Annotated in this window: 116 protein-coding genes and 2 tRNA genes (2 of these 118 cut by a window edge); 80 read left to right on the plus strand and 38 right to left on the minus strand. The window is 66.9% G+C overall.

All coding sequences use genetic code 11. The annotated features are described in order from the left end of the window. Positions 1–17, minus strand: partial view of an Lrp/AsnC family transcriptional regulator gene (locus SB816_RS24510; RefSeq protein WP_054501385.1) — the beginning only. The gene continues 442 nt to the left of window position 1, outside the view; only the first 17 of its 459 coding nucleotides appear in the window; it begins with the start codon at positions 15–17; its stop codon lies beyond the left edge, outside the window. Between the two features lie 44 nt (positions 18–61). Continuing rightward, positions 62–673 carry a hypothetical protein gene (locus SB816_RS24515; protein ID WP_064526881.1) on the minus strand — a complete coding sequence of 204 codons (612 nt, stop codon included), beginning with the start codon at positions 671–673 and terminating at the stop codon, positions 62–64. Between the two features lie 123 nt (positions 674–796). Between SB816_RS24515 and SB816_RS24520 the strand changes: the two genes are divergently transcribed. Both SB816_RS24520 and SB816_RS24525 read left to right on the plus strand, forming a co-directional pair. Next, positions 797–1,042, plus strand: a complete 246-nt coding sequence (locus SB816_RS24520) for a hypothetical protein (protein ID WP_006393727.1) — start codon at positions 797–799, stop codon at positions 1,040–1,042. Positions 1,043–1,237: 195 nt separating this feature from the next. Further along, complete coding sequence (locus SB816_RS24525; protein WP_231133013.1) at positions 1,238–1,510, plus strand: hypothetical protein; 273 nt, start codon at positions 1,238–1,240, stop codon at positions 1,508–1,510. Positions 1,511–1,519: 9 nt separating this feature from the next. Here SB816_RS24525 and SB816_RS24530 read toward each other — a convergent pair whose 3' ends face one another. Beyond that, positions 1,520–2,086, minus strand: coding sequence for a DedA family protein (locus SB816_RS24530; protein ID WP_054501383.1), 567 nt, complete (start codon positions 2,084–2,086; stop codon positions 1,520–1,522). Further along, positions 2,083–3,522: a PLP-dependent aminotransferase family protein gene (locus tag SB816_RS24535; RefSeq protein WP_054501382.1), complete on the minus strand. Its 1,440-nt coding sequence runs from the start codon at positions 3,520–3,522 to the stop codon at positions 2,083–2,085. The genes SB816_RS24530 and SB816_RS24535 overlap by 4 nt, the downstream gene beginning before the upstream one ends. Positions 3,523–3,691: 169 nt before the next feature. Here SB816_RS24535 and SB816_RS24540 point away from each other — a divergent pair, with 169 nt between their 5' ends. The 4 genes from SB816_RS24540 to SB816_RS24555 all read left to right on the plus strand — a co-directional run bounded on the left by SB816_RS24540 (position 3,692) and on the right by SB816_RS24555 (position 6,258). After that, positions 3,692–4,072, plus strand: a complete 381-nt coding sequence (locus tag SB816_RS24540; RefSeq protein ID WP_144654920.1) for a hypothetical protein — start codon at positions 3,692–3,694, stop codon at positions 4,070–4,072. Positions 4,073–4,092: 20 nt separating this feature from the next. Next, positions 4,093–4,169 (plus strand) — tRNA-Met (locus SB816_RS24545). 214 nt (positions 4,170–4,383) lie between these two features. Then, positions 4,384–4,728: a hypothetical protein gene (locus SB816_RS24550; protein WP_054501380.1), complete on the plus strand. Its 345-nt coding sequence runs from the start codon at positions 4,384–4,386 to the stop codon at positions 4,726–4,728. Positions 4,729–4,947: 219 nt separating this feature from the next. Next, positions 4,948–6,258 carry a TIGR03862 family flavoprotein gene (locus SB816_RS24555; protein ID WP_064526879.1) on the plus strand — a complete coding sequence of 437 codons (1,311 nt, stop codon included), beginning with the start codon at positions 4,948–4,950 and terminating at the stop codon, positions 6,256–6,258. Here SB816_RS24555 and SB816_RS24560 read toward each other — a convergent pair. Continuing rightward, the gene (locus SB816_RS24560) at positions 6,240–6,641 is read right to left on the minus strand and encodes a hypothetical protein (RefSeq protein WP_064526877.1); all 402 of its coding nucleotides are present in this window, start codon (positions 6,639–6,641) and stop codon (positions 6,240–6,242) included. The two genes, SB816_RS24555 and SB816_RS24560, sit on opposite strands and share 19 nt — an antisense overlap. 61 nt (positions 6,642–6,702) lie before the next feature. Next, positions 6,703–7,062, minus strand: coding sequence for a hypothetical protein (locus tag SB816_RS24565; RefSeq protein ID WP_054501377.1), 360 nt, complete (start codon positions 7,060–7,062; stop codon positions 6,703–6,705). A 124-nt stretch (positions 7,063–7,186) separates the two neighbouring features. Between SB816_RS24565 and SB816_RS24570 the strand changes: the two genes are divergently transcribed. The 5 genes from SB816_RS24570 (at position 7,187) to SB816_RS24590 (ending at position 11,225) form a co-directional block, all read left to right on the plus strand. After that, positions 7,187–7,318 (plus strand): entericidin A/B family lipoprotein, encoded by a 132-nt coding sequence (locus tag SB816_RS24570; RefSeq protein ID WP_006388387.1) that lies wholly within the window; start codon positions 7,187–7,189, stop codon positions 7,316–7,318. A gap of 130 nt (positions 7,319–7,448) precedes the next feature. Beyond that, entirely contained in the window at positions 7,449–7,874 is a 426-nt protein-coding gene (locus SB816_RS24575) for a BPTD_2524 family lipoprotein (RefSeq protein ID WP_054501376.1), read from the plus strand. Next, on the plus strand, positions 7,874–8,287 hold the full coding sequence (locus SB816_RS24580; RefSeq protein ID WP_410547662.1) for a hypothetical protein: 414 nt from the start codon (positions 7,874–7,876) through the stop codon (positions 8,285–8,287). Before SB816_RS24575 ends, SB816_RS24580 begins: the two co-directional genes overlap by 1 nt. Before the next feature lie 101 nt (positions 8,288–8,388). After that, a complete protein-coding gene (locus tag SB816_RS24585) occupies positions 8,389–9,681 on the plus strand; it encodes an aspartate carbamoyltransferase (protein ID WP_054501374.1) in 1,293 nt (430 codons plus the stop codon). Between the two features lie 131 nt (positions 9,682–9,812). Next, positions 9,813–11,225 (plus strand): diguanylate cyclase, encoded by a 1,413-nt coding sequence (locus SB816_RS24590; protein WP_064526874.1) that lies wholly within the window; start codon positions 9,813–9,815, stop codon positions 11,223–11,225. 97 nt (positions 11,226–11,322) lie between these two features. Here SB816_RS24590 and SB816_RS24595 read toward each other — a convergent pair whose 3' ends face one another. After that, entirely contained in the window at positions 11,323–12,222 is a 900-nt protein-coding gene (locus SB816_RS24595; protein ID WP_006393742.1) for a recombination-associated protein RdgC, read from the minus strand. Positions 12,223–12,373: 151 nt separating this feature from the next. Between SB816_RS24595 and SB816_RS24600 the strand changes: the two genes are divergently transcribed. Beyond that, positions 12,374–12,583: a hypothetical protein gene (locus SB816_RS24600; protein ID WP_006388393.1), complete on the plus strand. Its 210-nt coding sequence runs from the start codon at positions 12,374–12,376 to the stop codon at positions 12,581–12,583. 400 nt (positions 12,584–12,983) lie between these two features. Here the strand turns inward: SB816_RS24600 and SB816_RS24605 are convergent, their stop codons facing one another. The 3 genes from SB816_RS24605 to SB816_RS24615 form a co-directional block, all read right to left on the minus strand. Continuing rightward, positions 12,984–14,645 carry an MFS transporter gene (locus tag SB816_RS24605; RefSeq protein ID WP_054501371.1) on the minus strand — a complete coding sequence of 554 codons (1,662 nt, stop codon included), beginning with the start codon at positions 14,643–14,645 and terminating at the stop codon, positions 12,984–12,986. A gap of 317 nt (positions 14,646–14,962) precedes the next feature. Beyond that, positions 14,963–16,339, minus strand: coding sequence for a sensor histidine kinase (locus SB816_RS24610; protein ID WP_116791107.1), 1,377 nt, complete (start codon positions 16,337–16,339; stop codon positions 14,963–14,965). 115 nt (positions 16,340–16,454) lie between these two features. Next, positions 16,455–17,144: a response regulator transcription factor gene (locus SB816_RS24615; RefSeq protein WP_006393745.1), complete on the minus strand. Its 690-nt coding sequence runs from the start codon at positions 17,142–17,144 to the stop codon at positions 16,455–16,457. A 380-nt stretch (positions 17,145–17,524) separates the two neighbouring features. Between SB816_RS24615 and recA the strand changes: the two genes are divergently transcribed. Then, a complete protein-coding gene (recA, locus tag SB816_RS24620) occupies positions 17,525–18,589 on the plus strand; it encodes a recombinase RecA (RefSeq protein ID WP_054417614.1) in 1,065 nt (354 codons plus the stop codon). Positions 18,590–18,690: 101 nt separating this feature from the next. Then, the gene (recX, locus tag SB816_RS24625) at positions 18,691–19,428 is read left to right on the plus strand and encodes a recombination regulator RecX (protein ID WP_410547663.1); all 738 of its coding nucleotides are present in this window, start codon (positions 18,691–18,693) and stop codon (positions 19,426–19,428) included. A 68-nt stretch (positions 19,429–19,496) separates the two neighbouring features. Here recX and SB816_RS24630 read toward each other — a convergent pair whose 3' ends face one another. Beyond that, positions 19,497–20,414: a LysR family transcriptional regulator gene (locus tag SB816_RS24630; protein ID WP_054501368.1), complete on the minus strand. Its 918-nt coding sequence runs from the start codon at positions 20,412–20,414 to the stop codon at positions 19,497–19,499. A gap of 194 nt (positions 20,415–20,608) precedes the next feature. Between SB816_RS24630 and metE the strand changes: the two genes are divergently transcribed. The 13 genes from metE (at position 20,609) to ppa (ending at position 36,910) form a co-directional block, all read left to right on the plus strand. Continuing rightward, positions 20,609–22,906: a 5-methyltetrahydropteroyltriglutamate--homocysteine S-methyltransferase gene (gene metE / locus SB816_RS24635; RefSeq protein ID WP_410547664.1), complete on the plus strand. Its 2,298-nt coding sequence runs from the start codon at positions 20,609–20,611 to the stop codon at positions 22,904–22,906. Between the two features lie 161 nt (positions 22,907–23,067). After that, entirely contained in the window at positions 23,068–27,039 is a 3,972-nt protein-coding gene (locus SB816_RS24640; RefSeq protein ID WP_410547665.1) for a Pls/PosA family non-ribosomal peptide synthetase, read from the plus strand. Between the two features lie 142 nt (positions 27,040–27,181). After that, positions 27,182–27,784 (plus strand): DUF2889 domain-containing protein, encoded by a 603-nt coding sequence (locus SB816_RS24645; RefSeq protein ID WP_049072472.1) that lies wholly within the window; start codon positions 27,182–27,184, stop codon positions 27,782–27,784. A gap of 10 nt (positions 27,785–27,794) precedes the next feature. Further along, positions 27,795–28,955, plus strand: a complete 1,161-nt coding sequence (gene sucC, locus SB816_RS24650) for an ADP-forming succinate--CoA ligase subunit beta (protein ID WP_006388409.1) — start codon at positions 27,795–27,797, stop codon at positions 28,953–28,955. Positions 28,956–28,980: 25 nt separating this feature from the next. Further along, positions 28,981–29,862 carry a succinate--CoA ligase subunit alpha gene (gene sucD, locus SB816_RS24655; protein ID WP_006388410.1) on the plus strand — a complete coding sequence of 294 codons (882 nt, stop codon included), beginning with the start codon at positions 28,981–28,983 and terminating at the stop codon, positions 29,860–29,862. 247 nt (positions 29,863–30,109) lie between these two features. Next, positions 30,110–30,808, plus strand: a complete 699-nt coding sequence (locus SB816_RS24660; RefSeq protein WP_054501364.1) for a TerC family protein — start codon at positions 30,110–30,112, stop codon at positions 30,806–30,808. Positions 30,809–30,912: 104 nt separating this feature from the next. Continuing rightward, on the plus strand, positions 30,913–31,632 hold the full coding sequence (locus SB816_RS24665; RefSeq protein ID WP_049072474.1) for a TerC family protein: 720 nt from the start codon (positions 30,913–30,915) through the stop codon (positions 31,630–31,632). Further along, the gene (locus tag SB816_RS24670; RefSeq protein WP_258955702.1) at positions 31,619–31,744 is read left to right on the plus strand and encodes a hypothetical protein; all 126 of its coding nucleotides are present in this window, start codon (positions 31,619–31,621) and stop codon (positions 31,742–31,744) included. The genes SB816_RS24665 and SB816_RS24670 overlap by 14 nt, the downstream gene beginning before the upstream one ends. 6 nt (positions 31,745–31,750) lie before the next feature. Further along, positions 31,751–32,698, plus strand: coding sequence for a hydroxymethylbilane synthase (gene hemC, locus SB816_RS24675; RefSeq protein WP_054501363.1), 948 nt, complete (start codon positions 31,751–31,753; stop codon positions 32,696–32,698). Beyond that, positions 32,698–33,510 (plus strand): uroporphyrinogen-III synthase, encoded by an 813-nt coding sequence (locus SB816_RS24680; RefSeq protein ID WP_410547666.1) that lies wholly within the window; start codon positions 32,698–32,700, stop codon positions 33,508–33,510. Before hemC ends, SB816_RS24680 begins: the two co-directional genes overlap by 1 nt. Positions 33,511–33,547: 37 nt before the next feature. Then, positions 33,548–34,738 carry a uroporphyrinogen-III C-methyltransferase gene (locus SB816_RS24685; RefSeq protein ID WP_054501361.1) on the plus strand — a complete coding sequence of 397 codons (1,191 nt, stop codon included), beginning with the start codon at positions 33,548–33,550 and terminating at the stop codon, positions 34,736–34,738. 5 nt (positions 34,739–34,743) lie between these two features. Beyond that, positions 34,744–36,351: a heme biosynthesis HemY N-terminal domain-containing protein gene (locus SB816_RS24690; protein WP_064522679.1), complete on the plus strand. Its 1,608-nt coding sequence runs from the start codon at positions 34,744–34,746 to the stop codon at positions 36,349–36,351. A gap of 28 nt (positions 36,352–36,379) precedes the next feature. Continuing rightward, positions 36,380–36,910 carry an inorganic diphosphatase gene (gene ppa / locus SB816_RS24695; protein ID WP_049072482.1) on the plus strand — a complete coding sequence of 177 codons (531 nt, stop codon included), beginning with the start codon at positions 36,380–36,382 and terminating at the stop codon, positions 36,908–36,910. Here the strand turns inward: ppa and SB816_RS24700 are convergent, their stop codons facing one another. The 4 genes from SB816_RS24700 to SB816_RS24715 all read right to left on the minus strand — a co-directional run bounded on the left by SB816_RS24700 (position 36,911) and on the right by SB816_RS24715 (position 40,212). Next, the gene (locus SB816_RS24700) at positions 36,911–37,747 is read right to left on the minus strand and encodes an IclR family transcriptional regulator (protein WP_054501359.1); all 837 of its coding nucleotides are present in this window, start codon (positions 37,745–37,747) and stop codon (positions 36,911–36,913) included. A gap of 14 nt (positions 37,748–37,761) precedes the next feature. After that, positions 37,762–38,526, minus strand: coding sequence for an SDR family NAD(P)-dependent oxidoreductase (locus SB816_RS24705; protein WP_410547667.1), 765 nt, complete (start codon positions 38,524–38,526; stop codon positions 37,762–37,764). Further along, the gene (locus SB816_RS24710; protein WP_054501357.1) at positions 38,523–39,734 is read right to left on the minus strand and encodes an ABC transporter substrate-binding protein; all 1,212 of its coding nucleotides are present in this window, start codon (positions 39,732–39,734) and stop codon (positions 38,523–38,525) included. Before SB816_RS24710 ends, SB816_RS24705 begins: the two co-directional genes overlap by 4 nt. Before the next feature lie 79 nt (positions 39,735–39,813). After that, the gene (locus tag SB816_RS24715; protein ID WP_049072486.1) at positions 39,814–40,212 is read right to left on the minus strand and encodes a cupin domain-containing protein; all 399 of its coding nucleotides are present in this window, start codon (positions 40,210–40,212) and stop codon (positions 39,814–39,816) included. A 216-nt stretch (positions 40,213–40,428) separates the two neighbouring features. On the opposite strand from SB816_RS24715, the gene SB816_RS24720 reads away from it, so the two are divergent. From SB816_RS24720 to SB816_RS24750, 7 genes are all read left to right on the plus strand, one after another. Beyond that, positions 40,429–41,208 carry an SDR family NAD(P)-dependent oxidoreductase gene (locus SB816_RS24720; protein ID WP_144654915.1) on the plus strand — a complete coding sequence of 260 codons (780 nt, stop codon included), beginning with the start codon at positions 40,429–40,431 and terminating at the stop codon, positions 41,206–41,208. A 10-nt stretch (positions 41,209–41,218) separates the two neighbouring features. Next, on the plus strand, positions 41,219–41,980 hold the full coding sequence (locus tag SB816_RS24725) for an ABC transporter ATP-binding protein (protein ID WP_054501355.1): 762 nt from the start codon (positions 41,219–41,221) through the stop codon (positions 41,978–41,980). After that, on the plus strand, positions 41,980–42,672 hold the full coding sequence (locus tag SB816_RS24730) for an ABC transporter ATP-binding protein (RefSeq protein ID WP_336235899.1): 693 nt from the start codon (positions 41,980–41,982) through the stop codon (positions 42,670–42,672). The genes SB816_RS24725 and SB816_RS24730 overlap by 1 nt, the downstream gene beginning before the upstream one ends. A 12-nt stretch (positions 42,673–42,684) precedes the next feature. Beyond that, the gene (locus SB816_RS24735; protein WP_116791084.1) at positions 42,685–44,562 is read left to right on the plus strand and encodes an ABC transporter permease; all 1,878 of its coding nucleotides are present in this window, start codon (positions 42,685–42,687) and stop codon (positions 44,560–44,562) included. Continuing rightward, positions 44,562–44,864: a Dabb family protein gene (locus SB816_RS24740; protein ID WP_064522687.1), complete on the plus strand. Its 303-nt coding sequence runs from the start codon at positions 44,562–44,564 to the stop codon at positions 44,862–44,864. The genes SB816_RS24735 and SB816_RS24740 overlap by 1 nt, the downstream gene beginning before the upstream one ends. Positions 44,865–44,947: 83 nt before the next feature. Then, entirely contained in the window at positions 44,948–45,643 is a 696-nt protein-coding gene (locus tag SB816_RS24745; protein ID WP_269874573.1) for a fumarylacetoacetate hydrolase family protein, read from the plus strand. Positions 45,644–45,685: 42 nt separating this feature from the next. Beyond that, positions 45,686–45,817, plus strand: a complete 132-nt coding sequence (locus SB816_RS24750; RefSeq protein WP_006388428.1) for an entericidin A/B family lipoprotein — start codon at positions 45,686–45,688, stop codon at positions 45,815–45,817. Positions 45,818–45,944: 127 nt separating this feature from the next. Here SB816_RS24750 and SB816_RS24755 read toward each other — a convergent pair whose 3' ends face one another. Genes SB816_RS24755 through SB816_RS24765 form a run of 3 tightly spaced genes read right to left on the minus strand, consistent with a single transcriptional unit; the run spans position 45,945 to position 48,629 of the window. Beyond that, positions 45,945–47,645 (minus strand): PhoH family protein, encoded by a 1,701-nt coding sequence (locus SB816_RS24755; RefSeq protein WP_054501350.1) that lies wholly within the window; start codon positions 47,643–47,645, stop codon positions 45,945–45,947. Positions 47,646–47,703: 58 nt separating this feature from the next. Further along, complete coding sequence (locus tag SB816_RS24760) at positions 47,704–48,168, minus strand: peroxiredoxin (protein WP_006388430.1); 465 nt, start codon at positions 48,166–48,168, stop codon at positions 47,704–47,706. Next, entirely contained in the window at positions 48,168–48,629 is a 462-nt protein-coding gene (locus tag SB816_RS24765) for an Mth938-like domain-containing protein (protein WP_006388431.1), read from the minus strand. Before SB816_RS24765 ends, SB816_RS24760 begins: the two co-directional genes overlap by 1 nt. 340 nt (positions 48,630–48,969) lie before the next feature. Between SB816_RS24765 and alaC the strand changes: the two genes are divergently transcribed. From alaC to SB816_RS24785, 4 genes are all read left to right on the plus strand, one after another. After that, complete coding sequence (gene alaC / locus SB816_RS24770) at positions 48,970–50,154, plus strand: alanine transaminase (RefSeq protein ID WP_054417625.1); 1,185 nt, start codon at positions 48,970–48,972, stop codon at positions 50,152–50,154. Positions 50,155–50,334: 180 nt separating this feature from the next. Continuing rightward, entirely contained in the window at positions 50,335–51,639 is a 1,305-nt protein-coding gene (locus tag SB816_RS24775; RefSeq protein WP_049072494.1) for a homoserine dehydrogenase, read from the plus strand. A gap of 123 nt (positions 51,640–51,762) precedes the next feature. Beyond that, complete coding sequence (gene thrC, locus SB816_RS24780; protein WP_410547668.1) at positions 51,763–53,172, plus strand: threonine synthase; 1,410 nt, start codon at positions 51,763–51,765, stop codon at positions 53,170–53,172. A 153-nt stretch (positions 53,173–53,325) separates the two neighbouring features. After that, entirely contained in the window at positions 53,326–53,547 is a 222-nt protein-coding gene (locus tag SB816_RS24785) for a YgdI/YgdR family lipoprotein (protein WP_006388435.1), read from the plus strand. Between the two features lie 72 nt (positions 53,548–53,619). Here SB816_RS24785 and SB816_RS24790 read toward each other — a convergent pair whose 3' ends face one another. Then, positions 53,620–54,639 (minus strand): class 1 fructose-bisphosphatase, encoded by a 1,020-nt coding sequence (locus tag SB816_RS24790; protein ID WP_054417627.1) that lies wholly within the window; start codon positions 54,637–54,639, stop codon positions 53,620–53,622. Positions 54,640–54,649: 10 nt separating this feature from the next. Further along, entirely contained in the window at positions 54,650–57,355 is a 2,706-nt protein-coding gene (gene pepN / locus SB816_RS24795; protein ID WP_336235898.1) for an aminopeptidase N, read from the minus strand. 151 nt (positions 57,356–57,506) lie between these two features. Here pepN and SB816_RS24800 point away from each other — a divergent pair, with 151 nt between their 5' ends. Further along, entirely contained in the window at positions 57,507–58,145 is a 639-nt protein-coding gene (locus tag SB816_RS24800) for a DUF4136 domain-containing protein (RefSeq protein ID WP_054501347.1), read from the plus strand. A gap of 86 nt (positions 58,146–58,231) precedes the next feature. Here the strand turns inward: SB816_RS24800 and SB816_RS24805 are convergent, their stop codons facing one another. Continuing rightward, positions 58,232–58,615, minus strand: coding sequence for an H-NS family nucleoid-associated regulatory protein (locus SB816_RS24805; RefSeq protein ID WP_054473936.1), 384 nt, complete (start codon positions 58,613–58,615; stop codon positions 58,232–58,234). A gap of 751 nt (positions 58,616–59,366) precedes the next feature. Here SB816_RS24805 and tldD point away from each other — a divergent pair. The 6 genes from tldD to glcF all read left to right on the plus strand — a co-directional run bounded on the left by tldD (position 59,367) and on the right by glcF (position 67,810). Further along, positions 59,367–60,827 (plus strand): metalloprotease TldD, encoded by a 1,461-nt coding sequence (tldD, locus tag SB816_RS24810; RefSeq protein WP_410547669.1) that lies wholly within the window; start codon positions 59,367–59,369, stop codon positions 60,825–60,827. A gap of 288 nt (positions 60,828–61,115) precedes the next feature. Further along, a complete protein-coding gene (gene aroG, locus SB816_RS24815; RefSeq protein WP_054501345.1) occupies positions 61,116–62,189 on the plus strand; it encodes a 3-deoxy-7-phosphoheptulonate synthase AroG in 1,074 nt (357 codons plus the stop codon). A 99-nt stretch (positions 62,190–62,288) separates the two neighbouring features. Then, positions 62,289–63,698 (plus strand): FAD-binding oxidoreductase, encoded by a 1,410-nt coding sequence (locus tag SB816_RS24820; RefSeq protein WP_116791078.1) that lies wholly within the window; start codon positions 62,289–62,291, stop codon positions 63,696–63,698. 261 nt (positions 63,699–63,959) lie between these two features. After that, positions 63,960–65,459 carry an FAD-linked oxidase C-terminal domain-containing protein gene (locus SB816_RS24825; RefSeq protein ID WP_054501343.1) on the plus strand — a complete coding sequence of 500 codons (1,500 nt, stop codon included), beginning with the start codon at positions 63,960–63,962 and terminating at the stop codon, positions 65,457–65,459. A 12-nt stretch (positions 65,460–65,471) separates the two neighbouring features. Further along, positions 65,472–66,575, plus strand: a complete 1,104-nt coding sequence (gene glcE, locus SB816_RS24830; protein WP_410547670.1) for a glycolate oxidase subunit GlcE — start codon at positions 65,472–65,474, stop codon at positions 66,573–66,575. Positions 66,576–66,580: 5 nt separating this feature from the next. Next, positions 66,581–67,810: a glycolate oxidase subunit GlcF gene (gene glcF / locus SB816_RS24835; protein ID WP_064524175.1), complete on the plus strand. Its 1,230-nt coding sequence runs from the start codon at positions 66,581–66,583 to the stop codon at positions 67,808–67,810. An 83-nt stretch (positions 67,811–67,893) separates the two neighbouring features. Here the strand turns inward: glcF and SB816_RS24840 are convergent, their stop codons facing one another. From SB816_RS24840 to SB816_RS24860, 5 genes are all read right to left on the minus strand, one after another. Further along, positions 67,894–69,333: an NAD(P)(+) transhydrogenase (Re/Si-specific) subunit beta gene (locus tag SB816_RS24840; protein ID WP_054501340.1), complete on the minus strand. Its 1,440-nt coding sequence runs from the start codon at positions 69,331–69,333 to the stop codon at positions 67,894–67,896. Beyond that, positions 69,330–69,647, minus strand: a complete 318-nt coding sequence (locus SB816_RS24845) for an NAD(P) transhydrogenase subunit alpha (RefSeq protein WP_049072509.1) — start codon at positions 69,645–69,647, stop codon at positions 69,330–69,332. The genes SB816_RS24840 and SB816_RS24845 overlap by 4 nt, the downstream gene beginning before the upstream one ends. 4 nt (positions 69,648–69,651) lie before the next feature. Next, a complete protein-coding gene (locus tag SB816_RS24850) occupies positions 69,652–70,770 on the minus strand; it encodes a Re/Si-specific NAD(P)(+) transhydrogenase subunit alpha (protein ID WP_054501339.1) in 1,119 nt (372 codons plus the stop codon). Between the two features lie 185 nt (positions 70,771–70,955). Further along, positions 70,956–71,831, minus strand: coding sequence for an N-formylglutamate amidohydrolase (locus SB816_RS24855; protein WP_410547671.1), 876 nt, complete (start codon positions 71,829–71,831; stop codon positions 70,956–70,958). A gap of 70 nt (positions 71,832–71,901) precedes the next feature. Beyond that, positions 71,902–72,891, minus strand: a complete 990-nt coding sequence (locus SB816_RS24860) for a Bug family tripartite tricarboxylate transporter substrate binding protein (RefSeq protein WP_049072511.1) — start codon at positions 72,889–72,891, stop codon at positions 71,902–71,904. 190 nt (positions 72,892–73,081) lie between these two features. Between SB816_RS24860 and gcvA the strand changes: the two genes are divergently transcribed. The 3 genes from gcvA to SB816_RS24875 all read left to right on the plus strand — a co-directional run bounded on the left by gcvA (position 73,082) and on the right by SB816_RS24875 (position 76,074). Next, positions 73,082–74,002 carry a transcriptional regulator GcvA gene (gcvA, locus tag SB816_RS24865; RefSeq protein ID WP_064524172.1) on the plus strand — a complete coding sequence of 307 codons (921 nt, stop codon included), beginning with the start codon at positions 73,082–73,084 and terminating at the stop codon, positions 74,000–74,002. Positions 74,003–74,014: 12 nt separating this feature from the next. Continuing rightward, the gene (mnmA, locus tag SB816_RS24870; protein WP_054501336.1) at positions 74,015–75,133 is read left to right on the plus strand and encodes a tRNA 2-thiouridine(34) synthase MnmA; all 1,119 of its coding nucleotides are present in this window, start codon (positions 74,015–74,017) and stop codon (positions 75,131–75,133) included. Between the two features lie 122 nt (positions 75,134–75,255). Then, complete coding sequence (locus tag SB816_RS24875) at positions 75,256–76,074, plus strand: sulfite exporter TauE/SafE family protein (RefSeq protein WP_054501335.1); 819 nt, start codon at positions 75,256–75,258, stop codon at positions 76,072–76,074. Positions 76,075–76,136: 62 nt separating this feature from the next. Here the strand turns inward: SB816_RS24875 and SB816_RS24880 are convergent, their stop codons facing one another. Further along, positions 76,137–76,748, minus strand: a complete 612-nt coding sequence (locus tag SB816_RS24880) for a glutathione S-transferase (protein WP_054501334.1) — start codon at positions 76,746–76,748, stop codon at positions 76,137–76,139. 161 nt (positions 76,749–76,909) lie between these two features. Here SB816_RS24880 and purB point away from each other — a divergent pair, with 161 nt between their 5' ends. Then, complete coding sequence (gene purB / locus SB816_RS24885) at positions 76,910–78,286, plus strand: adenylosuccinate lyase (RefSeq protein ID WP_410547672.1); 1,377 nt, start codon at positions 76,910–76,912, stop codon at positions 78,284–78,286. A gap of 56 nt (positions 78,287–78,342) precedes the next feature. Beyond that, the gene (locus SB816_RS24890) at positions 78,343–78,801 is read left to right on the plus strand and encodes a c-type cytochrome (protein ID WP_006393799.1); all 459 of its coding nucleotides are present in this window, start codon (positions 78,343–78,345) and stop codon (positions 78,799–78,801) included. Between the two features lie 109 nt (positions 78,802–78,910). Here the strand turns inward: SB816_RS24890 and SB816_RS24895 are convergent, their stop codons facing one another. From SB816_RS24895 to SB816_RS24905, 3 genes are all read right to left on the minus strand, one after another. Next, positions 78,911–79,603, minus strand: a complete 693-nt coding sequence (locus SB816_RS24895) for a cytochrome b/b6 domain-containing protein (protein WP_054501332.1) — start codon at positions 79,601–79,603, stop codon at positions 78,911–78,913. 87 nt (positions 79,604–79,690) lie between these two features. Beyond that, entirely contained in the window at positions 79,691–79,972 is a 282-nt protein-coding gene (locus tag SB816_RS24900) for a hypothetical protein (protein WP_116791106.1), read from the minus strand. Positions 79,973–80,800: 828 nt separating this feature from the next. Next, positions 80,801–81,163 carry a hypothetical protein gene (locus tag SB816_RS24905; RefSeq protein WP_410547673.1) on the minus strand — a complete coding sequence of 121 codons (363 nt, stop codon included), beginning with the start codon at positions 81,161–81,163 and terminating at the stop codon, positions 80,801–80,803. A gap of 106 nt (positions 81,164–81,269) precedes the next feature. On the opposite strand from SB816_RS24905, the gene SB816_RS24910 reads away from it, so the two are divergent. The 4 genes from SB816_RS24910 (at position 81,270) to SB816_RS24925 (ending at position 84,184) form a co-directional block, all read left to right on the plus strand. Continuing rightward, positions 81,270–81,776: a GNAT family N-acetyltransferase gene (locus tag SB816_RS24910; RefSeq protein WP_054501330.1), complete on the plus strand. Its 507-nt coding sequence runs from the start codon at positions 81,270–81,272 to the stop codon at positions 81,774–81,776. 154 nt (positions 81,777–81,930) lie between these two features. Then, a complete protein-coding gene (locus SB816_RS24915) occupies positions 81,931–82,662 on the plus strand; it encodes a DUF3053 family protein (protein ID WP_410547674.1) in 732 nt (243 codons plus the stop codon). A 43-nt stretch (positions 82,663–82,705) separates the two neighbouring features. Then, entirely contained in the window at positions 82,706–83,809 is a 1,104-nt protein-coding gene (locus SB816_RS24920; RefSeq protein ID WP_054501328.1) for an AI-2E family transporter, read from the plus strand. 150 nt (positions 83,810–83,959) lie between these two features. Beyond that, positions 83,960–84,184 carry a hypothetical protein gene (locus SB816_RS24925; RefSeq protein ID WP_054501327.1) on the plus strand — a complete coding sequence of 75 codons (225 nt, stop codon included), beginning with the start codon at positions 83,960–83,962 and terminating at the stop codon, positions 84,182–84,184. Between the two features lie 66 nt (positions 84,185–84,250). Here the strand turns inward: SB816_RS24925 and SB816_RS24930 are convergent, their stop codons facing one another. Both SB816_RS24930 and SB816_RS24935 read right to left on the minus strand, forming a co-directional pair. Next, positions 84,251–86,059, minus strand: a complete 1,809-nt coding sequence (locus SB816_RS24930) for a DUF4153 domain-containing protein (protein ID WP_410547675.1) — start codon at positions 86,057–86,059, stop codon at positions 84,251–84,253. 4 nt (positions 86,060–86,063) lie between these two features. Continuing rightward, positions 86,064–86,825: a helix-turn-helix transcriptional regulator gene (locus SB816_RS24935; RefSeq protein WP_054501326.1), complete on the minus strand. Its 762-nt coding sequence runs from the start codon at positions 86,823–86,825 to the stop codon at positions 86,064–86,066. A 323-nt stretch (positions 86,826–87,148) separates the two neighbouring features. Here SB816_RS24935 and SB816_RS24940 point away from each other — a divergent pair, with 323 nt between their 5' ends. The 20 genes from SB816_RS24940 (at position 87,149) to SB816_RS25035 (ending at position 102,492) form a co-directional block, all read left to right on the plus strand. Next, positions 87,149–87,406, plus strand: coding sequence for a hypothetical protein (locus SB816_RS24940; RefSeq protein ID WP_054501325.1), 258 nt, complete (start codon positions 87,149–87,151; stop codon positions 87,404–87,406). 825 nt (positions 87,407–88,231) lie between these two features. After that, positions 88,232–88,825, plus strand: coding sequence for a hypothetical protein (locus SB816_RS24945; RefSeq protein WP_049072533.1), 594 nt, complete (start codon positions 88,232–88,234; stop codon positions 88,823–88,825). A 10-nt stretch (positions 88,826–88,835) separates the two neighbouring features. Beyond that, positions 88,836–90,311 (plus strand): DUF3383 domain-containing protein, encoded by a 1,476-nt coding sequence (locus SB816_RS24950; RefSeq protein ID WP_269874587.1) that lies wholly within the window; start codon positions 88,836–88,838, stop codon positions 90,309–90,311. A 13-nt stretch (positions 90,312–90,324) separates the two neighbouring features. Continuing rightward, positions 90,325–90,765: a phage protein gene (locus tag SB816_RS24955; protein WP_026384175.1), complete on the plus strand. Its 441-nt coding sequence runs from the start codon at positions 90,325–90,327 to the stop codon at positions 90,763–90,765. A 3-nt stretch (positions 90,766–90,768) separates the two neighbouring features. Next, a complete protein-coding gene (locus tag SB816_RS24960) occupies positions 90,769–91,218 on the plus strand; it encodes a phage tail assembly chaperone (RefSeq protein WP_175142258.1) in 450 nt (149 codons plus the stop codon). 26 nt (positions 91,219–91,244) lie between these two features. Beyond that, positions 91,245–91,403, plus strand: a complete 159-nt coding sequence (locus SB816_RS24965; RefSeq protein WP_006393814.1) for a DUF6889 family protein — start codon at positions 91,245–91,247, stop codon at positions 91,401–91,403. Continuing rightward, on the plus strand, positions 91,396–93,072 hold the full coding sequence (locus SB816_RS24970; protein ID WP_410547676.1) for a phage tail protein: 1,677 nt from the start codon (positions 91,396–91,398) through the stop codon (positions 93,070–93,072). Before SB816_RS24965 ends, SB816_RS24970 begins: the two co-directional genes overlap by 8 nt. After that, positions 93,065–93,664, plus strand: a complete 600-nt coding sequence (locus tag SB816_RS24975; RefSeq protein ID WP_054501320.1) for a phage baseplate protein — start codon at positions 93,065–93,067, stop codon at positions 93,662–93,664. Before SB816_RS24970 ends, SB816_RS24975 begins: the two co-directional genes overlap by 8 nt. A 9-nt stretch (positions 93,665–93,673) precedes the next feature. Next, positions 93,674–93,973, plus strand: a complete 300-nt coding sequence (locus tag SB816_RS24980) for a phage baseplate plug protein (RefSeq protein WP_054501319.1) — start codon at positions 93,674–93,676, stop codon at positions 93,971–93,973. Position 93,974: 1 nt separating this feature from the next. After that, complete coding sequence (locus tag SB816_RS24985; RefSeq protein ID WP_231132908.1) at positions 93,975–95,003, plus strand: phage protein; 1,029 nt, start codon at positions 93,975–93,977, stop codon at positions 95,001–95,003. A gap of 34 nt (positions 95,004–95,037) precedes the next feature. After that, positions 95,038–95,781 carry a Gp138 family membrane-puncturing spike protein gene (locus SB816_RS24990; protein WP_054501318.1) on the plus strand — a complete coding sequence of 248 codons (744 nt, stop codon included), beginning with the start codon at positions 95,038–95,040 and terminating at the stop codon, positions 95,779–95,781. Between the two features lie 8 nt (positions 95,782–95,789). Continuing rightward, a complete protein-coding gene (locus tag SB816_RS24995; protein WP_054501317.1) occupies positions 95,790–96,143 on the plus strand; it encodes a hypothetical protein in 354 nt (117 codons plus the stop codon). Then, the gene (locus SB816_RS25000) at positions 96,140–97,321 is read left to right on the plus strand and encodes a baseplate J/gp47 family protein (protein ID WP_410547677.1); all 1,182 of its coding nucleotides are present in this window, start codon (positions 96,140–96,142) and stop codon (positions 97,319–97,321) included. Before SB816_RS24995 ends, SB816_RS25000 begins: the two co-directional genes overlap by 4 nt. A 1-nt stretch (position 97,322) precedes the next feature. Beyond that, complete coding sequence (locus SB816_RS25005; protein ID WP_116791064.1) at positions 97,323–97,988, plus strand: DUF2612 domain-containing protein; 666 nt, start codon at positions 97,323–97,325, stop codon at positions 97,986–97,988. Between the two features lie 13 nt (positions 97,989–98,001). Then, positions 98,002–99,036 carry a hypothetical protein gene (locus SB816_RS25010; protein ID WP_410547678.1) on the plus strand — a complete coding sequence of 345 codons (1,035 nt, stop codon included), beginning with the start codon at positions 98,002–98,004 and terminating at the stop codon, positions 99,034–99,036. 2 nt (positions 99,037–99,038) lie between these two features. Then, positions 99,039–99,221, plus strand: coding sequence for a hypothetical protein (locus tag SB816_RS25015; protein ID WP_144658069.1), 183 nt, complete (start codon positions 99,039–99,041; stop codon positions 99,219–99,221). A 114-nt stretch (positions 99,222–99,335) separates the two neighbouring features. Continuing rightward, complete coding sequence (locus tag SB816_RS25020) at positions 99,336–99,797, plus strand: hypothetical protein (protein ID WP_144658068.1); 462 nt, start codon at positions 99,336–99,338, stop codon at positions 99,795–99,797. Then, positions 99,787–100,317, plus strand: a complete 531-nt coding sequence (locus SB816_RS25025; protein ID WP_410547679.1) for a hypothetical protein — start codon at positions 99,787–99,789, stop codon at positions 100,315–100,317. Before SB816_RS25020 ends, SB816_RS25025 begins: the two co-directional genes overlap by 11 nt. Continuing rightward, positions 100,298–100,570: a hypothetical protein gene (locus tag SB816_RS25030; RefSeq protein ID WP_410547680.1), complete on the plus strand. Its 273-nt coding sequence runs from the start codon at positions 100,298–100,300 to the stop codon at positions 100,568–100,570. The genes SB816_RS25025 and SB816_RS25030 overlap by 20 nt, the downstream gene beginning before the upstream one ends. A gap of 344 nt (positions 100,571–100,914) precedes the next feature. Next, positions 100,915–102,492 carry a diguanylate cyclase gene (locus SB816_RS25035; RefSeq protein ID WP_054501307.1) on the plus strand — a complete coding sequence of 526 codons (1,578 nt, stop codon included), beginning with the start codon at positions 100,915–100,917 and terminating at the stop codon, positions 102,490–102,492. Positions 102,493–102,511: 19 nt separating this feature from the next. Here the strand turns inward: SB816_RS25035 and SB816_RS25040 are convergent, their stop codons facing one another. Continuing rightward, positions 102,512–102,754: a hypothetical protein gene (locus SB816_RS25040; RefSeq protein WP_054501306.1), complete on the minus strand. Its 243-nt coding sequence runs from the start codon at positions 102,752–102,754 to the stop codon at positions 102,512–102,514. Between the two features lie 169 nt (positions 102,755–102,923). Between SB816_RS25040 and yddG the strand changes: the two genes are divergently transcribed. Beyond that, positions 102,924–103,832, plus strand: coding sequence for an aromatic amino acid DMT transporter YddG (gene yddG / locus SB816_RS25045; protein ID WP_064524136.1), 909 nt, complete (start codon positions 102,924–102,926; stop codon positions 103,830–103,832). Positions 103,833–103,889: 57 nt separating this feature from the next. On the opposite strand, the gene SB816_RS25050 is transcribed toward yddG, so the two are convergent. Further along, positions 103,890–104,081 (minus strand): hypothetical protein, encoded by a 192-nt coding sequence (locus SB816_RS25050; RefSeq protein ID WP_006393830.1) that lies wholly within the window; start codon positions 104,079–104,081, stop codon positions 103,890–103,892. 257 nt (positions 104,082–104,338) lie between these two features. On the opposite strand from SB816_RS25050, the gene SB816_RS25055 reads away from it, so the two are divergent. The 3 genes from SB816_RS25055 (at position 104,339) to SB816_RS25065 (ending at position 105,995) form a co-directional block, all read left to right on the plus strand. After that, a complete protein-coding gene (locus SB816_RS25055) occupies positions 104,339–104,593 on the plus strand; it encodes a hypothetical protein (RefSeq protein ID WP_054501304.1) in 255 nt (84 codons plus the stop codon). Between the two features lie 131 nt (positions 104,594–104,724). After that, the gene (locus tag SB816_RS25060; RefSeq protein WP_054501303.1) at positions 104,725–104,916 is read left to right on the plus strand and encodes a hypothetical protein; all 192 of its coding nucleotides are present in this window, start codon (positions 104,725–104,727) and stop codon (positions 104,914–104,916) included. Positions 104,917–105,077: 161 nt separating this feature from the next. Beyond that, positions 105,078–105,995, plus strand: coding sequence for a hypothetical protein (locus tag SB816_RS25065; protein WP_064524134.1), 918 nt, complete (start codon positions 105,078–105,080; stop codon positions 105,993–105,995). 41 nt (positions 105,996–106,036) lie between these two features. On the opposite strand, the gene SB816_RS25070 is transcribed toward SB816_RS25065, so the two are convergent. The 4 genes from SB816_RS25070 to egtD all read right to left on the minus strand — a co-directional run bounded on the left by SB816_RS25070 (position 106,037) and on the right by egtD (position 109,840). Further along, positions 106,037–106,999, minus strand: coding sequence for a dienelactone hydrolase family protein (locus SB816_RS25070; protein ID WP_410547681.1), 963 nt, complete (start codon positions 106,997–106,999; stop codon positions 106,037–106,039). A 294-nt stretch (positions 107,000–107,293) separates the two neighbouring features. Then, a tRNA-Met gene (locus SB816_RS25075) sits at positions 107,294–107,370 on the minus strand. 142 nt (positions 107,371–107,512) lie between these two features. Then, positions 107,513–108,826, minus strand: a complete 1,314-nt coding sequence (egtB, locus tag SB816_RS25080) for an ergothioneine biosynthesis protein EgtB (protein WP_054501300.1) — start codon at positions 108,824–108,826, stop codon at positions 107,513–107,515. A gap of 36 nt (positions 108,827–108,862) precedes the next feature. Next, positions 108,863–109,840, minus strand: a complete 978-nt coding sequence (gene egtD / locus SB816_RS25085) for an L-histidine N(alpha)-methyltransferase (RefSeq protein WP_410547682.1) — start codon at positions 109,838–109,840, stop codon at positions 108,863–108,865. A gap of 324 nt (positions 109,841–110,164) precedes the next feature. Between egtD and SB816_RS25090 the strand changes: the two genes are divergently transcribed. Both SB816_RS25090 and SB816_RS25095 read left to right on the plus strand, forming a co-directional pair. Continuing rightward, a complete protein-coding gene (locus tag SB816_RS25090) occupies positions 110,165–110,497 on the plus strand; it encodes a YqjD family protein (protein WP_054501299.1) in 333 nt (110 codons plus the stop codon). Positions 110,498–110,571: 74 nt separating this feature from the next. Beyond that, on the plus strand, positions 110,572–110,595 hold the 5' portion of the coding sequence (locus SB816_RS25095) for a phospholipase D-like domain-containing protein (protein WP_082401852.1). It continues 1,371 nt past the right edge of the window; the window shows 24 of its 1,395 coding nt (coding positions 1–24); its start codon is at positions 110,572–110,574; its stop codon lies beyond the right edge, outside the window.

Below are 110,595 nucleotides of genomic sequence, written 5' to 3' on the forward strand. Positions count from 1 at the left end.
TCTAGGCGTTCTTTCATGCGCGGACCATACAGGGGCGATGCGGCGCAAGTCAATGCGCGGCTCAGCCGTCGGATTCGGGCGGAACGCCGCCTTGATAGACGCGCCCGTCGAAGGCAAAGCGCGTGATGGTCCGGGAGGCCGCGTCGAAGACCCTGTCGCGACGGGCGGCGTCCGGCTCTCGCGCCGGCGCCAGCGTGAAGCGGCACAGGTCCGCGGCGCTGTCGTAGCGGGCCTCGCGCACCAGGTCGCTGACGCCGAATTCCTGCACGTGGTGGGCGAACTCGCGCAACTGCTCCATCTCGTGGAAGGCGCCGTGCTCGCTGACCAGCCGCATGCCGAACTTGTGTTCTTCCTGGGCGGCGGGCGGGGCGGCCACCGGCGGCGCGGCGCTGGGCGCGTCGGCGGAACCGTAGTCGAAGCGCGCGCCGGCGTCGCGCATGGCCGCCAGCACGCCTTGCCAGGCCGACTCATCCAGCGTCAGGCGGGCTGCGATGCCCAGCAGCCGCTGCTGCCCGAGCGCGCGCGGCCGCGGGCCGCCCACGTAGCTGGACCAGGGCACCGCAGCGTCCAGGCCGGCCAGTTCGGCCATCTGCGCATCGCTGTATCCCAGCCGTTCCTGCAGTCGCCGCAGCGATGCCGCGTCGGGGGGCACATAGTCGTGGATCGTCTTCATGGGGCACGCTCCGTTTATGCCGCGCTATGCCCGATGCTAGCGCGCACGGCGGCGCTTGCCCAGCGGCCCGCCCCGCCCATGCTAGGATTTGCGCCGATATTCATTGCCAGGAGGGCTTTTCCCATGGACATCCAGGAACAAATCGCGGTCATCGTGCATACCATTTCGCATCAGGGCGGCCGCATCGACGCGCTCAACTCGGCGCTGCTGACGATGCTGCACCTGGCCAAGGGCTCGCCGGGCCTGCGCGAGGCGATCGAGGCGCAACTGGAGCAGAACTATTCCAGCCTGCTGGCCCGTTCGGAAAACCCGCAGTACGTGGCGGGTTTCGAGAGCGTGCGCGACCAGATCATCGCCGCGCTGAAGTAGCCGCGGGCCCCGGCGGTGTGCCGGAGTTACCCACAACTTCTGTGGACAAGCCTTGGGATAGTGCGGGCATAGAACGCTTTTTTCTTTGATTACAACGGCTTGCAAAGCGCGATCAAAGGCGGCGCCAAAACCGCCTGTGTTCACCGCGCGACAGGGGCCGGCAGAGGTCCCGCAAGCCGGGTAATATGCCGCCCCATGCGGAATCAGTATCCATCGGAACACCGGAACCGTGGCCTGGCGGCCCGGGTCTCGGAAGCGGCAAAGCTGGCGGCGTTCGACCCCGGCAAACTCTCTCCCGAGGCGCGCCAAAGCTGGGAGCGCCTGGGCCATGGCTTCAAGGCCTGGCACGACTTCGACCAGCGTCATCCCATCCTGCGGCGGCTGGCCCTGCTGCCGTTCATCGGCTCCCTGTATCGCAAGGCGCGCCGCCGCCACGTGCTGCGCGCCAGCGGCAAGCTGGTCTTCTGAGTAACGCGGTCAGCGGCGCCGGCGCCGCGCATACAGCCGGTAGACCAGCCAGGTCGCCACGCCGATCGCCACGGCCACCGCCAGCTTGGTTTCCACGCCATGCAGGCGGCCGAGCAGGGACTCGATGGTCTGCCCGAATACATAGCCCACCAGGCTGAAACACACCGCCCAGATCGCGGCGGCGATGGCGTTGAGGACCAGAAAACGCAGCGACGACACCTGCGAAACCCCCAGCGCCACCGGACCCACCGTGCGCAGTCCATAGAGAAAGCGCAACGCCAGGATGAAGCCATGCGGATAGCGGTCGACCGCCGCCAGCGCCTTGCCGAACGCGGGCTGGGCGCGGACCCGCCGCACGTAGCGATGCTCGCGGTAGCGGCGGCCCAGATAGAACAGGGCCTGGTCGGCGAGGAAGGAGCCGGCGAACGCGCACAGCATTACGTAGGGCAGGTGCAGCAGGCGCTGGTGCGACAGGAAGCCCGCCAGCACGACCACGCTTTCGCCTTCGAGCAGGGTGCCGCCCAGTACCGCCCACAGGCCGTAGTCGACGATGAATTGATGCAACTGCGGATTCATGGCTGGCGTTCGCCGACGATGCGCGCCAGGTTCATCAGCGCCCGCGCTATCTCGGGCGTGTGACGCTGTCCGCAACTGATGCGCAGGAAATGGTCGTAGCGCGTGCCGTTGGAGAACATCGCGCCCGGCGCCACGCGGATGCCCTGCCGCAGGGCGGCCTCGAAGACGTCCATCCCCGAGCGGCCGTCCGGCATCTCCAGCCACAGCAGCATGCCGCCGGTCGGCATGCTCAGGCGGGTGCCGCGCGGGAAATGCGCGGCGATGACTTCGGCGGTCTGCTCGCGCTGCGTCTTCAATTGCCGGCGCAGCCGCGCCAGGTGCCGGTCGTAGGCGCGCGATCCCAGGTATTCGGCCACCGCGATCTGCGCCAGCGGTTCGTTGGGCCGGCTCTGCGCGAATTTCAGCATGGCGATGCGGGCTTTCCAGCGGCCTCCCAGCAGCCAGCCCAGGCGCATGCCCGGCGCCAGCGTCTTGTGCAGCGACGAGCAGTAGATGACGTTGCCAGTCGGGTCCCAGGACTTGGCCGCGGCCAGCGGCGTGTCGTCGTCGTTCAGCGCGCCATAGGTGTCGTCCTCGATCAGCGGCACCTGCTGGCGTTCGCACAGGGCCACCAGGCGCGCCTTCTCGGCGTCTGGCATGACGCAGCCGAGCGGGTTCTGGAAGTTCGGCACCACCACTACCGCGCGGATGTTGCCGTGGGTCTGGAATGCCAGGTCCAGCGCCTCGATCGACAGGCCGTGTTGCGGGCTGGTGGGAATTTCCAGCGCGCGCATGCCCAGGCTTTCCAGGATCTGCAGCAGGCCGAAGTAGGTGGGCGACTCGACCGCGATGGTGTCGCCCGGCCGGGCCACGGCGCGCAACGCCAGGTTCAACGCCTCGATGCAGCCGTGCGTCACGATGACGTCATCAGGCGTGGCGTTGATGCCGTTGGCCAGCGCGCGCCGCGCCAGCACCGTGCGCAGCTCGGGATGGCCCTGCGGCGGCACCGGGCTGACCAGCACCTCGGGCGACTGTCGCAGCGCGCGGATCATGGCCTGCTTCAGGTCTTCCATCGGATAGGCTTGCGGCACCGCCGCCGCGAGCGCGAAGTTGGCGCTCACGGGATGGGCCTCGCATTTGGCGATGAAATCCGACACGCGGTCGTGGATGCCGACGTACTGGGCCGCTCCCAGCGTCTGGCGGATGTCCGGTTCGTTGACGGGCGGGATGCTGTTGCGGCGCGGCTTGAGGACGAAGTAGCCGGAACGGGGGCGAGCTTCGATCAAACCGTCGTCCTCGAGCAGACGGCAGGCCTGTAGCGCGGTCGAGAGACTGACGTGATGGGTGCGCACCAGGGTGCGCACGGACGGCATGCGCTGGTCCGGGGCCAGGACCCCGGTCTGGATGGCGCGCCGGTAGTGGTTTGCCAGGCGTAGGTATAGCGGTTGCGGGTCCATGCGCCGATCATGCTCCCCTAGGTTGGATTGAGGGTAGGCACAGATTCACGCAAAGTACACCATAACAGGGTCGAAATCGAGAGGCCGCATCGGTACAGAAAGAGGGATTGTGTGGCTGTTGCGCAAAACAGGGCGGACGTAGTCTGAGGGGGTCAGATTGGAGATTCCCATGGCCCTGTTTTCCGCCCCCGAAACGCGTTCGCAACATATTGATCTGCTGCCCGGCGCCAGCCGCCAGGTGCGCCTGCGCGGTGGCGCGCTCATCGTCTGCGTCAGCGGCGGCCTGATGGTGGCCGAGCCGCCGTATCGCTCGGATATGCCGCCAGGCCGCTATTTGCCGCCGTCGATGCGTCTGAACGCGGGCGAAAGCCATCGTCTGCCGGAAGGCGGTCCCTTGATGCTGACGGCGGTCGGCCACGCGCAGGCGATCTGTCTGGATCCGCCCGGCCTGCTGGCGCGCGTCGCGGCCTTCGCAACGGGTTTTTTTGGCGCGGAGAGCAAAAATAATCCGCCCAATGCGCTGGGTGCGCTGCACAAGATTTCAAAATGATGTATGATTCACACATCAGACGCGGGGTGGAGCAGTCTGGCAGCTCGTCGGGCTCATAACCCGAAGGTCGTAGGTTCAAATCCTGCCCCCGCAACCAGCTTTCGAAGCCTTGATTTCATGCCGAAATCAAGGCTTTTTGTTTTTCCGGGCGCCCGTGTCCGGCGTGGTTTACCTCTTTTTTCGTCCCCGCTTGCCCTGCATCAAGCCGGCGTTCCAGTCCGGAGTTTCCCGGGGTCACGGGTCCGGACAGGCGGCGGACGCTGCGCTACCATGGCTCAAGCGCGCGAGTCCGCCGCACACGAGGAGGGGCCATGGGCACGGCAAAATACGATCATCCCGGCTATGTCGCCGATACCGGCAGCGAAGGCAAGTACCACGTGGGCATCTGGTGCCCGCACGGCTATCCGGCTCACATCCACATCGGGCGGCCCGCTGAACGCGGCGATCCCCAGGCGCTGCTGCGGCTGCGCATTCCCGATGGCGTGTTCCAGTCGTTGCCGGACGATCCCGAAACCTTGTGCCGCCGCGCGATGGGACAGGCGCTGGGGTCGGGTCTGCTGCGCTCGGTCGCTGTCGACGGCGAGTTCCAGGAATTGCGCTTCCAGCTCGATGCCGAACCCTGGTCCGGGCCGATGCAGGCCGCTGGCAACGCTTAGCGCAGTTACCCACAGCGACTGTGGACAAGCCTTGGGATAGGCGTTGCGCATGTCGCAATATCGCCGCAATATCAATGGCTTGGCCGTTGCGATGAAAAAATGCCCCATGCGGGGCTTTTTTTCATCCGGCTGGGACGGCGGCCGGAGGGGGCGCCGCCGCGTGCGACAATCGCAGCCCCGGCGGCCCGTCCCGCCCTGGCTTTTCCGAATTCCGCCGCCATGCATTCCAACCCGTATCCGCCCCCGGGCGCCCTGAGTCCATCCGCCAAGCGCGTGGCCGTTATCGGCGGCGGGCCGGCCGGCCTGATGGCGGCCGAAGGGTTGGCCGCGCGGGGGATGCAGGTCGATGTGTACGACGCGATGCCGTCGGTCGGCCGCAAGTTCCTCATGGCCGGACGTGGCGGCTTGAACCTGACCCACAGCGAGGCCGCGGCGCCGTTCCTGGCGCGCTATGGCGAACGCGCGGCGCAGATCGCGCCCTGGCTGCGCGCGCTGGATGCCGATGGCTTGCGGGAATGGGCGGCCCAGCTCGGGATCGAGACCTTCGTCGGTTCGTCGGGCCGCGTCTTTCCCGCCGAAATGAAGGCGGCACCGCTGTTGCGCGCCTGGCTGGCGCGCCTGCGCGTCAGCGGCGTGCGTTTCCATATGCGCCATCGCTGGCTCGGGTGGCCGCCGGACCGGGCGCCGGGCGCCGCCGACCTGCGCTTCGACACGCCCGATGGCTTGCGCGCCTGCGCGGCCGATGCGGTGGTGCTGGCCCTGGGCGGCGGTAGTTGGGCAAAGCTGGGGTCGGATGGCGCCTGGCTGCCCGGACTGGCGGCGCACGGGATCGCCACGGCGCCGCTGCGCGCGGCCAATTGCGGCTTCGAGGTGGCGTGGTCCGAACACTTCCGCCAGCGCCACGCCGGCCAGCCAGTCAAGTCCGTCACGCTGCGTTGCGTGGGAGAGGCGGGACCGGGACCGGCCCGCAAGGGCGAGTTCGTCGTGACGGAACACGGCATCGAGGGCAGTCTGGTCTACGCGTTGTCGGCGCCGCTGCGCGACCGCATCGAGGCGGCCGGGCAGGCGGTCGCCTTGCTCGACCTGGCGCCGGGTTGGACGCAGGAACGGGTGCTGCAGGCCGTGACCCATCCGCGCGGCGCGCGCTCGATGTCCAGCCACCTGCAGAGCCGGCTGGGGCTGACCGGCGTCAAGGCCGGCCTGCTGCGCGAGTGCGCCGGCGCCGACGATTTCCGCGACGCGGCGCGCCTGGGCCGGCTGATCAAGGCCCTGCCGCTCACGCTGGTGCGTGCCCGTCCGATGGACGAGGCCATCAGCACCGCCGGCGGCGTGGCGTTCGACGCGCTCGAGCCCGGCCTGATGTTGCGCCAGGCGCCGGGCGTGTTCTGCGCAGGGGAAATGCTGGATTGGGAAGCGCCGACCGGCGGTTACCTGCTGACCGCGTGCATGGCCAGCGGGGTGGTGGCCGCCAACGGCGTGGCGGCGTTTCTGGCAATGGTCGGCGCGCCGGATCAGGAACTGCCGGGATAGGGCGAGGAGCCCTGGGCTGAACGCGGCGCCAGATCGTTGACGACATGGCCGACGACGGTCGGGCCGTCGGGTTGCGTGGCGATGCCGATGACGCGGGTGATGGCGCTGGCCGGCATGCTGGTGCCCTGGCCCGGGTCCTGCACCAACTGCCAGATCCTGGCGTCGCCCGAGAAGGTTTCGCTTTCGGCGCTGTCGGTGGCATCGAGGCAGTCGCGGGTGAACATCGACCAGTCGGAGGCGCTGCAAGGCAAGCCGTGCGCGGTGGCCAGGCGGGCCAACGCCAGAGGCGCATCCGCCTGGCTCGCGGCGTGCTGGGCGGCCGCGCCCAGCGAGACGTCGAGCGACAGCAGGCGGAGAAACTCCACGACATTGTCTGTATTCATGCTTCGGTCTCCCTCTCTTTGGAGCGGTTCTGGCCGGCGGCGGGCGCACGCCGGAGATGGGTCAGCCGGGTCTTTGTCCAAGCATCGCGACCAGGGACTGCTTCAGGCGCGCGGAAAAAATAGGTACGGTGTGCGAGACGCCACTGCGATCGACACCCTCCTTGAGCTGGACCGATTGGCCCAGGAAAATCTCGGGGGCGGCGGCGATCTCGTTGTATCGCGCCAGCAACTGGTCGACCTGTTCCTGGGCGTCGGCCAGCGAGCCGCTGGCGGCCAACCTGCCGGCGGTGTAATTCTGCAGAATGCGGTGCAGATCGTCGATGAAGAGCGCCAGCGCAGCCTGCCCGCGGCATTGCGGCTGTTCCCAGCCCCATGCCTGGGGCGTGCCGCCCGCGTTTTCCGATACGTGTTTCTTGTTCATAGCGCATCCTAATCCATTGCCGCCAAATACGCGACAGGCGTACGGGGGAGGGGCGGACCCTGCGCAAACGGTGGTCTTTGCGGTATGCTGGCTGCGGTTTTCACGCCTCGACAAGGAGATGCCCATGAAGAACAAAGTGATTCTCGTCATGCTGCTTTCGATTGCCGCCATGTCGGCGGGGTGCAATACCGTGGCCGGCGCGGGCAAGGATATCCAGCGCGGCGGCGAGAAGATCGAGGGCGCCGCGACCAAATAAGGGTGCCGGGCGTTCCTCGCGCCCCCGGGCGCGGCCAGGGCCACGCAGAAATGTCGCGACATTTCGGGCGTGGCCTTTTTGCGGCCGCTGGCATAATCGCGGGAATCCGAATCCGATGGCAGGAAGAATCATGCGCAAGTCTGTATGGGTGGGTGTCACGTTGATGGCGTTGCTGGGCGGTTGCGCCAGCACGGGCGTTTACGAGGCCGATACCGTGCTGAAGGAAACCTTCAGCGTGGATACCAACTACCAGGCGGCGTTCCGCCGCGCCGGCGAATACGTGCGCACCTGCCATGTGAACGTGCAGCATCCGTACAACGTGGCGTATGCCTGGAAGCATGTCCTTGGCGAGAAAGGCGCGCCGGACGAAGTCCAGGTCTACAAGGTGGGGGAAACCGCCAAGATCCTCGAACTGATTTCCGCCGAGGCCGACGGCCCGGCCAAGGCCAAGGTCACCGTGACCGTGCTGGGGCAGGGCCGCTGGAACGCGGCCGAGATCGCCGCCGCGCGCACCTCCATCCAGACCGCCACGCCGGTCTGCCGCAAGGAAGACTAATGGACCCGCGCGCCCGGCAGTTGCGCGCCGCCGGCCTGCCGTTCGCGCTGCTGGCCGGCGCGTTCCGCTTCCTGGGGTGGCTGAACGGCGGCGCCGCGCTGGGGCTTGCGGCGTTCTCGCTGGGCATCGTCGGGGGCGATATCGCCGCGCCCGACCTGCAATTGCCGCTGCTGCTGTTGCTGGCCGGGCTGCTGCTGGCCTGCCTCGGGGTCTTGTTCGCCTACCTGGCGCAGGTAAGCCTGTTGCGCCAGGGCTACACCGGCCATGTGACCCGGGCGCACCTGCCGGCGCAGGTGCTGGCCATGCTCTGCTACCTCGTCAGCGCCCTGGCGTTCTGCGCCGGCTGCTGGCTGGGGACGGGGCAGGGCACGACGGATGCCGCGTCGCAGATGACAACCTACGCTCGACGCTGAGATTTCGAGGGTAAACCCGTGTGCGCAAAAGTGTTGGACATGCACTTGCGTTGGGAATAATATGCGCAGTGCGTATACAACCCCTTTCTTCGGGACCTGTCATGACCATTTCCCAGCAAGCTTTCCTGCGCGATGCGATGCGCCGCCTGAATCTCACGCGCGACGTGTTCGCGACCCGGATCGGCGTCAAACGCCGCGCGCTTGATACCTGGCTGCTGCCGGAGGGCTCGCAGGAGTTCCGCGCGATGCCGGAAGTGGTGCAGCGTTTCGTCAGCGAGATCGTGCAAAACGGCGTGCTGCTCGAAAAATATACGCAAAGCGTACAAGATGGCCCGCTGCGTGAGCGGATCGCGGTCGAGGGCAAGAACCAGTTGCTGTCGGTGGACCAGTTCACGCGCGAATCGGTCGAAGACCTGTTCCGCGTGGCCGACATGATGCAGCCCATCGCGCGCCGCCAGAAAGTGTCGCGCGTACTGGAAGGCGCGGTGCTGGGCAACCTGTTCTTCGAGGCCAGCACGCGCACCCGAGTCAGCTTCGGCTCGGCCTTCTGCCGCCTGGGCGGCTCGGTCTGCGACACCACCGGCTTCACCTTCTCGTCGATGGCCAAGGGCGAGTCCATCTACGACACCAGCCGCGTCATGAGCGGCTACGTCGATGCGATGGTGATCCGCCATCCCGACCAGGGTTCGGTGGCCGAATTCGCGCGCGCCACCAACATCCCGGTGGTCAACGGCGGCGATGGCCCCGGCGAGCACCCGAGCCAGGCACTGCTGGACCTGTACACCATCCTCACGGAGTTCTCGCGCCTGGGCAAGCTGCTCGACGGCGCGCACATCGCCATGGTCGGCGACCTGAAGTACGGCCGCACGGTGCATTCGCTGATCAAGCTGATGGCGCTGTACAAGAACGTCAAGTTCTCGCTGGTGTCGCCCAAGGGGCTCGAAATGCCCGCCTACATCATCGAGCAGGCCAGCCGCAACGGCAACATCATCGAGCAGAAGACCTCGCTGGCCGAAGGCCTGGCGGGCGCCGACGTGATCTACGCGACGCGGGTGCAGAAAGAGCGCTTTGCCAACGAAGAGAACGAGGGCTACACGCCGGACTTCCAGATCAACCGCGCCATCATCGACGCGTATTGCGGCCCGGACACCATCGTCATGCACCCGCTGCCGCGCGACAGCCGGCCGGGCGCCAACGACCTGAGCGTGGACCTGAACCATGATCCGCGCCTGGCGATCTTCCGCCAGACCGACAACGGCATCCCCATCCGCATGGCCATCTTCGCGGTGCTGCTGGGCGTGGAAGGGCTGGTGCAACACTCGCTGCGCGATGTCACCTGGCAGCACCCGTCGCATATCGGCCCGGACGACTCGGTGTTCCACGGCCTGGAGTAAGGCGTTCGCGAGGCAGCGGGGCGCGGCCGTCATGACGGCCGACGCCGGCGATTTCAAGCATAATCCGCGCTGGTTTTTCCTGTCGCGTGTCGCTCCGAGACACGCCATGGAATCTTCGGTCGGATGGTCTTATGTCTTCGAGCAGTCGCACAGTCCCGTCTTCTCCTGATCCCGCCGGGCAGGCGTGCTACCTGAGCGCGTCCAATGCCCAGGCCTGGCAGGCGGTCTATTCGTCGGTCGATGCCTATACCCGCGGCCAGGTCGCGGCGGTAGTGTCCGACAGCGCCGACGAGCTGGTCGACGCCTTTTATTCCACCCTGCTGGCCGATGTCGAGGCCGGCCCGCGCCTGTCGCACGAAATTGTCGCCACCCGCCTGCACAAGGGCATGAAGGGCTGGCTCAAGGGCCTGCTGTGCGTACGCGAGCAGGGCGACATCGCGGCGCTGATGGCGGTACAGAAGAAGGTGGGAGAGGTGCATGCGCGCGTGCACATCCCGATCCACCTGGTGATGGCCGGCGCCCGCATCCTGAAAAACGAAATCGCAATGCGCCTGCGCGCCAGCGACCTGGACGGCGTGGCGGCCTCGGTCGCGACGCAGTACGTCTGCAATCTTTTCGACCTGGCGATCGAGCAGATGAGCCGCGCCTTCATGCGCGACATTAACCGCGGCGCCCGCAATGACGAGGCCTATCGGCTGTTCGCGTTGGGACAGAACATTTCCACCGAGCGCGAGCGCCAGCGCGCCGCCCTGCTCGAATGGAGCCAGGCGGTGCTGATCGGCCTGCACTATCGCGCGCCGGAGCAGGTGTTGCCGCGCCTGGCGGCCTCCGAGTTCGGCCTGTGGCTGCAGCACAAGGGTGGCGTGCTGTTCGAGAGCGCGCCGGCGCTGCGGCAGATTACCGAGGCGGTGGAGCGGCTGGACGACGTGGTGCTGCCCGGCCTGCTGCAATGCGGCCCGGCGTCGCTGCCGGACCAGGTGCGCGAATTGCAGGAACTGGTGGCGCGCATCAAGCACCTGCTCAACGGCCTGTTCGACATGGTGGCCGAGATCGAAAGCGGCAGCGATCCGCTCACCAACGTGCTCAACCGCCGCTTCCTGCCGTCGGTGATCGGCCGCGAGATCCTGATCGCCACGCGCGAGCGCTCGACGTTCTCGGTGCTGCTGCTGGATATCGACCACTTCAAGGCGGTCAACGACCAGCATGGCCACGCGGGCGGCGACCAGGTGCTGCGCCAGTTCGCCGAGGTGGTGCATCAATCCTGTCGTTCGAGTGACTTCGTGTTTCGATACGGCGGCGAGGAATTCCTGGTGGTGCTGGTGGATACGGCGCGCGACGCGGCCCTGCTGGTGGCCGAGAAACTGGGCGCCGAGATCCGCCGGCACGCCTTCATGATTCCGGAAGTGGGCGCCTTGCGCATCACCGCCAGCATCGGCGTGGCGGCCTTCGATGGGCATCCGGACTACGCCTATCTGATCGACCGCGCCGACAAGGCGCTCTACCAGGCCAAGCAGTCGGGCCGCGATCGCAGCGTCGCTGCCTGACGGCGGTTGCGCGGCTTGCCAGCCGCCGTCCCGCCGCGCCATGAAAAAGGCCGCTTCCCCAGGAGCGGCCTGTCGCGGTGAAGCCGGAGCGCGGGGCTCAGATCTTCTTTTCGCCGCCCAGCGCGTCGACCAGCTCGGCCAGCATCTTGGCCAGCTCGCCCGTCATCAGCATCATGTCGGAGTCGAATTTTTCGTCGTCATTGGTGGCGACGGTGTCGTTGCCTTCCTTGAGCACGTCCAGCGGCGCGACGCGCTTGACGTCCAGGCCTTCGGTCAGCACGAACGAAATGCGGTCGGCCCAGGTCATGGCCAGGCGGGTGCATTGCTTGCCCGACTGGATGTGCCTGCGCACGTCGTCGGCGTCGATGGAGTGCTTGACGTAGCGGATGGCCGCGCCGCTTTCGCCGGACGAACGCAGTTCGGTGTCCTGGTCGATGCTGAAGTTGCTCGGCGCCTCGTCCTCGGCCAGCCAGCCGGTCATGGCCGAGGCGGGCGATTGGGCCACGTACAGGTTTTCGAGCGGGAACGGATCCACGCACTTGGCCAAGAGGCCGATGACTTCGTCGGCCTTGGCCGAGGCGGCGGCGTCGATCACCAGCCAGTGATTCTGCGGGTCGATCCACACGCGGGTGTCGCGGTACACGCTGAAGGCGCGCGGCAGCAGCTCGTCGGTGACGCGCTCCTTGATTTCCTTCATCTGCTTGCGGCCCGGCTTGTAGCCTTGCTGTTCTTCGATCTCCTGGGCGCGCGCCTTGGCGACCTGGTTGACCACGGTGCTGGGCAGCAGCTTCTTCTCGGCGCGCAGGTTCAGCAGGATCTGCCCGCCGACGACGTGCGCCAGCCCGCCGTTTTCGCGCGGCGGAACCCAGCCCAGGCTTTGCATTTCGAGGTTGTTGCCGGCTTGGTAGGCATGCCGCGCAAGCGTTTCTTCAAGCTGCTCGCCGGTCAGCGTCCACGGCGAGGAGAGACGGTAAATCTTGAGATTCTTGAACCACATGAGCGTCGGCCAAAAGGGTTGATTCTATACGACGCGGGCCGCTTTGCCGCAGCGGTGCAATACGATGGGGGCAGGCGACACGTTCTGTCACTGACAGGGGGGCAGCCTTGCGGTAATGTCCGCGTCACCCCTGTGCAATAGGAGAAGAAGCATGAAGATTGTCGGCGCCATCCTGATCGTGTTGGGCATCGCCGCCCTGGCGTATAAGGGCTTCAGCTACAAGTCCGAGGAAACCGTGCTGCAGGTCGGTTCGGTCAAGGCCACGGCCGAGACCGAGAAGTCCGTGCCGATTCCGATGTGGGCAGGGATTGCTGCGATCGTGGCCGGCGTGCTGGTCATCGGGGTGGGCATGCGCCGCTGAGGCGCGGCCCCGCGCAGTGCCCGGGCGGCCGAAGCGAGGCCGCCTTTTTCTTGCGCGAACGGAACGCGTCCGGACAAAAAAAGCGGCCCGGCTCAATAGAGGCCGGGCCGGTACGGGAGCACACAATACCGCGTCATAAAAGGCTCGCGGGGAACGCGGTATCGGTGTCAGAACACTGGCCCTGCAATCGCCTGGCAGGGGGATCAATCGCCGGGCGAAGAGGCGCAAGGCCGTAATCTGAAGCGCCAGTCTAACGGCGAGGGTCTGACAGGGTCCTGAATCGAGCAGACGTCAGACCGTATCAGGTCTTCCAGCCGGCGCGAGCGCAAAAAAAAAGCTCCCAGGGGAGCTTTTGAAAGGCCGGGCAGGCGCAGCAGTCCCGCCCGGCGGGGGATGGTCGTTAGGCGTTGATGTCGTTGTCCTTGGTTTCGCGCACGAAGAGCGTGCCGATGACCAGGGTCATCACCGCAATGATGATCGGGTACCACAGGCCGTCGTAGATGTTGCCGGTGGCGGCCACCACGGCGAAGGCGACCGGGGGCAGGAAGCCGCCGAACCAGCCGTTGCCGATGTGATAGGGCAGGCTCATCGAGGTGTAGCGGATGCGGGTCGGGAACATTTCCACCAGCATTGCCGCGATCGGGCCGTAGACCATGGTCACGTAGATCACCAGGATGGTCAGCAGCACGACGACCATGACGTTGTTGCTTTGCGCCGGGTCCGCCTTGGCGGGGTAGCCGTGGCTGCGGATGGCGGCGGTCAGGGCCTTGTCGAGTTCGGCGGCCTTGGCCTTGAAGTCGGCCGGCGCCATGCCCTTGCCGTCGAACGAGGCGAACTCGTCGCTGCCGATCTTGACCTTGGCGACCGAGCCGGCCGGAGCCGCTTCGTTCTTGTAGTTCACCGAATTGCGCGCCATGAACGACTTGACCACGTCGCACGAACTGGTGAACGAGGCGGTGCCCACCGGGTTGAACTGGAACGAGCAGGTGGTCGGATCGGCGATGACGGTGACCGGGGCGGTGGCCTGCGCCTTCTCCAGCGCGGGGTTGGCGAAGTGCGTGATGCCCTGGAAGATCGGGAAGTAGGTCGCGGCGGCGATCAGGCAGCCCGCCATGATGATGGGCTTGCGGCCGATCTTGTCCGACAGCGCGCCGAAGATCACGAAGAAAGGCGTGCCGATCAGCAGCGCGATGGCGATCATGATGTTGGCGGTGTTGGCGTCCACCTTGAGCGTCTGCGTCAGGAAGAACAGCGCGTAGAACTGGCCCGTGTACCAGACCACGGCCTGGCCGGCGGTCAGGCCCAGCAGCGCCAGCAGTACCACCTTCAGGTTCTTCCACTGGCCGAACGATTCGGCGATCGGCGCCTTCGAACCCTTGCCTTCTTCCTTCATGCGCTTGAAGGTCGGCGATTCGTTCAACTGCAGGCGGATCCACACCGAGATGCCCAGCAGCACGACCGAGATCAGGAACGGAATGCGCCAGCCCCAGGCCTTGAAGTCGTCCTCGCCCATGAACGAGCGGATGCCCAGGATCACCAGCAGCGACAGGAACAGGCCCAGCGTCGCGGTGGTCTGGATCCAGGAGGTGTAGAAGCCGCGGCGGCCATGCGGCGCGTGTTCCGCGACGTAGGTCGCGGCGCCACCGTATTCACCGCCCAGCGCCAGGCCTTGCAGCAGGCGCAGAATGATCAGGATGGCGGGCGCGGCGATGCCGATGCTGGCATAGCTGGGCAGCACGCCCACCAGGAAGGTGGACAGGCCCATCAGCACGATGGTGACCAGGAAGGTGTATTTACGTCCGACCAGGTCGCCCAGTCGGCCGAACACCAGCGCGCCGAACGGACGCACCGCGAAGCCGGCGGCGAAGGCCAGCAGCGCGAAGATGAAGCCCGCGGTCGGGTTCACGCCGGAGAAGAAGTGCTGGGCGATGATCGCGGCCAGCGAACCGTACAGATAAAAGTCGTACCACTCGAACACCGTGCCCAGCGACGAGGCAAAGATGACACGGCGTTCATCCTTGGTCATCGGGCGCGGATCCGCGGATGGGCCGCGACCTGCCATGGTAGTTGTGCTCATGATGTCTCCTCGATTTTTCTGGCCGGCGGTTTTCCGCCGTGCTTGACCCTCCGCCGGCGGGGCCGACATCGAGCTATCGCAAGGTTGGGGCGCGAGGCTGACGAGGTTCTGACGGAACCCTTACCTGAATCTTAAATTTGAAACAAAAAGTAAAATTCCCTGGGAGGGCTAGGGATAGTCCTAGGGACGGAGCGGGGAACTTGCGTGGCGGCCAGCGCGGCGCGCGACCACGCCGGGCGGGAAACGCCTGGGCCGGCGCGAGGCGCCCGTCGGGGGGGGGGGGCAGGCGGGGTCGGCCGGCCTCAGTCGCCGAGGTCGTCGACGGGTTCGACGTAGAGCGGGAAGACGACCCGGATGCGCGTGCCCGGCAGGTTCGAGTGCGGCGTCGGGTGGTCGGTGACCACGACGGTGGCCTGGTGCTTCTGCGCGATCTCCCGGACGATGGCCAGACCCAGTCCGCTACCGTCCGACAGCGTGCCCAGCACGCGGTAAAAGCGGTCGAACACGCGCTCGCGCTCTTCCGGGGCGATGCCGGGGCCGGAATCCTCGACCTCCAGCACGCCCTGGTCGCCTTGCGCCTGCACGCGCACCGTGATGTGGCCGCCGCGCGGCGTATAGCGCAGCGCGTTGTCCACCAGGTTGTTGAGCAGTTCCGCCAGCAGCAGCGGGTTGCCGTTGATCTCGACCGGGGTTTCCGAGCCTTCGAAGCCCAGGTCGGTGCCGAGCGACAGCGCCTGCGGCACCCAGTGCATCGCCTGTTCGTAGGCGATGGCGTTCAGGTCGGTGGCGGCCAGTCCGATGGCGCTGGGGTTTTCGGCCCGCGCCAGCAGCAGCAACTGGTTCACCAGGCGGGTGGCGCGCTCGGAGCCGGTCACCAACTGGCGCAGGCTGGCCTGCATCTCCTCGGGACTGGCATCGCGCAGGGCCAGCTCGGCCTGGGTGCGCAGGCCCGCCAGCGGGGTTTTCAACTGGTGCGCGGCATCGGCGACGAAGCGGCGCTGCGCCTGGACGTTGTCCGACAGCCTGTCGAGCAGGTCGTTCATGGCCGCGACCAGCGGGGCGATCTCGGAGGGGGCGGCGCGTTCGTCGATCGGCGACAGGTCATCCGGCCGGCGCGCCCGCAGCCGCTGCTGCAGTGCATTGAGTGGCGCCACGCCGCGCGACAGCCCGAACCATACCAGCAGCACCGCGATCGGCAGCACCACGAACTGCGGAATGATCACGCCCTTGATGATGTCGTTGGCCAGTTGGGTGCGCTTTTCGACCGTCTCGGCCACGATCAAGAGCGCCGGCTGGGTATTGGGCAGGTTCAGATCGACCCAGGTGAAGGCCAGGCGCACGCCGAAGCCGCGCAGGGTGTCGTCCTCGTACTGGACCTCGCCGGGGCGCGGCTGGCCGACGGAAGCGGGCAGGGGCAGGGCGCGGTCGCCGCCCAGGTATTCACCGCGGCTGCCGAGCGCCAGCCAGAACACGCTGTCGGTCTCGTCGGCGCGCAGCACATCGCGCGCCGGGTCGGTCATCCGCAGCACCGCGCGGCCATCCTGGGCGTGCACCTGGCGCGTCAGTACGTGCAGGTTGTTGGCCAGCGCGCGGTCGTAGGGCACGTTGGCGATGTTCTGCGCCACCACGTAGGTGATGGCGACGCTCATCGGCCACAGCAGGAACAGGGGCGCCAGCATCCAGTCGAGGATCTCGCCCAGGAGCGAGCGTTGCGGCGGCGCGAAGCTGGGACCGCGGGCCCCGGCCTGCATCACATCCAGCGCTTCCTGGTTGAGCGCTTCCGGCTGTGGCGATTCAGCTTGCGAGGTAGGCCGCACCCTGGTCCCGTTCGAGGCAATAGCCCAGGCCGCGCACCGTCACGATCTTCACGCCGCTGGGCTCGAGTTTCTTGCGCAGGCGGTGCACGTAGACCTCGATGGCATTGGTGCTGACTTCCTCGCCCCATTCGCACAGGTGGTCCACCAGTTGGGTCTTGCTGACCATGCGCCCGCTGCGGGTCAGCAGGATTTCCAGCAGGCTGACCTCGCGCGCGGACAGGTCCAGCGTCTGGTCGTCGACCATGGCCACGCGCCCGGTCTGGTCGAACACCAGCCGGCCATGCTTGAGCAGCGTGGCGCCGCCGCCCGCGCCGCGGCGGGTCAGGGCGCGCACGCGGGCTTCCAGCTCGGACAGGGCGAAGGGCTTGGCCATGTAGTCGTCGGCGCCCAGGTCCAGCCCCTTGACGCGTTGCTCGATACTGTCAGCGGCGGTCAGGATCAGCACGGGCAGGGCGGAATTGCGGGCGCGCAGCCGGCGCAGGACCTCCAGGCCGGCCAGTTGCGGCAGGCCCAGGTCGAGGATCAGCAGGTCGAAGGCCTGGGCCGCCAGCGCCGAATCGGCCGCCAGGCCGTCGCGGACGGCGTCGACCGCGTAACCGTTGTGGCGCAACGAGCGTGACAGGCCGTCGGCCAGGATGCTGTCGTCTTCCGCGATCAGGATGCGCATGGGCAGTCGAAAAGAAGAAGGGCGCCGGGTGAGCGGCGCACGCGTGCCGCCCTCGGTGGGATGCCGGGGCGGCGTGCCGGGAGCGCAATGGGGACATAGCGCCAGTTTTTTCCTCGATTCTGTCATACGGCACCGGGCTTGCCCACTCAGGGAATACGTGGAAAACTGTGGCACACTGGTTTTTTGTACAGTACAATCCGATGCCATAATCTGCGCTATCGCTTTACCGATCACGCTTGAGCGCCACAGTTTGCACTGCCAGTTTTCTGGCAACAACTGTCAGGCAACGGCCCGATCACCCCTTGCGAAAACCCGCGCGCTGACCGACACCCCGTGCCGCGCCCCGATACGTTACAGACCCAGACCTGACAGGACACTACATGGACGACAAAACCACCAAGGCCGCCGCTTCGGAAAAAGCCAAGGCGCTGGCCGCCGCGCTCTCGCAGATCGAAAAGCAGTTCGGCAAGGGCTCGATCATGCGCTACGGCGACAACGAGGTCTCGCATGACATCCAGGTGGTGTCGACCGGCTCGCTGGGCCTGGACATCGCGCTGGGCGTCGGCGGCCTGCCGCGCGGCCGCGTGGTGGAAATCTACGGTCCGGAATCCTCGGGCAAGACCACCCTGACCCTGCAGGTCGTGGCCGAAATGCAGAAGCTGGGCGGCACGTGCGCCTTCGTCGACGCCGAACACGCGCTGGACGTGCAGTACGCCTCGAAGCTGGGCGTCAACCTGGCCGACCTGCTGATCTCGCAGCCGGACACGGGCGAGCAGGCGCTGGAAATCACCGACGCGCTGGTGCGCTCGGGCTCCGTCGACCTGATCGTGGTCGACTCGGTTGCGGCGCTGGTGCCCAAGGCCGAAATCGAAGGCGAAATGGGCGATTCGCTGCCCGGCCTGCAGGCTCGCCTGATGAGCCAGGCGCTGCGCAAGCTGACCGCCACCATCAAGAAGACCAACTGCATGGTCATCTTCATCAACCAGATCCGCATGAAGATCGGCGTGATGTTCGGCAACCCCGAAACCACCACCGGCGGCAACGCGCTCAAGTTCTACGCCTCGGTGCGCCTGGACATCCGCCGCATCGGCTCGATCAAGAAGGGCGACGAGGTCGTCGGCAACGAAACCCGCGTCAAGGTCGTCAAAAACAAGGTTGCGCCTCCGTTCAAGCAGGCCGAGTTCGACATCATGTACGGCGCCGGCATCTCGCGCGAAGGCGAAATCATTGACCTGGGCGTGGCCGCCAACGTGGTGGACAAGTCGGGTGCGTGGTACAGCTACAACGGCAACCGCATCGGCCAGGGCAAGGACAATGTCCGTGAATACCTGAAGGAACACAAGGAACTGGCCATCGAGATCGAGAACCGGGTCCGTGAGAACCAGGGCATCGTCAGCCGCGCCGCGGAATTCGTGCCCACCGCTGAAGACGACAGCGACGAGTAATCGCGTCGTCGCGTCATCGGATAGCGCCGGGCTCGCCAGTCCGGCCGCCAGCGGCAGGCTCCCGTCCCGGGAGGCCTGCCGCTGGCACATAGAGGAAGCGCATGAGCTGGAAACCGCCCGTCACGTCCGCTGATCGCCTGCGCGCCAGGCTGGACGATGAATTCGAGACCGTGGCCAAGCCCGAGGGGCTGCGCCGCACGTCCGACCTGCGGCGGGCGGCCGAATCCGCCGCGGCGTCGGGCCAGGATCCAGAGGGCGCGAGCGCCCAGGCGTCGCAGTGGCAGCGCAGCTCCGAACGGCGCGCGGCCAGCGGACGCGGCCGGCGTGGCAAGGACGGTGACGGCGATGGCACGGACGAGGGCGCGCGGACATCCGAAGACAAGCCCCGCACGCCCCCCAAGGGGCCCTCGCTGAAAATGCGCGCGGTGGGTTATCTGTCGCGGCGCGAGCATGCCCGCGATGAGCTGGCGCGAAAACTCGCGCCCCATGCCGAAGACCCCGATGAGGTCGAGCGCGTGCTGGACGCGCTGGAAAAGGAGGGCTGGCTGTCGACCGAGCGGTTTGCGCAAAGCCTGGTGCATCGCCGCGCCTCGCGCCAGGGGGCGGCCCGCATCGTGCAGGAATTGCGCCAGCACGGCGTGGATGATGTCCAGGTGTCCGAGCTGCGCGAGCAATTGCGCGCCACCGAATACGAGCGCGCGCTCGAGGTCTGGCAGAAACGCTTCGGCGCCAGGCCCGAGGACCGCGCCGCCTATGCCAAGCAGGCCCGCTTCCTGGCCAGTCGCGGCTTTGCGCATGACGTCATCCGTCGCATCCTGGGGGCGGGCGACGACGACTGAGTCGGCCGCGTGCTTGGCGCGGCGCGCGCCGGCATGCGCCGGCCGCCGCGCCTGTTTTTCTGCCGCGCTTATTTTGCCGACTTGATGCCGCTGAGCGTTTTGAAACAAACGTCGCGCGTCAGCGTCAGGAATTCGTCGATGTACGAAGCGTCGGTATCTTCGCTGCGCACCGTCGCGTACAGCGTTCGCCACACACCCTGCGGGCCGAGGCGGCACAGGCGCAGCCAACCCTGGTTCATGTATTCGGTCAGGGCCCAGTTGGGCAGGGCCGCGACGCCGCGATTGCTGGCCACCAGTTGCGCGATGATGGGCGTGAGTTCGGCCTTGCGGATCGCGGCGGGTTCGACATCGGCGGGATCCAGGAATGCCGTGAAAATGTCCAGGCGCTGCCTGTCCACCGGATAGGTGATGAGCGTCTGGTCGGCCAACTGGTCCGGCATGACGAACTTGCTGCCGGCCAGCGGATTCGATTCGGACACGGCCAGCACGAGCTCGTATTTGAACAGCGGCAGGTATTCGACGGCGTCCAGTTGCTGGGGATCGGACGTGATGACCAGGTCCAGATCGCCGCGCACCAGCGCGGGCAGGGGGGCGAACGAGAACGCCGCCGACAGATCCAGCGCCACGTCCGGCCATTGCGCGCGGAACGCGTCCAGCGCCGGCATCAACCACTGAAAGCAGGAATGGCAGTCGATGGCCAGGTGCAGGCGGCCGGTGCGGCCGGCTGCCAGCCGCTGCAATTCGCGCTCGGTGGCGCGGATGCGCGGCAGCACTTCGTCGGCCAGCGCCAGCACGCGCAGGCCTGCGGTGGTCAGGCGGGCGGGGCGGGTGCGGCGGTTCAGCAGCGGCGTGCCCAGGCGGGTCTCCAGATCGCGCAGTTGGTGTGACAGGGCGGACTGGGTCAGGTGCAGGCGGTCGGCGGCTTCCTGCAGGCTGCCGCCTTCACGGATGGCGGTCAGCGTTTCGAGATGGCGGATTTCCAGCATGGGGCGGCAACGGCGAGGATGAGGGTGTGAAGGGCGTGGCGATCCGCGGCCGGGACTGCCAGCCCCGGAGGGAGTGTGCTCACATTATATGAGGTTTTTTCATCTTATAAATGTAGACATTGATTTTGATTCATTTTGCTTTGGCGTCAGAATGGCTGGCACTTGAACAAATTTTGTCTGACGACGGGATTGCCATGACTACGATTCATAATTTGGGGTTCCCCCGCATTGGTGCCCAGCGGGAACTGAAGCGCGCTGTCGAAGCCTACTGGGCGGGCAAGCAGACCGGCGAAGCGCTGGAGCAGACGGGCCGCGAGCTGCGCGCCCGGCACTGGAAGGTACAGGCCGACGCTGGCGTCAAGTTCGTGCCCGTCGGCGATTTCGCCTGGTACGACCAGATCCTGGAATGGACCACACTGCTGGGCGCCGTGCCCGCGCGCTTCGGCCAGAAAGACAGCGAGCCGGTCTCGCTGGATACGCTGTTCCGCATGGGACGCGGGCGCGCCCCGTCGGGCAAGCCCGCCGCCGCCTGCGAAATGACCAAGTGGTTCGACACCAACTACCACTACATCGTGCCGGAGCTGGTGCCGGGCCAGAGCTTTCGCATCGCCCGTGAATCGCTGTTCGAGCAGATCGGGGAAGCGCAGGCATTGGGCCACGCCGTCAAGCCGGTGATCCCGGGGCCGCTGACCTGGCTGTTCCTCGGCAAGGGCGACGCTTTCGACGAGGGCGCGGCCGATACGGCCAAGCTGCAACTGCTGGCCCACCTGGTGCCCGTGTACGAAGAGGTGCTGGCGCGCGTGGCCAAGCTGGGCGTGGAGTGGGTGCAGATCGACGAGCCGATCCTGGTGCTGGACCTGCCGCAGGCTTGGCGCGACGCCTTCAAGCAGGTGTACGCCACGCTGTCGACCAGCCCGGTCAAGCTGCTGATCGCCACTTACTTCGACGGCCTCAAGGACAATCTGAGCACGGCGCTGGCGCTACCGGTGGCCGGCGTGCACGTGGATCTGGTGCGCGCTCCCGAACAACTGGCCGACGTGCTGGCCGGCCTGGGCTCGGACAAAGTGCTGTCCGCCGGCGTCATCAACGGCCGCAACATCTGGCGCACCGACCTGGACGCCGCCCTCGCCACGCTGACGCCGGTCAGGCAGCAACTGGGCGAGCGCCTGTGGCTGGCGCCGTCGTGCTCGCTGCTGCACGTGCCGGTGGATCTGGCCAACGAAACCGAGCTGGACGCCGAACTCAAGAGCTGGCTGTCGTTCGCGGCGCAGAAGCTTGAAGAACTGAGCCTGCTGGGTCGCGCGTTGGACGGCGCGGCTGATGCCGGCGTGCAGGAAGGCCTGGCCAGGCAGCGCGCCGCCCTGGCCGCGCGTCGCTCGTCGAGCCGCATCCACAATCCCTCGGTGGCGCAGCGCATGGCCGAGTCGGCCAGCGTGTCGCGTGACCGCGCGCCATTCGCCGGCCGCATCGCCCGTCAGCAGGAGGAACTGGGCCTGCCGGCCTATCCGACCACCACCATCGGTTCGTTCCCGCAGACCGCCGAGATCCGTGCGCTGCGCCGCGACTGGAAGTCGGGCGCGCTGACCGACGCGGCCTACGAGACCGCCATCCGCAAGGAAATCGAGGAAGTGATCCGCTTCCAGGAGAAGGTCGGCCTGGACGTGCTGGTGCACGGCGAACCCGAGCGCAACGACATGGTGGAATACTTCGGCGAGCTGCTGGCCGGCTTCGCCTTCACCAAGAATGGCTGGGTGCAGAGCTACGGCTCGCGCTGCGTCAAGCCGCCGATCATCTTCGGCGACGTGGCCCGGCCCGCGCCCATGACCGTCGGCTGGTCCTCGTACGCCCAGTCGCTGACCGACAAGCCGGTCAAGGGCATGCTGACCGGGCCGGTCACCATTCTGCAGTGGTCGTTCGTGCGCGACGACCAGCCGCGCGAACAGACCTGCCGCCAACTGGCGCTGGCGCTGCGCGACGAGGTGGTGGACCTGGAGGCCGCCGGCATCAGCGTCATCCAGATCGACGAGCCGGCGATCCGCGAAGGCCTGCCGTTGCGCCGCGCCGACTGGCAGGCGTACCTGGACTGGGCGGTGGACTGCTTCCGTCTGTCGACCGCCGGCGTGCGCGACGAGACGCAGATCCACACGCACATGTGCTATTCGGAGTTCAACGACATCATCGAATCGATCGCCGCCATGGACGCGGACGTGATCACGATCGAGACGTCGCGCTCCAACATGGAATTGCTCAAGGCGTTCGAGGACTTCCGCTACCCCAACGATATCGGCCCGGGCGTTTACGACATCCATTCGCCCAACGTGCCCGAAGTGGACTGGATGGTCGGCCTGATGCAGAAGGCCGCCGCCCGCCTGCCGAAGGAGCGGCTGTGGGTCAATCCGGACTGCGGCCTGAAGACGCGCGCCTGGCCTGAAACCGAAGCCGCGCTGAGCGGCATGGTGCAAGCCGCTCGCGCGCTGCGCGACGCCGCCTGAGCCGCCACGCTCGGGCCTGTCTCCCGGGTCCGGCAGCCCGGAACCCCTGTGTTGTGCGCGGGATGCACACCACAGGGGTTTTTTTCATTGGCGCTTGAACGAATTGGCGCCTTGTGGGTCAATAGGCAAAACATCCCTTCTGCTGGATTGTCGCCGTACCTATGATTCTCCAAGGCCCCTATCGGCCGGATCTGCTTGCCGCGGAGACGCTGCCCGATATTCTGGAAGCCACGATCCTGCGGTATCCCGCCGCCGCGGCCATTCATTGGCTGGATCAGACTCTCACCTACGAAGCGCTCGGGCGGCGCGCCGACCTGGCCGCGCACCACCTGATCGAGGCCGGCGTGCGGCCGGGCGACATCGTCGGCCTGTGCCTGCCGCGCGGCGACGACCTGCTCGTGATGCAGGCCGCCATCGCCAAGGCGGGCGCGGCCTGGCTGCCGTTCGAATCCGACACGCCGCCCGACCGCATGCTGGTTTGCCTGCAGGATGCGGGCGCGCGCGGCCTGGTTGCGGGCGGCGACGTGCGCCTGGACGGCATGATCACCTGGACCACCTGGGAGCTGTCGGTGGCGGTCGATGCGCCGCTGCGCCGGCGCGACGGCCTGCTGCCGGAGCACCCGGCCTACGTGATCTACACCTCGGGTTCGACTGGCAAGCCCAAGGGCGTGCCCATCAGCCAGGCCAGCATCTGCCATTTCCTGCGCAGCGAAAACGAAGTGCTGGGCGTGCGCCACGGCGACAAGGTGTACCAAGGGTTTTCGGTGGCCTTCGACATGTCGTTCGAGGAAATCTGGATCAGCTACCTGGTCGGCGCCACGCTCTGGGTGGCGCCCAAGATGCTGACCACGGATCCCGAGGCATTGCCCGATGCGCTGGTGCGCGAGGGCGTGACGGTGCTGCATGCGGTGCCGACGCTGCTGGCGCTGTTCGCGCGCGACGTGCCTGGCCTGCGCATCGTCAACCTGGGTGGCGAGATGTGCCCGGAATTCCTGGTGCAGCGCTGGGCCACGCCGGGTCGCCGGCTGTTCAATACCTATGGCCCGACCGAGACCACCGTATCGGCCAGCCTGGCCGAGCTGCTGCCGGGCCAGCCCGTGACCATTGGCACCCCGCTGCCCAACTACGGCATGCTGATCCGCGGCGAGGACGGCGCCGTGCTGCCGCAGGGCCAGACCGGCGAGCTCTGTATCACCGGCCCTGGCGTGGCCGGCGGCTATCTGGGGCGGCCCGAACTGACGGCCGAGAAGTTCCTGGCCAATCCGCGTCCGAGCGGCGACCACGACACCCGCATGTACCGCAGCGGCGACTTGGCGCGCATCGACGAAAACGGCCAGATCCAGTGCCTGGGCCGCAGCGACGACCAGGTCAAGGTGCGCGGCTTTCGTGTCGAACTGGGCGAGATCGAGGCCGCGCTGTACCGGCAGGCCGGCATTGGCGCGGCCGCCGTGGTGCTGCGCGACCTGGCGGGCATCGACCAACTGGTGGCGTTCCTGACCCCCGAGGGTGACGCGCGGCTCGATCCGCACGCGCTGCGCGCCGCGCTGGCCGCGGAGCTGCCCGCCTACATGATTCCGGCCCGCTTCGAGTTGGTGGCCGAGGTGCCGCGCCTGACCTCGGGCAAGATCGACCGCAAGGCGCTGAAGGCACGCGAGCTGGCCACCGCCTCCGAGCCCAGCGGCGAAGACGACACGCCGGTCTCGCCCGCCGAGCACGCCTTGTTCGAAGCCCTGCGGCCGTTGTTTCCCGGCCAGCCGCTGCGGCTGGCCAGCGATTTCTTCCGCGACCTGGGCGGCCATTCGCTGCTGGCCGCGCGGCTGGTGTCGTCGCTGCGCAAGCATCCGCAGTTTTCCGCTCTGACCATGCATGAGCTCTACCAGCATTCCGTGCTGGGCGCGCTGGCGGCGCGGCTCGACACGCTGGCGGCCGAATCGGCGGCCGCGGCGGCGCCGCTCCAGCCGACGCCGATCGAGCGCGCGCCGGAATGGCGGCGTTGGGCCTGCGGCCTGGCGCAGTTGGCGGTGCTGCCGCTCCTGATCGGCGTGCGCATGCTGATCTGGCTGACGCCGTTCTTCACGTATCACTACTTCACCGGCGACGAGGGCGACTCGGTCTGGCGCGCGGTGGCGTTGTCGATCGCCAGCTACCTGGCCTGCAACCTGCTCAGCTTCGGCGTGGCGGTGGTCTGCAAGTGGGGCATCCTGGGCCGGCTCAAGGTGGGCCGCTATCCGCTCTATGGCTGGACCTTCTACCGCTGGTGGCTGGTCGACCGCATCCTCGACATTCCGCCGGCGCACCTGTTGGCGGGCTCGCCGCTGCAGGCCTGGTACCTGCGGGCGCTGGGCGCGCGCATCGGCCGCGATACCGCCATCAGCCGCATTTCGGTGCGGGCGCCCGACCTGCTGACGGTGGCCGACGGCGTCAGCGTCGGCGCGGCGGTGAACCTGGAGAATTTCGAGGTCCACGGCGCGCACTGGGAGGTGGCGCCGATCACGCTGGGCGAGAACGCCTACGTGGGCTCGTATGCGGTGGTGCAGGGCGGCGTCACGATCGAGGCCGACGGCCGGCTCGAAGGGCTGTCGTCCCTGGCGGCCGGCGCGCGCATCCCCGCCGGCCAGATCTGGAGCGGCGCGCCGGCGCGGCACGACCCGCTGGCGCGCGCCCCCGAGCTGCCGCCGCGGCCGGTGCGCGAGGGGCGCTGGGCGCGGCTCGACATGCTGGCCTACGCCGCCGGCGGCACGCTGATCGCCGCGCTGTTCTTCATGCCCGTGTTTCCCAGCTTCGTGCTGATCGACTGGATCGACGCGCGCTGGCTCGACCTGATGGGCTCGCGCGTCTGGTGGCCGAATGCGTTCCTGGCCTATCTGCTGCTGGCCTTGCCGGCCAGCGCCTTGCTGCTGCTGCTGACCGTGCTGGTCTCGGCCATGCTGCGCTGGGCGTTGCTGCCGCGCTTGAGCGGCGGGCGCTGGCCGGTCTATGGCCAGATCTATCTGCGGCGCTGGCTCACCAACCAGATCCAGGAGTCCAGCCTGAGCGTGCTGCACGGCCTGTACGCCTCGATCTATGCCGGCACCTGGTATCGGCTGCTGGGCGCGAAGGTGGGGCGCGGCACCGAAATCTCGACCGCGATGGGCATCGTGCCGGACATGCTGACGCTGGGCCGCGACAGCTTCATTGCCGATGGCGTGATGCTGGGCGACGAGGAGGTCGACCGGGGCTGGATGACCATGCGACCCACCGTCATCGGCAATCGCAGCTTCGTGGGCAACGGCGCCTACGTGCCGGACGGCTCGGTGCTGCCCGACGACGTGTTGATCGGCGTGCAGAGCCGGGCGCCTGCCAATGCCCGCATGGCCAGCGGCCAGACCTGGCTCGGCAATCCGCCGCTGGCGCTGCCGGCGCGGGAGCAGGCGGCCGGCTTTCCCGAGCACCTGACCTTCCGCCCCAGCCTGGGCCGCAAGGTGGCGCGCGGCGCGGTCGAGCTGATGCGCATGATTCTGCCGCTGGCCGTGGTGATCGCGGTGGGCTACCTGACGGTCATGAAGGTCATCCCGATCGCGGCGCGCGACGGTTTCGTGGCGGCGTTCGACGAACTGATGCTGGCCGGCGTGCTGTATGGCGTCGGCACCTTCCTGTTTCTGGTGGCGCTCAAATGGCTGCTGATCGGCCGCTACCGACCGCACGCCGAACCAATGTGGACGCCGTTCGTGTGGAAGAGCGAGGCCGTGACCAGCCTGTATGAGTCGATCGCGGTGCCGAACTTCTTCAATTTCCTGCGCGCCACGCCCTGGCTGCCGCTGGCCCTGCGCTGCATGGGCGCGCGGATCGGCAGGCGGGTGTTCATGGACACCACCGACATCACCGAATACGACTGTGTATCAATTGGGGACGATGCCGTGCTGCATGCCTGGTCGGGGCCGCAGACGCACCTGTTCGAGGACCGCGTCATGAAGATCGGGCAGGTCCGTATCGGTAACGGCGTCAATGTCGGCCCGCGCAGCACCATCCTGTATGACACCCGGGTCGAGGACGGGGCCCGCCTGGGCCCGCTGACCCTGGTGCTCAAGGGCGAAAGCATCCCGGCGGGGCAGGCCTGGATGGGCAGTCCGGCCACGCCGTGGACACAACGCTGAGGCGGCGCGGCGCGATCTGCCCGGGCGACGGGCGTTCGCGCCGCGCATTTTGACCGTCGGGGCAGGGCGGGCTGCGCTATACTTTGAAGGTTTTGTTGCCGCGCACCATGCGCCGGCCGTCTTCGCCCCGCAGGCCCCAAGCATGCCCTTGCCACCGCCGGATTGTCCTCGCCAGCCGCTGCACACGCGTTCCATACGCGTGCAGTCGTATGCGCGCGATGACGGCAACTGGGACCTGGAAGCCGAGCTCATCGACGTCAAGGCGTACGATTTTCCCAAGCGCGACGGCGAGATGTTCAAGGCGGGGCAACCCATCCACCATATGCACCTGCGCATCACCATCGATGGCGATTTCACCATCGTGGCCGCGCGGGCCGTCTATGATGCCGCTCCCTATGGCGAGCACTGCATGGCCATCGAATCCGCCTACGCTGACCTGGTCGGCATGAACCTGCTCAAGGGGTTCCGCCGTCAGGTCAAGGAACGCTTCGGCCATGTCGAGGGCTGTACGCACATGACCGAGCTGTCGCAGGTGCTTCCCACCGCGGCGGTGCAGACCATGGCCAATCGCCGGCGGCAGGAAAGCAACCCGAACCGGCGTCCGTTCCAACTGGACGGCTGTCATGCCCTGAGCACCGACGGCCCGGTGGTGGCTGAGCACTATCCCAAGTGGTACACCGGGGGTAGCGCTGAGGCATCGGCCGATTCGACCTCCGATTCACCTTCTCTTTCTCATACGTCCTGACAGGTAACACATGAAAATCCACGAGTATCAAGGCAAGGAACTGCTGAAGCAATTTGGCATCCCGGTGCCGCGCGGGATTCCCGCTCTTTCCGTCGACGAGGCCGTGGCTGCCGCTGAAAAGCTGGGTGGACCGGTCTGGGTCGTCAAGGCACAGATCCACGCGGGCGGCCGCGGCAAGGGCGGCGGCGTGAAGCTGGCGCGCTCGCTGGACGACGTGCGCAAGCTCGCCTCCGAAATCCTGGGCATGCAACTGGTCACGCACCAGACCGGCCCGGAAGGCCAGAAGGTCCGCCGCCTGTACATCGAAGACGGCGCCGACATCCAGAAGGAATACTACGTGTCGCTGGTCACCGACCGCGCCACCCAGAAGGTCGCCTTCATCGCCTCCAGCGAAGGCGGCATGGACATCGAGGAAGTGGCCCACTCCACCCCCGAGAAGATCGTCACCGAATACATCGATCCGCTGACCGGCCTGTCGGCCGAGCAAGCCACCAAGATCGCCAACGCGATCGGCCTGCCCGCCGACTCGACCGCCCAGGCCGTGGACGTGTTCCAGAAGCTCTACAAGTGCTACATGGACACCGACGCCTCGCTGGTCGAAATCAACCCCCTGAACCGCGACAGCAAGGGCAACATCATCGCCCTGGACGCCAAGTTCAACTTCGACTCCAACGCCCTGTTCCGTCACCCGGAAATCGTCGCCTACCGCGACCTGGACGAAGAAGATCCGGCTGAAATCGAAGCCTCGAAGTTCGACCTGGCCTACATCCAGCTCGACGGCAACATCGGCTGCCTGGTGAACGGCGCCGGCCTGGCCATGGCCACCATGGACACCATCAAGCTGTTCGGCGGCGAGCCGGCCAACTTCCTGGACGTCGGCGGCGGCGCCACGGCCGAGAAGGTCACGGAAGCCTTCAAGATCATGCTCAAGAACAAGAGCGTGAAGGCCATCCTGGTCAACATCTTCGGCGGCATCATGCGCTGCGACGTCATCGCCGAAGGCGTGATCGCCGCTTGCAAGGCCGTCAACCTGAACGTGCCGCTGGTCGTGCGCATGAAGGGCACCAACGAAGAACTCGGCAAGAAGATGCTGGCCGAGTCGGGCCTGCCGATCATCAGCGCCGACACGATGGCCGAAGCCGCCACCCGCGTCGTCGCCGCCGTCAAGTAAAGAGAAAAAATCCAAGGATTCACAAATGTCGATTCTGATCAACAAGGACACCAAGGTCATCACCCAGGGCATCACGGGCAAGACCGGTCAGTTCCACACTCGCATGTGCCGCGAGTACGCCAATGGCAAAGCCGCCTTCGTGGCCGGCGTGAACCCCAAGAAGGCCGGTGAGGACTTCGAAGGCGTGCCGATCTTCGCGTCGGTCAAGGACGCCAAGGCCGACACCGGCGCCACCGTGTCGGTCATCTACGTGCCGCCCGCCGGCGCCGCCGCCGCCATCTGGGAAGCCGTCGAGGCCGAGCTGGATCTGGTGATCTGCATCACCGAAGGCATCCCGGTCCGCGACATGCTGGAAGTCAAGAACCGCATGAAGGCCAAGGGCAGCAAGACGCTGCTGCTGGGCCCGAACTGCCCCGGCCTGATCACCCCGGACGAAATCAAGATCGGCATCATGCCCGGTCACATCCACCGCAAGGGCCGCATCGGCATCGTCAGCCGCTCGGGCACCCTGACGTACGAAGCCGTGGCGCAAGTCACCGAGCTGGGCCTGGGTCAATCCAGCGCCGTCGGCATCGGTGGCGACCCCATCAACGGCCTCAAGCACGTCGACGTCCTGAAGATGTTCAATGACGATCCCGACACCGACGCCGTCATCATGATCGGCGAGATCGGCGGTCCGGACGAAGTCAACGCCGCCCAGTGGGCCAAGGACAACATGAAGAAGCCGGTCGTCGGCTTCATCGCCGGTGTCACCGCCCCTCCCGGAAAGCGCATGGGCCACGCCGGCGCGCTGATCTCCGGCGGCGCCGACACGGCCGACGCCAAGCTGGAAGTCATGGAAGCCTGCGGCATCCGCACCACGCGCAACCCCTCCGAAATGGGCAAGCTGCTCAAGTCGGTGCTGTAAGGTTGTGCGCATGAAGAAGGCCCGCCTCGGCGGGCCTTTTTTTCGTTCCAGCCTAGGGAAATCCCGTGTCCATGATGCGGCCGGCGAAACATACGGAAAGCTGAACGAAACTATAATGAAAGAAATTCTGCACGTACCCAGCAAGAATGCCGTCGGGCTCGCACCAAGACGGTCAGTACGTCTTTTTGTCTTTTCCACCCATTCATTTGGTTTGTCCTAGGGGGATCACGTCCTAGGAAAGAGAGGTATGGAACTCAGTTCAGCGGCATTCTGGTTAGCGTTGCTCCAGATCATTTGGGTCAACATTCTGCTGTCGGGCGATAACGCCGTGGTGATTGCGCTGGCCGCGCGCTCGCTGCCGCCGGCGCAGCAAAAGAAAGCGATCGTGATCGGCTCGGCCGCCGCGATCATCATGCGTATCGTGCTGACGCTGGTGGCCGCCAAGCTGCTGATGCTGCCGTGGCTCAAGCTCATCGGCGCACTGCTGCTGGTGTACATCGGCGTGACCCTGTTGCTGCCGGAAGGCGAGGAAGAGGGGGACGGCAAGACCCATGGCAATCTGCTGACCGCAATCCGCACTATCATGATCGCCGACCTGGTCATGAGCCTGGACAATGTGGTGGCCGTGGCCGCCGCGGCGATGGGCGACACCACGCTGCTGGTGCTGGGCCTGGCGATCAGTATTCCGCTTGTGATTTTCGGCAGCACGCTGCTGCTCAAGGTCATCGAACGCTTCCCGCTCATCGTCTGGGTGGGCGCGGCGTTGTTGGGCTTCATCGCCGGCGAATTGCTGGTGGGTGATCCCGCCCTGCAGGAGCCGGTGGCGCGCATCGATGCGGCATTGGGCGTGACCCAGCACAGCTTCGCCCTCATGACCGGAGCGTTGGGCGCGGTGCTGGTACTGGCGATCGGCAAAGTTTTGCTGATGCGCCAGAAAGCTGACTGAAAGCTGAACTACAATAATACGTTGTTCCAAGCCCGCCGCCACGGCGGCGGGCCGGCCGGCACGGGGCCGGCCTTTATTTTGATAAATGCCTTCGGGGGTTCAAATTGCTTGAGTTTTTCCAGACGCTGAGTTGGGCAGCGGTATTCCAGATCATCCTCATCGACATCCTGCTCGGCGGCGACAACGCGGTGGTGATCGCGCTGGCGTGCCGCAACCTGGAGCCCAAGCAGCGCATGCAGGGCATCCTGTGGGGCACCGCCGGCGCCATCCTGCTGCGCGTGGTCCTGATCGCCTTTGCGCTGACCCTGCTGTCGATCCCGTTCCTGAAGGTGGTGGGCGGCCTGTTGCTGGTCTGGATCGGCGTCAAGCTGCTGGTGCCCGAGGATGACGCCCATGGCAACGTGAAGGGCGGCACATCCATCATCGCCGCCATCAAGACCATCATCATCGCCGACTTCGTGATGAGCCTGGACAACGTCATCGCCATCGCCGGCGCGGCCCAGAATGCTCACGCTGATCATCAGATCGGTCTGGTTATTTTCGGCCTGGTCGTGAGCGTGCCCATCATCATCTGGGGCAGCACGCTGGTCCTGAAGCTGATCGACCGCTATCCGCTGGTGGTGACTTTCGGCGCGGCGCTGCTCGGCTGGATCGCGGGCGGCATGCTGGTCACGGACGTGTTTGTCGAAGGTCAATTCGGCGTCCAGCCCACTGCGGTTAAAATCGGCGTAGAAATCTTCGGCGCCTTGCTCGTTGTTGTCCTTGGACGGTGGCTGGCAAGCCGCAAAACTGCCTCCAAGGAATCCGTACATGAGTCTGCGTAGATCCGCCGATCCCCAGCAATCCGAATCAGGCCTGAGCCTCCTGCAGGGCCTGTTCGTGCTGGCCATCCTGGGCGTCGTGGCGACGGTCATCGTCTCCCACTTCGTTCGATGACGCCTCGTGTCTCTGCCGCAACGCTTGGTCATCGCGACCCGCGCCAGCCGGCTTGCCCTGTGGCAAGCCGAGCATGTGCGCGATCGACTGCGCACGCTGTACCCGGCGTGCGCGGTTGAACTGCTCACCCTGACGACCCGAGGCGACCAGATCCTCGACCGCACCCTCTCCAAGGTGGGCGGCAAGGGGCTCTTCGTCAAGGAACTCGAAAACGCCCTGCTCGACGGGCGCGCCGATCTGGCCGTGCATTGTCTGAAGGACATGCCGGTCGATCTGCAGGCGCCGTTCGAACTGTGCGCCGTGCTCGATCGCGCCGATCCGCGCGATGCCTTCGTCTCCAATCGCTACGACACGCTGGCCGACCTGCCGGCCGGCGCCGTCGTCGGCACCTCCAGCCTGCGCCGCGAATCGCAGATCCGCGCGCGTTATCCGCACCTGGCGGTCAAGCCGCTGCGCGGCAACCTCGATACCCGTCTGGGCAAGCTCGACCGCGGCGAATACGATGCCATCGTGCTGGCCGCCGCCGGCCTGAACCGGCTGGGCCTGACGGATCGCATCCGTTGCCTGCTCGATCCCTCGGATTGCCTGCCGGCGGCCGGGCAGGGCGCCCTGACCATCGAGATCCGCGACGATCGCGACGATATGCGTGCCTGGCTGGCGCCGCTGAACGATGCCACCGCGACCGCGATCTCGCTGGCCGAACGCGCGGTGTCGCGCCGGCTGGGCGGCTCCTGTCAGGTGCCGCTGGCGGCCTATGCCGAAATCCACGGCGGCAGCCTGACGCTGCGCGCGCTGGTGGCGTCGCCCGACGGCACGCGCACCCTGCGCGCCGAGCGCAGCGGTCCGGTGGGCCAGGCGCAGGCGATCGGCGAGGCGGTCGCCGCCGAGTTGTTCGATGCCGGCGCCCAGGCCATTCTCGACGAGCTGTTGCAAGACGCATCCCCCGAGGACTGATGGACAGGGCCGCCGCCCAAGCGCCGCGCGTGGCCGTGCTGACACGGCCCGCCGGTCGCAACGAGGCCCTGGCCGACCGCTTGCGCGCCGCGGGCTGGACGCCCTGCATCCTGCCCGCGCTCGATATCCACCCCCTGTCCGTCGCCGCCACGGACCTGCCGCGGCCGGCGGACTACGACATGGTGGTGTTCGTCAGCGGCAATGCCGCCCGGCAATACCTGGATCAACTGGCCCGAGCGGATGGTCCGGCGCCCTGGCCCGTGGACGTGGCCGTCGCCACGGTCGGACCGGCCAGCGCCGCAGGGCTGGCGGGGCTGCCGGGTTTTGGCGCGAATACAACAGTCCTGCATCCCGGCGACCAGGCCGCCAGCCACGATTCCGAGGCGCTCTGGGAGGTCCTTTGCGGCCTGCCACGGCTGCCGTCGCGGGTGTTGGTGGTGCGCGGCACGCAGGGCCGGGACTGGCTCAGCGAACAATTGCAGTCACATGGCGTCTCCGTGACACGTCACGCGGCCTACCGGCGCCTGCCGGCACAATGGGACGAGTTCGAGCTTGCGCGCCTGCGGAGCTGGGCCGCGCAGGGCGTGCCGGCCACCTGGCTCATCACCAGCGGCGAGGGCGCGGACTCGGTGCGCGACCAGTTGCAGGCGGCCGGGCTGGCCGCCTGGTGGGGCGGTTGCGGCTTTGTCCTGACCCATCCTTCGCTGGCGCGGCGCGTGCCGTCGCCGGCATCTGATCCGGGTTCGCAAGCAATGGTAAAAATCTGCATGCCCAACGACGAGTCGATTTTCCAGGCTTTTGTTGCTGCTTGATTCGTTGCTTCGGACTGACACCGAATACAATCGCGTCATGACAGACAAGACTCCCGCTACCGATCCGGCCGTTAACCCGGCCGCCCCGGGCGCCAGCGCGCCCGCATCGGCCCCGGCCGATTCCGTCACGGCCCGTCCGGCCAAGCGCGGCAGTGGCCCCCTGGTCACTGCCCTCATCATCGTCATCCTGCTCGCCGTCGGGCTGGGCTATGCCCTGTGGCAGCAACGCACGCAGTTCGTCGCCGCCGGCCGTGAGGTCGCCTCGCGCCTGGACACGCTGGCCGCCGACGTGGCGCAGGCGCGCAAGGACACTCGCGAAGCCCTGGCCCTGGCGCAAGCCCAGGCCGGTCGCCTGGGTGACCTCGAAGACAGCGTGCGCGAGACCCAGAGCCAGTACAACGCCCTGCAACAGGCCTGGCAGAACTTCAACGACAGCGCGAGCGACGAACTGCTGGCCAACGACGTCGAGCGCCTGCTTACCATCGGCAGCCAGCAACTCCGGCTGGCCGGCAACGTCTCCAACGCCATCGTCGCGCTGGAAACCGCGCAATCGCGCCTGGCGCGAGCCGACCGCCCGCGCTTCTCCAGCTTGCAGCAGGCCATCAACGGCGACCTGGACCGCCTGCGCGCCGTGTCCACCGTCGACATTCCGGCGCAGTCAGCCCGCATCGAGCGCCTGACGGCCCTGGTCGGCAAGGCGCCGCTGCTGGTGCCGGACGCCGCCGCGCCCGGCATCGCCGCCGGCGAGACTCGCCCCGCGACCCCGGCCCCCGCCCCGGTCGACCCTCAGGCCGGCCTGCCGGCCGACGCGGCCTGGTGGCAGCGCTGGCGCGCCGAAGTGGCCTCGTGGCCGGGCCGTGCCGGCTCGGCGCTGGCACATGAGCTTGGCGGCCTGATCTCGATCCAGCGCGTTGACGAACCCGCGGCGCTGCTGCTGTCGCCGGAACAGGCCGACCAGGTGCGCGGCACGCTGCGCCAGCGTCTCTTGACCGTGCAACTGGCCATGCTGATGCGCCAGCCCGCGGTCTGGAAAAGCGAGCTCGACAACGTCGGCGCCACGCTGGCCAAGTACTTCGACACCCGTTCGCCTGACACAGTCGCGGCCCAGAACCTGGCCCGCGAACTGGCGCAGACCGATATCGCGGTGCGCATGCCCGACGTGTCCGACAGCCTGAACGCCGTGGCCGCGCTGCGCGCCGCCGGCTTCAAGACCAGCGATCAGGACTGAGGCCCATGCGTACCTGGTTCTGGACACTGCTGCTCGCCGTCATCGCCGTCGCCCTGGCGGTGGTGCTGCGTTCCCATTCCGGCAACGTGCTGCTGCTGGTCTGGCCGTGGCGCATCTCGATGTCGCTGACGCTGGCCGTGCTGCTGATCGTGGCCGCCTTCGTCGTGCTGTACGTCGGCCTGCGCCTGTTGGCCTGGCTGCTTGCCATCCCTGATCGCGTCCGCGCCTGGCGCGGCAAGCGCGCCCAGGCGCGCGATCACGAGTTGCTCGAGCGCGGCTGGATCGGCCTGCTCGAAGGCCGTTATTCGCACGCCGAAAAAGACCTGACCAAGTTGCTCGAGCAGACCAAGGTGCAGACCCGCCGCGTGCTGGCCGCGCTGTCGGCCGCCCGTGCCGCGCATGGCCTGGGGGAATTCGACCGCCGCGACCGCCTGCTGGCGACCGCGCAGGAGCAGGCCGGCACCGACCCCGGCCTGGTGGAAGCCACCGCGACGGTGTCAGCCGACATGCTGCTGGACCAGGGCCGCGCCGAGCGCGCGCTGGCCGTGCTGGCGCCGCTGGCCGACGGCGGCGCGCGCCACCTGCATACCATGCGCCTGCTGCTGCGCGCGCACACGGCCCTGCATCATGACGAACAGGTCTTCACGCTGGCGCGCGGCCTGCTGCGCCGCAATGCCCTGGCGCGCACCGAGGGCGACCATCTGATCGACGTGGCCGGCGCGGCGCGCTTGCGTGCGGCGGCCGCCAACGACGGCTGGCGCGCCATCTGGAAAGACCTCAAGGCCGAGGAGCGCCTGCTGCCCGAGATCGCGCTGGCCGGCGCCGCCTCCTTCGAAGCGGCCGGCGAGGCCAACGAAGCCGCCAAGGTGCTCGAGGCCGCCATCGCCGTCAAATTCAACCCCGCCCTGGTGGCAGCCTACGCGCGCTGCGACGCCGAGCAGGTCTCGCGCCGGCTGGCCAAGGCCGAGACCTGGCTGCAGCAGCGCCCCACCGATCCCGACCTGCTGACCGCGCTGGGCATGCTGTGCCTGAACGGCCAGTTGTGGGGCCAGGCCGAACGCTACCTGCTGCGCAGCCTGTCGCGCCGTAGCGATGCGCAGACGCACGCGCTGCTGGGCAGCCTGTACGACCGTCTCGACCGTCCGGCCGATGCGGTGCGCCACTGGCGCCTCGCCACCGCCGCCAGCATGGCGCTGCCCGTGCTGGCCGCCGACGCGGCGCTGCCGGCGGCGGATACCGGCTCGGACCCGTACCGCCTGGACGCCGAGGGCGGGTACGCGGTCGGCCTGTCGGATATCGACGCCGATATCGGCGGCGACTATCCCGCGTTGCCGCCGGCCGTGGCCGCGTCGGCGTCGGACTACGTGCTGGACCCGGACGCCCGCGCCAACAAGGAGCAGCAGGCGCGCGCGCTGGCGCCGGAAGATGCGCCGGTCGTCGGCGGCACCTCCGACATCGACGAATATTTCGACAGCGCGCCGATCCCGGCCGCGGCGTTCGACAGCCCCGTGCCGACGTATTCGCCGGCCCCGCCGGCCACTCCCAAGCCGGCCGCGCCCGCGGTGCCGGCCCCGACCACCAAGCCGCCGTTCAAGGACGACGGTTCGCTTTGATCCTCTTTCAGACTGACAAGGTTCCATCATGAGTTATGACCGCGTGTCCCCCGGCAAGAAGCTGCCGGAAGACTTCAATGTGATCATCGAGATCCCCATGAACGCCGACCCGGTGAAGTACGAGGTCGACAAGGAATCGGGCGCGATCTTCGTCGACCGCTTCATGCTGACGGCCATGCACTACCCGTGCAACTACGGCTATATCCCGCAAACGCTGTCGGAAGACGGCGACCCCGCCGACGTGCTGGTGCTGACCCCGTTCCCCATCCAGATCGGCGCCGTGGTGCGCTGCCGCGCCATCGGCGTGCTGGAAATGGACGACGAGTCGGGTGGCGACGCCAAGCTGCTGGCCGTGCCGATCGAAAAGCTCTACCCCCCGTACCGCAACATCAAGTCGTACGAAGACCTGCCGGCCGAAGACACGGCCCGCATCCAGCACTTCTTCGAGCACTACAAGGACCTGGAGAAGGGCAAGTGGGTCAAGGTCAAGGGCTGGAAGGGCGTTGACGCCGCCCACGAGGAAATCCTCAAGAGCGCCGAGCGCTACAACAAGGGCTGATCAGGCCTTGCGCCGCGCCGGTGTCGCACCGGCGGGCGCCTTCAGGCGGCGCGGCCGCGACGGCATGATGCCGATCGCCGCCGCGCCGTTGTCTTGCAGGCCCTGCAGATTCTGCGTCACCTGCGCCGCCGCCTCCTGAATGCGTTCCTGCAGCAGCGCCAGCCGCTTGGCGGGCGTGCGCGCCTCGGCGGCGATGAACACCAGGCTGCCCACCACCTTCTGGTCGGGCGTGAAGATCGCCGAGCCGATCCCCATCAGGCCCGGGTCGACCTCGCCGTGCGACACGCACACGCCGGCTGCGCGCAGCCGTTTGATGTTGGCGCGGAACGCATCCCAGTCCTCGCCCAGCCCGGCCTCGCGGATTTCGGCGGCGTGCCACAGCATCAGGTTGCGCAACTGGTAAGGCGGCAGATTGGCCAGGATGGGCTTGGCGGTGGCGCCGCGGAACATGGGGAAGGGGCGGCCGCGCGCGTAGCTGGATTCGATGGAATGGTCGGTCCAGTAGCGGTCCACGCACATGACCTTGTCGCCGTAGTAGCTGCACAGCATCAGGTTGGCGTTGAGTTCGTCGCCCGTGGCGCGCATGACGTCGCGGGCCGCGCGCATCAGCGGGTCGTGCTGGCGCAGGTGCCGGTCCAGCTCGATGATGCGCGAGCCGAGCACGTAGGCGCCGCCGGCGGTCGGCGCCAGCAGGCCGCTTTCGGTGAGTGACTTGAGATAGCGGTAGGCGGTGGCGCGCGAGCACTCCAGATGCGCCATGACGTCCTCCTGGAACGCGGCGGTGGTGTCGTCGCGGAAGAGGTCGAGGATGGACAACATGCGATCGGGAGTGCTCATTGCTGCTGACGCGCCTAGTGAATGTGGAAGCCGCCGTTGACGTCGACCACGATGCCGGTTGAGTAGGAGGACAGGTCCGAGGCCAGGAACAGAATGGCCTGCGCCACTTCGGCCGGGGAGCCGAAGCGTTGCAGCGGAATGCCCTGTTTGAGTTCTTGTTCCCAATTTTCGCCGAATTTGCCGAGCGTCATGTCGGTCTCGATGATGCCCGGCGCCACGCAGTTGGCGCGCACGCCGCGCGGGCCCAGTTCGCGCGCCAGCGCCTTGGTGAAACTGATCACGCCGCCCTTGGAGGCGGCATAGTGCGAACCGCCCAGCAGGCCGCCGCCGCGCAAGGCGGCGGTCGACCCCAGGTTGACGATGGCCGGGCGTCGCCCGCTTTCCAGCAACTGGGGCAGGGCGGCGCGCGTCACGTTGTACGTGCCTGTCAGGTTGACGTCGATCATGCGGCGGAACTCGTCCTCGGGCAGGTCCCAGATGCGGGTCGCGGCGACGATGCCGGCGTTGTTCACCAGCACGTCGATGCCGCCCAGCGCCCGCGCCGCCTGCGCCACGGCCTGCTCGCAGGAGGCGCTGCTCGACACGTCGCAGTGCAGATTGACGCGGCCGCCGGTGAGGCCGGCGTCGGCGTGGTCGGGATAATCGCGGTCCAGCACCGCGACGCTGGCGCCTTGCGCCAGGAATTGCGCGACGATGGCGGCGCCGATGCCACGGGGGTTGGCGCCCCCCGTGACGACGGCGCGCTTGCCTGCCAGCAGGCCGGGCGCGCCGCCGCTCATGGCTTCACCAGCGCGCAACCGCCCTGGTCCAGCGGACGGAACGCCTGTTCGGCGGGAATCTTGCGCACCAGCTTGTAGTAGTCCCAGTCGCGCTTGGATTCCGACGGCTTCTTCACCTGGAACAGGTACAGGTCGCGCATCACGCGGCCATCCTCGCGGATGCGGCCGTTCTCGGTCATGAAGTCGTTGATGGGCGTTTCGTGCATCTTCTTGAGCACCGCCTCCGAGGCGTCGGTGCCGGCCGCCTTGATCGCGTTCAGGTAGTGCAGGGTGGCGCTGTAGTTGCTGGCCTGCACCATCGACGGCATGCGGCCGGTGCGTTTGAAATAACGCTCGGACCACTGGCGCGCCTTGTCGTCCTGGTCCCAATAGAACGGCTCGACCAGGTTCAGGCCCTGGGCGTATTCCAGCCCGACGCTGCGCACGTCGACGATGCTCATGAAGAGCGCGGCCACGCGCTGCTTGCTGCCCATGATGCCGAATTCGAACGCCTGCTTGATGCTGTTGATGGTGTCGCCGCTGCCGTTGGCCAGGCCGATCACCTGCGCCTTGGAGGCCTGCGCCTGCAGCAGGAACGACGAGAAGTCGGCGCTGGCGATGGGGTGGCGCACGCTGCCGACCACCTGGCCGCCCTTGGCCTTGACCACCGCCATGGCGTCGCGTTCGAGTGAATGGCCGAAGGCATAGTCGGAGGTGATGAAGAACCAGCTCTTGCCGCCGTCTTCCATGACGCCGCTGGCCACGCCGGTGGCGTAGGCGTAGGTGTCGTAGGTCCAGTGCATGCCGTTGGGCGAGCAGGCCTTGCCGGTCAGGTCGGCCGAGCCGGCGCTGGTGAAGATCACCACGCGCTTCATCTGGCGGGTCAGGTCCTGCACCGCCAGCGCGATGGCCGAGTTCGGCACGTCCAGGATCAGGTCGACCTTTTCGTTCTCGTACCAGCGCCGCGCGATCGAGACGCCGATGTCCACCTTGTTCTGGTGGTCGGCGGACACCACCTCGATGGGTTTGCCCAGCACCTTGCCGCCGAAATCCTCGACGGCCATCTTCACGGCCTCGACGCCGAACTTGCCGGACAGGTCGGCCATCATGCCGGACTGGTCGCCCAGCACGCCGATCTTGACGACGTCGTCGGATACCTGGGCCTGGGCCGACAGTGAAACGGCGCCCAGCGCGCAGGCGGCCAGGCAATGCTTGAAACGGATCTTCATGGTTTTGTCTCCTCGGGGGCTTGTATCTTGGCGCGCCGCCCTGTGCCGGGCGGTCGCGCGGGGTCTTGCCGGGGCGTGCCTATTCCAGCGTCTGGCCGGCGTAGGCGTCGATGAACAGGTTGGGTTTCAGGAAGAAGCTCAGCACCAGCGCGCCATGCGGAGCCCGGGCCACGTGGCGGTTGCCGCGCGGGCGCCAGACGTAGTCGCCGGCGCGCACTTCGCCTTCGGCGTCGACGATCGAGCCTTCCAGCACATAGGTCTGCTCGACCTCGACATGTTCATGCAGCGGCAGCTCGGTGCCGGGTTGCCAGCGGAACAGCGCGGTCAGCAGGCCGGACTCCTTGTCCTGCATCAGCACCTTCATGTCGATGCCTTCGACCTGCGTGGGCTTCCACGGCAGTTCATCCACTTTCAGGAAGCGCGATGCCAGTGGCGGCAGCGCGTTGGCCGCAGGGCAGCCAGGGGTTTCGAGGGCCATGATGTCTCCTAGCCAAAACTCGTTATGGAAGAAAAACTAAAAATCTTGTTATTGAGTGTTTAAAAATAGTCGCGTATATTGAGATTTATGTCAATCACGTTTTCCTGCAGGGACGGCGGATCGACACGAGCCGGGCCAGGGATGCCGAGCCTCGGGAAGCCTTTCCCGACGCGGATGTTCCGAGAGATCCGGCGCCTATAAGACAAGGAGACAAGCTTGAATCAGGACTATCTGGGCCAGACCTTCGGGTTGGCCGGGCGCACGGCGCTGGTGACGGGGGGCGCGCGCGGGCTGGGGTATGCGATCGCCGCCGGCCTGGGCCGGGCGGGCGGGCGCGTGGTGATCAACGATCTGTCGCAGGCCGCCTGCGACGCCGCTTGCGCGCAACTGGCCGCGGCCGGCATCCCGGCGCGCAGCGCGGTGTTCGACGTGGCCGACGGCGCCGCCGTGGCCGCGGCCATCGCGCAACTGGAAACCGATGGCGTGGCCATCGACGTGCTGGTCAGCAATGCCGGCAACCAGAACCGCAAACCGGTGGTCGAGATGGCGCCCGCCGAATGGCAGGCGCTGCAGAACGTGCACGTGAATGGCGCTTTCCATTGCGCCCGCGCGGTGCTGCCGGCGATGGCGGCGCGCGGCTTCGGCCGCATCGTGCTGATGTCATCCGTCGCCGGCCAGGCCACCATGCCGAACATCGCGGCCTACGCCACCGCCAAGGGCGCCATCGCGGCGTTTACCCGCGCGCTGGCGGTCGAGTATGGCGGCCAGGGCATCACCTGCAACGCATTGGCGCCGGGCTTCGTGCGCACCGACTTCACCCAGGGGCTGCAGGACAATCCGCAGTTCCAGTCGTTCCTGTCGACGGCGGTGCCGGTGGGGCGCTGGGCCACGCCTGAGGACATCGCGCCGGCGGTGGTGTACCTGGCTTCGCCGGGGGCTTCGTTCGTCAATGGCCACGTGTTGGCGATCGACGGCGGCCTGCTGGCCCGCATGTAGGAGGACGGCCATGAGTACCCAAGCGGTGCTGTCCGCCCAGGGGCTGGTCAAGCGGTTCGGCGGATTCAATGCCGTCGACGGCGTGTCCCTGGCCCTGCGGGAAGGTTCCATTCATGCCTTGATCGGCCCCAACGGCGCCGGCAAGACCACCTGCTTCAACCTGCTGACCAAGTTCCTGACGCCCGACCAGGGCGCAATCCATTATCGCGGCCGCGACATCACCGCGCTGGCGCCGGAGCAGATCGCGCGCCTGGGCATCGTGCGCTCGTTCCAGATTTCGGCGGTGTTCCTGGGGCTGACCGTGCTGCAGAACATGCGCGTGGCGCTGATGCGCCAGCATGGCGACGGGATGCGGTTCTGGCGCAGCCGTCGCAGTGTCGATCGCCTCAACGACCAGGGCCTGGCCCTGCTGGAGGCGGTCGGTCTGGCGGGCCTGGCCGACACCACGGCGGCCCTGTTGCCCTACGGCCGCAAGCGGGCGCTGGAAATCGCCATGACGCTGGCCCTGGAGCCTGAAGTGATGCTGCTGGACGAGCCGATGGCCGGCCTCGGCCAGGAAGACGTGGCGCGTATCGCGGCGCTGATCCGGCGCGTGTCGGCCAATCGCAGCATCCTGATGGTGGAGCACAACCTGTCGGTGGTCGCCGACCTGTCCGACACCATCACGGTGCTGGCGCGCGGCGCGGTGCTGGCGCAGGGCGACTACGCCACGGTATCGCGCGATGAGCGCGTCATTACCGCCTATATGGGCGCTGAAGAGGGGGACGACTGATGCTGTCGATCAAGGACCTCAACGCCTGGTATGGCGAATCGCATGTGCTGCACGGCGTCGACATCGACGTGCGGCGCGGCGAACTGGTCACGATCCTGGGCCGCAACGGCGCGGGCAAGACCACCACGCTGCGCGCCGTCATGGGCATCCTGGACAAGCGCCGCGGCTCGATCCTGTTGAATGGCCAGGAAACCGTGGGCATGGCGCCGCACCGCATCCCGCGGCTGGGCGTGGTGTATTGCCCGGAGGAACGGGCGGTGTTCCGCAGCCTGGACGTGACCGAGAACCTGCTGCTGCCGCCGCGCCTGGCCGACGGCGGCATGTCGCTGGACGAGATCTACACCCTGTTTCCCAACCTGCGCGAACGCAGCGGCAGCTCTGGCGGCAACCTGTCGGGCGGCGAGCAGCAGATGCTGGCGATCGCCCGCATCCTGCGCACCGGCGCCCAGTTGATCCTGCTGGACGAGCCCACCGAGGGGTTGGCGCCGGTGATCGTGCAGCAGATCGGGCAGGCCATCCGCACGCTCAAGGAGCGCGGCTTCACCATCGTGCTGGTCGAGCAGAATTTCCGCTTCGCCACCAAGGTGGCCGACCGCCACTACGTGATGGAGCATGGCCGCGTGGTCGACCAATTGTCGGCGCAAGAGGCGCGCAACGATCCCGAGCGGATCGCGCGCCGCCTGGGCGTCTGAGGGGAGAATCCTGTGTTCGAAATTTTTGGCGTGCCGTCCACGGCACTGTTCGGCCAGCTCCTGCTCGGCCTGATCAACGGTTCGTTCTACGCCTTGCTCTCGATCGGGCTGGCGGTGATCTTCGGCCTGTTGAACATCATCAACTTCGCCCATGGCGCGCAGTACACGGCGGGCGCGTTCCTGGCCTGGATGCTGCTGAACTACCTGGGCGTGAACTACTGGGCCGCGCTGGTGCTGGTGCCGCTCATCATGGCGGCGTTCGCCATCGTGGTCGAGCGCGTGCTGATCTCGCGCACCTACCGCATGGACCATCTGTACGGGTTGCTGCTGACCTTCGGGCTGGCGCTGCTGATTGAAGGTGGGCTGCGCCAGGCCTATGGCGTGTCGGGATTGCCATACACCATCCCCAAGGCGCTGACGGGCGGGGTCAACCTGGGCTTCATGTTCCTGCCGTGGTACCGCGGCTGGGCGGTGGTGGTGTCGCTGGTGCTGTGCCTGGCGGTGTGGGTGCTGATCGAGAAGACCCGGGTCGGCGCCATGCTGCGCGCGGCCACCGAGAACCCGACCATCGTGCGCTCGTTCGGCATCAACGTGCCGCTGTTGATCACGCTGACCTACGCGCTCGGCGTGGCGCTGGCGTCGGTGGCCGGCGTGATCGCCGCGCCCATCTACCAGGTCAGCCCGATGATGGGCTCGAACCTGGTGGTGGTGGTGTTCGCGGTGGTGGTGATCGGCGGCATGGGTTCCATCATGGGCGCCATCGTCAGCGGTTTCGGGCTGGGCATCATCGAGGGGCTGACCAAGGTGTTCTATCCGGAGGCCGCCAACCTGGCGATCTTCCTCATCATGGTGCTGGTGCTGCTGTGCAAGCCTGCCGGCCTGTTCGGCAAGCCGCTGCAGGTGCAGAACGTGCTGGCGGCCGAAGCCACGCGCGAACCGGTGCAACTGGGCCGTCGCGCCATGCGCTGGTGCATGGCGATCCTGGCGCTGGCTGCGCTGGCCGCGCCCTGGTTCGTCTATCCCACGTTCCTGATGAAGGTGCTGTGCTTCGCGCTGTTCGCCGCAGCCTTCAACCTGCTGGTGGGCTACGTCGGCCTGCTGTCGTTCGGCCATGCGGCCTTCTTCGGCGCGGCGGCCTATGCCACCGGCATTGTCATGAAGCTGCTGGGCGCCACGCCCGAACTTGGCCTGCTGGCCGGCGTGCTGACCGGCGGCCTGCTGGGACTGGCGTTCGGCGCCATCGCGATCCGGCGCCAGGGCATCTACTTCGCGATGATCACACTGGCGCTGTCGCAATTGGTGTACTTCATCGCGGTGCAGGCGGGTTTCACCGGCGGCGAGGACGGCCTGCAGAGCGTGCCGCGCGGCAAGCTGTTCGGTCTGTTCGACCTGGACAGCGTGATGCCGATGTATTACTTCACGCTGGCGGTGTTCGCCCTGGGATACGCCTTCGTGCTGCGGGTGTTGAACTCGCCGTTCGGCGAGGTGATCCGTTCCGTGCGCGACAACGAGCAGCGGGCCCGCTCGCTGGGCTATTCGACGTCGCGCTACAAGCTGCTGGCGTTTACGTTGTCGGCCTCGGTAGCGGGGTTGGCCGGCGGGCTCAAGGTGCTGGTGTTCGGCGTGGCCTCGCTGACCGACGTGCACTGGCACGCCAACGGCGAAGTGGTGCTGATGGCGCTGCTGGGCGGCATTGGCACGGTGTTTGGTCCGCTGGCCGGCGCCTTCACCTTCGTGTCGCTGCAGAATTACCTGGCGCCGCTGGGCTCCTGGGTGCTGATCGTGCAGGGGGCTATCTTCATCCTGTGCGTCCTGTTGTTCCGCGACGGCATCATGGGGCTGGTGTCGCGCGCCTGGCTTGCCGTCGCCCGTTCGAAAAAGGAGTCGTGATGTTCCTGCATGTCGTAATGCTGCAATTGTCCGGCGCCGCCGATGCGCGCTTTCATGACCGGGTGCGGGGCTACTGCGACCGCATCCTGGCCGAATGCGACGGCGTGGCGGGCTATGCCTTCCGGCCCAACCAGGCCGGCCGTTCGGACGGACTGACCCACGCGGTGGTGGCGGCGTTCAGTGACGCCGCCGCCCACGACCGCTACCAGGTGTCGGCCGCCCACCAGGAAATGAAGGCCTACATGGCGGATTTCATCGAGCGCCTGGTGGTGTTCGATGGGGAAATCCCTACAATTTGCTGAATATTTCCGCCGTCCCGGAACGGGATACACTCGCGAATGATTTTTGCCATCGGACCGTTCCACCCGTCATAGGTTGATAGATCATGGACTACGTATTGCCTCCCCAGCCGCTGACCGCGGTTCCCGTTGCCGGCAGCGCCGCGCTGTTTCCGGTGCGCCGCGTCTACTGCGTCGGCCGCAACTATGCCGAGCACGCCAAGGAAATGGGCTTCACCGGCCGTGAAGATCCGTTCTTCTTCTGCAAGCCCGCCGACGCCGTGCTGAGCGTGGCCGACGGCGAAACCGGCAAGATGCCGTATCCGCCCAAGACCTCCAACCTGCACTACGAAATGGAGCTGGTGGTGGTGCTGGGCAAGGGCGGCCGCGACATCCCGGTGGAACAGGCCAACGACTGCGTCTGGGGTTACGCCCTTGGCCTGGACATGACCCGCCGCGATCTGCAGGGCGAGATGAAGAAGCAAGGCCGTCCCTGGGAAGTGGGCAAGGCCTTCGATCTGTCGGCGCCGCTGGGCCCGATCCATCCGCGCAGCGTGGTCGGCACGCTCGACAAGGGCGCCATCTGGCTCGACGTCAATGGCCAGCGCAAGCAGGCCAGCGACATCTCGCAGATGATCTGGAACGTGCCGGAAAGCATCGCCTACCTGTCGGGCCTGTTCGAACTGCAGCCTGGCGACATCATCTTCACCGGCACGCCGGAAGGCGTGGGCGCCGTGGTGCGGGGCGATGTCATCACCGGCGGCGTTGAGGGACTGGGTGAACTGCGGGTGCAGATCGTTTAAAGTACGCCCCGGAATCTTTTCCCCACATTTCAGGAGCGCAGCATGCGCAGCAAGATCGTGCTGACCGCCTTCGTCGTGTTCGGCTTCGTACTCGCCGGTTGCAATACCGTGGCGGGCATGGGCAAGGACATGTCGCGGGCCGGCAACGCCATCACCAACGCCGCCGACAAATAATCGTCAGGCACCGGTGATAAAAAAGCCCCTTGATCGCTCAAGGGGCTTTTTCTTTGGAGACGCCGTCCCGGGGAGGCGGCGTCCGCCCACGGCGGTGGGCGCGGCGTGGAGACTCAGCCGCGAGGGTTCACAGCACGTCCCCGGCGTAGTCCGCCAGGCGCGAGCGCTCGCCGCGCTGCAAGGTTACGTGGCCCGAGTGCGGCCAGCCCTTGAAGCGGTCGACCACGAACGTCAGGCCCGAACTGCCTTCGGTCAGGTACGGCGTGTCGATCTGGGCGATGTTGCCCAGGCAGATCACCTTGGTGCCGGGGCCGGCGCGCGTCACCAGCGTCTTCATCTGCTTGGGCGTCAGGTTCTGGGCCTCGTCGATGATCAGGTACTTGTTCAGGAAGGTGCGCCCGCGCATGAAGTTCAGCGACTTGACCTTGATGCGCGACCGGATCAGGTCCATGGTGGCGGCGCGCCCCCAGTCGCCATTGCCTTCGCCTTCGCCCATGTTCAGCACGTCGAGGTTGTCTTCCAGCGCGCCCATCCAGGGGAGCATCTTCTCTTCCTCGGTGCCGGGCAGGAAGCCGATGTCTTCACCAACGGGCACCGTGACGCGGGTCATGATGATCTCGGTGTAGCGCTTGGTCTCCAGGACCTGGGTGATGCCGGCCGCCAGCGCCAGAAGCGTCTTGCCCGTGCCCGCCTGGCCCAGCAGCGACACGAAGTCGCATTCCGGGTTCATCAGCAGGTTCATGGCGAAGTTCTGCTCGCGGTTGCGCGCGGTGATGCCCCAGACGTTGTTCTTGCCGTGGGTGTAGTCGCGCAGCGTCGCCAGCACCGCCATCTTGCCGCTGACCTCGCGCACCTGGGCGTACAGCGGCATCTGGCCTTCGAAGTAGACGAACTGGTTGACCACGAACTGCGAACACAGCGGGCCGTGGATGCGGTAGAAGGTGGTGCCGCCCTGTTGCCAGGACTCGACGTCCTTGCCGTGCTTGTTCCAGAAATCCTCGGGCAACTGCATCACGCCCGAGTACATCAGGTCCGAGTCTTCCAGGACGTGGTCGTTGAAGTAGTCTTCCGCGGCCATGCCCAGCGCGCGCGCCTTCAGGCGCATGTTGATGTCCTTGGACACCAGCACGACTTCACGCTGCGGGTATTTTTCCTGCAGCGCGCGCACCACGCCCAGGATCTGGTTGTCGGCCTTGCCCATGGGCAGGTCCGACGGCAGGGTGCTGTGGATGGCGGTGGTCTGGAACATCAGGCGCCCGGTGGCGTCCTTGTTGCCCAGCTTGGCCAGTTCCAGGCCTTCGTCCAGTTGGGTGGCGTCCTGCACCAGGGCGTCGAGCGAACGACTGACCTGGCGAGCGTTGCGCGCCACTTCGGACATGCCCTTTTTCTGGTGGTCCAGTTCTTCGAGCGTCATCATCGGCAGGAAGATGTCGTGCTCTTCGAAGCGGAACAGCGAGCTGGGGTCGTGCAGCAGCACGTTGGTGTCCAGCACGAACAGCTTGCGCGGCTCGTTCTGGGCGCGCGGCTTGGCGCGCTTGGCCGGGGTCGCGGCGGGCTTGGCCTGGCGCGCCTGGGCGCGCGGCGCCGGCGCGGCGGGGGCCGGCGGCGGCACCTGGCGGGCCGGGATCTGGGCCTTGCGGGCGGGAGGGGCCATGCCGTCGAGTTCGGGCTGGACCAGCAGCTCGTCCTCGTCGTCTTCGGCCAGGACGGCCTGGGTGTTCGACCGCGCAGCGGCGGTCTTGGTGCTGCGGGCCTGCGCCCGGGCGTTATCGCCCGAGGGGAAGGTCAGGATGGCTGCGGGGCGGGTGGGCAACTTCGGAAGCGGCATATGCGTCACTCTCCAGTATGGGCCGGCTATGGCACCTGACGGGTATTCCTGTGCACGGCTAACCGATGCTCTTGGCGGCCTGCAGGACTTCCTTGGCGTGGCCCGGGACCTTCACCCCGCGCCACTCCTGCACCAGCACGCCATAAGCGTCGATCAGAAAGGTGCTGCGCTCGATGCCGCGCACCTGTTTGCCGTACATGTTCTTCTGCTTGATGACGCCGTACAGATTGCACACGGTTTCGTCGGCGTCGGAGATGAGAGGGAAAGGAAGCTCGTACTTGGCCTTGAAGTTCTCGTGCGACTTCAGCGAATCGCGCGAGATTCCGACCACCACGGCGCTGGCCGACAGGAAGTCGGCGTGCAGGTCGCGGAAATCCTGGCTCTCGGTGGTGCAGCCAGGGGTGTTGTCCTTGGGATAGAAGTACAGGATCACGGCGCGACCCTGGCACTGCTCCAGGCTGATCGGCCCGATGGTGCTTTCAGCGGTGAACAGCGGGGCGGGCTTGCCGATGATGGGCATCATCATGTCTGGGGGTCTCCGTTGGGGGGGATGAGGGCGACGACCACGCGCCGGCCCTCCGCCATCAGGATGTTGTAGGTGCGCGAGGCGGCGTGGGTGTCCATGATTTCCACGCCGATGCCGGCCGCCAACAGGGGACGCAGCACCTCGGGGCGCAGGAACTGTTGCCGGCCGCCCGTGCCGACCAGCAGCACTTCCGGCGCATTGGCCGGGCGGCTGGGGGTGGCTTCGGGTTCGTCCAGGAACGCCAACGGGTCGCGGACGGGTTCGGACAATCCGGCCGCCTGACGCAAGAGGGTGGGGGTGATGTCGGCCGGCGACTGAACGGGCCAAGGGGTAACTTCGCCTTCGGGGCCAAAAGCGACCGAGGAGGAAAAACGTACCTGGTTGACCTCGATATAACCGTCACCGTAGGCGGTGACGGTGTTCAGGGCGGCCGTCGCAGGATCGGTATGCAGCTTCAATAAATACTCCGGCTTTATGGCTCCGATAATAGCGCATCAGGATGGCCGTATGTTGCAAAGGGAATACCCCCACGCTTCACTCGCTGCGCTCGCTCTCTGCCCCCCGCGGGGAGGCTGCCCGCCGTTGGGGGCGGCCCGGCGGGAGGGTGGGCATTTTTGCCACCAAATTTGCCATCAAGCAGGCCCTATTTTTGTTCCATTTGCCGCCCAGGCGTCCTTGCGCTAGATTACAGGGTTTTGCTGCGCCGCAAACGTGTGCTGGCGCGGCTTTTGAGCCCGTTTCCCCTTCGCGCCCTCGCGCCCTGGATTTTTGCCCCTTCGCCCCCTAAGGATTCCCATCATGAGGAAGTTCTCTCGCATTGAGCGTTTGCCCCCGTACGTTTTCAACATTACCGGCGAGCTCAAGATGGCAGCCCGTCGGCGCGGCGAGGACATCATCGACATGTCGATGGGCAATCCGGACGGCGCCACTCCCAAGCACATCGTCGACAAGATGGTCGAGGCCACCATCCGCCCGACCACCCACGGCTACTCGGTGTCCAAGGGCATCCCGCGCCTGCGCAAGGCCATCTGCGACTGGTACCAGCGCCGCTATGCGGTCGAGTTCGACCCCGATTCCGAAGCCATCGTCACCATCGGCTCCAAGGAAGGCCTGGCGCACCTGATGCTGGCCACCCTGGACCGCGGCGACACGGTGCTGGTGCCCAACCCCAGCTACCCGATCCACATCTACGGCGCGGTCATCGCCGGCGCCAACATCCGCTCCGTGCGCATGACGCCGGGCGTGGACTTCTTCGAGGAACTCGAGCGCGCCGTGCGCGAATCGATTCCCAAGCCCAAGATGATGGTGCTGGGCTTCCCCAGCAACCCGACCGCCCAGTGCGTCGACCTGTCGTTCTTCGAGCGCGTGGTGGCCCTGGCCAAGGAACACGACATCCTGGTGGTGCACGACCTGGCCTATGCCGACATCACCTTCGACGGCTATGTCGCCCCCTCGATCATGCAGGTGCCCGGCGCGCGCGATGTCGCGGTCGAGTTCTTCACCATGAGCAAGAGCTACAACATGGCGGGCTGGCGCATCGGCTACATGGTCGGCAACCGCGAGCTGGTCGGGGCGCTGGCGCGCATCAAGAGCTATCACGACTACGGCACGTTCACGCCGATCCAGGTGGCTTCGATCGCCGCCCTGGACGGCCCGCAGGACTGCGTGAACGAGATCGTGGCGCAGTACCAAAGCCGCCGCGACGTGCTCGCGCGCGGTCTGCACGAAGCAGGTTGGAATGTGGAAATTCCCAAGGCGTCCATGTACATCTGGGCGCAGATCCCCGAACCCTACCGGGCGATGGGCTCTTTGGAGTTTGCCAAGCGCGTCCTGTCGGATGCGAAAGTGGCCGTGTCCCCCGGGATCGGCTTCGGCGAGTATGGCGACGAATACGTGCGCTTCGCTCTTATCGAAAACGAGCAGCGCACCCGCCAGGCGGTGCGCGGCATCAAGGATATGTTCCGCAAGGACGGCTATAGGTAAGGTCCCCCCCGAAGCGCTGCGCGCTTCCCCCCGGGGGGGCATGCTGGCGGACCGGCGGAGCCGGATCCGCGGCATCCCGCTCGGGGAGGGCGCCCGTGGACTGTATGCAGCCGTTATTGCGTGAGTGTTTGGAGAACCGAAATGAATTCCCCTCAACGCCCGCCCGCCGAGGGCGCCGCGATGAATCCCATGAAAGTGGGCCTGCTCGGCCTGGGCGTGGTTGGCGGCGGCACCTGGACGGTGCTGTCGCGCAATGCGGAAGAGATCGCGCGCCGCGCCGGTCGCCGCATTGAAGTGACCCGCGCCGCCGTGCGCGACGTGCCCAAGGCGCGCGCCCGCGTCGGCGACACGCTGCCCGTGGACACTGACGTGCACGCGCTGGTGCGCGATCCCGAGATCGACATCGTGGTCGAGCTGATCGGCGGCGATACCCTGGCGCGCGAGCTGGTGCTGGAAGCCATCGCCAACGGCAAGCACGTGGTCACCGCCAACAAGGCGCTGCTGGCCAAGCACGGCAACGAGATCTTCGCCGCGGCTTCCGAGCGCGGCGTGATGGTGGCGTTCGAAGCCGCCGTCGCCGGCGGTATCCCCATCATCAAGGCCATCCGCGAAGGCCTGACCGCCAATCGCATCCAGTGGGTCGCCGGCATCATCAACGGCACCACCAATTTCATCCTGTCGGAAATGCGCTCGCGCGGCCTGCCGTTCGCCGACGTGCTGGCCGAAGCCCAGCGCCTGGGCTACGCCGAGGCCGATCCGACCTTCGACGTGGAAGGCGTCGACGCCGCGCACAAGCTGACGCTGCTGGCCTCGCTGGCCTTCGGCGTGCCGGTGCAGTTCGACCGCGCCTACATCGAAGGCATCTCGCAACTGGCCGCCGAGGACATCGAGCACGCCGAGCGCCTGGGCTACCGCATCAAGCTGCTGGGCATCACCAAGCGCCGCGCCGACGGTATTGAGCTGCGCGTGCATCCCGCGCTGGTGCCGGCCGAGCGTCTGCTGGCCAACGTCGAAGGCGCCATGAACGCGGTGCTGGTCAAGGGCGACGCCGTCGGCCCGACGCTGTACTACGGCCAGGGCGCCGGCGAAGAGCCGACCGCTTCGGCGGTGGTGGCCGACCTGGTCGACGTGACCCGCCTGCATACCGCCGATCCGGGCAACCGCGTGCCGCACCTGGCGTTCCAGCCGGACGCCATGGCCGACACGCCGATCCTGCCGATCGAGCAGGTCAGCACCTCCTACTACCTGCGCCTGCGCGTGGACGACCAGCCGGGCGTGCTGGCCGACATCGCGCGCCTCCTGGCCGACCGGTCGATCTCGATCGGCTCGATGATCCAGCAGCCCTCGCACATCGGCGGCGCGGACATCATCTTCCTGACGCACGAGGCGGTGGAAGGCAACGTCAACCAGGCCATCGAGCGCATCGAGGCCTTGCCGTTCGTGCGGTCCAAGGTCACGCGCCTGCGCGTGGAGCATTTGGCATGAGGAAGGCTCACCCCCGAAGCGCCTGCGGCGCTTCCCCCTCAAGGGGGCGCCGGCGGCGGCCCGGCGGAGCCGGCTCCGCGCGGCCTGGCTCGGCGGGATGCCGTGCATTGTGGAGTTTCTGATATGAAATACATCTCAACCCGTGGGGGCATGGCGCCCCAGCCGTTTTCCGACATCCTGCTAGAAGGGCTGGCGCCGGACGGCGGCCTGGCCGTGCCGGAGCAACTGCCGCAGATCTCGGCCGAGACGCTGGAATCGTGGCGCGGCCTGCCGTACGCCGACCTGGCGTTCGAAGTGCTGTCGCGCTTTGCCACCGATATTCCGGCCGAGGACCTGCGCCGCCTGACCCGCGCCGCCTACACCTCGCAGATCTTCAACAGCGAAGACATCGTCCCGCTGCGCCCGCTGAACGACGGCCTGTCGCTGCTGGGGCTGTCCGAAGGCCCGACGCTGGCCTTCAAGGACATGGCCATGCAGTTCCTGGGCCAGGTGTTCGAGTACGTGCTGACCCGGCGCGGCACCACGCTCAACATCGTTGGCGCCACCTCGGGCGACACCGGTTCGGCGGCCGAATACGCGCTGCGCGGCAAGCGCGGCGTGGCCGTGTTCATGCTGTCGCCGCACGGCCGCATGAGCGCGTTCCAGCGCGCCCAGATGTACTCGCTGCAGGACGAGAACATCCACAACATCGCCGTGCGCGGTGTGTTCGACGAAGCGCAGGACATCGTCAAGGCGCTGGCCGGCGACCTGGCTTTCAAGGCCAAGTACCGCCTGGGCGCGGTCAACTCGATTAACTGGGCGCGCATCGCCGCCCAGGTGGTGTACTACTTCCACGGCTGGCTGCGCGCCACCGGCAAGCCGGGCCAGCAGGTCTCGTTCACGGTGCCCTCGGGCAACTTCGGCAATATCCTGTCGGGCCACATCGCCCGCGGCATGGGCCTGCCGGTGCGTCGCCTGGTGCTGGCCACCAACGAGAACAACGTGCTGGAAGAGTTCTTCCGCACCGGCATCTATCGCCCGCGCCCGGCCGAGCAGACCTACGCCACCTCCAGCCCGTCGATGGACATTTCGCGCGCCTCGAACTTCGAGCGCTTCGTGTTCGACCTGGTCGGCCGCGATGCCGACCGCGTCAAGGCGCTGTGGGCCGACATGGCGCGCGACGGTTTCTTCGACCTGTCGGCGCTCAAGCCGCGGTTCGAGGCGCAGTACGGCTTCGTCTCGGGCGCCAGCTCGCACGAAGACCGCCTGGCCACGATCCGCTCGCTCTACGACCAGACCGGCGTGCTGGTCGATCCGCATACCGCCGACGGCGTCAAGGTCGCGCGCGAGCACGTCGAGCCCGGCGTGCCGATGCTGGTGCTGGAAACCGCCTTGCCGGCCAAGTTCTCGGAAACCATCGAGGCCGCCCTGGGCCGTCCGGCCACGCCGCCGGGCAACCTGGCAAACCTGGAATCCTTGCCGCAGCGCGTCGAAGTCATGGACTGCGACGCCGCCGCCGTGCGCCGCTATATCGAGGCGCACGCCAAGGTGTAAAGGCAGCTTGCGGTTGTATGGGGTTGCAACCCCTCGCGGTGTGAACCGCGAGGGGTTTTTTACTTTCATACGCATTTTGGCCACATGCCGTCACTTTTTTTGGGCGCGCATCCGATACAGTGAATTCACCATTCACACGCGGAGAACACGCCCATGAACCTGAAGACCATGACGTTGGCCCTGGTGGTGACCGGAGTAGGGGTGCTGGCCGGATGCTCGTCGCCCTCGGTTATTCAGCAACGGGACGGGACCTCGACCGTGACGCCCGACGAGCCGACCTATGACAAGAAATCCGGCATGTACGAGTACGACAAGGACGGCAAGAAGGTCCAGATCAACAAGGACGATGTGAAGTCCATCGAAGAGGTCAAGTAAGCCCTTCGCCGGATCCCGACGAAAAAAAAGCCCCGGCTCAGGCCGGGGCTTTTTGTTGGGCGAACGCCGGGCTTACTTGCCCGCGTCCTCGGCGTGGTAGCGGCCCACGCGCTCGACTTCGTTCTTCGAGCCCAGGATCACGCTGACGCGCTGGTGCAGCTTGTCCGGCTGGATGTCGAGGATGCGCTGCGTGCCGTTGATCGCCGCGCCGCCGGCCTGTTCGATGAGGAAGCTCATCGGGTTGGCTTCGTACATCAGGCGCAGCTTGCCGGCCTTGCCCGGCTCGCGCGCATCCCAGGGGTACATGAAGATGCCGCCGCGGGTCAGGATGCGATGCACGTCGGCCACCATCGAGGCGATCCAGCGCATGTTGTAGTCCTTGCCCAGGGGGCCGGTGGAACCGGCCAGGCAGTCGTCGATGTAGCGCTTGACCGGGGCGGCCCAGTGGCGCATGTTCGACATGTTGATGGCGAATTCCTTGGTGTCTTCGGGCACGCGGATGTTTTCGTGGGTCAGCACCCACGAGCCCATTTCGCGGTCCAGCGTGAAACCGACCACGCCGTTGCCGATGGTCAGCACCAGCATGGTCTGCGGGCCGTAGACGGCATAGCCGGCCACCACCTGCTTGTTGCCCGGCTGCAGGAAGTCGGCCTCACAGACCGGCGCGCCCGACACGTTGTGCGGGGCGTGCAGCACCGAGAAGATGGTGCCGATCGACACGTTCACGTCGATGTTCGAGGAGCCGTCCAGCGGATCGAACAGCAGCAGGTATTCGCCCTTGGGGTAACGGTTCGGAATCAGGTGGATGGTCTCCATCTCTTCCGAGGCCATGGCCGCCAGGTGGCCGCCCCATTCGTTGGCTTCGAGCAGGATCTCGTTGGACAGCACGTCCAGCTTCTTCTGCACTTCGCCCTGCACGTTCTCGCTTTCGAGGCTGCCCAGGACGCCGCCGAGCGCGCCCTTGCTGACCGCGTGGCTGATCGCCTTGCAGGCGCGCGCCACCACTTCGATGAGCAGCCGCACTTCGGGGGCCAGGGCCTGCGCGGAGCGTTGCTGCTCCACCAGGTATTGGGTAAGTGTTTTACGTTTCAAGAGGTTCTCCCTATGCTGCGAATTCTAAAGCCTTGGATACGATTTCCTGCACGTTGCGCGACAGCCCCTCGTGGCCGCGCACTCGCTGCAGGGCTTCCTGCATGGGACCGCGCAGGGCCGGCACGTAGCGCGACCAGTTGTCCAGCGCGCGCGCCAGGCGTGCGGCGATTTCCGGATTGAGCGCGTCCAGCGCCAGCACCTGGTCGGCCCAGAAGGCATAGCCGGACCCGTCCGGGTGGTGCATGCCGCGGGCGTTGTTCAGGCAGAACTGGAAAATCAGCGCGCGCGCCCGGTTCGGGTTGCGCAGCGTGAACGCCGGGTGCTTCATCAGTTCGCGCGCGGTCTGCACCGTGGTGTAGCGCGCCGCGGCCTGCAACGCGAACCACTTGTCCACCACCAGCGCGTTGTCGCGCCACTTGTCGTAGAACGCCGCCAGCGCCTGCTGCGGGAAATCGCCCTGGCCGTAGTTGATCAGGGCCGACAACGCGGCCATGCTGTCGGTCATGTTGCCGGCGTGCTCGTATTGCTGTTCGGCCAGGCGCTGCGCCTCGTGCTCGCCGGCCGCCATCAGGTGGCTGAGCGCCAGGTTCTTCATCGCGCGCTTGCCGGCCGGCACCGGCGCGGGGCTGTATGCGCCCGGCGTCTGGTTGTCATCGAAGGCCTGGCGGAATTCGGCCGAGAGTTGGCGGCCCAGCTCGGCGCGCAGGAAGTCGCGCGCCACCGCCAGCGCCGGCGGATCGACGGCCTGCATGCGTTCGGCCAGGGTCTTTTCCGAGGGCAGCGCCAGGGCGCGGGCGCGGTACGCGGCATCCAGCGCCGGGTCGGTCAACAGCGCGCGCCAGGCGGCGATGAAGGCCGGGTCGGCGTGCAGCGTGCGGCCGGCCTGGCGCGCCGCGGCCAGCGCCAGGATCTGGCGGGTGGCCAGTTCCTGGCCGGCTTCCCAGCGTGCGAAGGGGTTGCCGTCGTGGGCCGACAGCAGCGCCAACTCCTCGTCGGTCCAGTCGTAATCGACGATCACCGGCGCGGAAAAATCGCGCAGCAGCGACGGCACCGGCATTTCGTCGATGTCGTCGAAATGCCATTGCTGGCTCTGCGTTGTCAGTTCCAGCAGCGCGGTGTCCTTGACCATCCCGTCATGGCGCAACGGCAGGGCGCGGCCGTTGCGGTCCAGCAGGCCGATGGCGAAGGGGATATGGTAGGGCGCCTTGACGAAGCCGGCAGGGGCCTTTTTCTCGACGCCGACCGGCTGGCATTCCTGCGACAACGTCACGGTGCAGCGGCGGGCGGCGGCGTCGTGCGTCAGCCTGACCGTCACGCGCGGCGTGCCCGCCTGACGGTACCAGTTGCGAAACACCGACAGATCGCGGCCCGGGTGCTGGCGCGTGTAGACCGATTCCATGGCGGCGACGAAGTCGTCGCAGGTCACGGCCTGGCCGTCGTGGCGGCGGAAATATTCGTCCATGCCGGCGCGGAAACCGGCCTCGCCCAACAGCGTGTGCTGCATGCGGATGACCTCGGCGCCTTTCTCGTATACCGTGGCGGTATAGAAGTTGCCGATTTCCTGGTAGCTGTCGGGACGGATCGGGTGGGCCATCGGGCCCGCGTCCTCGGGGAACTGCGCCGCGCGCAGCGTCACCACGTCGTCGATGCGCTTGACCGCGCGGGCGCTCGCGGCAGCGGCCTCGTCCATGTCCTGCGCCATCATGTCGGCGCTGAATTCCTGGTCGCGGAATACGGTCAGGCCTTCCTTCAGGCTCAATTGGAACCAGTCGCGGCAAGTGACCCGGTTGCCGGTCCAGTTGTGGAAGTACTCGTGGCCGATGACGGATTCGATGCCTTCGTAGTTGGCGTCCGTGGCGGTATCCGCGTCGGCCAGTACGTAGGCGGCATTGAAAATGTTCAGGCCCTTGTTCTCCATCGCGCCCATATTGAAATCATGGACGGCAACGACCATGAAGCGGTCCAGGTCCAGTTCCAGGCCGAAGCGGGTCTCGTCCCAGCGCAGCGCGCGCACCAGGGAATCCAGCGCCCATTCGGTCTTGGTCTCTGCGCCCGGGTCGCTGTAGACCTGCAGCAGCACGTCGCGGCCGCTGGCGGTCTTGACCGTGGTTTCGCGGTGAGTCAGGTTGCCGCCCACCAGGGCGAACAGATAGCAGGGCTTGGGGAACGGATCTTCCCATTCGACCTCGTTGCGGCCGTCGGGCAGTTGCCGCGAGGCGACCAGGTTGCCGTTGGACAGCAGCACCGGGTAGGCCGGCGCGGCACGCAAGGTCACGCGGTAGCGCGACATGACGTCCGGGCGGTCGGCGAACCAGGTGATGCGGCGAAAGCCTTCGGCTTCGCATTGGGTGAAGAAATTGCCGCCCGAGACGTACAGGCCCATCAGCGTGGAGTTGGCCGAGGGCTTGCAGCGGCTGACGATCTCCACGCTGGCCTCGGCGGGCAGGCCGTACAGCGCCAGGCTGTGCTCGGACAGGTGAAAACGGTCGGCCGGCAGCGCCTGGCCATCCACCCCTACCGAGACGAGCTCCAGTTCTTCGCCGTCCAGCACCAGCGCGGCGTCGGCGCTGGCGTCCGCCTTGCGCCGGACCTGCATGACGCAGCGGACCTCGGTGCTGTCGGGCGCGAGGTCGAAGGCCAGGGAAACCTGCGGGATGTCGTAGGGGTAGGGCTGGTAATCCTTGCGGTATACGGTAACGGGCGTGTCTGTGCGCATGGGATTGCAGTCCTGTATGAACGAGAGTCCTATTGTAGTGTGAGGCCTGACAGACACAGGCGCCGGACGCACCCGCCCGGCGTAAACTTTTGGGGGCCCGCGCGGTCAAAGCTCAGTATGATGGGCGCCGTCGCGCAATGAGGAGTTGCAAATGTCTCGTTCTTCCCCGTTCAATACCGGCCGTTGGGCGGCCGTCCTGGCTGTATTGGGGGCGCTGGTGCTGAGCGGATGTGCCACCCCCACCGTGTCGGCGCGCGTCACCTCCTTCCAGCAGTGGCCGACAGGCGTCGAAGGCCAGACTTACCAATTCGTGCCGGCCGAGCCATCGCAGGCCAATAATCTCGAATACCAGTCATACCAGGACATGGTGCGCGCCGGCATCGGCGCCACCGGGCTGGTGGAAGCCCAGCCGGGCGCCAAGGCCCGTTTCGATGTCTCGTTCCGTTATGGCACGAGCCAGACGCAGGTGATGGTGCGGCGTCCGTACGATCCGTATTTCAATGGCGGTTATGGCTATGGCGGTTTCTACGGTCCGCGGCCGTGGGGCGGCTACTACGGCTATTGGGGCCCGGATTGGGTCGACGTGCCCATGGTGGTCCAGCGCAACACGCTCACGCTGCAGATCCACGACAGCCAGCGGGGCGGAGCCGAGGTCTACCGTTCCAGCGCCTTCATACTCAGCGAACGGGACAATTTCGTGCGGATGATGCCGTATCTGGTACGGGCAATATTTGACGGATTCCCGGGAAATAATGGCGCCGAGCGCGAAATCCAGTTCCCGGTCCAGTAGTTTTTGCCACGCCAAAAGACAGTCATAAAATAAAAAATGCGCACCAATTTGGTGCGCATTTATTTTTTCTTACTGAATAATAGGTTTTATTCTTTGATGAGGAAACTGTCGCGCGTGGCGCCGGATGCTTCTTCGGCGGCGAGCCAGCGGGGGGCCTTGCCACGACCGCTCCAGGTCTCCCCGGTTTGGGGATGACGGTACTTGGGCGCAACGGCGCGTTTGGCGGCGTTGGCCGGGCGGACAGCGGCGCCAGCCTTGCGGCGGCCGCTGGGGGTGGCACGGACGGGCTTGCCGGCGCCAAAGGCGGCGGCGATTTCTTCGGGGGTGATGTCGTACTCGCGCATCGACGTGATGATCGAGGCGATGACCGGCTTGCGGCGCTTGGTTTGGAGGACTTCAGCCTTCTTTTGGAGCTTGTTGATTTCCTTTTCGATCTTTGCTTGCAGAGCTGCGTAGGTTTCTCGGGCCATGGTTATTCCTGATTATGGAACTGCTTTAATCGCCGGCGGAGTTATGTTTATTTGTTGTGCTTCGCATAATACAGAATTTGACGTCCCTTTGCCGCTGTTTTGGTCTAATTACTTTGTATCAAAACGGCCGGAAAGTCTTTAGGCTAGCGGGTTTGCGCCATGAACAAGTATTGGGAATGATATTCTCAAATTTGGGACTAAATGAAACAACCGGCCGTTTGGTTCACAGGGCGGACGAATGCAACATTGCGTGTTGGGAAATGCGCGTTTTTGTTTCACGAAGCGAGCGGATGGGCAGAGGATGCCCACTTTTCAGTGTGTCGTAAGCCTGTAATTTTCGTATGCCGGGTCGATGCCGGCGGCAAATACACGAGTTTCCACAAGTGGTAGGACGACTGGACGCGATCCCTATGACACGGGGGTTTCCAGGGGTATGCGGATTTTCATTCCCAGCCATCGGGAATGATATGCGCGGCCGTTTGCGGGGAGGACTTTTTTACGCCATTTTCATTTTGCTGTTGCGTTGTATGACAAGTTCGATAGGGCGTCCGGCCGGCGAGCAAAGGGGCGGGCGCCCGGGCAGAGGTTATTTTTTCGGAACGCCCCTCGCGGGTATGGGAGCGGTCCCAATTGGTTAACTTGATAGACAATAAACGGCGGCCGCGACGCCACCCCCTTGTCGGCGGTACGATATAGCCTTGAGCGTCCTGGCTGCCGCGTTCGTCGCGCCGGCGCCCCCGAACAGAGTCCTATGAAAATCATCGATCCCGCTATTGCATCCCTGGCTACCGCCAAATCGCTCCTGCTCGACCCGTGGGGGTTGACCGAGGCCGATATGGCGCGCGCCCTTGGCGAAATCTTCACCCACAAGGTCGACTATGCCGACCTGTATTTCCAGTACACCCGCAGCGAGGGCTGGAGCCTGGAAGAGGGCATCGTCAAGACCGGCAGCTTCTCCATCAGCCAGGGCGTTGGCGTGCGCGCCGTCAGCGGCGAGAAAACCGCGTTCGCCTATTCCGATTCGCTCTCGGCCGATGCCTTGCTGTCCTCGGCGCACGCGGTGCGCGGCATTGCCCGCCGCGGCGCCGGCAAGGTCAAGGTGGCGGCGCAGGTCGAAGCCGAAATGGGCCGCAGCCTGTATGCCGACATCGATCCGGTGGCGACCCTGAGCGCCCCCGAAAAGGTGGCGCTGCTCGAACGCGTCGAACGCATGGCGCGGGCCCGCGATCCGCACGTGATCCAGGTCATGGCCGGCCTGGGCGCCGAGTATGACGTGGTGCTGGTGGCGGGCAGCGATGGCCGCCTGGCCGCTGACGTGCGGCCGCTGGTGCGCCTGTCGCTGACCGTCATCGCCGAACGCAATGGCCGCCGCGAAATGGGCCATGCCGGCGGCGGTGGCCGCCTGGGGCTGGCATATTTCACGGACGAAATGCTGCAGGGCTACGTTGAGCGCGCCGTGCACGAAGCGCTGGTCAACCTGGAGGCGCGTCCGGCGCCCGCGGGTGAAATGACGGTGGTGCTGGGTTCGGGCTGGCCCGGCATTCTGCTGCACGAAGCCGTCGGCCACGGCCTGGAAGGCGATTTCAACCGGAAGGGTTCCAGCGTGTTCTCCGGGCGTATCGGTGAACGCGTCGCCTCCAAGGGTGTCACGGTGGTCGACGACGGCACCATTCCGGATCGCCGCGGTTCGCTCAACATCGACGACGAGGGCAACGCCACCCAGCGCAACGTGCTGATCGAAGACGGCTTCCTGCGCGGCTACATGCAGGACACGCTGAACGCGCGCCTGATGAAGACCGCGGCCACCGGCAACGGCCGCCGCGAATCGTTCGCGCATCTGCCCATGCCGCGCATGACCAATACCTACATGCTGGCTGGCGACAAGGCGCCCGAGGAAATCATCTCGTCCGTCAAGCGCGGGCTGTATGCGGCCAATTTCGGCGGCGGGCAGGTCGACATCACCAACGGCAAGTTCGTGTTCTCGGCCTCCGAGGCCTACATGATCGAAGACGGCAAGATCACCTATCCGGTCAAGGGCGCCACCCTGATCGGCAACGGTCCCGACGCCATGACCCGCGTCAGCATGATCGGCGACGACCTGAAGCTGGATTCGGGCGTGGGCACGTGCGGCAAGGACGGCCAGAGCGTGCCGGTGGGCGTGGGCATGCCCACGGTGCGCATGGAAGGCCTGACCGTCGGCGGGACGGCCTGACCGGTCGCCAGGCAGCCTGCGGGGCCGCCACGCCGCGCCGCAAACTGGCGTGACGGCCTGAAAAAAGTGTGCTAGAGTCTTTTCCCATGAAATTCGCTTCCCCCGCCTTTTACTTTTATTTTTTTGGTTTTCTGAAGCCGCTGGCGGAGGAAGGGAAGCGCTCAATCTGAAGTTTGGAAAGAATCCCCCCAAAAAAGCCGCCAGCGAACTGGCGGCTTTTTTTGTGCCGTCAGTTTGAGGAACCCCCCGGGATGCAATCCCGGTGGCGGGAAACCCAGGAGCAGTACCGTGTCACACAATACCGACGACCTTCGCATCCGAGAAATCAAAGAGCTCAATCCGCCCGCGCACGTCATGCGTGAGTTCGCCTGCACCAAGGAAGCTTCCGACACCGTGTTCGCCGCCCGGCAGTCGATGCACCGCATCCTGCATGGCATGGACGACCGCATGATCGTCGTGATCGGCCCGTGTTCGATCCACGACACCCGCGCCGCGATCGAATACGCCAAGCGCCTGAAGCCGGTGCGCGACCGCCTCAGCGCGGATCTGGAAATCGTGATGCGCGTGTATTTCGAGAAGCCTCGCACCACTGTCGGTTGGAAGGGGCTGATCAACGATCCGGACCTGGACGGCAGCTTCGACATCAACAAGGGCGTGCGCGTGGCGCGCGAGCTGCTGCTGGACATCAACAGCCTGGGATTGCCGGCGGGGTGCGAATTCCTGGACATGATTACGCCGCAGTACATTGCGGACCTGGTCTCCTGGGGGGCGATCGGCGCGCGCACGACGGAGAGCCAGGTGCATCGCGAACTGGCATCCGGCCTGTCGTGTCCGGTGGGTTTCAAGAACGGCACGGACGGCAACGTGAAGATCGCCGTGGACGCGATCAAGGCGGCGTCCCAGCCGCACCATTTCCTGTCGGTGACCAAGGGCGGGCATTCGGCCATCGTTTCGACCGCGGGCAATGAAGACTGTCACGTCATCCTGCGCGGCGGCAAGACGCCCAACTACGACGCCGCCAGCGTCGAGGCGGCCTGCCAGGACATGTCCAAGGCGGGCCTGGCCCAACGCGTCATGATCGACGCCAGCCACGCCAACAGCAGCAAGAAGCCCGAGAACCAGCCGCTGGTCATCGAGGACGTGGCGCGCCAGATGGAAGCGGGCGATGCGCGGCTGGTCGGCGTGATGGTCGAAAGCCATCTGCTGGGAGGCCGTCAGGACATGGTGCCGGGCGAACCGCTGGTCTACGGCCAGAGCATCACGGACGGTTGCATCGACTGGGACGCGTCGGTCGCCGTGCTCGATCGCCTGGCCCAGGCCGTGCGCGAGCGCCGCCGGGTCGCGCTGACCTCCGGCAAGTAAGTCCTGATTGCTGCAAGCCGCCCCGTCCGGGCGGTTTGCAGCGCAGCAAGGCGGGCGGCGTAGAATATCCGGATTCCCCCATCCGAGAACCCGCTGATCATGAACGCTCCCTTGCACGCCGAATCGTTGCGCCGCGCGGTGCCGGCCGCTTGTCTCGAGGCCCTGCGCGCCCGTTTTGGCGACCGTTTCTCCGAATCCGCCGCGGTGCGCGAGCACCATGGCCGCGACGAGTCGCCGTACCCCGCGATGCTGCCCGACGCGGTGGTCTTCGCCCAGAGCACCGAGGAAGTCGCCGAGGTCGCCAAGCTGTGCAACCAACACCGCGTGCCGCTGATCCCCTACGGCGCGGGTTCGTCGCTGGAAGGCCACATCCTGGCGATCCAGGGCGGTATCAGCCTGGATCTGTCGCAGATGAACAAGGTGCTGGCCGTCAACGCCGAAGACCTGACCGCCACCGTGCAGGCCGGCGTGCTGCGCAAGCAGCTCAATGAAGAGATCCGCAGCACCGGCCTGTTCTTTCCGATCGATCCGGGCGCCGACGCCAGCCTGGGCGGCATGGCCGCCACGCGCGCCTCCGGCACCAACGCCGTGCGCTACGGCACCATGCGCGAAAACGTCATGTCGCTGACCGTGGTCACCGCCGATGGCCGCATCGTGCGCACCGCCGGCCGCGCCCGCAAGTCCTCGGCCGGCTACGACCTGACCCGCATCTTCGTCGGCAGCGAAGGCACGCTCGGCATCATCACCGAAGTCACCGTGCGCCTGTATCCGCAACCCGAGGCCGTGTCGGCCGCGGTCTGCAACTTCCCCACGCTCGATGCCGCGGTGCAGAGCGTGATCGAGATCATCCAGATGGGCGTGCCGGTGGCGCGCGTCGAGTTCATGGACGCGGCCAGCGTGCGCGCCGTCAACCTCCACAGCAAGCTGACGCTGCGCGAGACGCCGCTGCTGGTGTTCGAATTCCACGGCAGTCCGGCGGGCGTGCAGGAGCAGGCCGAGACCGTGCAGGCCATCACCGCCGAGCATGGCGGCATGGACTTCGAATGGGCCGAGCGCCCCGAGGACCGCAGCCGCCTGTGGACCGCGCGCCACAACGCCTACTTCGCCGGCCTGCAACTGCGCCCAGGCTGCCGCGCCAGCACCACCGACGTCTGCGTGCCGATCTCGCGCCTGGCTGACTGCGTGCGCGACACCGTCGAGGAACTGGACCGCGCCAGCTTCCCGTACACCATCGTCGGCCACGTCGGCGACGGCAACTTCCACGTGCTGATGCTGCTGGACGCCGACAGCGAGCGCGAATGGCAGGAGTCCGAGGCCATCAACCACAACCTGGTGCGGCGCGCCATCGCCGCGGATGGCACCTGCACCGGCGAGCATGGCATCGGCCTGCACAAGATGCAGTTCATGGCCGAAGAGCATGGCGATGACGCGCTGGATCTGATGCGCAGCCTCAAGCATGCGTTCGATCCGAACAACATCCTCAACCCGGGCAAGATCGTTTCCTGGTGAGTCGTCCGGAGGGACGCGGATCAAGGCCGGCGGGGATGACCCGCCGGTTTTTTTTCGGCCAGCGGGAACGGGCAGCCCGCGCGGCCGACAGGCGTTCTCAATGAGTGGGAATGGTGCCGGGGGCGCGACGCGCTTGTCCACGCGATGCGCAGGGGCTTTACGGCTGGTTACTTCTGCGGGGCCGCGCGGCCGTTGGCTGTACGCAGGATGCGGGTAAATCCCGGCCTGCGTCCAGCCAGCGGTCGCGCTATTGTTGCGCTCATGAATTCACTGGTCGAAACCGGCCTGGCACAAGCGCAGGCGCCTTATTCGTTGCAGCAACTCGTCGAGGCGTTGTCGGCCGCGCTGCCGTCGCATTGCGTGCTGTTTCGTGAAGAGGACACGCGCCCCTACGAGTGCGACGGCCTGTCGCTCTACCGCGCATTGCCCGCAGTGGTGGCCTTGCCCGAGACCGAGGAACAGGTGCAGGCGGTGATGCGCATCTGCAAGCGCCTGAATGCGCCGCTGGTGGCGCGCGGCGCCGGCACCGGTCTGTCGGGCGGCGCGATGCCGCACAGCCAGGGCGTGCTGCTGGGCCTGTCCAAGTTCAATCGCATCAAGCACATCGACCTGGCCAGCGCGACCGCGGTGGTCGAACCCGGGGTGCGCAACCTTGCCATTTCGGAAGCCGCGGCGCCCTACGGGCTGTATTACGCGCCCGATCCGTCGAGCCAGATCGCCTGTTCGATCGGCGGCAACGTCGCCGAGAATTCGGGCGGGGTGCATTGCCTGAAATACGGCCTCACGGTGCACAACGTGCTGCGGGTGCGCATGGTCACGATCGACGGCGACGTGGTCGAGCTGGGCTCGGAGGCGCCGGACGCGCCGGGGCTGGACCTGCTGTCGGTGTTCATCGGCTCGGAAGGCATGCTGGGCGTGGTGACCGAGGTGACGGTCAAGCTGATTCCCAAGCCGGCCTGCGCCCAGGTGGTGATGGCCAGTTTCGCCAGCGTCGAGGCCGCGGGCAACGCGGTGACGCGGGTGATCGCCGATGGCATCATTCCCGCCGGGCTGGAGATGATGGACCGGCGCGCGACGCATATGGTCGAACCCTTCGTGCGCGCCGGCTACGACATGGATGCGCAGGCCATCCTGCTGTGCGAATCCGACGGCACGCCAGAGGAAGTGGCGCACGAGATCGCGCGCATGGAAGCCATCTTCCGCGCGGCCGGCTCGACCCGCTGCCAGGTGTCGGCCTCGGAGGCCGAGCGGCTCAAATTCTGGGCGGGGCGCAAGAACGCGTTTCCCGCCGCCGGGCGCGTGTCGCCCGATTACTACTGCATGGACGGCACGATTCCGCGCCGTCATCTCGCCCGGGTGCTGGGCGCCATCGAGCAAATGGAAGACGAGTTCGGCCTGCGCTGCGCCAACGTGTTCCATGCGGGCGATGGCAACCTGCATCCGTTGATCCTGTTCGATTCGAATAAACCGGACGAAGTGGAACGCGCCGAGAAGTTCGGCGCGGCCATACTCGAACTGTGCGTGCAGGTGGGAGGAACCGTGACTGGAGAGCACGGTGTGGGAATGGAGAAAATAAATCAAATGTGCGTGCAATTCTCTCGCGAAGAACTCGACGCGTTCCTGGCGGTCAAGCGGGCATTCGATCCGCCGTGCCTGCTCAACCCCGAAAAGGTCATCCCTACGCTGGCCCGCTGCGCCGAGTACGGCAAGATGCACGTACACGCGGGCGAGCTGCGCTTTCCGGATCTCGCACGCTTCTAGGACGTCCCTCCCATGGATTTCGTCCTGTCGGAATTGTGCGACCAGGTCATGACGGCTCGCGCCGGTCACAAGCCGCTGTTCGTCATGGGCGGCGGCAGCAAGGCGTTCTACGGCAACTACCGGCCAGTGACGCCGCAGGATGGCCATTGCCTGCTCGACATGACCCCGTATCGCGGCATCGTCAGCTATCACCCGTCGGAACTGGTGGTGACGGTCAGGGCCGGCACGCCGCTGGCGGAGCTGGAGGCGGCGCTGGCCGAACACGGCCAGATGCTGGCCTTCGAGCCGCCGCATTTCTCGCCCGCCGCCACCGTTGGCGGCTGTGTGGCCGCGGGCCTGTCGGGACCGCGCCGCATGAGCGCCGGCGCCTTGCGCGACTTCGTGCTTGGCGCGCAGTTGCTGGATTCGGACGGCCGTGTGCTGTCGTTCGGCGGCGAGGTCATGAAGAACGTGGCGGGCTACGACGTGTCGCGGCTGCTGGCCGGTTCGCATGGCATCTTCGGCGCGATCCTCGAAGTGTCACTCAAGGTCGTGCCTCGGCCGATGGAGGAACTGACGCTGGCGTTGCCAGCGACGCAGGCCCAGGCGCTGGCCAGCTTCGCCCTGTGGCGCGGCAAACCCTTGCCGATTTCGGCGACCAGTTGGGTCGGCGGCGCTGACGAGGAAGGCCAGATGCATGTGCGCCTGTCGGGCGCGCCGCCGGCCATCGCCGGCGCGCGGCAGGTGATCGGCGGCGATCCCCTGGCGCCGGAGGCGGCGCAGGCCTGGTGGACCGGCTTGCGCGAACAGACCCATCCGTTCTTCGCGCCGGGACAGCCCTTGTGGCGGCTGGCTTTGCCGCCGACGGCGGCAGCGATCGGCAGCGGGCGGGCCCTGCTGGAGTGGGGCGGCGGCCAGCGCTGGCTGTCGGGGGCGCGGGACGCCACCGAGCTGCGCGAACTGGCGCAACGGCTGGGCGGCCATGCAACGCTGTTCCGTCCGGCCGGCACGCGGCCGCCGGCCGACGGCGTGTTCCATCCGCTGTCGCCGGGCGTGGCGTTGATCACGCGCCGCCTCAAGCAAGAACTCGATCCGGCGGGGTTGTTCAACCCCGGCCGGCTGGTCCTGGAGCTATAGGCATCATGCAAACCAATCTGGCAGCCTGGGCCCGCGATACCGATCTGGGCAAAGAGGCCGATGCGATCCTGCGGCGCTGCGTGCATTGCGGCTTCTGCACGGCCACCTGTCCGACCTACCAGGTGCTGGGCGACGAGCTCGACAGCCCTCGCGGCCGCATCTACCTGATCAAACAGGTGCTGGAAGGCGCCGAACCGACGCAATCGACCCAACAGCATCTGGACCGCTGCCTGACCTGCCGCAATTGCGAAACCACCTGCCCGTCGGGCGTGGAATATGGGCATCTGGTGGACATCGGCCGCCAGATCGTCGAGGAGCGGGTGCCGCGGCCGTGGGCCGAGAAGGCCAAGCGCAAGATGCTGCGCCGGGCCATGCTGTCGCCGCTGTTCGGGCCGGCCATGCGCCTGGGGCAGGCGGTGCGCGGCGTCCTGCCGGAATCGCTCAAGCGCAAGGTGCCCGAGCGGCGTCCGGCCGGCGCGTTGCCGCAGGTGGAGGGCCACACGCGCCAGGTGCTGATGCTGGCCGGTTGCGTGCAGCCGTCGATGATGCCGTCGATCGACGCCGCCACCATCCGCGTGCTCAACGCCATCGGCATCGGCGCGCGCATCGCGCCCGGCGCGGGCTGCTGCGGCGCGGCCAGTTTCCACCTGGACGCGCAGGCGGCCGCGCTGGACCAGATGCGCGCCAACGTCGACGCGTGGTGGCCGCTGGTGCGCGATGGCGCGGTCGAGGCCATCGTCATGAATGCATCGGGCTGCGGCGCCATGGTCAAGGAATACGCCCATCACCTGCGTCACGATCCGGCCTACGCGCAGCGCGCCGCGGACATCGTGGCGCTGGTGAAGGATGTGGCGGAAATCGTCGCGCCGCAGGCCGATGAGCTACGCCAGCGACTGTCGGAAAAGCGGGTGCGGGCGGCGTTCCATCCGCCCTGCACGCTGCAGCACTGGCAGGGCCTGCGGCCTTTGTCGGAGCGGTTGCTGGCCGATCTTGGCTTCGAGCTGCAGCCGTTCGCTGAACAGCACCTGTGCTGCGGCTCGGCCGGGGCCTATTCGGTGCTCAATCCGGAGATCGCGCTGGCGCTGCGCGACCGCAAGCTGGGCGCCATCGCGCCGGCCGCGCCGGATGTGATCCTGTCGGCCAACATCGGTTGCATCGGCCATTTGCAGAGCGGCACCGGCACGCCGGTGCGGCACTGGATCGAAGTGGTGGACGAGCAACTGGCCCGCGCCTAGGCCGGCCGCCGCGTCGCGGGAATCCTCTGGAGCGCGCGTCGGGGAAAGACGCCGCGATGCGCACGCATCGCGGCGCCGGCGCATCATTCCACCGCCTTGACCATGTCTTCCAGCACTTTCTTGGCGTCGCCGAAGACCATCATCGTGCGGTCCATGTAGAAGAGCTCGTTGTCCAGGCCGGCGTAGCCCGAAGCCATCGAACGCTTGTTCACGATCACGGTGCGGGCCTTGTAGGCTTCCAGGATCGGCATGCCGGCAATCGGCGACTTGGGATCGTTCTTGGCCGCCGGGTTGACCACGTCGTTGGCGCCCAGCACCAGCACCACGTCGGTCTGGCCGAACTCGCTGTTGATGTCTTCCATCTCGAAGACCTGGTCGTAAGGCACTTCCGCTTCGGCCAGCAGCACGTTCATATGGCCCGGCATGCGGCCGGCGACCGGGTGGATCGCGTACTTGACCGTCACGCCGCGTTCGGTGAGCTTTTCGGCCAGTTCCTTGAGCGCGTGCTGGGCGCGCGCCACCGCCAGGCCGTAGCCCGGCACGATGGTGACGCTCTCGGCGTTGGTCATCAGGAAGGCCGCGTCGTCAGGGCTGCCCGACTTGACGCTGCGTTGCTGGCCGCCGCCCGCCGCCGCGGCCTCGCCGGCCTGGCCGCCGAAGCCGCCCAGGATCACGTTGAAGAACGAGCGGTTCATCGCCTTGCACATGATGTACGAGAGGATGGCGCCGGACGAACCCACCAGCGAGCCGGCGATGATCAGCATCGGGTTGTTGAGCGAGAAGCCGATGCCCGCCGCCGCCCAGCCCGAATAGCTGTTCAGCATCGACACCACCACCGGCATGTCGGCGCCGCCGATCGGGATGATGATCAGCACGCCCAGCACGAAGGCGATCAGCGTCATGATGATGAACGGAGTCCAGGCCTGGGTCAGCATGAACCACACGCCCATCGCCAGCATCAGCAGCGCCAGCGCCAGGTTCAGCATGTGCTGGCCGGCGAACACCACCGGCGCGCCCTGGAACAGCCGGAACTTGTACTTGCCCGACAGCTTGCCGAAGGCGATCACCGAGCCCGAGAAAGTAATGGCGCCGACGAAGGTGCCGATGAACAGTTCGAAGCGGTTGCCGGTGGGGATCAGCGTGCCGGCGGCGACGATGCCGAAGGCGTGCGGCTCGGCCACCACCGCGACCGCGATGGCGACCGCCGCCAGGCCGATCATGCTGTGCATGAATGCGACCAGCTCGGGCATCTTGGTCATTTCGACGCGCTTGGCCATCAGCGTGCCGATGGAGCCGCCGACCAAAAGGCCCAGCAGCACCCAGCCCAACCCGATGCCGGCGGTGCCGCTGCGCGCCAGGCCGACGATGAGCGCGCCGGTGGTCAGCACCGCGATCGCCATGCCGGCCATGCCGAAGGCATTGCCCAGGCGCGACGTTGTTGGATGCGACAGGCCCTTGAGCGCCTGGATGAAGCAGACCGACGCAATCAGGTAAAGCAGCGTGACGAGGTTCAGCGAGATCATTTCGCGTCCTCCTTGGCCGGCTTCTTCTCTTTCTTCTTGAACATCTCCAGCATGCGCCGCGTGACCAGGAAGCCGCCGAACACGTTGACCGCGGCCAGCGCCACGGCGAACACGCCCATGCCGCGCGCCAGTCCGCCTTCGGTCAGCGCCGCCGCCAGCATGGCGCCGACGATGATGATGGCCGAGATCGCGTTGGTCACCGCCATCAATGGCGTGTGCAGCGCGGGGGTGACGTTCCAGACCACGTGGTAGCCGACGTAGATGGCCAGCACGAAGATGATGAGATTCATCAGGGTGGGGTTGATCGCTTCCATGCTGTCAGCTCCTGCGCGTCACATTGCCGCCTTCGCACACCAGGCAGGCCGCCACGATTTCATCGTCGCGCTGGATCGCCAGCGCGCCGTCCGCATTGATGATGAGTTTGAGGAAGTCGAGGATGTTGCGGGCGTAGAGCGCCGACGCGTCCGTCGCGACCAGGCCGGGCAGGTTGGTCAGCCCCACCAGGGTCACGCCGTGCTTTTCGACCACCTTGCCTTTTTCGGACAGCGGGCAGTTGCCGCCGCGCTCGACCGCCAGGTCCACCAGCACCGAACCGGGCTTCATGGCCGCGACGGTTTCGGCCGACACCAGCGTCGGCGCGGGCCGGCCCGGGATGAGCGCGGTGGTGATGACGATGTCGGCCTGCTTGCAGCGCTCCGACACCAGCGCCGCCTGCCGCGCCATCCAGGCCGGCGGCATGGGGCGGGCGTAACCGCCCACGCCCTGCGCGATCTCGCGTTCCTCGTCGGTCTCGAACGGCACGTCGATGAACTTGGCGCCGAGCGATTCGACCTGCTCGCGCGCGGCCGGCCGCACGTCGGAGGCCTCGACCACCGCGCCCAGGCGCTTGGCCGTCGCGATGGCCTGCAGGCCTGCGACGCCGGTGCCCAACACCACCGCGCGCGCGGCCTTGAGGGTGCCGGCGGCGGTCATCATCATGGGGATCAGGCGGCCGTAGTGGTGGGCCGCCAGCAGCACGGCCTTGTAGCCGGCCAGGTTGGCCTGCGACGACAGCACGTCCAGGCTCTGCGCGCGGGTGATGCGGGGCGCGGCTTCCAGCGCGAAGCCGGTCAGGCCGGCCGCGGCCATCTGCGCGAGGCCCTCGGCGTCGAAGGGATCGAGCATGCCGATGACCACGGCGCCGGCCTTCATCTGCGGCAGTTCGACCGCGGAGGGCGCGCGAACCTTCATGACCAGCTCCGCCCCCAGGGCCTCCTGGGCGCTGCCGAGCGTGGCGCCGGCGGCCTCGTAGGCTTCATCCAGATAGCGCGCCGCGGTGCCCGCGCCACGCTCCACGACAACGGTGTGTTTGCCGCCCACGTACTTCTTGACGGTCTCCGGTGTTGCTGCGACACGGGTTTCCCCGTCTCGGGTTTCCCTTGGTATCCCGATGTGCATCGACGCCTCTCCTCAGAAGGTTCGCCGTAGTTATAACGGATATACGCGCCGGGGAGGAGTTTGCGCGCCGTCCAAAAGAAAAGCCCCATGGGGTTAACCATGGGGCTTTTGGGGCTCGCGCCCCGGTCATACCGGCCAGACTGACAACGGGCTGCTGGCCGGCACTGGCGCGCAGGCGTCCGGCGTCAGGCCGTCTGCGCGCGAGTCCAGTCGATCAGCGCGGCGGTGAGGTCGCGCAGGTCTGCCTTGAGGCGGCCATAATTGGCCGACGGACGCAGGCTGATCTCGTCCATGTAGAGCTTGCGGTTGATCTCGATCTGCAGGCTGTGGCGGCCTTCTTCAGGGCGGCCGAAGGCGCGCACCAGTTCGACGCCCTTGTAGGGATCGTTCACGGTCACGTTGTAGCCGCGCTCGCGCAGCCAGGCCGCGATGAATTCGCGGAAGGCCGGGTCGCTGGTGCTGCCGTCGCGGTCGCCCAGCACGAAGTCGGGGTGGATCAGGCCGGGACGGTCGGTGGCGTAGGCACCGGCGACGCTGGGCATGGAGTGGCAGTTGATGTGCCAGACCTTGCCGAACTTCTGGTGGGCGCTGTCGAGCACCTGGCCGAGGGCGGCGTGGTACGGCTTCCAGCAGGCCTCGATGCGGTGCGTCACTTCCTCGACGCTCAGCTTGCGGTCGTACAGCGGCGTGCCGTCATCCAGCATGCGCCAGATCAGGCCCTTGCCCAGCTTGACCTTGGGCGAGGCGTTGACCGCGCCGGGCCAGGCCTGGTCCAGCAGCAGTTCGTCGATTTCGTCGGGGGCGCGATTGGCGTCGATATAGGCGCGCGGAAAGCTCGCGGCGATCATGGGCACACCCATGTCGATGGCGTCGCCCCACAGATCGTCAACCCAGGTGTCCTCGGCCGTGCGCAAGGCGCCAAAATCGACCGCGGGCGCGAAGTCGGGCGGGTAGGTGGTGCCGCTGTGCGGGGAGTCCAGCACCAGCGGGGCCGAGGGCGCCGAGTTCGGATATTGCTGCGGGAGGTCGAGCCGATAGGACAGGGGTTGGGTAATTCGCATATGGGGGTATTGCGTTCGTGAATCGGAGATCCCCGCGCGCCGCGCGGGCGCAGCGGGGATCGAAGATCGCTCAGTCGATCTTCACATTGGCTTCTTTGGCGATGCGCTTGTTCTTGGCGATCTCGGCCGAGATCTGCTTGGCAAACGCTTCCGGGCTGTTGGCGGCCGGTTCGGCGCCCAGCGCTTCCAGGCGCGACTTGACGTCGGCTTCGGCGCTGACCTTCTGCACGGCGGCGTTCAGCTTGGCCAGGATCGGGGCGGGCAGCTTGGCCGGGGCGACCAGGCCAAACCACGAGGCGTCGTTGACGGCGGGCAGGCCGACTTCGGCGAAGGTGGGCACGTTCGGCAGGCTGGCCACGCGCTTGGGCGAGGCGACAGCCATGGCGATCAGCCGGCCGGACTGCACGTGCGGCAGGGTGGACGGCAGGTTGTCATACATGACGTCGACCTGGCCGGCCAGCGCGTCGTTCAGCGCCGGGCCCACGCCACGATAGGGCACGTGCATCAGGTCGGTGCCCGAGGCCATCTTGAACAGTTCGCCCATCATGTGCGAGACCGAGCCGTTGCCGGCCGAGGCGTACGTCAGCTTGCCCGGCTGGCTCTTGGCCAGCTTGATGAACTCGGCCATGTCCTTGGCCTGCACCTTCGGGTTGATGGTCATGATGTTCGGCACGGCGGCCAGGTTCGAGACCGGCGTGAAGTCCTTCTCGCCATCGAACGGCAGGTTCGGGTAGATGGCCGGGTTGATGCCGTGCGTGCTGACGGTGGCGATGCCCAGTGTGTAGCCGTCCGGCGCGCTGCTGGCGACGAAGGCGCTGCCGATGGAACCGCCGGCGCCGCCGCGGTTTTCCACCACGACGGTCTGATTCAGTTCCTTGCCGAGCTTGTCGGCGAACAGGCGGCCGACGATGTCGGTGGTGCCCCCGGGCGGGAACGGCACGATCAGGCGGATCGGCTTGCTCGGGTAGGCGTCCTCGGCATGGGCGATGCCCGAGGTCAGCGGCGTGGCCAGGGTCGCGGCGGCGACACACAGGCCCAGGACTACATTACGGCGTTGCATGAATTCCCCTATGAATTGGAACGCGGATGCGCAAAAGGCAGACGCAAACAGCAAGATTCTTTCGTGCAACCCTAGTTTGCACAAACGAAAGTTTCTCCTTAAGCTATGACTTTTTTTCATGCCTCTCTTTCGGCGGAGTTTCTTTTTGTAACTTCGCCTGCCGGAAACCCCGGTGCGGAGGCGCTATCCCATGAGACGGTTCTGTCCTTCCCTCACCGACCTGCAGGCTTTCGAAGTCGCCGCCAGGCATAGCAGCTTCACCCGCGCCGCCCAGGAACTGTGCGTCACGCAGGGCGCAGTGAGTAAGCAAGTGAAACACCTGGAGGAGTTCGTTGGCGTCGAACTATTCCTGCGCATCAGGCAAGGCCTGGTCCTGACCGAGGCCGGCCGCAGCTATCTGACCAAGGTGCAGGCCGGGTTGGGGCAGATCGAAGCCGCCACCGTCGAGCTGATCGCGCACCAGGGGCAGGGCGGCACGCTCAACCTGACCTGTATGCCGACCTTCGGCGCGCGCTGGCTGATTCCGCGTCTCACGGCTTTCATGCGGCTGCGGCCCGACATCCACGTGGAATTCCTGCCGCATCGCCAGGGCTATGACTTTTCCTCGCCCGAACTGGACGCCGCCGTCCGTTTCGGCGAAGGCATCTGGCCGGGCAGCGGCGCCGACTACATCGTCGGCCGCGAGATCCTGCCGGTCTGCAGCCCGCGCCTGATTCCGGGCGGCTGTAGCACGCCGGCGGACCTGCTGGCCTACCCCCTGCTGCATCACACCTCGGCCCTGGAAGGCTGGCGCGACTGGTTCGAGCAGGCCGGCTGCGACAGCCGGCGCAGCCTGGAAGGAGCGCGCTTCGACCAGTATGCGCTGCTGTCGCAGGCGGCAGCCGCCGGTTTCGGCGTGGCGCTGATCCCGCGCTGCCTGATCGAGGACGAACTGCGCGACGGCAAGCTGGCGGTGGCGATGCAGCTACCGATCCGCGCGCGCATGGGCTATTACCTGTGCTACCCGGACCAGAAGGCCAACCTGCCGACGCTGCAGGCGTTCCGGACCTGGCTGATGGAGGTCTCGCGGGCGGCCGAGCCGCAGCCGCAGGACGCGGCCAGCCCACAGTAAAATGGCATCATCATGAGTCAAACATCCACCAAGAAGGGCCGCGTTGTCGTCGGCATGTCCGGCGGGGTCGATTCTTCGGTCACCGCCTGGCTGCTCAAGCAGCAAGGCTACGAGGTCGTCGGCCTGTTCATGAAGAACTGGGAAGACGACGACGATTCCGAATACTGCTCCACCCGCCAGGATCTGCTGGACGCGGCCAGCGTGGCCGACCTCGTCGGCGTGGAATTCGAATACGTCAATTTCGCCGCCGAATACAAGGACCGCGTGTTCGCGGAATTCCTGCGCGAATACTCGGCCGGCCGCACGCCCAACCCGGACGTGCTGTGCAACGCCGAGATCAAGTTCAAGGCCTTCCTCGACCACGCCATGGCGCTGGGCGCCGAACACATCGCCACCGGCCATTACGCCCGCGTGCGCGAAGTGGCGGCCGAGGGCGGCGGATCGCGCTTCGAGCTGCTCAAGGCGCTGGACGGGTCCAAGGACCAGAGCTATTTCCTGCACCGGCTGAACCAGGCGCAACTGTCGCGCACCCTGTTCCCTCTGGGTGAGATCCACAAGACCGAAGTGCGCCGCATCGCGCACGAGATCGGCCTGCACAACGCGGCCAAGAAGGACTCCACCGGCATCTGCTTCATCGGCGAGCGGCCGTTCCGCGAGTTCCTCAACCGCTACCTGCCGACCGAGCCGGGCCCGATCCTGACGCCCGAGGGGCAGAAGGTCGGACGCCACGAGGGCCTGTCGTTCTACACGCTGGGCCAGCGCAAGGGCCTGGGCGTGGGCGGCGTGAAGGGCCGTCAGCGCGAGGACGGCACGGCCGAGGCCTGGTACGTGGCGCGCAAGGATCTGGAACGCAACGTGCTCTACGTGGTGCAGGGGCACGACCATCCCTGGTTGCTGTCCGGCTCGCTGCGGGCGCAGGACGTCAGTTGGGTGGCCGGGCAGGCGCCCGCCGCCGGGGAATACGGCGCCAAGACGCGCTACCGCCAGGCCGATGCGGCTTGCCGGCTGGGTGATGCGACCGCCGCAGGCTTCACGCTCGACTTCGTCGAGCCGCAATGGGCGGTCACGCCCGGGCAATCCGCGGTGCTTTACGATGGCGATATCTGCCTGGGCGGCGGCATCATCGTCTAGGCAACCCGGCCCGCCACGGGCCGCCGCCATACCGATAGCAGTTCCAGCCAGGCCCCGCGGGCGTCGCGTCCGCGGGGCCTGGCTCATGAAAAACGGCGCACGCCGACAACGAGGAGAGGGATGTGGATGTAACGATGGTGATTTGCCTGCTGGCGCTGGGCGCGGTAGCGGGTTTCGCGGCGGGCTTGCTGGGCATCGGCGGCGGCATGCTGCTGGTGCCGTTCCTGACGATGCTGTTCGCCTGGAAGGGCATGCCGGCCGACCTGGTGGTGCACGCCGCCATCGCCACCTCGATGACCTCGATCCTGTTCACCTCGATCTCCAGCGTGCGCGCGCACCAGCAGAAGGGCACCATCAAATGGCCGATCGTCTGGGCCATGGCGCCGGGCATCATCCTGGGCGGCCTGCTGTCGGGCGGCGCGGTGTTCGCGGCGCTCAGCACCCTGTGGCTGTCGCTGTTCTTCGCGCTGTTCGTGGGCTATTCCGGCTGGAACATGCTGCGCAACAAGAAGCCCAAGCCGAGCCGCCAGATGCCCGGCGTGATAGGCACCAGCGCGGCCGGCGCCGGCATCGGCTTCCTGTCGGGGCTGGTGGGGGCGGGCGGCGGCTTCCTGTCGGTGCCGTTCATGGTCTGGTGCAACGTGGCGCTGCACAACGCGGTCTCGACCTCGGCGGCGCTGGGCTTTCCCATCGCGCTGGCCAACAGCATCGGTTACGTCGTGTCGGGCCTGAACGAGGGCGCGACCCGACCCGGCATGCTGGGTTACATCTACTGGCCGGCCCTGCTGGTGCTGGTGTGCGTCAGCGTCCTGACGGCGCCGCTGGGCGCGCGCATGGCGCACCGCCTGCCGGTGCAGACGCTGAAGCGGGTGTTCGCCTGCCTGCTGTTTGCACTGGCGGCCTACATGCTGTTCAAGGCCGGCCAGGCATTCTCGGCCTGAGCCGGACGTGAAACCGGCCGCGCGAGGCGGCCGGAGCGTTGCGGGTGGGCGCCGGAGGCGCGTCAGGCCGTCTTGGGGATGGTGTCCACGAACGACTGGCGCTGCGACAGCTTGTCGTACAGGCGCGCCAGGTTGGGGTGGTTGGCGCGCCAGTCGAGTTCGGCGAAGCGCAGGTCCAGGTAGCCCAGGGCACAGCCCACGGCGATGTCGGCCAGGCTGTAGTTGATGCCCATGCAGTGGGCGTTGTCGCCCAGGCTCTTGTCCATGGCGTCCAGGCTGGCGCGGATCTTGCCGTACTGGCGTTCGATCCATTCGGGGCTGCGCTGCGCCTCGGGGCGCTGCTTTTCCTTGACGATGGTGACGCACGCATCCAGCAGGCCATCGGCGATGGCTTCCCAGCACTTGACGGCCGCGCGATCGCGGCCCGGCTGCGGAATCAGGCGGGCGACGGGGGACAAGGTGTCCAGGTATTCGACGATGACGCGCGAATCGAACAGGGCGCCGCCATCTTCCATGACCAGGCAGGGCACCTTGCCGAGGGGGTTGTACGTTTGGATCTGCGTGTCGGCGGACCAGACGTTTTCGAGTTCGAGCCGGTAATCCAGCTTTTTCTCGGCCATGACGATACGCACCTTGCGCACGTATGGACTGGTAAGCGAGCCGATCAGTTTCATGGATTCACAAGCGGAGTCGGAAAGCGGCCGAAGTATAGCAGGCCGCATGACGGCCAAACCGTCCGCGGGACGGAATCCCGTCCAGTTTGCCACAATGTTGCGCGGCCCTGAATGATAAAATCGCCGGGTTTTCCCATCCGCCGCTTTTTCTTTCCCAGACCATGCAAATCGCCGACCAGCTTAGCCAACTTAACGCCCTTTCGCCACTGGATGGCCGATACGCCTCCCGCGGCGACGCGCTGCGCGGGCTGCTCTCCGAGGCCGGCTTCATGGCGCACCGCGTCGAAGTCGAGGTGGCCTGGCTGGTGGCCCTGTCCGATGCCGGCCTGCCCGAACTGCCCGCCTTCTCCCAGGAAGCCCGCGCCCGCCTGCAGCAACTGGTGCGCGACTTCTCCGAGGCCGACGCCGCCCGCATCAAGGACATCGAACGCGTCACCAACCACGACGTCAAGGCGGTTGAATACTGGCTCAAGGAAAAGGTCGCCGACCACGCCGAGCTGGCCACCGCGGCCGAATTCATCCATTTCGCCTGCACCTCCGAGGACATCAACAACACCTCGCACGCGTTGATGCTGTCGCGCGCCCGCAGCGAAGTGGTGCTGCCGCGCCTGCGTGAAATCGCCGCCAAGCTCAACGACATGGCCGTGGCGCAGGCCAACCAGCCGATGCTGTCGCGCACCCATGGCCAGCCTGCGAGCCCGACCACGCTGGGCAAGGAATTCGCCAACGTCGCGGCGCGCCTGAACCGCGCCATCGCCGCGGTCGAAGCGGTCGAGCCGCTGGCCAAGCTCAACGGCGCCACCGGCAACTACAACGCCCACCTGTCGGCGTACCCCGAAATCGACTGGCCCGCCTTCAGCCAGCGCGTGCTCGCCGGCCTGGGCCTGACCCAGAACCGCCACACCATCCAGATCGAACCGCACGACTGGATGTCGGCGCTGTTCGACGCCATCGTGCGCGCCAACATCATCGTGCTCGACCTGGACCGCGACATCTGGGGCTACGTTGCCCTGGGCTACTTCAAGCAGCGCCTGAAGGAAGGCGAGGTCGGTTCGTCGACCATGCCGCACAAGGTCAACCCGATCGACTTCGAAAACTCCGAAGGCAACCTGGGCCTGGCCAACGCCGTGCTGCGCCACCTGTCCGACAAGCTGCCGATCTCCCGCTGGCAGCGCGACCTGACCGACTCCACCGTGCTGCGCAACCTGGGCGTGGGCCTGGGCTATTGCCTGGTGGCCTGGGACGCCTGCATGCGGGGCCTGGGCAAGCTGGAAGTCAATACTGCCGCGATCGACGCCGACATCGACGCCTGCTGGGAAGTGCTGGCCGAGCCGGTGCAGACCGTCATGCGCCGCTATGGTCTGCCGCAGCCGTACGAACAGCTCAAGGCCTTGACGCGCGGCAAGGGCATCACCGAGGAAGCCCTGCGAGAATTCATCCAGGGCCTGGCCCTGCCGGACGAACCCAAGGCGCGCCTGCTGGCGATGACCCCGCGTTCGTATATCGGCCTGGCCGCGGACCTGGCCCGGGCGGTATAGTCGCCTTGCCGCGCGCCGGGCGCGCGGCATTCTTGTTGTACTTACGGGAGATTGCAATGAAGAAGTTGTCCACGCTCGCCGCGCTGGCCTGTATGACCGTCGGGTCGCTGCTGGCGACCTCGGCCCAGGCGCAGTTCGCCAAGCCCGAAGACGCCGTCAAGTACCGCCAGTCGGCGCTGACGCTGATGGCATCGCACTTCGGCCGCATGACGCCGGTGATCAAGGGCCAGGCGCCCTACGACGCGGCCCAGATCAAGGCCAACGTCGAAGTGCTCAAGACCCTGTCGGCGCTGCCGTGGACGGCTTTCGGCGCGGGCACGGAAGGCGGCGATGCCCGTCCGGAAATCTGGAGCGACGCGGCCGGCTTCAAGCAGAAGCAGCAGGCGTTCCAGGACAACATCGTCAAGCTGTCGGCCGCCGCCGACGCCGGCGACCTGGACAAGCTGCGCGCCGCCTTCGGCGACGTGGGCGCGAGCTGCAAGGCCTGTCACGACGCCTACCGCAAGAAGAAGTAAGCCGGCCGCGCCCTCCGTGGCGCATCCGTCGCATGCGAAAAGCCCCTCGAACGAGGGGCTTTTCTTTTGGCGCGCGGTTTGGTTGTCGGGCCCTGCGCGAGCCGGACAGCTACGAGAACGACATGTCCGCGGCGATCTCCAGCGAGCGAATCCACAGCACCAGGCCGGTGACACAGGCGCCCAGGATCAGGGCGCGCAGCCAGATTGCGAACCCGTCCTGGGTCGGCGGGGTGCCGGCCGGGACGTCTTTCGGGTCGACATTGCCGGTGATGATGGCGCGCACCAGCCGCTTGCGCCGCACCAGCGCGTACCAGGCCACGGCCAGCAAGTGCAGGGCGACCAGGCCGATGATGACCCATTCGTTGAGCTTGTGCCACGAGGTCAGCAGGCTGGCGGTGGATTCGCTGACGTGACCGAACAGCGGGCCCTGGGTCATGATGTCGTCGGTAGTGAACAGGCCGCTCACGGCCTGGAAACCGATCACCAGCAGCAGCGCCAGCACCGACAGCGCACCCAGCGGATTGTGGCCGGCGGGCGCGGCCGCGCCCTTGAGGTAGCTGGCCACCGCGCGCGGGCCGCGCACGAACTGCGCGAAGCGCGCATAGCGCGGGCCGACAAAGCCCCACAGCAGGCGGAAGATGATCAGGCCCAGCGCGACGCAGCCGAAGCGCACATGCCAATCCATGTACAGACCGCCCAGCTTGACGCTGACGAAGGCGCCGACGATACAGACGACGAGCGCCCAGTGGAAGAGGCGGGTGGGAAGGTCCCAGATGCGGATGGCAAGCCGGTTGTTTTGCATGATGGTCGGGCGATGACTGCGTTGCCTGCGACTTTATCACGCACAAATGAAGCCGCCGCGGCATGACCGCGGCGGGTTTGCGCTAGCTCAGCGAGCGGCGCGACGCACCGGTTCGATGCGGTGCACGTGCTCGTGACGGAAGCGGATGCGCTGGCCGGGCGCCTTTTGCGCGACTGCCCCGCACGGCACCACTTCGGTGGTGTACGTGGTCGTGCCGTCGATCGGCGCGTTGAAGATCACGGCGGCGCGAATGGCGGGGCCGTGGGCCGGTTGCAGATAAACGATGTCGCCGATGTGGATCGGCATGTTGTCCAGCTTGGTATGGGCCGGGCGTCGGATCAGGTCCGAGGTCGTGAAACGAGTATTCATGGTGTTGTTCTCTTTCAAGTTCTTGTTATGGGATTGCCGTGCATTGCATGCCGCGAGGACCGGGCGCGGGCGTTGTCGCGTCGCGTCCTGTTCGCGTGCCGAGTCATGCATGACACTAACGCATCTCCGTTGCCGGCGTTTTGCGCATTCTCATGGTTTGCGTTGCGCGTCACGCCGGTGGCGGAGGTACTGACCGCGGGCATGCGCCTGCGGCTTGTTGCCGGGCCGCGTCGGTCAATGACGGACGGCGTTCCTGGCGGGCGGTGGCGTTGGGTCGCCGCCGCGAATGGGTTACTGCGGGGTTACTGCGGGGTTACCGCGGGTTGCCGCGGGTTTACCGCGCCGATAAGGCCGCGGATAAGGGTTTTCGATCAGGCCGAAACGATCAGGCCGAAATGATCAGAAAACTGCAATGTTTGTCGTAAGACGAAAACCTGGGCGGGATGATCTTGCCATTCATCATGATGGCATCAATCGAGTCTGCGTTGTTAGGGTTATCTGTCGCAGAACGGATAAAACCGGACCCAGGGAAGGATTTCTTGCAAGCGCCCGGCAAGCGGGCCAAATGCCAAATGCGTGGCAAAGCGAACAACCGAAAATCAGGCCAATATCGGGCCAGTCAGTTGGGCAACGATAACGATGCCAATCGGGCAGCTCTATATGAGCCAAATATATGAGCCGCTTCCCGTACTTTTTCCAGCACTTTTCGGCTCAATCAATGAGTCTATATCTAGTTCCGTGATTTTGCAAGGGTTTTTGGATGGAGCAGGCATGTCGCACCGAGAGGGAGCGCGGGCGAGGGGGCGTCGACACGCCTGCGATTCCCTGTCAGTGGCTGGTGGGGCCCGCCGCCTGTCGCTGGGCTTCGATGATCAGGCCTTCCAGCCGCGGCGACATCCGCAACGCGACCTGGGCGGCGGTCGAACCGTCCGGGCGCGTGTCGGTCTCCAGGGCCAGTTCGACGCGTTCGCCATCAAAGGCCTCGGGGGCGGCTTCGATCTCGACATAGCGCTCCAGCAGCGCGTCCACAGCCTTCTGGGCGTCGGCCAGCGCTTCCTGGCTCAGGCGGCCGGGGCGCAGGTACTGGTTGGCCACGCGCGCCAGGTCGCTCATGAAATACAGCAGCGCGGCGGCGCCGCGGCAGTCGGGCTGGGCAAAGCCCCAGGTGTCGGGGGAAACGTCTTGAGTCATTCCGTGGGATGGCTAGGAGGAAGGGCGGCCCTGGCGGGCCGGCAAACCGACATTCTAGGGGGTAACGACAGGCCCCGCCCGCCTGCCTGGGGCATACTGACGCCCCATGATCCGACGCGCCCATCCTGCCGACCTTGCTTTGCTGCCCGACATCGAGCGCTCCGCCGCCGAGCGCTTTCTCGGCACGCCCATGGCCTGGGCGGCCACGGGGGAAACCCTGCCAACAGCGACGCTGGCGCATGCGGCCGCAGCGGGATTGCTGTGGGTCGCGGCGGACGCCGGCGACCGGCCCGTGGGATTCGCGCTGGCGCAACCGATGGACGGCGACCTGTTTCTGTTGGAAATGTCGGTCTCCAGGCCTTGGCAGGGCCAAGGCCTGGGCGGCGGGCTGCTGCGCGCGGTGGTCGCGCGGGCGGCGGGGGAGTACGACTCGGTCGTCCTGACGACGGACCGGGAATTGCCCTGGAATGGCCCGTTCTACCGGCGGCACGGTTTTGTCGAAGTGCCCGCGGCGCAATTGACGCCGACATTGCGCGCGCGGCTGCGGGAAGAGGCGGCCGCGGGATTCGATCCTGCCCGCCGCTGCGCGATGCGTTTGGCGTTGCCCGATTGAGCGCGCCGGGCCGCCTGTGTCATATCGCTTCGATGGCAACAAAATCCGCCCGCCGGCGGCAGGCGGCGGATGCTTCGGGATAATCTGGCCGGGGGCACCGGCCGCGTGGCGGGCCGATAGCCGCGCGGCAACGGACTACGCAAGGAGCAAGGGCATGGCAATGCTGCGGATCTGCCTGGCCACCCTGGCGGCGGCCATGGCGTTGGTGCTGACGGCTTGCGGCAATCGCGAGCCGCAGGAGCGGGCCGCCTTCATCGGTCTGCTGCAGCAACGTATCGCCGCTGGCGCGCTGGCGCCGATCGGCGCGCTGAGCGAGGCCGAGTCGGACGCCATCGGCCGCTATCGCGATGCCTATGCGGTCATCACCGACTTCCAGGACGCCCTGGCCAAGACCGCGACGTCGCTGGGCCCGGTGCTGGCGGCCGAGCGCATTCAATCGGTCGACGACATCGTGCGGCGGCGCCAGGCGCTGAGCGACGCACGCGTGACGCTTGCCGACAGCGCTCGCGGCTTGCAGGCTGCCCGGGCCCGCGCCGACACGGCGCGCGGCGGCATGGAGCTGGCGCCGGATCTCGCGTCGGTCTACGACGGTGTGTACGACGAGGCGGTCACGGCCCCCGCGGCCGAGTTGCTTGACGCCGCGGGCAGGATGGACACGGTGGCGCGCGAGGCGCTGGGAGTGGCCGACTTCGTTGCCACCCATGCCGGCGACATCACGCTCGCGGACGGGCAGGCCAAGGTCGCCACGCCATCGCTGCAGCAGGAGCTGAATCGGCGGTTGCAGGGCCTGAATGCGCAATCCGGGGCGCTGGAACAGGCCCGCGCCGTGGTGGCGCGGCAGGCCCCTGGGCACCGGCCTCTAGACAGGCCGCCGGCAGGCCCTTAGTACAATGCGGGTCTCGCGGCGCATGCCGCGCCTTGGACGGAACATGAGCCAATCCTCAAGCTTGCATTACCGGACTTTCCTGCTCCTGCTGGTGGTGGTCTCCATCGCGTTCGGCTGGTTGCTGTGGCCGTTCTACGGCGCGGTGTTCTGGGGCGCCATCCTGGCCATCCTATTCGCGCCGCTGCAACGGCGGCTGGTGCCGCGCATCGGCGGAAGGCGCAACCTGGCGGCCCTGATCACGCTGGCGCTGGTGCTGCTGCTGGTGATCCTGCCGCTGGTGGTCATCAGCGGTTCGCTGGTGAGCGAGGGCGCGAACCTCTACCAGAGCATCAAGTCGGGGCAGATCAACTTCGGCGCCTACTTCCAGCAGGCCATGGAGGCGTTGCCGCCTTCGGTACACGACATTCTGGCGCGGTTCGACCTGGCTGATATCCCCAGCCTGCAGGAAAAGCTCAGCGCGGGCGCGATGCAGGCCAGCCAGTTCCTGGCCACGCAGGCCCTGAGCATCGGCCAGGACACGTTCCAGTTCGTGATCAGCTTCGGCATCATGCTGTACCTGTTGTTCTTTCTGCTGCGCGACGGGCCGCAACTGGCCCAGCGCGTCAAGCGCGCGGTGCCGCTCAGCGACACGCACAAGCATCACCTGTTCCGCAAGTTCACCACGGTGGTGCGCGCCACGGTCAAGGGCAATATCGCGGTGGCGGCGTCGCAGGGCGCTTTGGGCGGCATCATTTTCTCCATCCTGGGCATCCAGGGGGCGCTGCTGTGGGGCGTCATCATGGGCTTTCTGTCGCTGTTGCCGGCGGTGGGCGCGGGGCTGATCTGGGCGCCGGTGGCGATCTATTTCCTGCTGACGGGCGCGACCATCAAGGGCGTGGTGTTGATCGCGTTCGGCGTGCTGGTGATCGGCATGGTCGACAACGTGCTGCGTCCGATCCTGGTGGGCAAGGACACCAAGATGCCCGACTACGTCGTGCTGATCTCGACACTGGGCGGCATGGCGCTGTTCGGCCTGAACGGCTTCGTCATCGGGCCGCTGATCGCCGCGTTGTTCATGGCCTCCTGGGACCTGTTCTCGCCTCCCGCCGAGGCCGTCGTCGAGCCGGCCGAACCGTCGCCCCCGCCCTCGCCCGAGAAGGCGGATTGAAGGCATTGCAGCCGGTCAAGCCGCCGTCAGCGCGGCCGGTGTAAGGTTGTGATGGCGCCGGTCTTCGCGGGCCGGCGCCACGCGCCAACGCCGCTGCCGGCCGCACGCCGGCAGCGCGCCTTTCCTTCTCTTACCAGGAGCACGTCGGATATGGACTGGAAACTGCACAAGTCGGGCTGGATCGAAGAACGCAACTTCGACATCGAACTGGCCGAAACCCCCGAGGGCTACCACGCCCGCGTCCGCGTCTTCGGCTTTCCCGTGCTGGAAGACACCAAGAACGTGTTCCCGAATGAGGCGCTGGCGGAAAAGGGCGCGCTGACCTTGCTCAAGAGCCAGTTCGCCGGCACGCCGGACCTGGAAGAAAAGCCGTAACCTTCATGCCCGAGGCTGTCGGCGCGACGCGCACGAGCTGCCTCGGGAGCGCCCGCCCCACGCCGTTCAGCGCAGTGGCAGGCGGCGCCCGCCGACGATCAGGTCGCGATCCTGGCGTGGTTCGGTGCGCACCTGGCCTTGCGCCAGCGCATTGACGATGTCCACGTCCGGACCGTGTTCGGACTTGCGGTTGCTCTTGGAGGACACGAGGCCCCACGTGTCGTCGCCCAGTCTTTGATAGGTGAGGAACGCTTCGTAGCCCCCCGCGCTGGCATCCGCACGCGGCGGTATGTACAGCACCAGGTCGTCGTTGCCGAGGCCGGTGATGTCCGCGTGGATCAGCCAGCAGCGCGCGCCGCCCAAGGCCGGATTGTCGGCCGCGGCCTGTTCCGCTCGCACGCACCTGTCTGCCTCATAGGGATTTTCCGCCGCGGCGTAGCGCCACCAGGCATCCGGCACCGGGCTGCCCGGCGGATACGCCTGCAGGTTGGCCGGCTTGGCCGGGGAACGTTCCCGGGATGTGACTCGCGGCCCCCAATCATGGTACTGACCCTTCAGGGCGTCGGCGGCCGCCGTTGCAATCCTGGGGGATTGCGCCTGGGCGGCGCCCTCGGCCAGTTTGCGCATGGCTTGCCGGCCGTATTCGCCCCGGTCGCGCGCGGCCGAGAGATAGCTGAATTCTTCCGGAGGAATGCGCCCGTCGATCAGGCGTTGCACCTGGCTGTGGACCTCGATTCGGTCGGGGCTCAGCAGCGGCGTGTTCGCCAGGGCCAGCATGATGAGCGCGCAGAACGCCGCGACGATGTTGGTGCCGCCCAGGATCGTGTGGAAGCGCCGCGCCGCCAACGCCGCCCAGGCATAGCCCAACGCGTACAGCGTCAGCAGGATCGCAGCGTAAAGGCCCCAGATGCGTGGAACGGTCCAGCCGTACTGCTCGATGCGCACCACCAGGCCGTACAACGCCACCAGCGCCAGCGGCAGCAGGCCGATCGTCGCCACGCGCAGCACCGCGCGCAGGCGCGGGCCGAAGGGCGGGGCCTGCGGGCTGTCCTGCCAGGCGGAGTTGATGAGCTTGATCCACAGCGCGCTGAAGGCGATCAGCGCGCCGGCCGACAGGGCGCCCGCCTGCAGGTCCAGCGTCAGCCGGGCCGCCAGCGCCAGCACGAAGGCGATACCCACCAGCGCGACCAGCGGCAGCAGCCACGCGGTCAGCGTGAGCCACGAACGCTGCAGCGTGTCCGCCAGTTGCGGGCGGCGGTGCACGCCCACCAGGCAGACCGCCAGCACCAGCGGCATGACGCCAAGCAGGAAGCGGGTGGATTTGACGACCTGGCCGACCGCGGCGATGCCGATCATGCCGAACATGGCGCTGGCGGCCCAGAACAGCAACCAGACCGCCAGGGTCAGGCCGCCCGCCAACGCCAGTTTGACGGTATTGCGCCACGCGGCGCGGAACACGGCGGGATAGTCCCAGCCGGGTCGGGATGGATCGAGCGCCTGGATCAGCGGCAGCAGCATGAAGCCGCTGGCGGCGGTGATCAGCGTCGCCAGCGACCGGGGGCCGCTGTCGGTGTAGGCGGCGGGCTGCCAGCCCTGCAGCGTCACCAGCCCGTAGGCATTCAGCGCCGGCAGGGCCACGCCGTAGGCCGCCAGCGCCAGCAGCCAGCGCCTGCCCGAACGCATGCCCGCCAGCATGGCGCCGGCCAGTGGCACCAGCCAGATCCATTGGATCGCGAAGAGGGTGGCGAACGGGTTGTGCCATGGCCACGCGCGGTTCAACAGCGCCGCATGCAGCGCCAGGGCCAGCAGTGCGCCGAGCGCGCCATGGATCAGGATTGTTTTCTCGGGCGCCGACAGGCGCGATGGGATTGCCATGGGGCTAGAAGTCCTCGCTGCGCCAGACCTTCAGCACGCGGCCGAAGACCTCGAAATCCATGCCTTCGGTGATGTCCCAGGCATCGTACTTGGTGTTCTCGGATTTGGCCCGGACCACGAGGCCGGCGGCGGTGGGGATGCGCTGCAGCCGCTTGATGAAGCCTTCGCTGCCGACGCGAAAGAAATAGATGGCGTCGTATTCGACGGCCTGCACGCCACGGTCGACGATCAGGGGATCGCCGGGATTGAACATGGGGCGCATGGAGTCGCCGAACCCGGTGACGATGCACAGGTTCTTCGAGGCGGAAAAGCCGCGCACGTTCTTCTGCAGCCATTCCGGGCTGACGTTCCAGCTCTGGATGACGCCAGGTTGGTCGCGCAGCTCCAGGCCGTTGCCCATGGCGCCGCCGGTGTCGAACTGCGCGATGAGGACGTTGCCGTGGTCGGGCCGGCCCAGCCGCGCGGGGTGAAAGGAGGCAAGCCGGCCCGTGGGCTCGTCGGCCACGACATCGGGCGAGAGTTCGCGCCACAGATCGGGGTGCGGCAGGTCCATCCAGTGGGCGGGCTGGCCCAGGCCGGCGGCCAGCCTGGCGGCCAGCGCGTCGCCGACCCGGCGCGGGTTTTTGTCGCGCCTGCCCTGGAACCCTTGAAGGATCTGGTCGAGGTATTTGCGACTGACGCCAGCGCGTTCGGCCAGGCGGTCGACGCCCCCGGCCTCGTGCACGGCGTATTTGAGGTTGTTCAGTCGTATCGAGCGGATGTCCATGGTAGCGATAGTAGCAATCCGCTACCCGAAAGTACAGTAGCGATTCGCTGTTGATTTTTCGGTAGCGACTCGCTACCATGACTTTCATCCCGGAGATAGTCGGGCCGACCGCAAGTCTTCGATCAAGCGGCTTGCGGCTTGTGCGGATACGACGGGGCTGGCCGCCACGTCCGTGGCGATGGGGGGGGTGACCGGCATGTGGCCCATTCATCGCTACCAAGGTAGCGATTTTCACCCGCCAGCCTTTCCGGGGACATGACGAACGGCAAGCTTGCATCAAGGAAAAAAAGCATGGATAAGCGTCTTGGCGGGGAGGCATCCCGATGAAATATGCAACCGAAGTGCTGGACCTCATGGCGGCGGCGCCGGGGCGTCCGTGGCGCATGGCCGAACTGGTGCGCGGCGCGTCCGGCGCACGCGAGCTGACGCGGCGCGAACGCAACGCAATGCGACAGGCGATCCTGCGCGTGCTCGAAGCCCTGCACGAGGGCGGCCAGGTGGCCCGCATCGAGCATGCGCGCAACTCGCTGACCTACGTCTGGGGCGAAGTGCGACGCGAGGGGGATTGCCTGCACGCCTGATGCGGCGGCAGAATGCATCCATGTCGTCGCGCTTCCCGCCGACGATCCGTCCAGGCGCCGATGCGCTGGAATGCTGGAGAATCAGGCCCGCTTACCGCGGGCCTTTTTTATGAGAGGGTACGTTCGTGTGAACGCGCCGTCAGTTATCGGCGCAACGCAGTGCGACATGCCGGGATTGCTTCGGCGGCAGACGGTGCGCGACAATTCGTTCATGGCGTTGCGGTTCATATCGACGCCCCTTGCAGGCAGCAACAAGTACGCGGCGAGTACACCGAAAACACCGCAGGCAACAAGCGGATCGCGACAATCGAGCAGTAGCAAGTAGCAAGTAGCAAGTAGCAAGTAGCAAGTAGCAAGCAAACAGCAAACAAACCAGGCCCGCCTACAGCGGGCCTTATTTATGAGAGGGTACGTGTGCCCGGCCAACGCGCCGGAAGGCGGATGAATCGCCGGATGCGCGTCCCTCATGTTCTTCGCAGTTCTCCGATACAGGCTCGCCACTGGCGGGCCTTTTTCATTTGCGCGCCCCGCGTTCTCTTCGAGAGCGCGGGGCGTTTTGTTAGGCGCCGCCCGCAAGGCGGCGCCCAGCGGCCTGCCGCCTCGCCGTTCCTTCCATGACCGGGCCTTTCTCCCGCCCGCGGTGACCTGGAATGGCTCGAGGCGGCAGCCCGGTGGGCGACAGCCGGAATCCGCCGCAACCCGGCCGCACGCATCACGCAACGCGGCACCGCGCCGATGGCGCAGCAAAGTCGGCGTTCCGCCTCCAGGCCTCTGGATTCCCCCAAACCCGCCCTCGGGCATCTCAACACGACAAAGGAGCGACGCATGGCGAACAGTTCGGCCACCGGCGGCTACCTGGCGCCGATCGCCATTTCTCCGCCCCTGGAGGATGCCGAGCTCGAGGCGCTGTTCCAAGGGTTCATCGCCGGCGTGGCCGGCCTGCCCCTTGACCTGGTTCGTACGCGCTGGCCTGCCGCCGGCGTGGAACCGCCCGCGCAGACCGAGACCTGGTGCCTGATGGACATCCGGTCGCAAACCGCGGACGCCGGTCCGGTCGTCACCCACGACCCGGCCGGAGAAGGATCTGATTCATACGTTCGGCACGAACACATCGAGGTGCTTTGCTCGATGTTCGGGCCGCGCGCGCTGCGCCACGCGGCGCTGCTGCGCGACGGCGCCGCCGTGCCGCAGAACCGCGAGCCCTTGCTGGCGCAAGGCATGGCGGTGAGCGGCGCGGGGCCGATCGTGGCCATGCACGAACTGGTGAATCAGCAGTGGATACGGCAGTTCGACATGACCCTGCGTTTTGCGCGCCGGGTCGCGCGCAGCTATCCGGTCCTGAATCTCCTGTCGGCGCAAGTCACGACGCATGCCGCGTCGCTGTCCCCGACGGACAACATCAACCACCTTGCAGATTAAGGGATTTACCATGGCTAATGGATTGCCGGTATCACGCCTGATCAACGTCACGATCAACATGTCGCCGCTCGCGGCGCAGGGCGCGAGCCTGAACACCGCCCTGCTGCTGGGCTCGTCCGCGGTCATCGACACCGGCGAGCGCATGCGCTCCTATGGCGGCATCGACGCCGTGGCCGCCGACTTCGGCACCGGCGCGCCCGAGTACCGCGCGGCCCTGCTGTACTTCCAGCAGACGCCCCAGCCCTCGCAGTTGTACATCGGCCGCTGGGCCAAGGGCGCGACCTCGGCCACGCTGCGCGGCGCCGTGCTGTCGGCCGCCGAGAAGCAGATGTCGGCATGGTCCGCGGTGACCGCGGGCGCCTTCACGCTGACCGTCGACGGCACCGCCAAGACGGTCAACGGCCTGGATTTCTCCGGCGCCACCAACCTGAACGGGGTCGCGTCGATCATCTCGACGGCACTGGCGTCGGCCTCGGTGCTGTGGAACGGCTCGCAGTTCGTCGTGACCTCTAACACCTCGGGCGCGACCTCGACGCTGGGCTACGCCACGGCCGCGGGCGCCGGCACCGACATCTCGTCGATGCTGGGCCTGACCGCGGGCAAGGCCTCGGCGCCCGTCGCCGGCATCGTGGCCGAAACCCCGGTGGACGCCGTGTCGCTGTTCCTGGACCGCTTCGCCAACAAGTTCCTGGGCCTGGCCTTCGCCGATGCCGACATCACCGACGCCCAGCACCTGGCCGTGGCCGGCCTGATCGAGGCCGACCAGCGCCACCTGTACGGCGTGTCGACCCAGGCGCCGCAGGTGCTCGATCCGACCCACCACGACGACATCGCCAGCCAGTTGAAGGCGCTGAAGTACAAGTACTCGATCGTGCAGTTCTCCAGCGCCAGCCCGTACGCGGTGGCCTCGCTGCTGGGCCGCCTGCTGACGGTGAACTTCAACGCCAACAACACCACCATCACGCTGATGTACAAGCAGGAGCCCGGCATCGTCGCCGAGACCCTGAGCAGCAGCCAGGCCGACACGCTGGCAGCCAAGAACTGCAACGTGTTCGTCAACTACGACAACGACACGGCCATCATCCAGTACGGTGTGACGCCCAGCGGCATCTTCATCGACTCGGTCTACAACGCGATCTGGTTCCGCAACCGCGTCCAGACCGACGTCTACAACCTGCTGTACACCAGCCCGACCAAGGTGCCGCAGACCGACGCCGGCAACCAACTGATCGCCTCGGTGATCGAGGCCGCGTGCGAGGCCGCCGTCAACAACGGCTACCTGGCCCCGGGCGTGTGGAACTCGGCCGGCTTCGGCGCCCTCAAGCAGGGCGACACGCTGGCCAAGGGCTACTACGTCTACGCGCCGGCGATCGCCACCCAGTCGCAGGCCGACCGCGAAGCGCGCAAGGCCGTCCCGTTCCAGGTCGCCGCCAAGGAAGCCGGCGCCATCCACACCGTCGACGTTCTGGTCACGGTCAACCGCTAATCAGGAGTAGCAGATGTCTACCTATTCGTTCGCTGATATCAGCGCCAGTCTCGTGGGCCCGGGCGGGGCGATTTCGCTGGGCTCCGGCTCGGGCGTGGCCGATGAGGGCATCGCCATCGCCGCCAAGGCCGAGAAAAGCGCCATGACGGTGGGCGCCGATGGCGAGGTCATGCACACGCTGCGCGCCGACAAGAGCGGCACCGTGACGCTGAGCTACCTGAAGACCTCGCCCGTCAACGCCCAGCTGCAGGCCCTGTACGACGCCCAGTCGCTGGACAGCCGCCTGTGGGGCAAGAACCTGATCACCATCACCAACCCGGCCACGGGCGACGTGACGGCGTGCCGTTCGTGCGCCTTCAGCAAGAAGCCCGACCTGACCTACAAGAAGGACGGCGACGTGGTGAAGTGGACCTTCGACGCCGCGAAGATCGACACGATCCTGGGAACCTACTAAGCCATGTCGCAGGAACTTGATCTGAACGGCCACCGGTACTCCATCGGGAAACTGAGCGCCAAGCAACAGTTCCACGTGTCGCGCCGCATCGCTCCGATCGTTCCTACGCTGATCCCCGTGTTCGTCCGCCTCGCGGCGGGCGGGCGCGGGATCACCGAGGATCCGGGCGGCATGGCCGATGTCCTGCAACCGCTGGCCGACGGCCTGGCGGCGATGAAGGACGAGGACGCCGACTATGTGTTGGACACCTGCATGCAGGTGGTCCAGCGCCGGCAGGAGCATGGCTGGACCGCCATCTGGTCGGCAAGCCAGCGCGTGCCGATGTTCCAGGACATCGACCTGGCGGTGATGCTGCCGCTGGCGGTGCGCGTCATCGTGGCAAGCCTCGGGCCTTTTATTCAAGGGCTGCTTACCAGCCAGACCGGCAGCCCCGAGGCGACACAGGCTGGCTGAAGAGCCTGCCCGGTGGCGAGGACTGGTTGCTGGCGCCAGTCCTCGAGGGGCTCTGCAAGTACGAGTCCCTCAAGGACGGCACCCTGGACCTGGCCGACATCGCGCTGCTGAACGACGCGTTGTCGGTGCGGGCAGACAACAAGGCGGAAGCGTACCGCCGCCACATGGCAGAAAAAAATGGCTAATACAACCGTGCCCATCGACCCGTCGGGGTTGATCGGCATATTCAAGATCGACAAGGACGACCTGAAGGACCTCAAGCAGGCGGTCGGCGACTCGCGCAAGCAGAGCCTGGCCGACGCGCTGGCGGTGTTCGCGGGGCGGGCCAAGAGCGTTGTCGACTTCGCCGAAAACAAGATCGCCCAGTTCGAGCAAGGCTATTTCGCCGCCAAGCTGGGCGGCACATCGGGCCGGGACATGCGGGCGCTGGAGGCGGTGGCGCAGGACTTCGGAGTCTCCGTCGAAGCGATGCGCAACAGTACCCAGGCGCTGCACCGCAACGTGCGCGACGATCCCAAGATCGCCGCGCTGCTGGAACAGCTGCACATCTCGTCGAGCGATGGCGCGGGCGCCCAGCGCAACAGCGCCGACCTGATGCTGGAGCTGAGCGACGCGCTCAAGCGCATGGATCCGGCGCAGGCCCGGGCGACGGGCCAGAGCCTGGGGCTGGAACCAGGCGTCATGGAAGCCCTGCGCGATCCCGAGTTCGGGCAGCGCCTGTCGGTGCAGCGCGATGCCCAGGAAAACAGCACCGTCGAGGCGGCCGGTGAACGCGCCCATCAGTTGATGGGCACCATCCGTGAATTGAGCGGCTCCGTCAACGCGATGTTCGCGCAGGCGCTCCTGACGATGGGCCCGAAGCTGCAGGAGACGCTCGACGGCATTTCGGCCTGGTTCAAGGAGAACGGCCAGACGGCCGGCAAGCGGCTGGGCGAGGTCGGCAATTTCGTGCTGTCGATCATGTCGTTGCTGGGGCCGGTGATCAGCCTGATCACCTGGCTCGACGGGCTGACCGGGGGCTTGAGTTCGCAGCTCCTGGTGCTGGTCGGCGGCTTCCTGATGTTGGGCGGCGGTGGCGTGGTGGGGGCCTTGATGGGCCTGGTCTCGCGACTGGGCGGCATGCGCTCGATCATCGGCGGGCTGGGCACGCAGCTGGCCGCGCTGCCTGGCCGGATCAGCGGCTTTGTGAGCCGTGCCTGGACGGCGACCAGCAATTTCGTGGGCGGCGTGTTCGGCAGAATGACCTCGATGGGACGGACGGTCGTCACCCAGATGGGCAACATGGCCAGCGCGGTCTGGTCCTGGATGGGAAATATGGCCGCGCGCGGCGGCGCGCTCGTGGTCGACAGCGTCAAGGCGGCCGGCGCCACCGCGTTGCAATGGGGGCAGTCACTGTGGGCCTCCGCCAGTTCGTGGATCGGCCGCATCGTCGACGGCGCCAAGAGCCTGGCCCGCGGCGTGGCGATATCGCCGGTGGCGGCGGGAGTGGGGCTGGGCCTGTATCCCAGCACGCTCGGGGACGGCACGCTGAAGTCGCTGCAAGGCGACAGGGGTGTGGGTCTCGGGCAGCAGGAGCCGCGTGTCGACGGGGCCGCAGGCATCTGGCAACCGCCTCCCATGGACGGTGCCCGGATCGAGCCGTGGCGGGATTACCACTCCGGTTTCGCGCTTGGCGAAGCGGGTGGCGCCGCGCTGGCGCCGCCGGCCGCCGCCGCGCCGGTGTCGGTCAATGCCACCACCACCATCTACGTCAATGGGTCGGCCGATCCTGGCGCGACCGGAGCGGCCGTGGCCAATCAACAGAGCCGGGTCAATGCCGACCTGACGCGCAACCTGCAGGGTTCCTATGACTGACACGAATTTCACGGGCACCGACATGGTGGGCCTGCTGTCGAAGAAGATCGGCGACATCGTGGTGCAGGCGACCATCACCGAGTCGCACGACGATACGCTCAAGATCACCAGCCATCCGGTGGAGTCGGGCCCCTATGGCCGCTCGGCGATCAGCGACCATGCCTTCAAGCTGCCGCTGTCGCTGACCATGAAGTGCGCCTGGAGCAATGCCTCGTACGAGGCATTGCGCGGCGCCCGGGCCAGGGACGTGGCCAATGGCAAGGCGGCCGCCGACGACTACGCCACCGCGATCTATTCGCAGCTGCTCAATCTGCAGGAGTCGCGCGAGCCGGTGGATGTGATCACCAGCCGGCGCCGCTACAGCAGCATGCTGATCGAGAAGATCGCGGTCGAGAACAGCCGGGAGACCTCCGGCGCCGTGTTCGCGACCGTGACGCTGCGCGAAGTGATCGTGGCGCAGACCCGCAGCACGTCGCTGCCGCCCTACGCACACCAGAAAGAGAAGGAAAAGACCGCGGACAGGCAGAACCTGGGCGTGAAAGCGTCCCGGCCCGCGGCCGCGCCCAACGGCGGCTCGCTGCATTGGAACTAGGAGATCCGCATGAACTACTTCGAGATACCTCTGTCGCCGATTCCGCAGGTGTTCGCCATCTCGCTGGGCGGTGACGACTACCGGCTGACGCTGCAGTATCGCGAGGGCTGGATATTGGACGTGGCCGATGACCTCGGCCAGCCGCTGGTGTCCGGCATTCCGCTGGTGACGGGCCTGAACCTGCTGGGGCAATACCGGCACCTGGGCTTTGCCGGGGGCCTGCGCGTGACCGGGGCGGAGTCGCCCGACGACGCGCCGACGGCCACCGACCTGGGCCGTGGCGCCAAGCTCTACTGGGTGGCGGACTGACATGGCGGACACGACCACAATGGAGCCGATCGCCGTATACGGCGATCCGGTCGATGACGATGAGGGCGTGCGCCAGTGGGGCCGGAAGGTGTCGCTGATCGTCGGCGACGAGGAGGCGCTGGATCTGTCGGCGCTGAGCTTCAGCTTCGGCATCAAGCGCAACGACGCCAAGTCCCCCAACACCGCCACCATCAAGGTGATGAACGCCAGCCGTGAAACCGCCAGCCTGGCGCAGCGCGAATTCACCCGAGTGGTGCTGCAGGCCGGCTATGAAGGCAATTACGGCGTGATCTTCCACGGCAACGTGGTGCGCGCCAAATGGGGCGGCTCGGGTGACACCGAGACCGTGCTGGAAATCACCGCGGCCGATGGCGACAAGGCCTACAACTTTGCGGTGGTCAACGCCACCGTGCCCAAGGGCAGCGACCGCGCCGACAAGGTGCGGCTGCTGTGCTCGGCCATGAACCCCTACGGCGTGCGCCAGGGCTACGTGCCCGACCTGGGCGGCAAGAAGTCGATCCGCGGGGCCGTCATGTCCGGCATGGTGCGGGACTACCTGCAGGATGTCTGCGGCAGTGCGAACACCTTGTGGAGCATCCAGGACGGCAAGGTGGTGGTGGTTCCCGAAACCGCCTATGTGCCGGGTTCGGTGCCCGTGCTGTCGCACGACAGCGGCCTGGTCGGCATGCCGGAGCAGACCGAGAAGGGCATCAAGCTGCGCATGTTGCTCAATCCCAGCATCCGCGTGGGCGGCCTGGTCAATCTGGACAACAGCCGCATCGCCGAGTATGGCTTCCAGGCCCGCTCCGAGGGCAAGGGCGCGAACGAAATCGATCGCAGCGAGCAGCGCCGCATCAGCGGCGACGGCTACTACTACGTGATGGAAGTCGAGCACCGCGGCAACACACGCGGCGACGAGTGGTACACGGAGGTCCTTTGCCTGGCCACCGACGCCACCCTGTTTCCCGGCGACCTGGGGCGGGCCGGCGCCGAGGGCGACGCGGCCCAGCCTGCCGCCGTCGTCAAGTAGCGCACGGCCAGGTCCTATCTCAGCAGGAAGATTCATGAACCGACTTGAGACTTTGAACGATCCGCAAGCCGCGATCGGCGCGGCGCTGCATGGCGCGCTGGCGCAGACCTGGACCGCCATGCCGGCGATCATCGGCGCCTTCGATCCGGTGGCGATGACGTGCACGGCGCAACCGGCCATCCGAGCGCGGGTCAAGACGCCCGAGGGCCGGCAGCACAGCATGGCGCTGCCGCTGCTGGTGGATTGCCCCGTGTATTTCCCATCGGGCGGCAATTGCACGCTGACCTTTCCGGTCAAGCCGGGCGATGAGTGCCTGGTGGTGTTTGCCTCGCGCTGCATCGACGCCTGGTGGCTGTCTGGCCAGGTGCAGGACCAGACCGAGATGCGCATGCATGACCTGTCCGACGGCTTTGTCTACGTGGGCGTGCGCTCGCAACCCCGTGTGCTGCCGGCGGTCAGCACCAGCGCGACCCAACTGCGCAGTGACGATGGCTCGACTTTCCTGGAGCTGGACCCGGCCGCCGGCAAGGTGAAGATCGTGGCGCCGGGCGGCTTCGACGTGGTCGCGCCGGTGTCCGAGTTTTCCGGACAGGTGCTGGTGAACGGCCTGCTCAGCTATCTGGCGGGACTGGTGGGCAGCGGCGGCCAGGGCAACACCGCCCAGATCACCGGCGTGCTCAACGTGATCGGCCAGATCCTGGCCAACGGCAAGCGGGTCGATGACACCCATACCCATACCGCGCAAGGCGCCAACGCGGTGACCACGCCACCCAACTGAGGATTCCTATGCGTTACCGAAAACTGGACGCCGATGGCGACTATTCATTCGGCTCGGCACGGGCCGATTTCCACCGCGATTCGGCCGAGGCCGTGGCGCAAGCGGTCAAGACCCGGCTGATGCTGGCGCGCGGCGAGTGGTTCCTGGACGTGACCGAAGGCATGCCCTGGAACGGCGAAGTGCTGGGCAAGCAGCCCCGCGCCAGCTACGACTGGGCCATCCGCCAGCGCATCCTGGGCACCGCCGGCGTCACCGACCTGGCCGAGTATTCGAGCCGGCTCGACCCGCAAACCCGCGGCCTGAGCGTGACGGCATCCATTTCAACCCTTTTCGGCACGGCCACTGTGCAGGCGGCATTATGACGATTCTTTCCACAGCCCCGGTCATCGACGCCGCGGGCATCCGTGCGCCGAGCTATGGCGAGGTGCTGCAGTATTTCAAGGAACAATATCGCGGCATCTACGGCGCGGATACGTACCTGGAGGCGGACAGCCAGGACGGTCAGTTGCTGGCCGTGTTTGCCCTAGCCATTCACGAGGCCAACTCGGCGGCGATCAGCGTCTATAACGCTTTCTCGCCTGCCACCGCAGCCAACGCGGCGCTGTCGAGCAACGTGAAGATCAACGGCCTGGTCCGCGGCGCGGCGACGCGGTCCTCGGTGGACCTGCGCATCGTGGGGCAGGGCGGCGTCACCATCATCGACGGGGTGGCGATGGATGCCAACCGCGGCCGTTGGCAATTGCCGGCGAGCGTGACGATTCCGCCGGGCGGCGAGATCACCGTCACCGCCCGGAGCCAGGCGCTGGGCGCCGTGACCGCCCCGGCGGGCACTATCAACCAGATCGGCACGCCGACGCTGGGCTGGCAGTCCGTCACCAATCCGGCCGCCGCGACGCCGGGCGCGCCGGTCGAGAGCGACGCCGCCCTGCGCGTGCGGCAGGCCCGTTCCGTGGCGCTGCCGTCGCGCAGCGTGCTCGAAGGCACCATCGGCGCGGTTGCGTCGGTGCCGGGAGTCTTGCGCCACGCGGCCTTCGAGAACGATGGCGCGGTGGCGGACGCCCATGGGCTGCCGCCGCACAGCATCGCCCTGGTGGTCGACGGCGGCGACGCGGCGCTGATCGCCCAGGCCATCGCCGCCAAGAAGACGCCCGGGACGGGCACGCATGGCACCACCACGGTGGTCGTGACGGATATCTACGGCATCGCGCACCGCATCCGGTTCTTCCGGCCCACGATCGTGCCGCTGGCGGTCGACGTGCAACTGCGGGCGTTGCCCGGCTATACCACCGCCATCGGCGTCGCGGTGCAGCGGGCGGTGGCGGATTACGTCAATGGCGTTCCGATCGGCGGCGGCGCCAGCGCGTCGGTGGAGTGGGCCGACGCCATCTCGGCCGCCAATGGCGTGGCAGGCAATGGCACGTTCAAGATTTCCGGCCTGACCCTGCGCAGTCCCGCGGGCAGCGGCACGCCCGACGTGTCGCTGGCCTTCAACGAAGCCGCCGCGGCGACGCCGGACGACGTGAAACTCACGGTGACCTGATATGGCCAACACAGACGACTACATCGGCCGGCTGTCGGCCTATCACCGCGCCAGGCCCCGGTTCAAGGCCACCGTGGCCGCGCTGTGCGACGCTGCGGCGGGCGTGCGCGAGCTATACGGCAGCATGCCGGCAGCGTTCGACCTGGACCTGGCCATTGGCGCCCAGCTCGATGCGGTGGGACGCTGGGTGGGGCTGGACCGGAAGGTCAGAACGCCGATCTCCAATGTGTATTTCTCGCACGACATCGACGGCCTGGGCTTCGACCAGGGCGTGTGGCAAGGCCCCTTCGATCCGGACAGCGGCCTGACCGAGCTGGACGACGATACCTACCGGCTGCTGCTGCGGGCCAAGATCGGGGCGAATCATTGGGACGGCACGCTGGAGACTTCGGCCGCCATCCTGGACCGCATCTTCGGTGGCGGCACGCACGTGTTCATCCAGGACAACGGCGACATGTCGGTGGATATCGGCGTCGCCGGCGCGCCGCCGTCCGCGCTGTTCCTGGCGCTGCTGACCGGCGGATACATCCCGCTCAAGCCGGAAGGCGTGCGCATCAGTTACTACGTCATCCCCTCGGAAGAGGGGCCTCTGTTCGGTTTTGACGTTCAAAACCACTACATCTCCGGGTTCGACGGCGGACTCTGGGGTTCGCTTTTTGCCGGTTGAATAAGGACATTCCGTGGCTATCAATCAGATTCTTCCCTTCGGCACCGTTCCCGGCGCCAATGTGCTCGCGCCCGCCGACTACCAGGCGTTGGCCGCCCGGCTGGGCGGCTTCTCGGCCGGCACGGCCAAATCGAAGGAACTCAACACCGTCTGGCGCCAGGCCTCGTTCGTGGCCGCCATGATCGGCCAGTACATCGCCGACAAGGCCGGCCAGGACGTGCTGGACGACGGCGACCTGGCGGCGCTGCAGGCGAAGTTCGTGGCGGCGCTGGCGGCGTCGCCGGCGCTGACCGGGACACCGACCGCGCCGACGCCGCCTTCGGGCGACAACACGGCCAAGTTGGCGACAACGGAATTCGTGCGTGCCGCGCTTGGCGATATTGCTATTCCTAGACGTGTGACTATCACTTCGACACAGGACTGGCCTATTCCGCCTGAATGGCGTGGCAAGGTGGTTGATGCTTTTCTCGTCGGTGGCGGCGGCGGTGGGGGAGGCAGTGCCGCAGGCTACGACACTTGGGGCGGTGGCGGTGGTGGTGGCGGCGCCGCGGGTGAGTGGAAATGGGTTCAGGTTCGGCTGCCGGATGCCGCGACTATTCCAGTGACAATCGGCGTGCCTGGAAAGGGGGGCGCTGCTGGCGGTGATGTAGGGGGCAACGGTGGAGCCGGGGGGGTAACCTCGCTTGGCTCACTTGCGTCTGTGAGTGGTGGTTTTGGTGGCGGAGCGGCCGGTGGCTCGAACTATACGGGCAGGCCGTTCCCTGGTGCCGGGGCCGTGGGCGCGGGTTCGGGTACGGGAGGCTCCGCGACGATGACTTTCGGTGTGTCCGGCAACGGCGGCTGCGGTGGAAGTTCGCCGCTCGGTCGTGGCGGTGCAGGGGGGGCCCGTTCCGGTCAGGCAGGGACGCCCGGCGCTGTTGGCAATCCTTCGCCGGATGGCAATTCCGGTGCCGGTGGCGGCGGCGCCGGCGGTGGCGTTGGCTCTGGGGGGAACGGCAATCTAGGAGGTGTCGGCACGGCCGGCGCGATTATTATTCAAAGGGCATGAGCATGCGTACATTCATTCAAATTCTCGACGGCAAGGCGCACTGGAAGTTCCAGGCTGAAAACGCGCCTGTATTTTCCGCCTCCATCGTGTTGGTCGACGTGACTGGCGTAACGCCCGAACCCGAAGAAGGTTGGGCCTACGCGGATGAAACGTTCACTCCGCCCGATACTCCTCTGCCCGGCTAGCCGGATTGCGCATTATCAGGCTTGCTCTTTCATGAATTTACTCGGCCCGCTTCGGTGGGCTTTTTTCTTGTCCGGGAGGCAGACATGCGCACCCTCATCTAGGAGCAGAGCAAGATGGAACCGAGTTCCGCTGGTTTGAGCGGTTGGGCCGCCCTGAAAATTGCGCTGGCTTTCGGCATGCCGGCCGCGATGGCGGCGTTGATCGGCATGTTGCTGATGCCGCCGCGCACGCCGCGCGAATTCGTCGCGCGCACCGCCTGCACGGTGGTCAGCTCATTTCTGTTCGGGCCTTTGCTGGCGATCGGCATGATCGCCTGGATGCCCGACCTGATGTCCTCGGCCTACTGGATGGCGCAGCGCACGGGCCTGGGCGAGGACGGGCTGCTGGCCATGTTCTATGTGCTCGGCCCGTGCATGTTGCTGGCGGGATTGCCGGCCTGGTGGGTGCTGGGCGCTTACCTGCGCCTGACCGCCAAGCTGCAGAACCAGGACCTGGTGGACTGGGCGGTCGAGATCCGACGCAAGACGCTGGGCATGGAAACCCACGCAGACAAGGAGGGCAGGCATGACGCTTGACCAGATCATGGACGATGCGGTGCGGCCGGCGATGGCGCTGTTGCCCGCGCGCATGGATACGCCCGAGGCGGACTGCATGCTGCTGGCCATCGGCCTGCAGGAAAGCCGCTTCGTGCATCGGCGGCAGATCGGCGGGCCCGCCCGCGGCTTCTGGCAGTTCGAGAAGGGCACGCGCGTCAGCCGCGGCGGCGTGTGGGGCGTGTTCCTGCACGCGGCCAGCAGGGATCACCTGGCCACGTTGTGCAAGTCGCGCGGCGTGGCCGGCGATCCGGAGGCGATCTATGCCGCGCTGGAGTATGACGATGTGCTGGCCGCCGGCGTTGCGCGGCTGCTGCTCTGGACCGATCCGAAGGCGCTGCCGCCGGTCGGCGAAACGCAGGCGGCCTGGGCGCTGTATCTGCGCACCTGGCGGCCGGGCAAGCCCAAGCCGGACAGTTGGGCCGGCCTTTACCAGCAGGCCGTGACGGCCATCCGGACGCGGTCCGACAGGAGCACGGCGCATGTTGCAACAGTGGATTAAGCGGGGCCTCGGCGTGGTGGCGGCAGTGCTGGCGGGGCTGGCCGCCGTCGCCGGGGTGTATTGGCGGGGGCGGGCCATGGGCCGGGCGCGGGAACGCTCGGACAGTGAGGCCCGCCTCCAGGCGCGGGCGGGCCACGCCCGCAAGGAGGCCAGGGATGTGCAGGAAAAAGTGGCTCGCAGCGATGACGATGTCGTGGCTGATCGGCTCAAGTCTGGCTGGGTGCGGGTCGCTCCCCCCGCGGACCGGGATTGAATATTGCGACCATGCCCGGCCGATATATTTCAATTCGGCGGCGGAAGTGGACGCGACGCCGGCGGCAATACGCCGGCAGGTGCTCGAGCATAATGAAATGGTTTCTCGGCTTTGTTTTTGAGGTAAATTGGGGACGCGATTTTTTCCACCTTCAGGGCGCTTTTTTTCCGGCGCCGTCGGGGCGATGGATGGTGTGCTGCGGTCTGGTTCTGCAATAATTTCTGGTTTTCCGTCCCCTCGGGCCGTCGGCCCGGATGACTGTTCCAGGAGAGGCGCAATGGGTCAGAGGGTGCAGTGTCGGCAAGCGTTTTGCCCCGTGCAAATGCGCGGCAGGGAAAAATAATATGGCTGACGGCGAAAGCCTGGTCGCCGCGCGGGTCCGCCCGAAGCTCCGGTATTCGATGCGAACCGGACTGCTGGTGCTGGTGTTCGCCTGTATTGCGCCGGCGCTGGCGGTGTCTTCGATCGCCGTTTATGAAAGCTACCTGATCCAGAAAGAACGGATATTCCGCGACACCATTTTCCTGGCCCGCAACCTGACCGCGATTCTCGACCGGGAAATGACCGGCGTCGAAGCCGGCTTGCAGATGTTGGCGTCGTCCCCCGACCTGGTGGGGGGCGACCTGGGCGGATTCCACCAGCGCGCCCGCGAAGCCATCAAGTTCCAGATCGTCGACAGCTACGTGCTGACCGACAAGGAGGGCCGCCAGTTGGTCAACACCATGGTGCCCTACGGCACGCCCTTGCCGTCTTCGGGGGTGTCGCAGGAGCTGGCGCGGGTTTTCCGCGCGCGTGAACCCGTCCTGAGCAGCCTGTTCATCGGCGCGCTCAGCGGCACGCCGACCATCGCGCTGGGGGTGCCGGTGGTGCGTGGCGACGAGGTCATCTACAGCCTGAACGTGGGCCTTTCGCCCGACCGCATCGGCAACGTGCTGGGGCGGCGCGGGCTGCCGGACGGTTGGGTGGCGGCAGTGCTGGACAAGAACGGCACCATCATCGCGCGCACGCGCGATCCCGAGAAATTCGTGGGCCAGAAGGCGGTGCCGACGCTGGCGCGCGCGGTGCAGTTGGAGAACGAGGGTTCGCTGGAGTCCACCACCAAGGAAGGCACGCCGGTCTACACCGCGTTCAGCCGCTCGGGCCTGACCGGCTGGACGGTGGCGGCGGGCGCGCCGATGACGCTGGTGACGACCGACCTTTACCGCTCGATCGCCTGGCTGGCGCTGGGGACGGTGGCGGCGTTCGGGCTGGGGTTGTGGCTGGCCCTGCGGCTGGCCAATCGGCTGACGTCGGCGGTGCAGGGGCTGGTCGGCCCGGCTCTGGCGCTGGGCGAAGGCCGCACCGTCGAACTGCCTGGCACGCGGGTCAAGGAGGCAGAGGAGGTCGGCACGGCGCTGCTGCAGGCCTCGCGGATGCTGGCGCATGCGCAGCACCTGGCGCACTACGATCCCCTGACCGGATTGTGCAACCGGGTGCTGTTCGGCGAGCTGGTGCTGCGCGAGCTGGCGGTGGCACAGCGCAGCGGCGCGACGTTCGCGATCCTGGCGATCGACCTGGACGGTTTCAAGGCGGTCAACGACCTGCATGGGCATGCCGCCGGCGATACCGTCCTGAAGGAAGCGGCCGACCGCATGGCCACCGCCATTCGCGTTTCGGACGTGGCGGCGCGGCTCGGGGGCGACGAGTTCGCCGTGCTGCTGCTCGGCGCCAACCAGGAAAACGCACAGGCGGTGGCCGAGTCCCTGGTCGAGAGCCTCTCTTTGCCCTACCCCAAGATCCGCGTCGCGGTCTCGGCCAGCGTTGGCATCGCCGTCTATCCGGATTCGGGCGTCACCATGCTGCAGTTGCTGGAGCGGGCCGACGTCGCGCTGTACCGGGCCAAGGGTCTGGGCAAGCGGCGGGTCGCGTCCGACGAGCGTTGACGCGGCCGCGCCCGGCGCATCAGGCGCCGTGGCGGGGTACGGCGGCGGGCGGCAGGGCGGTCAGCACCTCGCCCGATTTCAGGCGATAGCGCCGTTCCCCCAACGCGATCACGCGCTCTCCCTCCGAGGTCCTGAGAATGTAGTGGACCGTGATGGGCGGCCCCGTGCGCGGGTCGGCGTGCGAGAACACTTCGATCCGGTAGAGCCGGCCGGATGCCGTGGTGGCGAGCACGTCGCTCAGCCTGCGTACAGAGATGGTCATGCGGCGAGATCTCCTTCTTGTTGATATTCGATCGGTCGCGCCGCGTCGGCCCGCAATTGCCGTGCCGGCCCTCCCGCGGCGGGTTTTCCGTTTTCGCTACACTGCGTCGTTTTGGGCGCACGCCATGGCGCGGCGCCCGGGATGGACTTCGGGAAATCGGAAAAAAGCAATGCAATCTGCCCCCAGCCGCAATGCGGCGACATTGATGGGAGTGATGGCCGTGGTGCTCTGGGGCACCGTCGTCGGCCTGATTCGCGGCGTCAGCGAGCGTTTCGGGCCGATCGGCGGCGCGGCCCTGATCTATACGGTCGGTTCGGCATTTCTCGTCCTGTTGCTGGGATGGCCGCGGGTGCGTTCATTCCCGCGCCCCTACCTGGTTTCCGGCAGCCTGTTGTTCGTGGCCTATGAAATCTGCCTGTCGCTGTCGCTGGGATTCGCCGCCAACCGCGGCCAGGCGATCGAGCTGGGGATCGTCAATTACTTGTGGCCGTGCTTTACCGTCATCCTGGCGATCCTGATCAACGGCCAGCGCGCCAGCGTCTGGGTGCTGCCGGGCATTGCGCTGTCGCTGTGCGGCATCGTCTGGGTGGTCGGCGGCGACGGCGGCGTTTCCTGGTCGCGCGTGGCGGCCAATGTCTCCAGCAATCCCCTCAGTTATGGTCTGGCGTTCAGCGGCGCCGTCATCTGGGCCTTCTATTGCAACGTCACGAAACGCTACGCCGATGGCAAGAACGGCGTGGCGTTGTTCTTCATGCTGACCGCGGCCGTGCTGTGGATCAAATACGGATTCAGCGCCGAGCCGGCGCTGCCGTTCGCCTGGCCCGCCGTGCTCGAGCTGTGCGTGACGGGCGGCGCCATGGCGGCCGGTTACGCGCTCTGGAACGTGGGCATTCTCAGCGGCAATCTGACGCTGCTGGCCACGGCGTCCTATTTCACGCCCGTGTTGTCGACTTTTTTTGCGGCCATATGGCTGTCCACGCGCTTGACCATGACATTCTGGCAAGGCGTGGCGATGGTCACCGCCGGCTCGCTGATCTGCTGGGCGGCGACGCGCGGCAGGCCCGCCCGGGGCAAGTAGCCCCGTGGCAATCTCCTGGCTCATCGGTTGACGGGGATTCCGGAGGAACCCGTCGGCTCATTCCAGGACGATGGTCTGCGCCACGGCGTAGCCGAGCGGAATGAGCAACAGGGAGGCGAACAGCGAGCTGACGATCGCCGCCGATATTTTCAGCCACGGCTCGGGTCCCGCGCTCTGTATCGTTTGAACCACCAACGCGACGATACCCACAACCATCAAACAGCTGATTACCACTGCTACGTAAGTCATGATGTCTCCGTCCTCGCCTGATTAAAGGGATGCGGCGCCGCTACTGCGGTCTGTCACTACGTCGCTACGTTTAGTCTGATTGTGCGCCTGTATGCGGGGGTGTGGCGCTAGGGTTTTCCTGGCTCGGGCGCGCGCTGTGGCGTTTTTGCCGCGCACCGTGCAGCATGAAATCGGTGTGCGGCGCAGCATTTTTCCGCCCCGCCGCGCCCGCGCTTTGCGCTACGATGGCGGCGTCCACCCACTCTCCAGATCGCGAAATGCCGCAACGACTCCGCCCGGGCACGCGCGCCACACTGCAGGTCAGGCAGTTGCTGCCGGGCGAATTCGCCTGGATCATCACCCTGCTGGATCCCGACACCGGCAATGTGCGCAGCACCAATTATTCCGAACGGCGCTATGCCAGTCAGGACGAGGCCTCCGCCGCTGGCAAGGCCGCCGTGGTGGAATTCCTGGGCAATAGCGATCCGAATGCCGGGACTTCCGCCAAGGACGGCAAGCCGTCCAGGTCCTGATATCCGGCCGGCCATGCCCGAAAGCCCTCGCTGGAGGGCTTTTTTGCGTCGGGCCGATGGCGGCCGGCGCGCCGGGCATGGCAGTTGCTGAGCAGCGGGCTGGCGCGATAGGCGCGCCCAGGAGATCCGCCATGTTCCCACCCGACCATCGCCCGCCGGACGCGCCCGACGACGTGCCGCCCGATGATCCGCCGTTGCCCGGCGATCCACCGCGGCCCGACGACCCGCGCCCCAATCCCAACCACGCGCCCGACGATCCGGGCGAGCCCGACGTCGTCCCCCCGCCCGATCCGCGCGCGCCGGGCACGATCGACCTGGCCTGAGCGCCACCGAATCCGATCCCACTTCCAAGGAGGCTTGCATGCGTTCGATCCTGTTATGGCTGCTGGGGGTACCCATTCCCATCATCATCCTGCTGGCGCTGTTCTGGCATTGAGCCAGTCCGGTCCCGCGCCACGGCGCGCAATGTGAACGAGGAATCACCATGGAAAATGCACTCTCGGCCAACCGGCCCTACGACGGCGTGCCGCCGGTGAGGGAATCGGCGGTGTCCGCCGTATCCTGGGCCGCGGTATTCGCCGGCGCTGTCATCGCCGCGGCCTTGTCGTTGGCGTTATTCGCGGGCGGCTCCGGCCTGGGCTTCCTGTCGATCTCGCCTTGGAGCGGGGAGGGCGTCTCCGCGCCCGCGGCGGGCATCGGCCTGATCGCCTGGATGCTGTTCACCCAGATCGTGGCCTATGGCGTTGGCGGCTATGTCGCCGGCCGGCTGCGCACCAAATGGGCCGACGTGCATGGCGACGAGGTCTATTTCCGCGACACCGCGCACGGCTTCCTGGTGTGGGCATTGAGCGCTGTCGTGAGCGCCGCCCTGCTGGGCTCGGCAATTGCCACGCTGGCATCGGGCGCGGCCAAGGCCGGCGCTTCCGTGGCGGCGGGCGCGGGCGCAGCGGTGACGGCAAGCGCCGCCGCTGGCGCGGGAGCTGCGGCGGGCGGCATGGACGGCGCCGGCGATTACTTCACGGACGTGCTGCTGCGCAATGAACGGCCCGATGCCGGCGGCGATCGCGCCGCGGCCCGCGCTGAAGTCGGTCGCATCGTCGCCATGAGCCTGGCTCGCGGCGAAATGACCCCGGCCGACCGCGACTATGTGGCCCGGGTGATCGCGGCGCAGGCGGGCATCGATGCCGCCGCCGCGCAGCAGCGCGTGAACCAGACGCTGCAGCAGGCCCGGCAGGCCGCCGACGACGCCAAGCACAAGGCGCGCGAGGCCGCCGACGCGGCACGCAAGGCCGCCGCGGCGCTGGCGCTGTGGGGCTTTGCCTCCATGCTGATCGGCGCGTTCGTGGCCAGCCTGTGCGCGACCTGGGGCGGGCGGCGCCGCGACACGGTGTTCAAGCCATAATCGTGGCAGGCGAGGCGCGGGGCATCACGCCCCGCGCCGCTTCAAGGCAGCTTCTGCTGGAACATCCATTCGCGCCAGGGCCTGGCGGTCAGCAGCTCCGGCGCGATGCGGTGATCCATGCCCTGGTAGGTGACGAAGATCGGATGGCCGCCCGCGGCCGCCAGCGCTTCGGCCCAGATCCGGCTGCCCTCGTAGGGATTTTCCTGGTCGGCGGTGCCATGGACGAGCAGCGTGGGGACGCCCGCCAGCGGCTTGGCGAGCGAGCGCTCCGGTGGCACGCCCGACATGGCGACGATGGCGGCGAAGCGCCCGGGCGAGGCGACGGCGGCGTCCAGCGCTGCCGATGCGCCCATCGAGAAGCCGACGGCATAGATCCGTTTGGCGTCGACCGGATGGTGCCGGGCGATGTCCTCGACCAGCCGCATGACGTCAGGCAGGTCGGCGCCGGCCTTCGAGACCCGCACGCCATGGCGGTCCTTTTCATAGTTGGCGGTGCGGCCTGGTGTCTGCGGCACCAGTACATAGGCGGGAAAATCGCGGCGCGATTCGGCCGAGCCGAAGGCGCGGGTGAACGCGTTCAGCGGCAGCAGGTTGTCGGTACCGACGCCGCCCGAACTGTGGAAAATCACCACCAGTGGGTATTTTTTGCCGCTTTCAGGCGCAACCGGCGAGACCAGGCGGTAGGGCAGCGGGGCCTTGCCGGCGCGGGCGAATTCCGCCGGCGCGAAGGCGTCGATGGGGGCCTGCTTGAGCGTCTCGACGGTCTGCAATTGCGCGGCCGTGGGCGCGTAGCTGACGCTCGAGGCTTGCACGCCGCCTTGCGCGGCACAGGCGCGGCCGATGGTCAGGCTCAGGATCGCGGCGAGCACGGCGCGTGCGGCGATTCCAGCGATACCGGTGCTGATGATGACGCCTTGGCGGCCAGGCGTTGCCAGGGGGGCGGCCGGGGCGACAGGTCGGCGAGCTTGCGCGGGGCGCCAAGCCTGGATGCGGCTGGAGGGCATGTCAGATTCTCCCCATGAGATTGTGGTGGGCGTGGTGCGCGAAGATTCTAAAAGGGCGCACCGCGCCGGTATGCGGGAAAAATGTGGGGAATATGTGGAAATGTGTGAAGGGCCCAAATGCGGGCCGCAGGCAACGTGGTCGCGAAAGTGATGTCGGGGGTGGCGAGCCTTCGGCCTTCGATCTGGGCCGGCACGCTTTGGTTCGCACCCCCGGTCCCCCCCTGGTCCGCACCCCTGGTGCCGGCGCCCCAATGGAAAAAGGCCTTCACGCAAGTGAAGGCCTTTTTTGAATTCTGGTGGCGCATCCCTGATTCGAACAGGGGACCTGCGGATTATGATTCCGTCGCTCTAACCGGCTGAGCTAATGCGCCATCCTTATCCGTCGCAGGTTTCAATGAAAGCCAAGCAACGAAGAACGAAATTCTAGCACGGAATTTTTTAGGATTGCAAGTAGGGTGGCGGCCTTTTTTGTTCAGGCCGCGGGCGGCCCGCGACGACCGTGCATGCACCCTGTCAGGCATCCCGCGCCAGACGAATGCCGGAAAACTGCCAACGCGCTTCCGGCGGGAAGAAATTGCGGTAGCTGGGCCGGATGTGGCCGCGCGGGGTGGCGCAGGAGCCGCCCCGCAGCACGTACTGGTTGCACATGAACTTGCCGTTGTATTCGCCCACCGCGCCGGCATCGGGCTTGAAGCCGGGGTAGGCATCGTAGGCACTGGCGGTCCATTCCCAGGCGTCGCCGAACAACTGCGCCGGGCCGCTGCCCTGCCGGGCGGGGGCGGGGCGGGGATCCAGGTGGCCGTTTTCCAGCAGGTTGGCGCGGTTCGACCAAGCGCCGTCGGGCAGTTGCCGCGCCGCGTGCTCCCACTCGGCCTCGCGCGGCAGGCGCACCCGTGCCCAGCGCGCATAGGCGTCGGCCTCGTAGTAGCTGATATGCGTGACCGGGGCCTGCAATTCCAGCTCCTGCATGCCGCGCAGCGTGAAAACCCGCCAGTCATCGCGCTGGCCTTCCCAATAAAGGGGCGCGCGCCAGCCTTCCGCGCAGACCCGCTCCCACCCCAGCGACAGCCACAGTTCGGGCCGCTTGTAGCCGCCGTCGCGGATGAAGGCGAGGTATTCGTGCTGCGTCACCAGGCGGTCGGCCAGGTGGAAGGGAGCCAGCAGCACGTCATGCGCCGGGCCTTCGTTGTCGAACGCGAAGCCCTGCCCGTCGTGGCCGATACGGACGACGCCGCCGTTGTAGCGGGTCCAGCCGGCGGGCGTGCCGGGTGGCAGCGCGGGCGAACCCGACGCGACGTAGGCGGGCTTGAGCGGGTTGGCGAACAGCAGGTGCTTGATATCCGTCAGGATCAGTTCCTGATGCTGCTGCTCGTGGTTCAGCCCCAGTTCCAGCAGGGCGTCGAAGGCCGGATCGTTGCCGCCCAGCCGCGCGATCAGCTCGTGCATGGCCTGGTCCACGTGCTGGCGATAGCGCATCACGTCGGCCAGCGGCGGCCGCGTCAGCAGGCCGCGCTGCGGCCGTGGATGCTTGGCGCCAATGGCGTTGTAGTAGGAGTTGAACAGCATCCGATACTGCGGGTGGAACACGGGGCAGGCCGGATCGAAGTGCGTCAGCAGGAAGGTCTCGAAGAACCAGGTGGTATGCGCCAGGTGCCATTTGACCGGGCTGCAATCCGGCATGGACTGCACCTGACAATCCTCCGGACTCAGGGGGGCGGCCAGCGCCACGGTGGTGGCACGCACGGCATCGTACCGGTCGTGCTGGCCGGCCTGGCCGGCGGCATAGGGGCCGTTGGCCGGGTGGGTCAGCAGGCAGGCAGGTTCCATGGCGATCCTCCAGGGGCGGGTTGAGGGGGCGCGGTGTCAGGCACGCGCGCTGAATACTGAAAACCAGCCGCGCGCGTCCGACCAATGGTGGATGTCGTGGTATCCCGCGCGCTGCAGCAATCCGGTGAAGGCTTCGGGCGTGAACTTGTAGGAGTTCTCGGTATGGATGCGCTCCTGCGCCGCGAAGCGCCGCTGGCCGCCGGGCCAGGCCACCGTGACGGAACGGCGCGCTTCCAGGTGCATCTCGATGCGCGATTGGTCGCTGTTGAACAGCGCCACATGGCGCCAGTCATCGACATCAAAGTCGCTGCCCAGCAGGTCATTGACGTGGCGCAGCAGGTTCAGGTTGAAGGCCGCGGTCAGGTGCAGGGCGTCGTCGTAGGCCGGTTCCAGCACCTGCCTGGGCTTGACGCGATCGACCCCGACCAGCAGCCCGCCGCCGGCGCATTGCCGCTGGATCCGCCGCAGCATGGTCAGCGCGGCTTGCGGGTCGAGATTGCCGATGCTGGAGCCGGGATAGAAGAACAGGCGCTGCTCGGCGCCGATATCCGCCGGCAAGGCCAGCGCCTGGGAGAAGTCCAGGCCGATGGGCGTGATCCGCAGGTCCGGGTACGACAGGCGCAGCCGCCGCACCGCGGATTGGAGGTAGTCGGCGGAAATGTCGATTGGGACGTAATGGCGCGGCCGCAGGCTGGAAAACAGCCGCTCGGCCTTGACGCAGTCGCCCGCGCCCAGGTCGATCATGGCCTGCACCGGACCGATGTGGCGCGCGATGTCCTGCCCGTGCCGCGTGAAGATCTCTGCTTCGCAGCGGGTCGGGTAGTACTCCGGCAATTGCGTAATGGCGGTGAACAGCGACGAGCCGAGCGCGTCGTAGAGAAACTTGGGGTCGATATGAGCGGGATGATCCAGCAGTCCGTCGCGCAATTCCTGCTGCTCGGCGGTCATGGGCTGGGGTTGCGGCGCCAGGAACCGCGGGGCGGCGCCGGCGAGCAGTGCGGAGGGAGAGACCATGCGTTCAGTTCCTTTTTTGAGGCCGATGAAGCGCATTGCAAAAACACATTGTGGCCGCCAGAGGGGTTCCGGTGTCAAGTTAAGCCACTGAAATGCAATGGACTTTTACGAAATTGGCGGGGGCGGAAAGGCCGTCCGCACACGGGGACGGTACGTCTGGCCGTCGCCGTGCCGGGAGGCCTCAGCAAGCGGCGCGCCACTGAAATATCGGTTAACGGCTGGTTGCGAAAGCTCGGGCGCGCGGCGGCGGGAATGGCCACAATGTGGGCACGGTCTGGCGGCGAGCCGCAAGACTGTCTGAGCAATCCGCGACAAGGAGCGACTATGAATAGAAAGCACCAACGCGCCGAAATGGCCCTGCACCGCGATCGCGTGAGCGACAGCCTTCATGAGTTGCTTGCCGGTACGGAGGACCTGTTGCGGTCGACCGCCTCATACACCGGCTCTGAGATCGAAGCGGCGCGCGCGCGCCTGACGCGCCAGTTGGCCGAGGCGCGCGAATCCGCGGGCGAGTGGGAAGGCGTGGCGCGCGAGCGCGCCCGCCGCGCCAAGGCCTATGCCGATGAATACGTCCATGAGCACGCCTGGAAATCGGTGGGTGTGGCGACGCTGGTGGGCGTCTTGCTGGGCTGCTGCCTGCTGGCCAACCGGCGCTGAGCCCTCGCGCCATGAGGCCACCACCGGGCCTGCCCGCGCCGTTGGCGCGGGGGTGGCGCGCATGGCGAGGCGCCATGCGCGCGGCGGCGCTGGCCTGC

Source organism: Achromobacter sp. SIMBA_011 (assembly GCF_046535435.1).
Lineage (GTDB): Bacteria > Pseudomonadota > Gammaproteobacteria > Burkholderiales > Burkholderiaceae_B > Achromobacter > Achromobacter dolens.

Excerpts from the sequence above, each read along its gene's own strand:
- SB816_RS24515 (WP_064526881.1), bottom strand. The coding sequence starts at position 673 with ATGAAGACGATCCACGACTATGTGCCCCCCGACGCGGCATCGCTGCGG.
- SB816_RS24520 (WP_006393727.1), top strand. The coding sequence starts at position 797 with ATGGACATCCAGGAACAAATCGCGGTCATCGTGCATACCATTTCGCAT.
- SB816_RS24525 (WP_231133013.1), top strand. The coding sequence starts at position 1,238 with ATGCGGAATCAGTATCCATCGGAACACCGGAACCGTGGCCTGGCGGCC.
- SB816_RS24530 (WP_054501383.1), bottom strand. The coding sequence starts at position 2,086 with ATGAATCCGCAGTTGCATCAATTCATCGTCGACTACGGCCTGTGGGCG.
- SB816_RS24535 (WP_054501382.1), bottom strand. The coding sequence starts at position 3,522 with ATGGACCCGCAACCGCTATACCTACGCCTGGCAAACCACTACCGGCGC.
- SB816_RS24540 (WP_144654920.1), top strand. The coding sequence starts at position 3,692 with ATGGCCCTGTTTTCCGCCCCCGAAACGCGTTCGCAACATATTGATCTG.
- SB816_RS24550 (WP_054501380.1), top strand. The coding sequence starts at position 4,384 with ATGGGCACGGCAAAATACGATCATCCCGGCTATGTCGCCGATACCGGC.
- SB816_RS24555 (WP_064526879.1), top strand. The coding sequence starts at position 4,948 with ATGCATTCCAACCCGTATCCGCCCCCGGGCGCCCTGAGTCCATCCGCC.
- SB816_RS24560 (WP_064526877.1), bottom strand. The coding sequence starts at position 6,641 with ATGAATACAGACAATGTCGTGGAGTTTCTCCGCCTGCTGTCGCTCGAC.
- SB816_RS24565 (WP_054501377.1), bottom strand. The coding sequence starts at position 7,062 with ATGAACAAGAAACACGTATCGGAAAACGCGGGCGGCACGCCCCAGGCA.
- SB816_RS24570 (WP_006388387.1), top strand. The coding sequence starts at position 7,187 with ATGAAGAACAAAGTGATTCTCGTCATGCTGCTTTCGATTGCCGCCATG.
- SB816_RS24575 (WP_054501376.1), top strand. The coding sequence starts at position 7,449 with ATGCGCAAGTCTGTATGGGTGGGTGTCACGTTGATGGCGTTGCTGGGC.
- SB816_RS24580 (WP_410547662.1), top strand. The coding sequence starts at position 7,874 with ATGGACCCGCGCGCCCGGCAGTTGCGCGCCGCCGGCCTGCCGTTCGCG.
- SB816_RS24585 (WP_054501374.1), top strand. The coding sequence starts at position 8,389 with ATGACCATTTCCCAGCAAGCTTTCCTGCGCGATGCGATGCGCCGCCTG.
- SB816_RS24590 (WP_064526874.1), top strand. The coding sequence starts at position 9,813 with ATGTCTTCGAGCAGTCGCACAGTCCCGTCTTCTCCTGATCCCGCCGGG.
- SB816_RS24595 (WP_006393742.1), bottom strand. The coding sequence starts at position 12,222 with ATGTGGTTCAAGAATCTCAAGATTTACCGTCTCTCCTCGCCGTGGACG.
- SB816_RS24600 (WP_006388393.1), top strand. The coding sequence starts at position 12,374 with ATGAAGATTGTCGGCGCCATCCTGATCGTGTTGGGCATCGCCGCCCTG.
- SB816_RS24605 (WP_054501371.1), bottom strand. The coding sequence starts at position 14,645 with ATGGCAGGTCGCGGCCCATCCGCGGATCCGCGCCCGATGACCAAGGAT.
- SB816_RS24610 (WP_116791107.1), bottom strand. The coding sequence starts at position 16,339 with ATGCTGGCGCCCCTGTTCCTGCTGTGGCCGATGAGCGTCGCCATCACC.
- SB816_RS24615 (WP_006393745.1), bottom strand. The coding sequence starts at position 17,144 with ATGCGCATCCTGATCGCGGAAGACGACAGCATCCTGGCCGACGGCCTG.
- recA (WP_054417614.1), top strand. The coding sequence starts at position 17,525 with ATGGACGACAAAACCACCAAGGCCGCCGCTTCGGAAAAAGCCAAGGCG.
- recX (WP_410547663.1), top strand. The coding sequence starts at position 18,691 with ATGAGCTGGAAACCGCCCGTCACGTCCGCTGATCGCCTGCGCGCCAGG.
- SB816_RS24630 (WP_054501368.1), bottom strand. The coding sequence starts at position 20,414 with ATGCTGGAAATCCGCCATCTCGAAACGCTGACCGCCATCCGTGAAGGC.
- metE (WP_410547664.1), top strand. The coding sequence starts at position 20,609 with ATGACTACGATTCATAATTTGGGGTTCCCCCGCATTGGTGCCCAGCGG.
- SB816_RS24640 (WP_410547665.1), top strand. The coding sequence starts at position 23,068 with ATGATTCTCCAAGGCCCCTATCGGCCGGATCTGCTTGCCGCGGAGACG.
- SB816_RS24645 (WP_049072472.1), top strand. The coding sequence starts at position 27,182 with ATGCCCTTGCCACCGCCGGATTGTCCTCGCCAGCCGCTGCACACGCGT.
- sucC (WP_006388409.1), top strand. The coding sequence starts at position 27,795 with ATGAAAATCCACGAGTATCAAGGCAAGGAACTGCTGAAGCAATTTGGC.
- sucD (WP_006388410.1), top strand. The coding sequence starts at position 28,981 with ATGTCGATTCTGATCAACAAGGACACCAAGGTCATCACCCAGGGCATC.
- SB816_RS24660 (WP_054501364.1), top strand. The coding sequence starts at position 30,110 with ATGGAACTCAGTTCAGCGGCATTCTGGTTAGCGTTGCTCCAGATCATT.
- SB816_RS24670 (WP_258955702.1), top strand. The coding sequence starts at position 31,619 with ATGAGTCTGCGTAGATCCGCCGATCCCCAGCAATCCGAATCAGGCCTG.
- SB816_RS24680 (WP_410547666.1), top strand. The coding sequence starts at position 32,698 with ATGGACAGGGCCGCCGCCCAAGCGCCGCGCGTGGCCGTGCTGACACGG.
- SB816_RS24685 (WP_054501361.1), top strand. The coding sequence starts at position 33,548 with ATGACAGACAAGACTCCCGCTACCGATCCGGCCGTTAACCCGGCCGCC.
- SB816_RS24690 (WP_064522679.1), top strand. The coding sequence starts at position 34,744 with ATGCGTACCTGGTTCTGGACACTGCTGCTCGCCGTCATCGCCGTCGCC.
- ppa (WP_049072482.1), top strand. The coding sequence starts at position 36,380 with ATGAGTTATGACCGCGTGTCCCCCGGCAAGAAGCTGCCGGAAGACTTC.
- SB816_RS24700 (WP_054501359.1), bottom strand. The coding sequence starts at position 37,747 with ATGAGCACTCCCGATCGCATGTTGTCCATCCTCGACCTCTTCCGCGAC.
- SB816_RS24705 (WP_410547667.1), bottom strand. The coding sequence starts at position 38,526 with ATGAGCGGCGGCGCGCCCGGCCTGCTGGCAGGCAAGCGCGCCGTCGTC.
- SB816_RS24710 (WP_054501357.1), bottom strand. The coding sequence starts at position 39,734 with ATGAAGATCCGTTTCAAGCATTGCCTGGCCGCCTGCGCGCTGGGCGCC.
- SB816_RS24715 (WP_049072486.1), bottom strand. The coding sequence starts at position 40,212 with ATGGCCCTCGAAACCCCTGGCTGCCCTGCGGCCAACGCGCTGCCGCCA.
- SB816_RS24725 (WP_054501355.1), top strand. The coding sequence starts at position 41,219 with ATGAGTACCCAAGCGGTGCTGTCCGCCCAGGGGCTGGTCAAGCGGTTC.
- SB816_RS24730 (WP_336235899.1), top strand. The coding sequence starts at position 41,980 with ATGCTGTCGATCAAGGACCTCAACGCCTGGTATGGCGAATCGCATGTG.
- SB816_RS24740 (WP_064522687.1), top strand. The coding sequence starts at position 44,562 with ATGTTCCTGCATGTCGTAATGCTGCAATTGTCCGGCGCCGCCGATGCG.
- SB816_RS24745 (WP_269874573.1), top strand. The coding sequence starts at position 44,948 with ATGGACTACGTATTGCCTCCCCAGCCGCTGACCGCGGTTCCCGTTGCC.
- SB816_RS24750 (WP_006388428.1), top strand. The coding sequence starts at position 45,686 with ATGCGCAGCAAGATCGTGCTGACCGCCTTCGTCGTGTTCGGCTTCGTA.
- SB816_RS24755 (WP_054501350.1), bottom strand. The coding sequence starts at position 47,645 with ATGCCGCTTCCGAAGTTGCCCACCCGCCCCGCAGCCATCCTGACCTTC.
- SB816_RS24760 (WP_006388430.1), bottom strand. The coding sequence starts at position 48,168 with ATGATGCCCATCATCGGCAAGCCCGCCCCGCTGTTCACCGCTGAAAGC.
- alaC (WP_054417625.1), top strand. The coding sequence starts at position 48,970 with ATGAGGAAGTTCTCTCGCATTGAGCGTTTGCCCCCGTACGTTTTCAAC.
- SB816_RS24775 (WP_049072494.1), top strand. The coding sequence starts at position 50,335 with ATGAATCCCATGAAAGTGGGCCTGCTCGGCCTGGGCGTGGTTGGCGGC.
- thrC (WP_410547668.1), top strand. The coding sequence starts at position 51,763 with ATGAAATACATCTCAACCCGTGGGGGCATGGCGCCCCAGCCGTTTTCC.
- SB816_RS24785 (WP_006388435.1), top strand. The coding sequence starts at position 53,326 with ATGAACCTGAAGACCATGACGTTGGCCCTGGTGGTGACCGGAGTAGGG.
- pepN (WP_336235898.1), bottom strand. The coding sequence starts at position 57,355 with ATGCGCACAGACACGCCCGTTACCGTATACCGCAAGGATTACCAGCCC.
- SB816_RS24800 (WP_054501347.1), top strand. The coding sequence starts at position 57,507 with ATGTCTCGTTCTTCCCCGTTCAATACCGGCCGTTGGGCGGCCGTCCTG.
- SB816_RS24805 (WP_054473936.1), bottom strand. The coding sequence starts at position 58,615 with ATGGCCCGAGAAACCTACGCAGCTCTGCAAGCAAAGATCGAAAAGGAA.
- tldD (WP_410547669.1), top strand. The coding sequence starts at position 59,367 with ATGAAAATCATCGATCCCGCTATTGCATCCCTGGCTACCGCCAAATCG.
- SB816_RS24820 (WP_116791078.1), top strand. The coding sequence starts at position 62,289 with ATGAACGCTCCCTTGCACGCCGAATCGTTGCGCCGCGCGGTGCCGGCC.
- SB816_RS24825 (WP_054501343.1), top strand. The coding sequence starts at position 63,960 with ATGAATTCACTGGTCGAAACCGGCCTGGCACAAGCGCAGGCGCCTTAT.
- glcE (WP_410547670.1), top strand. The coding sequence starts at position 65,472 with ATGGATTTCGTCCTGTCGGAATTGTGCGACCAGGTCATGACGGCTCGC.
- glcF (WP_064524175.1), top strand. The coding sequence starts at position 66,581 with ATGCAAACCAATCTGGCAGCCTGGGCCCGCGATACCGATCTGGGCAAA.
- SB816_RS24840 (WP_054501340.1), bottom strand. The coding sequence starts at position 69,333 with ATGATCTCGCTGAACCTCGTCACGCTGCTTTACCTGATTGCGTCGGTC.
- SB816_RS24845 (WP_049072509.1), bottom strand. The coding sequence starts at position 69,647 with ATGGAAGCGATCAACCCCACCCTGATGAATCTCATCATCTTCGTGCTG.
- SB816_RS24850 (WP_054501339.1), bottom strand. The coding sequence starts at position 70,770 with ATGCACATCGGGATACCAAGGGAAACCCGAGACGGGGAAACCCGTGTC.
- SB816_RS24855 (WP_410547671.1), bottom strand. The coding sequence starts at position 71,831 with ATGCGAATTACCCAACCCCTGTCCTATCGGCTCGACCTCCCGCAGCAA.
- SB816_RS24860 (WP_049072511.1), bottom strand. The coding sequence starts at position 72,891 with ATGCAACGCCGTAATGTAGTCCTGGGCCTGTGTGTCGCCGCCGCGACC.
- gcvA (WP_064524172.1), top strand. The coding sequence starts at position 73,082 with ATGAGACGGTTCTGTCCTTCCCTCACCGACCTGCAGGCTTTCGAAGTC.
- mnmA (WP_054501336.1), top strand. The coding sequence starts at position 74,015 with ATGAGTCAAACATCCACCAAGAAGGGCCGCGTTGTCGTCGGCATGTCC.
- SB816_RS24880 (WP_054501334.1), bottom strand. The coding sequence starts at position 76,748 with ATGAAACTGATCGGCTCGCTTACCAGTCCATACGTGCGCAAGGTGCGT.
- purB (WP_410547672.1), top strand. The coding sequence starts at position 76,910 with ATGCAAATCGCCGACCAGCTTAGCCAACTTAACGCCCTTTCGCCACTG.
- SB816_RS24890 (WP_006393799.1), top strand. The coding sequence starts at position 78,343 with ATGAAGAAGTTGTCCACGCTCGCCGCGCTGGCCTGTATGACCGTCGGG.
- SB816_RS24895 (WP_054501332.1), bottom strand. The coding sequence starts at position 79,603 with ATGCAAAACAACCGGCTTGCCATCCGCATCTGGGACCTTCCCACCCGC.
- SB816_RS24900 (WP_116791106.1), bottom strand. The coding sequence starts at position 79,972 with ATGAATACTCGTTTCACGACCTCGGACCTGATCCGACGCCCGGCCCAT.
- SB816_RS24905 (WP_410547673.1), bottom strand. The coding sequence starts at position 81,163 with ATGACTCAAGACGTTTCCCCCGACACCTGGGGCTTTGCCCAGCCCGAC.
- SB816_RS24910 (WP_054501330.1), top strand. The coding sequence starts at position 81,270 with ATGATCCGACGCGCCCATCCTGCCGACCTTGCTTTGCTGCCCGACATC.
- SB816_RS24915 (WP_410547674.1), top strand. The coding sequence starts at position 81,931 with ATGGCAATGCTGCGGATCTGCCTGGCCACCCTGGCGGCGGCCATGGCG.
- SB816_RS24920 (WP_054501328.1), top strand. The coding sequence starts at position 82,706 with ATGAGCCAATCCTCAAGCTTGCATTACCGGACTTTCCTGCTCCTGCTG.
- SB816_RS24925 (WP_054501327.1), top strand. The coding sequence starts at position 83,960 with ATGGACTGGAAACTGCACAAGTCGGGCTGGATCGAAGAACGCAACTTC.
- SB816_RS24930 (WP_410547675.1), bottom strand. The coding sequence starts at position 86,059 with ATGGCAATCCCATCGCGCCTGTCGGCGCCCGAGAAAACAATCCTGATC.
- SB816_RS24935 (WP_054501326.1), bottom strand. The coding sequence starts at position 86,825 with ATGGACATCCGCTCGATACGACTGAACAACCTCAAATACGCCGTGCAC.
- SB816_RS24940 (WP_054501325.1), top strand. The coding sequence starts at position 87,149 with ATGAAATATGCAACCGAAGTGCTGGACCTCATGGCGGCGGCGCCGGGG.
- SB816_RS24945 (WP_049072533.1), top strand. The coding sequence starts at position 88,232 with ATGGCGAACAGTTCGGCCACCGGCGGCTACCTGGCGCCGATCGCCATT.
- SB816_RS24950 (WP_269874587.1), top strand. The coding sequence starts at position 88,836 with ATGGCTAATGGATTGCCGGTATCACGCCTGATCAACGTCACGATCAAC.
- SB816_RS24955 (WP_026384175.1), top strand. The coding sequence starts at position 90,325 with ATGTCTACCTATTCGTTCGCTGATATCAGCGCCAGTCTCGTGGGCCCG.
- SB816_RS24960 (WP_175142258.1), top strand. The coding sequence starts at position 90,769 with ATGTCGCAGGAACTTGATCTGAACGGCCACCGGTACTCCATCGGGAAA.
- SB816_RS24970 (WP_410547676.1), top strand. The coding sequence starts at position 91,396 with ATGGCTAATACAACCGTGCCCATCGACCCGTCGGGGTTGATCGGCATA.
- SB816_RS24975 (WP_054501320.1), top strand. The coding sequence starts at position 93,065 with ATGACTGACACGAATTTCACGGGCACCGACATGGTGGGCCTGCTGTCG.
- SB816_RS24980 (WP_054501319.1), top strand. The coding sequence starts at position 93,674 with ATGAACTACTTCGAGATACCTCTGTCGCCGATTCCGCAGGTGTTCGCC.
- SB816_RS24985 (WP_231132908.1), top strand. The coding sequence starts at position 93,975 with ATGGCGGACACGACCACAATGGAGCCGATCGCCGTATACGGCGATCCG.
- SB816_RS24990 (WP_054501318.1), top strand. The coding sequence starts at position 95,038 with ATGAACCGACTTGAGACTTTGAACGATCCGCAAGCCGCGATCGGCGCG.
- SB816_RS24995 (WP_054501317.1), top strand. The coding sequence starts at position 95,790 with ATGCGTTACCGAAAACTGGACGCCGATGGCGACTATTCATTCGGCTCG.
- SB816_RS25000 (WP_410547677.1), top strand. The coding sequence starts at position 96,140 with ATGACGATTCTTTCCACAGCCCCGGTCATCGACGCCGCGGGCATCCGT.
- SB816_RS25005 (WP_116791064.1), top strand. The coding sequence starts at position 97,323 with ATGGCCAACACAGACGACTACATCGGCCGGCTGTCGGCCTATCACCGC.
- SB816_RS25015 (WP_144658069.1), top strand. The coding sequence starts at position 99,039 with ATGCGTACATTCATTCAAATTCTCGACGGCAAGGCGCACTGGAAGTTC.
- SB816_RS25020 (WP_144658068.1), top strand. The coding sequence starts at position 99,336 with ATGGAACCGAGTTCCGCTGGTTTGAGCGGTTGGGCCGCCCTGAAAATT.
- SB816_RS25025 (WP_410547679.1), top strand. The coding sequence starts at position 99,787 with ATGACGCTTGACCAGATCATGGACGATGCGGTGCGGCCGGCGATGGCG.
- SB816_RS25030 (WP_410547680.1), top strand. The coding sequence starts at position 100,298 with ATGTTGCAACAGTGGATTAAGCGGGGCCTCGGCGTGGTGGCGGCAGTG.
- SB816_RS25035 (WP_054501307.1), top strand. The coding sequence starts at position 100,915 with ATGGCTGACGGCGAAAGCCTGGTCGCCGCGCGGGTCCGCCCGAAGCTC.
- SB816_RS25040 (WP_054501306.1), bottom strand. The coding sequence starts at position 102,754 with ATGACCATCTCTGTACGCAGGCTGAGCGACGTGCTCGCCACCACGGCA.
- yddG (WP_064524136.1), top strand. The coding sequence starts at position 102,924 with ATGCAATCTGCCCCCAGCCGCAATGCGGCGACATTGATGGGAGTGATG.
- SB816_RS25050 (WP_006393830.1), bottom strand. The coding sequence starts at position 104,081 with ATGACTTACGTAGCAGTGGTAATCAGCTGTTTGATGGTTGTGGGTATC.
- SB816_RS25055 (WP_054501304.1), top strand. The coding sequence starts at position 104,339 with ATGCCGCAACGACTCCGCCCGGGCACGCGCGCCACACTGCAGGTCAGG.
- SB816_RS25060 (WP_054501303.1), top strand. The coding sequence starts at position 104,725 with ATGTTCCCACCCGACCATCGCCCGCCGGACGCGCCCGACGACGTGCCG.
- SB816_RS25065 (WP_064524134.1), top strand. The coding sequence starts at position 105,078 with ATGGAAAATGCACTCTCGGCCAACCGGCCCTACGACGGCGTGCCGCCG.
- SB816_RS25070 (WP_410547681.1), bottom strand. The coding sequence starts at position 106,999 with ATGCCCTCCAGCCGCATCCAGGCTTGGCGCCCCGCGCAAGCTCGCCGA.
- egtB (WP_054501300.1), bottom strand. The coding sequence starts at position 108,826 with ATGGAACCTGCCTGCCTGCTGACCCACCCGGCCAACGGCCCCTATGCC.
- egtD (WP_410547682.1), bottom strand. The coding sequence starts at position 109,840 with ATGGTCTCTCCCTCCGCACTGCTCGCCGGCGCCGCCCCGCGGTTCCTG.
- SB816_RS25090 (WP_054501299.1), top strand. The coding sequence starts at position 110,165 with ATGAATAGAAAGCACCAACGCGCCGAAATGGCCCTGCACCGCGATCGC.